90 protein-coding genes are annotated in these 95851 nt (G+C 71.4%); 35 read left to right on the top strand and 55 right to left on the bottom strand.

Features of this window, described 5'->3' with window-relative positions; genetic code table 11:
* Window positions 1-613: 613 nt before the first annotated feature.
* The 3 genes from dxs to ACGF3C_RS24260 form a co-directional block, all read right to left on the bottom strand.
* Window positions 614-2560: a 1-deoxy-D-xylulose-5-phosphate synthase gene (gene dxs / locus ACGF3C_RS24270; RefSeq protein ID WP_328650389.1), complete on the bottom strand. Its 1947-nt coding sequence runs from the start codon at window positions 2558-2560 to the stop codon at window positions 614-616.
* A gap of 114 nt (window positions 2561-2674) precedes the next feature.
* Window positions 2675-3895 carry a class I SAM-dependent RNA methyltransferase gene (locus ACGF3C_RS24265; protein ID WP_393225763.1) on the bottom strand — a complete coding sequence of 407 codons (1221 nt, stop codon included), beginning with the start codon at window positions 3893-3895 and terminating at the stop codon, window positions 2675-2677.
* A 70-nt stretch (window positions 3896-3965) separates the two neighbouring features.
* Complete coding sequence (locus ACGF3C_RS24260) at window positions 3966-6050, bottom strand: APC family permease (RefSeq protein WP_393225398.1); 2085 nt, start codon at window positions 6048-6050, stop codon at window positions 3966-3968.
* Window positions 6051-6213: 163 nt separating this feature from the next.
* Between ACGF3C_RS24260 and ACGF3C_RS24255 the strand changes: the two genes are divergently transcribed.
* Window positions 6214-6879 carry a TrkA family potassium uptake protein gene (locus ACGF3C_RS24255; RefSeq protein WP_355009344.1) on the top strand — a complete coding sequence of 222 codons (666 nt, stop codon included), beginning with the start codon at window positions 6214-6216 and terminating at the stop codon, window positions 6877-6879.
* 3 nt (window positions 6880-6882) lie between these two features.
* Window positions 6883-7572: a TrkA family potassium uptake protein gene (locus ACGF3C_RS24250; RefSeq protein WP_357228857.1), complete on the top strand. Its 690-nt coding sequence runs from the start codon at window positions 6883-6885 to the stop codon at window positions 7570-7572.
* 38 nt (window positions 7573-7610) lie between these two features.
* Here the strand turns inward: ACGF3C_RS24250 and ACGF3C_RS24245 are convergent, their stop codons facing one another.
* The 4 genes from ACGF3C_RS24245 to dut form a co-directional block, all read right to left on the bottom strand.
* The gene (locus tag ACGF3C_RS24245; protein ID WP_357198506.1) at window positions 7611-8294 is read right to left on the bottom strand and encodes a DUF3159 domain-containing protein; all 684 of its coding nucleotides are present in this window, start codon (window positions 8292-8294) and stop codon (window positions 7611-7613) included.
* 25 nt (window positions 8295-8319) lie between these two features.
* Window positions 8320-8700 carry an OB-fold nucleic acid binding domain-containing protein gene (locus ACGF3C_RS24240; RefSeq protein ID WP_179782700.1) on the bottom strand — a complete coding sequence of 127 codons (381 nt, stop codon included), beginning with the start codon at window positions 8698-8700 and terminating at the stop codon, window positions 8320-8322.
* A 114-nt stretch (window positions 8701-8814) separates the two neighbouring features.
* Window positions 8815-9477, bottom strand: coding sequence for a DUF3710 domain-containing protein (locus tag ACGF3C_RS24235; RefSeq protein ID WP_357228860.1), 663 nt, complete (start codon window positions 9475-9477; stop codon window positions 8815-8817).
* 25 nt (window positions 9478-9502) lie between these two features.
* The gene (dut, locus tag ACGF3C_RS24230; RefSeq protein ID WP_355009340.1) at window positions 9503-10039 is read right to left on the bottom strand and encodes a dUTP diphosphatase; all 537 of its coding nucleotides are present in this window, start codon (window positions 10037-10039) and stop codon (window positions 9503-9505) included.
* 84 nt (window positions 10040-10123) lie between these two features.
* Here dut and ACGF3C_RS24225 point away from each other — a divergent pair, with 84 nt between their 5' ends.
* Window positions 10124-10657, top strand: coding sequence for a DUF3093 domain-containing protein (locus ACGF3C_RS24225; RefSeq protein ID WP_393225391.1), 534 nt, complete (start codon window positions 10124-10126; stop codon window positions 10655-10657).
* A 50-nt stretch (window positions 10658-10707) separates the two neighbouring features.
* On the opposite strand, the gene ACGF3C_RS24220 is transcribed toward ACGF3C_RS24225, so the two are convergent.
* Entirely contained in the window at window positions 10708-11586 is an 879-nt protein-coding gene (locus ACGF3C_RS24220; RefSeq protein WP_393225388.1) for a hypothetical protein, read from the bottom strand.
* Between the two features lie 119 nt (window positions 11587-11705).
* Entirely contained in the window at window positions 11706-12002 is a 297-nt protein-coding gene (locus ACGF3C_RS24215) for a DUF4193 domain-containing protein (protein WP_007075406.1), read from the bottom strand.
* Between the two features lie 433 nt (window positions 12003-12435).
* On the opposite strand from ACGF3C_RS24215, the gene ACGF3C_RS24210 reads away from it, so the two are divergent.
* Window positions 12436-12948 carry a LytR C-terminal domain-containing protein gene (locus ACGF3C_RS24210; protein WP_355009418.1) on the top strand — a complete coding sequence of 171 codons (513 nt, stop codon included), beginning with the start codon at window positions 12436-12438 and terminating at the stop codon, window positions 12946-12948.
* A 178-nt stretch (window positions 12949-13126) separates the two neighbouring features.
* Here ACGF3C_RS24210 and ACGF3C_RS24205 read toward each other — a convergent pair whose 3' ends face one another.
* On the bottom strand, window positions 13127-13945 hold the full coding sequence (locus ACGF3C_RS24205) for an inositol monophosphatase family protein (protein ID WP_357228868.1): 819 nt from the start codon (window positions 13943-13945) through the stop codon (window positions 13127-13129).
* A gap of 665 nt (window positions 13946-14610) precedes the next feature.
* On the opposite strand from ACGF3C_RS24205, the gene ACGF3C_RS24200 reads away from it, so the two are divergent.
* Both ACGF3C_RS24200 and ACGF3C_RS24195 read left to right on the top strand, forming a co-directional pair.
* Window positions 14611-16215, top strand: a complete 1605-nt coding sequence (locus ACGF3C_RS24200; protein WP_355009337.1) for an RNA polymerase sigma factor — start codon at window positions 14611-14613, stop codon at window positions 16213-16215.
* A gap of 245 nt (window positions 16216-16460) precedes the next feature.
* Complete coding sequence (locus ACGF3C_RS24195) at window positions 16461-16694, top strand: hypothetical protein (RefSeq protein ID WP_091402071.1); 234 nt, start codon at window positions 16461-16463, stop codon at window positions 16692-16694.
* A gap of 872 nt (window positions 16695-17566) precedes the next feature.
* On the opposite strand, the gene ACGF3C_RS24190 is transcribed toward ACGF3C_RS24195, so the two are convergent.
* The 3 genes from ACGF3C_RS24190 to ACGF3C_RS24180 form a co-directional block, all read right to left on the bottom strand.
* On the bottom strand, window positions 17567-19300 hold the full coding sequence (locus ACGF3C_RS24190) for a DEAD/DEAH box helicase (RefSeq protein WP_393225383.1): 1734 nt from the start codon (window positions 19298-19300) through the stop codon (window positions 17567-17569).
* Between the two features lie 190 nt (window positions 19301-19490).
* Entirely contained in the window at window positions 19491-20153 is a 663-nt protein-coding gene (locus ACGF3C_RS24185; protein ID WP_355009879.1) for a trimeric intracellular cation channel family protein, read from the bottom strand.
* A 40-nt stretch (window positions 20154-20193) separates the two neighbouring features.
* A complete protein-coding gene (locus ACGF3C_RS24180) occupies window positions 20194-20412 on the bottom strand; it encodes a DUF3039 domain-containing protein (RefSeq protein ID WP_007456912.1) in 219 nt (72 codons plus the stop codon).
* Window positions 20413-20500: 88 nt separating this feature from the next.
* On the opposite strand from ACGF3C_RS24180, the gene ACGF3C_RS24175 reads away from it, so the two are divergent.
* Window positions 20501-21436: a pseudouridine-5'-phosphate glycosidase gene (locus ACGF3C_RS24175; RefSeq protein WP_357234980.1), complete on the top strand. Its 936-nt coding sequence runs from the start codon at window positions 20501-20503 to the stop codon at window positions 21434-21436.
* The gene (locus ACGF3C_RS24170; protein WP_393225379.1) at window positions 21433-22332 is read left to right on the top strand and encodes a carbohydrate kinase family protein; all 900 of its coding nucleotides are present in this window, start codon (window positions 21433-21435) and stop codon (window positions 22330-22332) included. Before ACGF3C_RS24175 ends, ACGF3C_RS24170 begins: the two co-directional genes overlap by 4 nt.
* A 53-nt stretch (window positions 22333-22385) precedes the next feature.
* Here ACGF3C_RS24170 and ACGF3C_RS24165 read toward each other — a convergent pair whose 3' ends face one another.
* Window positions 22386-22745 (bottom strand): DUF3099 domain-containing protein, encoded by a 360-nt coding sequence (locus tag ACGF3C_RS24165; RefSeq protein WP_357233701.1) that lies wholly within the window; start codon window positions 22743-22745, stop codon window positions 22386-22388.
* A 104-nt stretch (window positions 22746-22849) separates the two neighbouring features.
* Between ACGF3C_RS24165 and ACGF3C_RS24160 the strand changes: the two genes are divergently transcribed.
* Both ACGF3C_RS24160 and ACGF3C_RS24155 read left to right on the top strand, forming a co-directional pair.
* On the top strand, window positions 22850-23134 hold the full coding sequence (locus ACGF3C_RS24160) for a hypothetical protein (RefSeq protein WP_030489374.1): 285 nt from the start codon (window positions 22850-22852) through the stop codon (window positions 23132-23134).
* 17 nt (window positions 23135-23151) lie between these two features.
* Window positions 23152-23463 carry a hypothetical protein gene (locus tag ACGF3C_RS24155; RefSeq protein WP_124858894.1) on the top strand — a complete coding sequence of 104 codons (312 nt, stop codon included), beginning with the start codon at window positions 23152-23154 and terminating at the stop codon, window positions 23461-23463.
* A gap of 28 nt (window positions 23464-23491) precedes the next feature.
* Here the strand turns inward: ACGF3C_RS24155 and ACGF3C_RS24150 are convergent, their stop codons facing one another.
* Window positions 23492-24082: an HhH-GPD-type base excision DNA repair protein gene (locus ACGF3C_RS24150; protein ID WP_357233707.1), complete on the bottom strand. Its 591-nt coding sequence runs from the start codon at window positions 24080-24082 to the stop codon at window positions 23492-23494.
* Between the two features lie 95 nt (window positions 24083-24177).
* Here ACGF3C_RS24150 and ACGF3C_RS24145 point away from each other — a divergent pair, with 95 nt between their 5' ends.
* Together ACGF3C_RS24145 and dtd are read left to right on the top strand one after the other, a co-directional pair.
* Window positions 24178-25662 (top strand): methyltransferase, encoded by a 1485-nt coding sequence (locus ACGF3C_RS24145; RefSeq protein WP_393225375.1) that lies wholly within the window; start codon window positions 24178-24180, stop codon window positions 25660-25662.
* Entirely contained in the window at window positions 25662-26084 is a 423-nt protein-coding gene (gene dtd, locus ACGF3C_RS24140; RefSeq protein WP_357233705.1) for a D-aminoacyl-tRNA deacylase, read from the top strand. The genes ACGF3C_RS24145 and dtd overlap by 1 nt, the downstream gene beginning before the upstream one ends.
* Before the next feature lie 120 nt (window positions 26085-26204).
* On the opposite strand, the gene ACGF3C_RS24135 is transcribed toward dtd, so the two are convergent.
* Window positions 26205-26993: a sporulation protein gene (locus tag ACGF3C_RS24135; RefSeq protein WP_393225371.1), complete on the bottom strand. Its 789-nt coding sequence runs from the start codon at window positions 26991-26993 to the stop codon at window positions 26205-26207.
* Window positions 26994-27225: 232 nt separating this feature from the next.
* Here ACGF3C_RS24135 and sigB point away from each other — a divergent pair, with 232 nt between their 5' ends.
* Both sigB and ACGF3C_RS24125 read left to right on the top strand, forming a co-directional pair.
* A complete protein-coding gene (sigB, locus tag ACGF3C_RS24130) occupies window positions 27226-28242 on the top strand; it encodes an RNA polymerase sigma factor SigB (RefSeq protein WP_393225368.1) in 1017 nt (338 codons plus the stop codon).
* Between the two features lie 108 nt (window positions 28243-28350).
* Window positions 28351-28758, top strand: coding sequence for a VOC family protein (locus ACGF3C_RS24125; protein WP_393225365.1), 408 nt, complete (start codon window positions 28351-28353; stop codon window positions 28756-28758).
* Window positions 28759-28768: 10 nt separating this feature from the next.
* Here the strand turns inward: ACGF3C_RS24125 and ACGF3C_RS24120 are convergent, their stop codons facing one another.
* Genes ACGF3C_RS24120 through ACGF3C_RS24110 form a run of 3 tightly spaced genes read right to left on the bottom strand, consistent with a single transcriptional unit; the run spans window position 28769 to window position 33428 of the window.
* Entirely contained in the window at window positions 28769-31324 is a 2556-nt protein-coding gene (locus ACGF3C_RS24120) for a GNAT family N-acetyltransferase (RefSeq protein WP_393225362.1), read from the bottom strand.
* A 13-nt stretch (window positions 31325-31337) separates the two neighbouring features.
* On the bottom strand, window positions 31338-32519 hold the full coding sequence (locus tag ACGF3C_RS24115; RefSeq protein ID WP_393225359.1) for an acetoin utilization protein AcuC: 1182 nt from the start codon (window positions 32517-32519) through the stop codon (window positions 31338-31340).
* 48 nt (window positions 32520-32567) lie between these two features.
* Window positions 32568-33428: a sulfurtransferase gene (locus ACGF3C_RS24110; RefSeq protein ID WP_357223519.1), complete on the bottom strand. Its 861-nt coding sequence runs from the start codon at window positions 33426-33428 to the stop codon at window positions 32568-32570.
* 100 nt (window positions 33429-33528) lie between these two features.
* Between ACGF3C_RS24110 and ACGF3C_RS24105 the strand changes: the two genes are divergently transcribed.
* A complete protein-coding gene (locus ACGF3C_RS24105) occupies window positions 33529-34218 on the top strand; it encodes a metal-dependent transcriptional regulator (protein ID WP_347664054.1) in 690 nt (229 codons plus the stop codon).
* 19 nt (window positions 34219-34237) lie between these two features.
* Here ACGF3C_RS24105 and ACGF3C_RS24100 read toward each other — a convergent pair whose 3' ends face one another.
* Complete coding sequence (locus tag ACGF3C_RS24100; protein WP_357223515.1) at window positions 34238-34786, bottom strand: hypothetical protein; 549 nt, start codon at window positions 34784-34786, stop codon at window positions 34238-34240.
* Between the two features lie 99 nt (window positions 34787-34885).
* Window positions 34886-35140 carry a DUF5522 domain-containing protein gene (locus ACGF3C_RS24095; protein ID WP_355009894.1) on the bottom strand — a complete coding sequence of 85 codons (255 nt, stop codon included), beginning with the start codon at window positions 35138-35140 and terminating at the stop codon, window positions 34886-34888.
* A 139-nt stretch (window positions 35141-35279) separates the two neighbouring features.
* On the opposite strand from ACGF3C_RS24095, the gene ACGF3C_RS24090 reads away from it, so the two are divergent.
* From ACGF3C_RS24090 to ACGF3C_RS24075, 4 genes are read left to right on the top strand one after another with little or no spacing between them, the layout of a single operon-like run.
* Window positions 35280-35843 (top strand): dihydrofolate reductase family protein, encoded by a 564-nt coding sequence (locus ACGF3C_RS24090; protein WP_357223512.1) that lies wholly within the window; start codon window positions 35280-35282, stop codon window positions 35841-35843.
* Between the two features lie 3 nt (window positions 35844-35846).
* A complete protein-coding gene (locus tag ACGF3C_RS24085) occupies window positions 35847-36287 on the top strand; it encodes an alpha/beta fold hydrolase (RefSeq protein WP_393225354.1) in 441 nt (146 codons plus the stop codon).
* Entirely contained in the window at window positions 36217-36528 is a 312-nt protein-coding gene (locus ACGF3C_RS24080; RefSeq protein WP_393225351.1) for an alpha/beta fold hydrolase, read from the top strand. The genes ACGF3C_RS24085 and ACGF3C_RS24080 overlap by 71 nt, the downstream gene beginning before the upstream one ends.
* Window positions 36529-36562: 34 nt before the next feature.
* The gene (locus ACGF3C_RS24075; RefSeq protein WP_393225348.1) at window positions 36563-37504 is read left to right on the top strand and encodes a MerR family transcriptional regulator; all 942 of its coding nucleotides are present in this window, start codon (window positions 36563-36565) and stop codon (window positions 37502-37504) included.
* Between the two features lie 48 nt (window positions 37505-37552).
* Here ACGF3C_RS24075 and ACGF3C_RS24070 read toward each other — a convergent pair whose 3' ends face one another.
* On the bottom strand, window positions 37553-38488 hold the full coding sequence (locus tag ACGF3C_RS24070) for a DUF2332 domain-containing protein (protein ID WP_393225345.1): 936 nt from the start codon (window positions 38486-38488) through the stop codon (window positions 37553-37555).
* A 144-nt stretch (window positions 38489-38632) separates the two neighbouring features.
* On the opposite strand from ACGF3C_RS24070, the gene ACGF3C_RS24065 reads away from it, so the two are divergent.
* Complete coding sequence (locus tag ACGF3C_RS24065) at window positions 38633-39745, top strand: FAD-dependent monooxygenase (protein WP_393225342.1); 1113 nt, start codon at window positions 38633-38635, stop codon at window positions 39743-39745.
* Between the two features lie 23 nt (window positions 39746-39768).
* On the opposite strand, the gene ACGF3C_RS24060 is transcribed toward ACGF3C_RS24065, so the two are convergent.
* Both ACGF3C_RS24060 and ACGF3C_RS24055 read right to left on the bottom strand, forming a co-directional pair.
* Entirely contained in the window at window positions 39769-40734 is a 966-nt protein-coding gene (locus ACGF3C_RS24060; RefSeq protein ID WP_393225339.1) for a CU044_5270 family protein, read from the bottom strand.
* Window positions 40735-40749: 15 nt separating this feature from the next.
* A complete protein-coding gene (locus ACGF3C_RS24055; protein WP_357223496.1) occupies window positions 40750-41319 on the bottom strand; it encodes a sigma-70 family RNA polymerase sigma factor in 570 nt (189 codons plus the stop codon).
* Between the two features lie 87 nt (window positions 41320-41406).
* On the opposite strand from ACGF3C_RS24055, the gene ACGF3C_RS24050 reads away from it, so the two are divergent.
* Window positions 41407-41718 (top strand): NIPSNAP family protein, encoded by a 312-nt coding sequence (locus ACGF3C_RS24050; RefSeq protein ID WP_357223494.1) that lies wholly within the window; start codon window positions 41407-41409, stop codon window positions 41716-41718.
* Window positions 41719-41886: 168 nt separating this feature from the next.
* Window positions 41887-42786: a bifunctional 5,10-methylenetetrahydrofolate dehydrogenase/5,10-methenyltetrahydrofolate cyclohydrolase gene (locus ACGF3C_RS24045; RefSeq protein ID WP_357223492.1), complete on the top strand. Its 900-nt coding sequence runs from the start codon at window positions 41887-41889 to the stop codon at window positions 42784-42786.
* Window positions 42787-43137: 351 nt separating this feature from the next.
* On the opposite strand, the gene ACGF3C_RS24040 is transcribed toward ACGF3C_RS24045, so the two are convergent.
* Both ACGF3C_RS24040 and nrdR read right to left on the bottom strand, forming a co-directional pair.
* A complete protein-coding gene (locus tag ACGF3C_RS24040) occupies window positions 43138-46044 on the bottom strand; it encodes a vitamin B12-dependent ribonucleotide reductase (RefSeq protein ID WP_357223479.1) in 2907 nt (968 codons plus the stop codon).
* 35 nt (window positions 46045-46079) lie between these two features.
* Entirely contained in the window at window positions 46080-46580 is a 501-nt protein-coding gene (gene nrdR / locus ACGF3C_RS24035) for a transcriptional regulator NrdR (RefSeq protein WP_124854399.1), read from the bottom strand.
* A 538-nt stretch (window positions 46581-47118) separates the two neighbouring features.
* On the opposite strand from nrdR, the gene lexA reads away from it, so the two are divergent.
* Window positions 47119-47904 carry a transcriptional repressor LexA gene (lexA, locus tag ACGF3C_RS24030; protein WP_091400540.1) on the top strand — a complete coding sequence of 262 codons (786 nt, stop codon included), beginning with the start codon at window positions 47119-47121 and terminating at the stop codon, window positions 47902-47904.
* Between the two features lie 73 nt (window positions 47905-47977).
* Here lexA and ACGF3C_RS24025 read toward each other — a convergent pair whose 3' ends face one another.
* Entirely contained in the window at window positions 47978-49696 is a 1719-nt protein-coding gene (locus ACGF3C_RS24025; RefSeq protein WP_393225334.1) for a hypothetical protein, read from the bottom strand.
* A 50-nt stretch (window positions 49697-49746) separates the two neighbouring features.
* Complete coding sequence (hflX, locus tag ACGF3C_RS24020; RefSeq protein ID WP_393225331.1) at window positions 49747-51201, bottom strand: GTPase HflX; 1455 nt, start codon at window positions 51199-51201, stop codon at window positions 49747-49749.
* Between the two features lie 183 nt (window positions 51202-51384).
* On the opposite strand from hflX, the gene ACGF3C_RS24015 reads away from it, so the two are divergent.
* The gene (locus ACGF3C_RS24015) at window positions 51385-52851 is read left to right on the top strand and encodes an NAD-dependent malic enzyme (protein ID WP_393225329.1); all 1467 of its coding nucleotides are present in this window, start codon (window positions 51385-51387) and stop codon (window positions 52849-52851) included.
* Between the two features lie 147 nt (window positions 52852-52998).
* Here ACGF3C_RS24015 and dapF read toward each other — a convergent pair whose 3' ends face one another.
* Genes dapF through ACGF3C_RS24000 form a run of 3 tightly spaced genes read right to left on the bottom strand, consistent with a single transcriptional unit; the run spans window position 52999 to window position 55518 of the window.
* Entirely contained in the window at window positions 52999-53835 is an 837-nt protein-coding gene (dapF, locus tag ACGF3C_RS24010) for a diaminopimelate epimerase (protein WP_393225326.1), read from the bottom strand.
* Between the two features lie 7 nt (window positions 53836-53842).
* Window positions 53843-54766, bottom strand: a complete 924-nt coding sequence (gene miaA, locus ACGF3C_RS24005; protein WP_393225758.1) for a tRNA (adenosine(37)-N6)-dimethylallyltransferase MiaA — start codon at window positions 54764-54766, stop codon at window positions 53843-53845.
* Window positions 54751-55518, bottom strand: coding sequence for a hypothetical protein (locus tag ACGF3C_RS24000; RefSeq protein ID WP_357233618.1), 768 nt, complete (start codon window positions 55516-55518; stop codon window positions 54751-54753). Before ACGF3C_RS24000 ends, miaA begins: the two co-directional genes overlap by 16 nt.
* 150 nt (window positions 55519-55668) lie before the next feature.
* Here ACGF3C_RS24000 and ACGF3C_RS23995 point away from each other — a divergent pair, with 150 nt between their 5' ends.
* The 3 genes from ACGF3C_RS23995 (at window position 55669) to ACGF3C_RS23985 (ending at window position 61076) form a co-directional block, all read left to right on the top strand.
* Entirely contained in the window at window positions 55669-56877 is a 1209-nt protein-coding gene (locus ACGF3C_RS23995) for a DUF349 domain-containing protein (protein WP_355009914.1), read from the top strand.
* A gap of 985 nt (window positions 56878-57862) precedes the next feature.
* Window positions 57863-59446, top strand: a complete 1584-nt coding sequence (locus tag ACGF3C_RS23990) for a cellulase family glycosylhydrolase (RefSeq protein ID WP_393225755.1) — start codon at window positions 57863-57865, stop codon at window positions 59444-59446.
* A 283-nt stretch (window positions 59447-59729) separates the two neighbouring features.
* Window positions 59730-61076, top strand: coding sequence for a cellulose binding domain-containing protein (locus ACGF3C_RS23985; protein ID WP_393225321.1), 1347 nt, complete (start codon window positions 59730-59732; stop codon window positions 61074-61076).
* A 41-nt stretch (window positions 61077-61117) separates the two neighbouring features.
* Here ACGF3C_RS23985 and miaB read toward each other — a convergent pair whose 3' ends face one another.
* Window positions 61118-62611, bottom strand: coding sequence for a tRNA (N6-isopentenyl adenosine(37)-C2)-methylthiotransferase MiaB (miaB, locus tag ACGF3C_RS23980; RefSeq protein WP_393225318.1), 1494 nt, complete (start codon window positions 62609-62611; stop codon window positions 61118-61120).
* A gap of 235 nt (window positions 62612-62846) precedes the next feature.
* On the opposite strand from miaB, the gene ACGF3C_RS23975 reads away from it, so the two are divergent.
* Entirely contained in the window at window positions 62847-63755 is a 909-nt protein-coding gene (locus tag ACGF3C_RS23975; RefSeq protein ID WP_357232992.1) for an alpha/beta hydrolase, read from the top strand.
* A 55-nt stretch (window positions 63756-63810) separates the two neighbouring features.
* Here ACGF3C_RS23975 and fxsT read toward each other — a convergent pair whose 3' ends face one another.
* From fxsT to ACGF3C_RS23945, 6 genes are all read right to left on the bottom strand, one after another.
* Window positions 63811-67677 carry an FxSxx-COOH system tetratricopeptide repeat protein gene (gene fxsT, locus ACGF3C_RS23970; protein ID WP_393225315.1) on the bottom strand — a complete coding sequence of 1289 codons (3867 nt, stop codon included), beginning with the start codon at window positions 67675-67677 and terminating at the stop codon, window positions 63811-63813.
* The gene (locus ACGF3C_RS23965) at window positions 67674-68936 is read right to left on the bottom strand and encodes a TIR-like protein FxsC (protein WP_393225312.1); all 1263 of its coding nucleotides are present in this window, start codon (window positions 68934-68936) and stop codon (window positions 67674-67676) included. The genes fxsT and ACGF3C_RS23965 overlap by 4 nt, the downstream gene beginning before the upstream one ends.
* Window positions 68933-69592, bottom strand: a complete 660-nt coding sequence (locus ACGF3C_RS23960) for a TIR-like protein FxsC (protein ID WP_357234484.1) — start codon at window positions 69590-69592, stop codon at window positions 68933-68935. Before ACGF3C_RS23960 ends, ACGF3C_RS23965 begins: the two co-directional genes overlap by 4 nt.
* A 51-nt stretch (window positions 69593-69643) precedes the next feature.
* The gene (locus ACGF3C_RS23955; protein ID WP_393225309.1) at window positions 69644-70468 is read right to left on the bottom strand and encodes an aminoglycoside N(3)-acetyltransferase; all 825 of its coding nucleotides are present in this window, start codon (window positions 70466-70468) and stop codon (window positions 69644-69646) included.
* Window positions 70452-72758: an FxsB family cyclophane-forming radical SAM/SPASM peptide maturase gene (locus ACGF3C_RS23950; protein WP_393225306.1), complete on the bottom strand. Its 2307-nt coding sequence runs from the start codon at window positions 72756-72758 to the stop codon at window positions 70452-70454. Before ACGF3C_RS23950 ends, ACGF3C_RS23955 begins: the two co-directional genes overlap by 17 nt.
* A 63-nt stretch (window positions 72759-72821) precedes the next feature.
* Entirely contained in the window at window positions 72822-73010 is a 189-nt protein-coding gene (locus tag ACGF3C_RS23945; protein ID WP_357223643.1) for a hypothetical protein, read from the bottom strand.
* A gap of 163 nt (window positions 73011-73173) precedes the next feature.
* Here ACGF3C_RS23945 and ACGF3C_RS23940 point away from each other — a divergent pair, with 163 nt between their 5' ends.
* Entirely contained in the window at window positions 73174-73410 is a 237-nt protein-coding gene (locus ACGF3C_RS23940; protein ID WP_355009924.1) for a DUF2277 family protein, read from the top strand.
* A gap of 48 nt (window positions 73411-73458) precedes the next feature.
* Here ACGF3C_RS23940 and ACGF3C_RS23935 read toward each other — a convergent pair whose 3' ends face one another.
* From ACGF3C_RS23935 to ACGF3C_RS23905, 7 genes are all read right to left on the bottom strand, one after another.
* On the bottom strand, window positions 73459-73938 hold the full coding sequence (locus ACGF3C_RS23935) for a hypothetical protein (protein ID WP_091400520.1): 480 nt from the start codon (window positions 73936-73938) through the stop codon (window positions 73459-73461).
* 230 nt (window positions 73939-74168) lie between these two features.
* Window positions 74169-75158, bottom strand: coding sequence for a selenide, water dikinase SelD (gene selD, locus ACGF3C_RS23930; protein WP_393225301.1), 990 nt, complete (start codon window positions 75156-75158; stop codon window positions 74169-74171).
* A 486-nt stretch (window positions 75159-75644) separates the two neighbouring features.
* Complete coding sequence (locus tag ACGF3C_RS23925; protein ID WP_357207919.1) at window positions 75645-76190, bottom strand: hypothetical protein; 546 nt, start codon at window positions 76188-76190, stop codon at window positions 75645-75647.
* An 18-nt stretch (window positions 76191-76208) separates the two neighbouring features.
* A complete protein-coding gene (locus tag ACGF3C_RS23920) occupies window positions 76209-76349 on the bottom strand; it encodes a hypothetical protein (protein WP_357207917.1) in 141 nt (46 codons plus the stop codon).
* A 76-nt stretch (window positions 76350-76425) separates the two neighbouring features.
* The gene (locus ACGF3C_RS23915) at window positions 76426-76791 is read right to left on the bottom strand and encodes a hypothetical protein (protein WP_357223652.1); all 366 of its coding nucleotides are present in this window, start codon (window positions 76789-76791) and stop codon (window positions 76426-76428) included.
* A 125-nt stretch (window positions 76792-76916) separates the two neighbouring features.
* Window positions 76917-77411, bottom strand: a complete 495-nt coding sequence (locus tag ACGF3C_RS23910; protein ID WP_393225296.1) for a hypothetical protein — start codon at window positions 77409-77411, stop codon at window positions 76917-76919.
* A gap of 50 nt (window positions 77412-77461) precedes the next feature.
* Window positions 77462-78073 (bottom strand): hypothetical protein, encoded by a 612-nt coding sequence (locus ACGF3C_RS23905; protein WP_393225294.1) that lies wholly within the window; start codon window positions 78071-78073, stop codon window positions 77462-77464.
* Between the two features lie 491 nt (window positions 78074-78564).
* On the opposite strand from ACGF3C_RS23905, the gene ACGF3C_RS23900 reads away from it, so the two are divergent.
* Genes ACGF3C_RS23900 through ACGF3C_RS23885 form a run of 4 tightly spaced genes read left to right on the top strand, consistent with a single transcriptional unit; the run spans window position 78565 to window position 81981 of the window.
* Complete coding sequence (locus tag ACGF3C_RS23900) at window positions 78565-79320, top strand: amino acid ABC transporter ATP-binding protein (RefSeq protein ID WP_357223660.1); 756 nt, start codon at window positions 78565-78567, stop codon at window positions 79318-79320.
* Window positions 79321-79376: 56 nt separating this feature from the next.
* Window positions 79377-80255 carry a glutamate ABC transporter substrate-binding protein gene (locus ACGF3C_RS23895; protein WP_357223663.1) on the top strand — a complete coding sequence of 293 codons (879 nt, stop codon included), beginning with the start codon at window positions 79377-79379 and terminating at the stop codon, window positions 80253-80255.
* 41 nt (window positions 80256-80296) lie between these two features.
* Window positions 80297-81004, top strand: coding sequence for an amino acid ABC transporter permease (locus tag ACGF3C_RS23890; protein WP_357208135.1), 708 nt, complete (start codon window positions 80297-80299; stop codon window positions 81002-81004).
* The gene (locus tag ACGF3C_RS23885; protein WP_357208133.1) at window positions 81001-81981 is read left to right on the top strand and encodes an amino acid ABC transporter permease; all 981 of its coding nucleotides are present in this window, start codon (window positions 81001-81003) and stop codon (window positions 81979-81981) included. Before ACGF3C_RS23890 ends, ACGF3C_RS23885 begins: the two co-directional genes overlap by 4 nt.
* 102 nt (window positions 81982-82083) lie before the next feature.
* Here the strand turns inward: ACGF3C_RS23885 and rny are convergent, their stop codons facing one another.
* From rny to ACGF3C_RS23835, 10 genes are all read right to left on the bottom strand, one after another.
* Entirely contained in the window at window positions 82084-83850 is a 1767-nt protein-coding gene (gene rny, locus ACGF3C_RS23880; protein ID WP_357223666.1) for a ribonuclease Y, read from the bottom strand.
* A 555-nt stretch (window positions 83851-84405) separates the two neighbouring features.
* Window positions 84406-85110 (bottom strand): 3-keto-5-aminohexanoate cleavage protein, encoded by a 705-nt coding sequence (locus ACGF3C_RS23875; RefSeq protein ID WP_393225289.1) that lies wholly within the window; start codon window positions 85108-85110, stop codon window positions 84406-84408.
* A gap of 38 nt (window positions 85111-85148) precedes the next feature.
* The gene (locus ACGF3C_RS23870; protein ID WP_357223672.1) at window positions 85149-85847 is read right to left on the bottom strand and encodes a regulatory protein RecX; all 699 of its coding nucleotides are present in this window, start codon (window positions 85845-85847) and stop codon (window positions 85149-85151) included.
* A 14-nt stretch (window positions 85848-85861) separates the two neighbouring features.
* Window positions 85862-86908: a recombinase RecA gene (gene recA, locus ACGF3C_RS23865; protein ID WP_124778261.1), complete on the bottom strand. Its 1047-nt coding sequence runs from the start codon at window positions 86906-86908 to the stop codon at window positions 85862-85864.
* Between the two features lie 184 nt (window positions 86909-87092).
* The gene (locus tag ACGF3C_RS23860; RefSeq protein WP_030489422.1) at window positions 87093-87293 is read right to left on the bottom strand and encodes a DUF3046 domain-containing protein; all 201 of its coding nucleotides are present in this window, start codon (window positions 87291-87293) and stop codon (window positions 87093-87095) included.
* Between the two features lie 5 nt (window positions 87294-87298).
* Window positions 87299-88690, bottom strand: coding sequence for an MFS transporter (locus ACGF3C_RS23855; RefSeq protein ID WP_357223674.1), 1392 nt, complete (start codon window positions 88688-88690; stop codon window positions 87299-87301).
* Window positions 88691-88839: 149 nt separating this feature from the next.
* Window positions 88840-89421 (bottom strand): hypothetical protein, encoded by a 582-nt coding sequence (locus tag ACGF3C_RS23850; RefSeq protein WP_393225284.1) that lies wholly within the window; start codon window positions 89419-89421, stop codon window positions 88840-88842.
* Between the two features lie 102 nt (window positions 89422-89523).
* A complete protein-coding gene (locus ACGF3C_RS23845; protein WP_357223680.1) occupies window positions 89524-91128 on the bottom strand; it encodes an FAD-dependent oxidoreductase in 1605 nt (534 codons plus the stop codon).
* Window positions 91129-91356: 228 nt separating this feature from the next.
* Entirely contained in the window at window positions 91357-92061 is a 705-nt protein-coding gene (locus ACGF3C_RS23840; protein ID WP_393225281.1) for a UdgX family uracil-DNA binding protein, read from the bottom strand.
* A gap of 348 nt (window positions 92062-92409) precedes the next feature.
* Window positions 92410-93750 carry an aminotransferase class I/II-fold pyridoxal phosphate-dependent enzyme gene (locus ACGF3C_RS23835; protein WP_393225278.1) on the bottom strand — a complete coding sequence of 447 codons (1341 nt, stop codon included), beginning with the start codon at window positions 93748-93750 and terminating at the stop codon, window positions 92410-92412.
* Between the two features lie 36 nt (window positions 93751-93786).
* On the opposite strand from ACGF3C_RS23835, the gene ACGF3C_RS23830 reads away from it, so the two are divergent.
* A complete protein-coding gene (locus ACGF3C_RS23830) occupies window positions 93787-95031 on the top strand; it encodes a bifunctional pyridoxamine 5'-phosphate oxidase family protein/GNAT family N-acetyltransferase (RefSeq protein WP_393225275.1) in 1245 nt (414 codons plus the stop codon).
* Window positions 95031-95702, top strand: coding sequence for a leucine efflux protein LeuE (gene leuE, locus ACGF3C_RS23825; protein WP_357234420.1), 672 nt, complete (start codon window positions 95031-95033; stop codon window positions 95700-95702). Before ACGF3C_RS23830 ends, leuE begins: the two co-directional genes overlap by 1 nt.
* Window positions 95703-95851 lie beyond the last annotated feature (149 nt).

Below are 95851 nucleotides of genomic sequence, written 5' to 3'. Positions count from 1 at the left end.
ACGGGCCGGGCCGGAACAGGCCCTCAGCTGGCCTCGCCCCGCTCACCCCCGCTCACCCCCCTCACCCCCGCGATCTTGCACTTTCTGCGCCGACAAAACGGGGCTCAAGGCGCATTACGTCGACCGAAAGTGCAAGATCGGCGCGGGCAGGGGGCGCGGGCGGCGCGGTGGGGTGGGTGGGTTGGGCGGTGGAGGTGGGGTGGATATGCGAGGTCGGGCGTCCCGCCGCGCCGCGCTCCGCCGCACCGCACCGCGCCACTTGCCGCCGCACCGCACCTCGCCACGCCTTCCTTCGCTCCTTCGCTCCTTCGCTCCTTCGCCCCTTCGCCCCTTCGCCCCTCGGCCCCTCGGCCCCTCGGCCCCTCGGCCCCTCGGCAGAGCCGATCATGGAGTTGTGGTGGGCAACTACTGGCTATACGCACCTTTTGCGGGGCACCACAAGTCCTTGATCGACGCAGCCGAGGCAGGGCGGGGGCGGGGCGGGGGCAGTCGGAGGGCTTGGGGCACTGTGGCCTGAGGGTGCGGACTGCGGACTGCGGACTGCGGACTGCGGACTGCGGGTGGATATGGGACGGCGGGCGTCCCGAGGGACGCCCGCCGTTGTTTGTTCTCGTCAGTTCTGTGCGGCCGCGTCGCTGGGGGTGAGGCGGTCCGGGGTGGCGTCCAGGCCGGAGATCCAACCGGTGACGTTGCGGGCCACGTCCTGAGCGGTCAGGCCCAGGTCGGCGAGGATCTGCGCGCGGGTGCCGTGTGGGTGCCAGTCGGCGGGCACACCCAGGTCCTTGAGCGGCACCCGGACGTCGGCGTCGCGCATCGCCTGGGCGAGCGCGTCGCCCACCCCGCCGACCCGGACGCCGTCCTCGACGCTGACCACGAGCCGGTGGCGGGCGGCCAGGTCGACCAGTTCCGCCGGGACCGGGCGCACCCAGCGGGGGTCGACGACGGTGACGCCGTAGCCCTGCTCGGCGACCCGGGCGGCCACCTCCATGCCCAACTGGCCGAAGGAGCCGACGGCGACGAGCAGCACGTCGGTACGGGCCGACTCGGCCAGCACGTCGACAGTGCCGACCCGGCGCAGCGCCGGCAGGTCTGCGGCGACCGCACCGGTCGGGAACCGCACCACTGTCGGGCCGTTGTCGACGGCCAGCGCCTCGCGCAGTTCCTCGCGCAGGGTGGCGGCGTCGCGGGGAGCGGCGATGCGCAGCCCCGGCACCACTCCGAAGACCGACATGTCCCAGATGCCGTAGTGGCTGGGCCCGTCCGGGCCGGTGATGCCCGCCCGGTCCAGCACGAAGGTCACCGGCAGCTTGTGCATCGCCACGTCCAGCAGGACCTGGTCGAAGGCGCGGTTGAGGAAGGTGGCGTAGACCGCGACCACCGGGTGCAGGCCACCGAGCGCCAACCCGGCCGCCGAGGTGGCCGCGTGCTGCTCGGCGATGCCCACGTCGTACACCCGTTCGGGGTACTTGCGGGCCAGCTTGGCGATGCCGGTCGGCTCGGCCATGGCGGCGGTGATGCCCACCACGTCCGGGCGCTCGTCAGCGATGGCCAGCAGCTCGTCGGCGAAGACGTGCGTCCACTTCACCGACGGGGCGGCCAGCAGGGCACCGGTCTCCACGTCGAAGGCGCTGCCGGGGCCGTGCAGGCAGTCGGCCTCGTCCTCCTCGGCGGGACGGTAGCCGTAGCCCTTGCGGGTGACGGCGTGCACGATGACCGGGCCGCCGAAGTTCTTGGCCGCGCGCAGCGCCGCCTCGACCGCCGTCACGTCGTGCCCGTCCACCGGGCCCACGTACTTGATGCCCAGGTCCTCGAACATGGCCTGCGGGGCGACCGCGTCCTTGATGCCCTTCTTGACCGCGTGCAGCACCTCGTACATCGGCTTGCCGACGAGCGGCGTGGAGCCGAGGGCGTCCTTGACGGTGTCGAGGACCTTCTCGTAGCCGGGGTTGAGCCGCAGCGAGGAGAGGTGGTCGGCCAGCCCGCCGATGGTCGGCGAGTAGGACCGGCCGTTGTCGTTGACCACGATCACGAGGGAGTTGCCGGCGGTGGCGATGTTGTTCAGCGCCTCCCAGCACATGCCGCCGGTCAGCGCGCCATCGCCGACCACGGCCACGACGCTGCGCGCCTCGCCCCGGAGGGCGTACGCCTTGGCGAGGCCGTCGGCGTAGGACAGCGCGGTGGAAGCGTGCGAGTTCTCGATGAGGTCGTGCTCGCTCTCCGCCTGGCTGGGGTAGCCGGAGAGGCCACCGCGCTGGCGGAGCTTGTCGAAGCCGGCCTGACGCCCGGTAAGGATCTTGTGTACGTACGCCTGGTGGCCGGTGTCGAACAGGAGCCGGTCCCGGGGGGAGTCGAAGACGCGATGCATGGCGAGCGTCAGCTCGACCACACCGAGGTTGGGCCCGACGTGCCCGCCGGTGCGGGAGACCTTGGTGATCAGGAAGTCCCGGATCTCGGCGGCGAGGACGTCCAGTTCCTCGCCGGACATCCGCTTGACGTCCTGCGGACCGCGAACCGTCCCCAGCAGCCGGCCGTGGTTGGCCGTGTCCTCTTCAACACTCATGACCGGAGAGTCTATCGGCCCCCCGGTACTCCGCAGCCCGGCCCGAGCCTGAGGCACCCCGGCCGGGCCAGGAGTGGGCAGCTGAGCACCCGGTCAGGTGCCACCCGGCGGGTTCTACCCAGCGTCCGGGGGAAGCAGCAGCCCGACCTGCTCGACGTGCTGCGTCATCGGGAAGAGGTCGAAGCCCCGGAGCGCCGCCAGTCGCCAACCGAGGTCGGCGAAGGTACGCACGTCCCGGGCGAAGGCGGCCGGGTCACAGGCCACGTACGCGACCGCCCGCGGGCCCGCGGCGACCAACGCGCGGACCACCTGGGCGCCGGCACCGGAGCGCGGCGGGTCGAGCACCACCACGTCGACCGGGCCCGTGATCCGTCGGCGGGCCAGCGCGGTCTCCACCCGTGCCGACACCACCTCGACGCTGGGCTGGTCGGCGAGGTTCTCCCGGGCGGCGGCGACACCCTGCGCCGCCGCTTCGACAACTGTCACCCGGCCGGTCGCGCCGACCCGTGCGGCCAGCCCGGCGGCGAACAGCCCAGCGCCGCCGTAGAGGTCCCAGGCGACCTCGCCCGGCTGCGGGTCCAGCAACTCCAGCACGGCTGCGGAGAGGGCGTCCGCGGCGGCCGGGTGCACCTGCCAGAACGCGGAAGCGGGCAGCGTCCAGTCCCGTCCGGCGGCTACCTCGTGGACCTCGGTCGGGCCACTGACCGGGGTGGGCGCCCCGTCGCGGATCTCCGTGACGGTCACGTCCCCGCCGGTGCTGGCGACGGTCTCCACCGCCTCGGCGGCCGGCCAGCGCGCACCGGTGGGGGTGAGTACCGGAAGCTGCTGGATGGCCGGGTGGGCGATCCGGCAGCGGTCGATCGGCACCACCTCGTGCGAGCGGTGCTTGAGCAGGCCGGCACGGTCGGCGGCGTCGACCGCGTAACGGACCCGGGAGCGCCAGCCGAGCAGCCCACCGGGCAATGCCTCGACGCGCACGCCGAGCCGGTCCAGCTCGACGTCGGTCAGTCCACCGAGGCGGACGAGCTGCTCGCGGACCACTGCGGTCTTCCAGGCCAGTTGGGCGGCCGGTGCGACGTGCTGGAGGTCGCAGCCCCCGCAGGCACCCGGCTTCGCGTACGGGCAGGGCGGCTCGACCCGGTCCGGTGAGGGCTCGAGCACTGTCACCGCGTCGGCCCGGACGAACCCCCGGTGCACCTCGGTGACCTCGGCGACGACCCGCTCACCCGGCAGCGCGTGCCGGACGAAGACCACCTGCCCGTCCACCCGGGCGACACAGTGCCCGCCGGGCGCGACCGCGTCGACTGTCAGCTCGACCCGGTCCGTCTCGGCCAGGCCCCGCTCGAACGCCGGTGCGGCCGACGCCGACGGCGTCCCGGGTGTCGCGGTCCGCTGACCGCCTGGCTCAGTCACGAGTGTTCCCCATCGTTGCGCTGTTGTCGGGTCCGCCCTCGCCGGGCGGCGCGGCGGCCACCGGCGGTGCGGCGACCGGCGGTGGCACGGCGCTCCGTGGCCCACGCGCCGGTGTCCGGGACAGTGTGGCGTCCAGCCGGTCCAGGTTCTTGCTCGCTGTCGACGCGAGCTGCCACGGCACGCTGACCACCATGACTCCCGGTTCGAAGAGCAGCCGGCCCTTGAGGCGCAGGGCGCTCTGGTTGTGCAGCAGGTTCTCCCACCAACGGCCGACCACGTACTCGGGGATGAACACGGTGACCACGTCCCGGGGCGACTTGCGGCGGGTGGAGGCGACGAAGTCGAGGATCGGGCGGGTGATCTCCCGGTACGGCGAGTCGATCACGGTGAGCGGGATCGCCATCTCCCGTCGCTCCCAGTCGGCCTGCAGGTCCCGGGTGTCCTTCTCGTCCACGTTGACCGTCACCGCGGTGAGCGTGTCCGGCCGGGTGGCGCGGGCGTAGGCGATGGCCCGCAGCGTCGGCTGGTGCAGCTTGCTGACCAGCACGATGGCGTGGTTGCGGGCGGGCAGCACGGCCCGGCCCTCGTCCGGCGGGGTCAGCTCGACGGCGATCCGGTCGTAGTGCCGGCGGATCGCCAGCATCAGCACGTAGATCACCGCCATCGCGGCGATGGCGATCCAGGCGCCGAGCAGGAACTTCGTGATCAGGACGATCACCAGCACCGCGCCGGTCAGGCCCGCGCCGAAGGTGTTGATGGCACGCGAGCGGTGCATCCGGCGGCGCGCCTCCGGGTCCCGCTCGGTGCGCAGGTGCCGGTTCCAGTGCCGGATCATGCCGGCCTGGGAGACGGTGAACGAGACGAAGACCCCGACGATGTAGAGCTGGATGAGTCGGGTCACCTCGGCCTGGAAACCGACGATCAGCACGATCGCGAAGAGAGCCAGGAAGACGATGCCGTTGGAGAAGGCCAGCCGGTCGCCCCGGGTGTGGAACTGGCGGGGCAGGTAGCGGTCCTGGGCGAGGATCGAGCCGAGCACCGGGAAGCCGTTGAACGCGGTGTTCGCGGCCAGGAAGAGGATCAGGGCGGTCATCCCGGCCACCACGTAGAGCAGGATCGACCCGGAGCCGAAGACCGTCTCGCCGAGCTGGGTGGTGACCGTCTTCTGCACGTACCCCTCGGGGCCGGAGACGATCTGGAGGCCCGGGTCCTCCACGAACTGGAGGCGGGTCAGCCGGGACAGCCAGATGATCCCGACCAGCATGCTCACCGAGATGCTGCCGAGCAGCAGCAGGGTGGTGGCGGCGTTGCGGCTCTTCGGCGCCTTGAACGCGGGCACCCCGTTGGAGATCGCCTCGACACCGGTGAGCGCGGCGGCGCCCGAGCTGAACGTCCGCAGCAGCAGGAAGATGAGCGCGAAACCGGTCACACTGTGCTCGGCCTGGATCACCAGGTCGGCGCTCGGCGCGCGCAGCTCGTCACCCAGCACGAAGACCCGGAACAGACCGGTGAGCAGCATGCCGCCCATCACGATCACGAAGCCGTAGGTGGGGATGGCGAACGCCGTGCCCGACTCGCGCAGACCACGCAGGTTGACCGCGCTCAGCAGGACGACCGCGCTCACCGCGATCAGGACCTTGTGGGTGGCCACGAACGGCACCACCGAGCCCAGGTTGGCCACCCCGGAGGAGACCGACACCGCCACCGTGAGCACGTAGTCGACCAGCAACGCGCTGGCCACCCCGACGCCGAACTTCGGCCCCAGGTTGACAGTGGCCACCTCGTAGTCGCCGCCACCGGACGGGTAGGCGTGCACGTTCTGCCGGTAGCTCGCCACCACGGTGAGCATGACCACGACCACGGCCAGCGCGATCCACGGCGAGAAGACGTACGCGGAGGCACCGGCGATGGAGAGGGTCAGCAGGATCTCGTCGGGCGCGTACGCGACGCTGGACAGCGCGTCGGACGCGAACACGGGCAGCGCGATGCGCTTCGGCAGGAGGGTGTGCTGGAGCCGGTCGGACCGGAACGGTCGACCGAGAAGAAGCCGCTTCAGCAGCGAGGTGGGACTGGCCACGAACGCCAAGAGTACGACCACCACGGCGGGGGCGCGGGGGTGGGCGATCACCGCTGCTCGCGACGGCGGGGTACGGTCGGTCCCCGCTCGCCACCGGGACGTGGCAGGCTCGCACTCGAGGGCCACCGGCAGCGGGAGTGGTACGCACCTTGGGAGGGACAGCGTGCACGTCGTGATCATGGGATGTGGTCGGGTCGGGTCGACGCTCGCCCACAGCCTGGAGTCCCGAGGGCACTCGGTGGCGGTCATCGACCAGGACGCCGACGCCTTCCGCCGGCTCGGCCCCGACTTCGCCGGGATCACCGTGACCGGGGCCGGTTTCGACGGCGAGGTGCTCCGGCAGGCCGGCATCGAACGCGCGGACGCCTTCGCAGCGGTGTCGAGCGGCGACAACTCCAACATCATCTCGGCCCGGCTGGCCCGTGAGACGTTCGGCGTGTCCCGGGTCGCCGCCCGCATCTACGACCAGCGCCGGGCGCAGGTCTACGAGCGGCTGGGCATCCCCACCGTGGCGACAGTGCGGTGGACGGCGGACCGGATGCTGCGGCACCTGGTCCCGGAGGGCAACGTGGAGATCTTCCGCGACCCCACGAGCACGGTGTCGATCGTCGAGGTGCCCGTACACAAGGACTGGATCGGCCGACCGGTGCGGACGCTGGAGGACGCGACCGGGGCGCGGGTGGCCTACCTGATCCGCTTCGGCATCGGCACGCTGCCCACCGGCTCCACCGTCATTCAGGAGGGCGACCAGGCGTTCATGCTGGTCAGCGATGACATCGTGGCGACTGTCACGTCGGTGGCGGCGACGCCGCCGGAAGGAGGGCACTGAGCCATGCGGGTCGCCATCGCGGGCGCGGGCAACGTGGGCCGCTCGATCGCCCAGGAGTTGATCGACAACGGCCACCAGGTGATGCTGATCGAGCGTCAACCCAAGATGCTTCGCCCGGACCGGGTGCCGGCCGCCGAGTGGGTGCTGGCCGACGCGTGCGAGGTGAGCAGCCTGGAGGAGGCCGACGTCGCCGGCTGCGACGTGGTGGTCGCGGCGACCGGCGACGACAAGACCAACCTGGTGCTGTCGCTGCTGGCCAAGACCGAGTTCGCGGTGCCCAGGGTGGTCGCCCGGGTCAACCGGGCCGAGAACGAGTGGCTGTTCACCGATCAGTGGGGCGTGGACGTCGCGGTGAGCAAGCCGCGGGTGATGGCCGCGCTCGTCGAGGAGGCGGTCACCGTCGGCGACCTGGTCCGGCTGATGACCTTCCGACAGGGCGAGGCGAACCTCGTCGAGATCACCCTGCCGCCGACCGCCCCGTACGTCGGTGAGCCGATCCACGCCGTGCCGCTGCCCCGAGACGCCGCCCTGGTGGCGATCCTGCGCGGCAAGCGGGTCCTGGTGCCCAGCCCGGACGACCCGATCGAGGCCGGGGACGAGCTGATCTTCGTCTGCACCGCCGAGGTGGAGGACGCGGTCCGCGCGGTGATCCTCGGACCGGACAGCGTCGAACGGACCCGCGGCTCACACTGACCCCCACGGGGCTGAGCGGCCCGGCCGCCCGACGTCGCTCAGGCGCTGGGCAGCGGGGCCGGCGGCGTCTCCCGGGTGACCCGGCGCACCGTCCAGACCGTGATCAGCAACAGCAGCGCGTACGGCGGGTAGCCCAATGCCAGCCGGGCCACGCCCAGCGCGGTGTCCTGGTGGGCCAGGTAGAGCCCGGCCTGCACGCCCACCTTCGCCAGCCAGACCACGCCCCAGAGCACCGTCAGCTGGGTGAACGTGCGCACCAGCTTCGGGTCGGACCGCCACTCCGAACGGCCCTTGGCCACCAACACCGACCAGATCCAGCCCACCAACGGCTGCCGGATCGCGGCCGAGACCAGCAGGGCGATGCCGTAGCCGATGCCGTAGAGGATGCCGGGAAGATAGAAGTCACGCTCGTCGCCGGTGCGCCACGCGATGGCCGCGCCGACACCGACGCCGAAGAGCCCGTTGACGGCGTGCCGGATCGGTCGACGCTGGGCCAGCCGCAGCCCCGCGATCAGCACGGCGACAGCGATCGACGCGATCACCGCCGGCCGCAGCTCGCCGATGATGTTGGCGACGACGAACACCACGACCGGGATGCTGGACTCGACCAGCCCGCGCCAGCCGCCGAGCTGGTCGGCCATCTGCTCGGCGATCGTCGGCAGCGGCTCCTCGTCCTGAGGGTCGGTATCCGGCTGTGCCGCCCGGTCCTGTCCCGTCGTCATCGCCGGCCTTCCGTCCGCAGTGCCGTCACTTGGGCGAGTCCAGCTCGTAGTAGGGGTTGTAGATGACCTTGCGCTCGTCCCGCACGGCCACCCGGCCACGGGCGGTCAGATGCCGTCCCGGCTCGATCCCGGCGATGTGCCGTCGCCCCAGCCAGACCAGGGTGACCACGTCACTGCCGTCGTACAGGTCGGCCTCAAGGGTGGGCAGATTGGTGCGCGGCGTGTAGACCACGGTGCGCAGCCGACCGGCGACCGAGACCAGCTGACCCCGGGAACACTGCTGGGCGGGGATCCCGCCGCACTCGGCGCTCTCCCGACGCAGCTCCTGCGCGTCGATCTCGGCCTCGCTGGCGGTGAACCTCTGCAGGATGCGCCGCAGCGACACCCGGCCCTCGTCGGTCGTCATGACCTCCGCGTCACCCTCTCCACGCTCGCCGTCCCCGGCCGGCCCCGGCGGCGCCGGAACCGTGCCGCCAGCGTACGCCGACGGGGCTGGTTCCGGCGGGCCGGTGCGCGTCGGTCAGACCTGACGCGGTGCGGCGGCGGCGTCGCCCGCCTCGGCCTCGGCCTGGTCGGCGATCTCCCGAGGCAGCCGCAGCGGCAGGGGCTCGCGGACCGGCTTCGCCTCCTGCCCACGGTCGACCACAAGGCCGTCCAGGCACTCGACGAGCGGACCGGCCATGCCCGGGTCGGTGGCCACCGGGCCCTGGAAGACGCCCCGGACCATCCAACGCGGCCCGTCGATTCCGACGAACCGCAGGTTCGTCGCGCCGTCGGGGGTGTTCACCTGTGCGTGCAGCTCCGGGCCGTACTCGCCGGCGACCTCCTGCGCGCTCGCGCCGTCGCGGAGCAGCGACTGCCGGATCTCCTCGCGCACCTCGTTCCAGATGCCCTCGGACCGGGGGGCGGCGAAGACGCCCAACTGGAGCGCGTTGTCACCATGCACCAGCACCACCTGCTGGACCACACCCTGTGGGTCGGCCTGCACCCGCACCTCGACGTCGGCGATCGCCGGGATGTGCAGGCTGCCCAGGTCGAGTCGCTGCACGTCGTCGTAGCTCTCGGAGATGTCGTACGGGCCGCGCTCCAACGTCGGCGTCGCATCGCCCTGGTCCGGGACCTGGGTGGCCCGCTCGTCACGGGTCTGCCGCTCCGCATCGGCCCGCTTTCGGGAGAAGATCACTGCGCCTGCCCTCCGCTGTTCACACTCACCCTGCCACCTCTTCCGTCTGCCCGCGGCCCGGCTCGCTCGGCCGCCGCTCGACCCGGTCCTGGCCCGTCGGCGACGGCACCAGCCCGGCGTGCCCACCGGTGGACCCGTGCCCACCAGCCCCGCGCCGGGACGCGGGCAGCTCGACCACCGGCTCGAACCGCGCCCGCGCGACCTGCTGGACCACGAGCTGAGCGATCCGGTCGCCGCGGGAGATCTTCGCCGGCACATCCCGATCATGATTGATCAGGTTGACCAGGATCTCACCCCGGTAGCCGGCGTCGACCGTACCGGGCGCGTTGAGCACCGTCACGCCGAGCCTGGCCGCCAGACCGGAGCGGGGATGGACCAGGCCCACGTACCCCTCCGGCAGCGCGATGGCCACGCCGGTGGGCACCAGGGCACGGCCGCCAGGTGGCAGCTCCACGTCCGCGGCCGCCACCAGGTCGGCCCCGGCATCGCCGGGATGCGCGTACGTGGGCAACGGCAGCTCCGGGTCGAGCAACTGCACAGGCACGGGTACGACGTCGGTCACGGGTCCCCTCTTCCGTCCGGTTCGCGGGGTGACCCTGCCATCCTGCCGGTTCGTCGAGCCGCCGTGCGCCGTACCCTCGCAGGAGTGAGCATGTCGCCCTCCCCGTCCGCCGATCAGTCGCCGGTCACCGCCCGCTCGGCGTACACCGAGCGGTTGGATCTGCCCTGGTGGCTGTGGCTGGCCGGGCTGGTGGCCGCCGCGTTGCTGGCCGTCGAGATCTGGATGGGCGCCTCCGGCGTCCGCACCTGGCTGCCGTTCGCCGTGCTGGTGCCGCTCACCGCGGTGGGGCTGTGGTGGCTGGGCCGGATCCGGGTCGCAGTTGCCGACGCCGAGCTGCGGGTGGACGACGCCCGCCTGCCGGTCCGTTTCGTGGCCGACGTGGTGCCGCTGGACGTGGCCGGCCGACGTGAGGTGCTCGGCGTCGGCGCGGACCCGCTCGCCTTCGTGGTGCAGCGACCGTGGATCGGCGGCGCCGTGCAGGTGATCCTCGACGATCCCGCGGACCCGACCCCGTTCTGGGTGGTGAGCACCCGCCACCCGGTCGAACTGGCCGAGGCGGTGCTGACCGCACGGGACGCTCTGTCGGCCTCCCACCCGACGGCGGGAGAGCCGGGCTGACCCGACGCCGAAGGGCCGCTCAATTGCCGGTCTGACGCTGAAGGGCCCGCTCAGGTGCCGGTCGGCGGGCCTGGGAGGGCCGCCGGTGGCGCGGGCCGGGCGATGCCCCGTCGGCGCAGGTCCACCTGGAGTTGCTCGGCCATCTGCTGGGTGGCCCGACGGTTGAGGAAGCTGGCCACCGCCGCTCCGGTCAGGAACGGCCCGAGCGTGGTGAGGTTGCGACCGAAGCGCCGCAGCAGCATGTCCCGCAACTCTTTGCGGGCGGCGGTGCCGAGCACCGCTCCGACTCCCACGCCGGGCACCATCGGGTTGACGCCGCGTTGAGTGGCCCAGGAGTGCACCAGCGCGACCGCCCGTTGACTCCCGGCGGCCGGTAGTGCCACGCCGTGGATCTCGTGCAGCTCGCCGACGAGTTTCAGCTCCACCGCCACCACGGCCACGGTCTCGGCGGCCAGCAGCACCGGCGCGGAGAGCAGAGTCGGGGCCACCGTCCACTCGACGGCCGCGACGCCCCCACCGGCCGCACCGATGGCGGCGGTGGTCCTCGACGCGTTACGGATGAGCCGGTCGGCCAGGGCGGTGTCGTCCAGACCGGGGAAGTGCTGGCGCAACGTGTCCAGGTCCCGTACCGGCACGTGCGGGGCGATCTCGGCGATGGCGTCGACCATCCACCGCACGGCAGCGCGGGGCTTGAACAGGTCGGAGATGCCCCGCGCACGGGCCTGCCCGACCATCCGGGTCAGCAGTTGGCGGCGTCGGGCCGGCGCGATGTCGTCCGCGGTCAACGCCGCGACGGTGGCGCCGAGGTCGTCCGAGCCACCGTCGGCGCCGAGGTCGTCCGTGCCACGGGTGGCACCGAGGTCGTCCGTGCCACGGGTGGCACCCAGGCCGTCCGTGCCGCCTTCGGTGGTGCCGCCTCGATCGCTCATCGGACCTCCCGGTGCTGTGGCTACCCGCTACGAGTCAAGCAGGTACCCACCGCAGCCGCATGCCTACACCGGCAGCGGCGACCCCGTTCAGGAGGCCGCCGCCGGTGTTGTCGTGGTTCTCAGACGCACTCGCGGCAGATCAGCTCGCCGTTACGCTCGACCGCCAGCTGGCTACGGTGGTGGACCAGGAAGCAGCGAGCACACCGGAACTCGTCCTGCTGCATCGGAAGCACCTTGACCGTGAGCTCCTCGTCGGCCAGATCGGCACCGGGCAGCTCAAAGCTCTCGGCGACCTCGGCCTCGTCGACGTCCACCGCGCCCGACTGTGAGTCGACGCGCCGTGCCTTGAGCTCTTCCAGGCTGTCCTCGCCGAGGTCGACCTCGTCGCGACGCGGGGCGTCGTAGTCGGTGGCCATCGGTTTCACTCTCCCATATCGATGTTGTCGCTTCCGGTTGTAACGCCGGACGACGCTGTTTCGGTTCCGCTGGCCGGCCATCACTTGTGTCGGGCACCCGACCCGAGGACCGAACGGGTCGAGCTCGCTGGGGCGACTCCCCTGCGAGCGCGGAACCTTACCCCCCCTTGGGCGAGGCATGTATACCGCCCTTGCGGCTGAGATGTACGCCCCCGCACGCGAGATTGTTCCCAATGTGATTCAGGCGACACGAAGATAGGGGTAGTAGTACCCGGTTCGCGGTCGGCGCGCCGGCATGTCGGGCTGTTTCCACGCGACGGCCGGACAACCGTTAACCTCAGCGGCGTATTCGACGGCCGGCGGCCTGAGCGATCGTTCCCGGCCGCCACCACCCACTGAGGTTCCGGGGAGAGCCCTGATGAGTTTTGCGCGCGTGCGAGCACTCGTCGTCGTCGGCCTGCTGGCGATCATCGCCCTGGTCTTCGTCGTCGTGGCCGTGGTCCGCGACAGCCAGGGCAACGTGGGCACCGCGGCGGGTTGCCCCGAGGGCTGGCCGCTGGCGGATCTGACCCTGCGCGAGCGCAAGGACGTCAAGATCAACGTTTTCAACGCCACGGATCAGCCCGGCCTCGCCCACACCGTCGCCGACGAGTTCAGCAATCGACAGTTCCAGGTCAAGAAGACCGGGAACGAGAAGAAGGTCGACAGCGTCGCGGTGCTGCGGTACGGCCCGAAGGGCGTCGGTTCCGCGCACCTGCTCCAGGCGTACTTCCTCAACAACGCCGTGCCGGGCTACGACCCGAAGCGCGCCGACGACACCGTGGACGTGGTGCTGGGCAACCGCTTCCAGCAGCTCGCCACCACGACCGAGGTCAACCAGTCGCTCGGCGACTCGGGCCCCCCGGAGGCACCCAAGGGCGCCTGCCCGTCCCCACCCGCCAAGTGACGGCGTAACCGCTCCCCCGCAGCGCCAGGCCGGCGACCGGTAGCGACCCGGCCCACCGGCCGGAACCTGGCCTACCGGCGGGAACCAGGCCCACCGGCCGAAGCCCGGCCCACCGGCCGGAATGGGGTGCCGGAAGGCCGGAGCCGGCCGCTCAGAGCGGGCCGACCTGATCCGCCGGTCAGGGACCGCCGGAGGCGTCCAGCGCGGCCAAGCGGTCGTGCAGCGGCGCGAAGAGCGCGGGCGGGGCCGCGACCACCAGGTCCGGCCCCGGCGGCCGACCGGCCAGGCCAGCGACCCGGACCCCCGCCTCGGCGGCCACCAGCCCGCCAGCCGCCAGGTCCCAAGCCGCAAGACCCTTCTCGAAGTACGCGTCGAGCCGCCCCTCGGCGACCAGACAGAGGTCCAGCGCCGCCGCGCCGAGTCGCCGGATGTCCCGTACGTGTGCGATCAGCCCGGCCACCACCTGCGCCTGGTGCGCCCGACGGCCGGCGTCGTACCCGAAGCCGGTGCCGACCAGCGCCTGCCCCAGGTCCACCTCGCCGGAGCAGCGCAGGCGTGCACCGTCGCGCCAGGCCCCGCCGCCGGCCGTGGCGGTCCATTCCTCGCCGGTACTCACGTTGCGCACGACGCCGGCAACCACCACCCCGTTCACCTCGGCGGCCAGCGAGACAGCGGAGTACGGCAGCCCGTAGAGGTAGTTCACAGTCCCGTCGATCGGGTCGACGATCCAGCGCACTCCGCTGCGCGCCGCGCCGGCGGCTTCCTCGCCGTACTCCTCGCCCAGCACCGAGTCGTCGGGGCGTAGCGCGGCCAACGCGGCGAGGATCTGCCGCTCGACCGCGCGGTCGGCGGCGGTGACCACGTCGGTGACGGTGCTCTTGGTGGCGGCGACGACGACCCCCTCGGCACGCATCCGGTACGCAGTGTCCGCCGCGTCCCGAGCCACCTTCACCGCGATGGTCAGCAGCTCCGACGGTGTCGTAGCCGAGTTGGTCATGATTCGCCTCTTTCCGCACTCCGAGTGCATGTGGGTGGGTGAACTACCGACCCAGCCTCGGAAGATCATCGTTCCCGACGCCGTACGACGGCACCAGAGCAGGGATCTTCGGCGCCGGGATCCGCTGCGAAGTGGGCGCACGGCACCGCCCTCGCAGCTTGACCGGCCGACCTCCGCCAATATGCCCCTTTCGGTTGGTAATGTCGCTTAAGTGCTTACCACCCCGTCCACGCTCGGCTCACAACCGTTGCCCAACCGCGACCTGGTGCGGACGCCACTGGCCAGGCCGACAACGACCCCGGTGATCCACACGCGCACCCTCGCAACCGCCACGTCGACCACGTACTGCCTGCTCAAACGGCAGTTCGGACACGTTCTGCGCGCCACCCGGCGCGACGACGGAAGCCCTTCGCCGGCCGCGCGGCTATCATTAGCGCGAAGCCCATATCTCCACCCCACCGACGGTCCCCACCGGCGGTACGCGGTGCGGAGCAGGATGATCGCCGCAGACGGCGTTACAATTCACCCCTGCCCACGCGGCACGGACCGCCGACCACCGGCCGGACCGTGACACGAGGGTCCCTCAACCACATCGCCCGGCACGGTAACCCTCGCTGCGCTGGACGAACCCGCCGTGCCCGCTCTTCGCCTCCGGAAGGTCATTCGTGACAGAACCCCGCCAGCCCGGCGCCGACGTTCGCTCGCTCACCGACACCCTGATCGCCCACGCCCAGAGCGCCGGTGGTCAGCTCACGTCGGCTCAGCTCGCGCGTACCGTCGAGTCCGCCGAGGTGACTCCGGCCCAGGCCAAGAAGATCCTGCGGGCGCTCTCCGAGGCGGGAGTGACCGTCGTGGTGGACGGCTCGGCGAGCACCCGCCGCCGCGTCGCCGCGGCCCGCTCGACCACGCCCGCGTCCCGGGCCACCACCGCCAAGACCACCAAGAAGGCCGCCGCGCCGGCTCCGAAGCAGGCACCCGCCGGCGACGACGCCCCGGCGACATCGGCCCCGCGCAAGGTGGCCGCTCGCAAGGCGACCGGCGCCGAGGCCGCAATGGCGACGCCGACGAAGGCCACCAAGTCGACCCGAGCCACCAAGGCGACGGTGGCAGCGGCTGCCGGGGCCAAGCCGACCAAGGCTGGCGGCAAGGCCAAGGGCGAGGGCGCCGAGGGCGAGATCGACCCGGAGGAGCTGGCCGCCGCGATCGAGGACGTGGTGGTCGAGGAGCCGGCCGAGCTGGCCCAGGCAGCCGAGACCGACGCAGCCGCCTCGGCGACCGACAACGACTTCGAGTGGGACGACGAAGAGTCCGAGGCCCTCAAGCAGGCGCGACGCGACGCCGAGCTGACCGCCTCCGCCGACTCCGTCCGGGCGTACCTGAAGCAGATCGGCAAGGTTCCGCTGCTCAACGCCGAGCAGGAGGTGGAGCTGGCCAAGCGGATCGAGGCCGGGCTCTACGCCGCCGAGCGGCTGCGGGCCGCCGACGAGGGCGAGGAGAAGCTCGTCCGGGAGATGGTCCGTGACCTGGGCTGGATCTCCCGCGACGGCGAGCGGGCCAAGAACCACCTCCTGGAGGCGAACCTCCGACTGGTGGTGTCGCTGGCCAAGCGCTACACGGGCCGTGGCATGGCCTTCCTCGACCTGATCCAGGAGGGCAACCTCGGTCTGATCCGGGCCGTGGAGAAGTTCGACTACACCAAGGGCTACAAGTTCTCCACGTACGCCACCTGGTGGATCCGGCAGGCCATCACCCGCGCCATGGCCGACCAGGCCCGCACCATCCGCATCCCCGTGCACATGGTCGAGGTCATCAACAAGCTCGGCCGCATACAGCGTGAGCTGCTCCAGGACCTGGGCCGCGAGCCCACTCCGGAGGAGCTGGCCAAGGAGATGGACATCACACCCGAGAAGGTGCTGGAGATCCAGCAGTACGCTCGGGAGCCCATCTCACTGGACCAGACCATCGGTGACGAGGGCGACAGCCAACTCGGCGACTTCATCGAGGATTCCGAGGCTGTCGTCGCCGTCGACGCCGTCTCGTTCTCGCTCCTGCAGGACCAGCTCCAGCAGGTGCTGCAGACGCTCTCCGAGCGTGAGGCGGGCGTGGTACGTCTGCGTTTCGGCCTGACCGACGGCCAGCCGCGGACGCTCGACGAGATCGGCCAGGTCTACGGGGTGACCCGGGAGCGGATCCGGCAGATCGAGTCCAAGACGATGTCCAAGCTGCGTCACCCGTCCCGGTCGCAGGTCCTCCGGGATTACCTGGACTGAGCGGGTTTCGTCAACCGAACGTGTCGTTTTGGCCACCTGGTGTGCAACACCAGATGGTGATCGTCCGGATGCACGAATGTGATCGTTGACGTGGCACCCTGGGTGCACGGCACACTGTCCCTTCCAGGTGTGACCTCGGTCCCCCGCGGGCACACAGGGAAGGCAGTGCCTAGTAAGGGTGTTGCACGATAGGTGAGCAACGACCGAAGAGATTGTTCATCGGTGACGACCAGAGGAGGAAGGCGATGACCCCGACCCTCACGCCGCCGCCCGTCACGGCGGCTCCCCCAGCCGCCGATGAACGGTGCGACCGCTGCAATGCTGCCGGGAAGCTCCGGATCACTCTGGCGGGTGGGAGCGAGCTGGTGTTCTGCGGGCACCACGCGAACAAGTACGCGGAGGATCTCGTGAAGATCACCGAGCGGTTCGCAACGGAGCCCGATTTCAGCTGGCGTGGCGCCGATCTGATGGCGAACTAAATCCGCAAACCGACATAGCTGACCGGAGGCACCCCGAGGGTGTCTCCGGTCAGCTCTTTCTGTCTGGACGCCCCCGCGCCCCGCGCCCCGCGCCCCGCGCCCCGCGCCCCGCGCCCCGCGCCCCGCGCCCCGCGCCCCGCGCCCCGCGCCCCGCGCCCCGCGCCCAAGATCCGAGCAACATCCCCGATGCTGCTGCCTCCGACGCGCCCGAGACAGCAACATCCCTGATCCTGCGCCGATCTTGACGACGAACGCCGCCCCTGGGAGACCGGAACCCCGGCCGCCACGGCCACGGCCACGGCCACGGCCACGGCCACGGCCACGGCCACGGCCACCAAGATCGCACTCGAACCAGGATGCAGTGGCCACGGAACGCCGGGAAGCCACTAGAACCAGGATGTTGCGCGATCTTGAGATCGGGACGCCCGCACAGGGGCATCCATAGCCGTTCCGGGCAGGCAAGCCGCAGCACCAGCCAGGCCTCCGTTGATCCACTCGGGTTCCTTGAAGTCGCGCTTTCCACCTCGCTCGAACCCCGCGTCTTCAAGGAAGCCGAGTGGATCACGGCCGAAACGGCCGACGCGGCCCGGAGCAGCACGTGTTCGCCGTCGGTCAGCCTCTCCACGCCCTTGCCGTCGAGCAGCACGCCCAGCAGCCGCCGGGCCGGCGCCGGGCCGGGATCTGCGGGGGTACGGGCGCAGCGGACCGAGCAGCACGCCCAGCAGCCGTCGGCCGCCGGGCCCGCGCCGGGCCGGGACCTGCGCCGGGCCGGGACCTGCGCCGGCGCCGGGACCTGCGCCGGCGCCGGGCCGGGATCTGCGGGGGTACGGGCGCAGCTGACCGGCCACCAGCCCGCCGCAGCCGGCCCGCGTCTAGAGGGTCTGCACGGTGGCGATGCGTTCCTCAAGCTGCTCGATGGTGGCCTGGGCGCTCGGCGGCCCGCCGCAGAGTCGGCGCAGCTCGGCATGGATCTTGCCGTGCGGCTGGCCGGTGCGGTGGTGTCGGGCGGCCACCAGAGCGTTCAGTTGACGCCGGAGCGCCACGCGACGCTGGGCGGCGCTCATGGGTGCGGGCGGCGCTGCCGTGGCCGCAGCGGCCGGCTGAGCGGCCCCGTCGGCCGTACGACGGCGTTGGGCGGCGAGCTGTGCGGCCTGGCGCTTGGTGAGCAGCAGCGAAACCTGGTCGGCGGTGAGCAGACCGGGCAGGCCGAGGTATTCCTCCTCCTCGGGGGTGCCGGCCTGGGCCGCGGTGCCGAACGACGCCCCGTCGAAGATCACCTGGTCCAGCTCGGCGGTGGCCGAGAGGGCCGCGAACCGCTTCTCCAGTTCCCCGCTGGCCTGGTCGTCGCGCTGCGCGCGTTCCAACAGGTCGTCGTCGAAACCGTCGGCTTCCTTGGGTTTACCGAGTACGTGGTCGCGCTCGGTCTCCATCTCGCTGGCCAGCCCGAGCAGGTGCGGCACGCTGGGCAGGAACACCGACGCGGTCTCCCCGGGCCGGCGGGCCCGCACGAACCGGCCGATCGCCTGGGCGAAGTACAGCGGCGTGCTGGCGCTGGTGGCGTAGACCCCGACCGCCAGTCGTGGGATGTCGACCCCCTCGGACACCATCCGCACCGCGACCATCCATCGCTGGTCGGACGCCGCGAACGTCGCGATCCGCGCGGAAGCGCCCTGGTCGTCGGAGAGCACCACGGCGGCCTTCTCACCGGTCACCTGCTCGATGAGCTTGGCGTACGAGCGGGCGGTCTGCTGATCGGTGGCGATGATCAGACCACCGGCGTCGGCCATGCCCGCGTTGCGCAGCACCGTGAGTCGGGCGTCGGCGGCCCGCAGCACCTGCGGCATCCAGTCGCCGGCCGGGTCCAGCGCGGTACGCCACGCCTGGGCCACCAGGTCCTGGGTCATCGGCTCGCCCAGCCGGGCGGCCAGCTCCTCCCCCGCGTTGGTACGCCAGCGGGTCTCCCCGGAGTACGCCAGGAAGAGCACCGGCCGGACCACCCCGTCGCGCAGCGCGTCGGAGTAGCCGTACACCGAGTCGGCGCGGGAGCGCAGCAGCCCGTCCCCGCCCCGCTCGTAGCTGACGAACGGGATCGGGTTGTCGTCGGAGCGGAACGGTGTCCCGGTGAGCATCAGCCGGCGTACGGCGGGTTCGAAGGCGTTCTTCACCCCGTCGCCCCAGGAGCGGGAGTCGCCAGCGTGGTGGATCTCGTCGAGGATGACCAGGGTGCGTCGGGTCATGGTGCGCCGTCGGTGCACCTGCGGGGCCATCCCCACCTGCGCGTAGGTGATCACCGCGCCGTGGAAGTCGGCCGAGGAGTGCAGGTCGGCGTTGCGGAAGGCGGCGTCGAGTTGGATGCCCACCCGGGCCGCCGCGTCTGCCCACTGGCTCTTCAGGTGCTCGGTCGGGGCGACCACAGTGACCGCCTCCACGGTGCCGTCACCGAGCAACTCGGCCGCGATCCGCAGGGCGAAGGTGGTCTTGCCGGCGCCGGGAGTGGCGACCGCGGTGAAGTCCTCGGTACGGCGACGCAGGTATTCCACCATCGCCTTGCGCTGCCAGGCGCGTAGCGCCGGGAACGTCTCGAGCACCGGCGTCCGGGCTGCCACGCGAAGCTCCTCTCCGACCGCACGATGGCGGACCCCGGGCGAGGGCCACGAGGATCCGCCGCCCATGAAAACGCCTCCGCGCAGAAGCTGCCGCGAAGGCTGACTCAGCATAACCAGCACGGGCCGTCGGGCCCAGGCGACGCCACGCTGGTCACAATCCCGCACCCGAGCGAACAGCGGCCCGACCGTCTCACCATTCCCGGTCGGTGCGTGGATCCGCCCCGTCGGCGCGCGGCGGGCGCAGCGTCGCCACCGGCGCGGACCAGCGTCGACGCAGCGCGATCAGGCGCAGCCCGAAGACCAGGACGGCGGCGGCGGTGAGCGGGACGGGCCCGGTCTGTCCGGTGACGTACAGCAGCACCACCAGGATCGAACCGGCCAGCGCGGCCAGCGCGTAGATCTCCCGGCGCAGCACGACCGGGATCTCGGCGGTGAGAAGGTCGCGGCCGAGCCCGCCGCCGATGGCGGTGAGCATGCCGATCAGGCAGGCCCCGACCGCCGGCACCCGGGCGTCGAGCGCCTTGAGCGTGCCGGTGACGGTGAACAGCGCCAGGCCGGCCGCGTCCAGCACCAGCACCGTGGTGCGCAGTCGGGCCAGTTGCGGGTGCAGCCAGAAGACGGCGAGCGCGGTGATCGCGGCAGTGGCCGCGTACCGCCAGTCGGCGAAGGCCAGCGGCGGCACCTCGTCGATGACCAGGTCCCGGAGGATCCCACCGCCGAGGGCGGCGACGAAGCCGACGAACGCGACACCGAACAGGTCCAGTCGCTTGGCCACCGCCGCCGAGGCCCCGGACGCGGCGAACACCGCCACCCCGGTCAGGTCGGCGAAGAGCAGGGCGGTGGAGGTGGTCACCGCCGCAGGCTACGTCGCCGGCCGGAGCACCGGCCGAGGTTCACTCACGGTACGAGTCGTAGATCTCCTTGCACTTGGGGCAGACCGGCGAACCCGGCTTGGCCGCCTTGGTGACCGGGAAGGTCTCGCCGCAGAGAGCGACGACGAAAGTGCCCATGACGGCGCTTTCGGCGATCTTCTCCTTGCGGACGTAATGGAACATCTCGGGACCGGTATCGGCGTCCTTCAGCTCCGGACGCTCGAGAACCTCTGTGCTCACGTCTACACCTCCGACGGACAAGTTTGGCAGGTCATCACGGCCGGGTCCACTTGAGCCCGGCGGGGGCCCCACCCCGTACGGTGCCCGTGTGACTGACTTTCGCATCAGCTACGGCACCGAGGTGGCCGAAGCCCAGCGCGACGGCCGACCCGTCGTCGCCCTGGAGAGCACCATCGTCTCGCACGGGCTTCCCCGACCGGAGAACCTGCGCGTGGCCAGGGAGATCGAGCGGACGGTTCGGGAGGCCGGGGCCGTTCCGGCGACGATCGGCATGATCGCCGGTGAGCTGGTGGTCGGCCTGGACGACGCACAGCTGACCCGGCTGGCCACGGTCGACGGCGTGACAAAGCTCTCCGTGCGCGACCTCGCGGTCGCCGCCGCGACCGGCGCGGACGGCGCGACCACCGTGGCCGCCACCAGCGCGGTGGCCGCCGCCGCCGGCATCGGCGTGTTCGCCACCGGCGGTCTGGGTGGGGTGCACCGGGAGGCCGCGCACACCTTCGACGAGTCGGCGGACCTGGTCACCCTGGCGCAGACCCCGATCGCTGTGGTCTGCGCCGGGGTCAAGTCGATCCTCGACGTGGGTGCGACGCTGGAGCGCCTGGAGACCCTCGGGGTCGCTGTCGTCGGTTACCGCACCCGCCGGTTTCCCGGCTTCTACCTGACCGACGCCGGCTTCGACCTGGACTGGTCGGTGGACTCGCCGGAGCAGGTCGCCGCCGTGCTCGCCGCCCGGGACGAACACTCCGTGCACACCGGCGGGCTGCTCATCGCCAACCCGCTGCCGATCGACGAACAGCTCGACCCGGAGCTGCACGACCGGACTCTCACCGAGGGCCTGGCCCTGCTGGAGCGGGACGGCATCACCGGAAAGGCCGTCACGCCGTACCTGCTCGCGCACTTCCACTCGGCAACCGAGGGCGCGAGCCTGGCGGTGAACGTACGGATCATCCTGCGCAACGCCGACCTGGCGGCGCGGATCGCGGTCGCCTCGGTGGCCCGCGGCACCGCCGTCCCGGCATGACCCGACCGGCCCGGATGGTCGTCGTCGGGGACGTGATCACCGACGTGGTCGCCGTGTTGTCCGGACCGCTGGCTGCCGGCTCGGACACCGGGGCCGCCATCAGTCTCGGCGGCGGCGGTCAGGCGGCCAACACCGCCGCCTGGATCGCCGCGCAGCGGGTGGACGTCACGCTCGTGGGGGCCGTCGGTGACGACGACGCCGGGCGGGACCGGGTGGCCGAGCTCGAACGGGCCGGCGTCGACTGCGCCATCGAGCGGATCGACGGCGCCCCGACCGGCACTGTCATCGTGTTGGCCGCCGACGACGAGCGCACCATGGTCAGCCAGCGGGGCGCGAACCTGCGGTTGAGCGCCGCGCACGTCGAGCAGGCCCTCGCGGCGGTGCCCGACGCCGGGCATCTGCACCTGTCCGCGTACACCCTGTTGGACGCGGAGTCGCGCGGCGCGGGGCTGCGGGCGTTGGCCTCCGCCCGCGAGCGCGGGCTCACCATCAGCGTCGACGCGGCCTCCGCGGCGCCGTTGCGGCGGGTCGGCGCGGCGGTGTTCCTGAGTTGGGTACGCGACATCGACCTGCTCCTGGTCAACGCGGACGAGGCCACGGTGCTGGCCGGCGGCCTGGACCCGGCGGCGCAGGGGCGGGCGCTGTCGGCGACGGCTCGACGGGTGGTGGTGAAGCGCGGTGCGGCCGGCGCGGTCTGGGTGGATCGCACCACGCCGGTCTGCGTGGCTCCGGCCAACCGGGTGGCGGTGGTGGACGTCACGGGTGCGGGGGACGCCTTCGCGGCCGGTCTGCTCACCGCGTGGCTCGCCGGTGCCAGTCCGAGCGCGGCACTGGGTCGCGCCACCGACCTGGGCGCGCTGGCCGTCTCCACCGCAGGGGCTCGGCCACAGGCGTAGCGGCCGGCGCACGGTCACCGCCCCGGCTGCTCGAACCCTGGCCCGTTCGCGGGTCAGGGTTCGGCGTCGATGACCTTGTGTGGGCGCTCCTCGGCGGTGAGGCTCATCGGCGGGGTGTCGTCCTGCTGACGGGGGTGGAACCGGTTGGCCAGCCGGTGCTCTTCCTTCGGCGGCCGGTCGTTGGCCAGCAGCACGGCCAGCCAGGGGATGAGCACCATGCCGAGGCCGCACAGTGGCAGCCAGAGCCAGAGCAGTGGGGCGTTCGCACCGACCAGGATCGCGCCGACGATGATGCACAGCACCCGGATGCCCATCATCACGACGTAGCGGCGCTGGCGACTGTTGAGCTGATCGTCCTGGCTGCGCGAGGCGTCGGTGATCAGAATCGGCTGGTACGCCTGACGCTTCACCATGGACCTCCTCGAGGGGGTTACGCCTCATCCTGTCACCGCAGGTCCGTGATCAGCGAACTTCTACTCATCCCGCCACGTGTTACGTGCGTGGTACGCTCCGCGATGTGGGCAGCAGGTTCAGCTTCACCGACGAGGCGTTGGCCAACCTGAGGGTCTACGACGTCACACCCGGGGAAGTCTGGGAGGCGCTGCACAGCGCCCGACGGGTCATCCGTCATCTGGGTGACGACGTGATGGTGGTCTACGCCGCCGCCCGTCGGGGCCGCAGGCTGGCGGTGCTGCTCGCCGAGGCCGATGGCACCGACAACGACTGGGACATTCTCTCCGCCCGCGAGTTGAGCGACGTCGAGTCCAAGCGCTACGACGAGGCCGTGCGGAGATCTCGGTAGATGAGGAGGCCGTGACGATGCACCGTAACGACGCGACCAAGCAGTTCCACGGCGGCGGCGAACGGATCGCCGAGCTGATCGACGAGAGCCCGGCGGCGGAGCTGCCCACCCCCGACAGCGACGTGCCGATGGTGAGCCGCTCGGTGCGGCTGCCACTGGACACCTACGAGCGGGTCCGCGCCGCCGCCGACGCCCGGGGCATCGGGGTCACCACGCTGATGCGCCAGTGGATCGAGGCCGGCCTGGCCGACCTGGACGACTCGGCGACCGTGTCGCTGGCCGACGTCCGGCGCGCGCTGGCCTCGCTGGCGCACCCCACCGCCGCCTGAGCACACCGCCCCTCACCAGGCCGGTTGGTCAGGCGCCGGCGGTCTTCGCCTTGGCCGCCGCCTTCATCTGCTGCTTGAACTCCCGCACCCGACGCAGCGAATCGGCGTCGGTGACGTCGGCGACCGACCGGTAGGCGCCCGGATCGCCGTAGTCCCCGGCCGCCTTCCGCCAGTCCTGCGGGGTCACCCCGAACCGCTTGCCGAGCAGGGCCACGAAGATCTGCGCCTTCTGCTTGCCGAAGCCGGGCAGCGCGGAGACCCGGCGCAGCAACTCCGGCCCGTCGGCGACCTCGGCCCAGAGCAGCGCAGCGTCACCGTCGTACCGCTCGACCAGCACCTGGCAGACCTCCCGCACCCGGGCCGCCATGGCCTTGGGAAACCGGTGCAGCGCAGGCGGCTGGGCGAAGAGCGCGACCAGGGCCTCCGGGTCGTACCCGGCCAGCTCCGCCGCGTCCAGCTCATGGCCGAGCCGCTGCGCCAGCACGTACGGCGAGGAGAACGCCTTCTCCATCGGCACCTGCTGGTCCAGGACCATGCCGAGGAGCAGGGCCAGTGGGCTGCGCTCCAGCAGCTGGTTCGCTTCGGGGTCGATGGGCAGCACGAGCGTCATGCCGACCATCCTGCCCGGCGCACCGGTCCGGGCGGACACCGACGCTCCGACACCTTCCGGCGGGTGACGCTGACCCGGGACTCGACGGGAGGCAGGATGTCGGGGTGGACGAACACGACATGCTGCTCTCCCCCGCCGGTGTCGACGCGCTGCGCAGCGCGCTGACCCGGACCGGTTTCACCAGCCACGGCATCGCCGAGCGGCTGGGCGCGCAGGCGACCGCGGCGGTCGCCCGCAACGACTACCGGGCCGCTCTGCGCGCCACCGAGGACGGCGACCCGCTCGGCACCCTGATCCGGGTGTTCATCTGCGATCAGACCGAGCCGGAGGAAGCGGTGGCCGCCGCGCTGACACCGCTGAGCCTGGCGGAGGCCCTCGCCGGCGGGCTGGTCGAGCGGTACGGGGACGGCCTGCGGGCCGGCGTCGACCTGGAGCCGTACGGCGAGGACTGGTGGGTGCTCGCCGACGTGCCGGCCAGCGCCCGCCCGGGTCGCCCGTTGCACGCCGAGCACGTCCTCGGGATCGGGGGGGCCACCCACACGCTGATCGGCGCGACCGTGCGCCGACCGGTCGGCACCGCGCTGGACCTGGGCACCGGCTCCGGCGTCCAGGCCCTGCACCTGGGCACGCACGCCGACTCGGTGACCGCCACCGACCTCTCCGAGCGGGCGCTGCGCTTCGCCGCGACCACCGCCGCCCTCAACGGTCAGGACTGGGAGCTGCTCCGCGGCGACCTGGTCGCCCCGGTGGCCGGTCGGCGGTTCGACCTGGTGGTGAGCAACCCACCGTTCGTGGTCGGCCCGGGCACCACCACGCACGTGTACCGCGACTCTGGCCGGGTCGGTGACGCGATCGGCGCGGAGCTGGCCGCCGCCGCCCCGGGCCTGCTCACCGACGGCGGCACCATGCAGTACCTGGCCAACTGGGTGCACGTCGCCGGCGAGGAGTGGGACGAGCGGGTGGCCGGCTGGTTCGCCGGGACCGGCCTGGACGCCTGGGTGATCCAACGCGAGGTCGCCGACCCGATGGCGTACGTCGACCTGTGGCTCACCGACGCCGCCGAGACCGCCGACCCGCAGCGGATGGCCGCCTGGCTGGACTGGTTCGACGCGCACAAGGTGGAGGGCATCGGCTTCGGCATCGTGTCGCTGCGTCGTGGCGGGCATGCCGACCCGGTGGTCCGGGTGGAGGATCTGCGCCAGCAGGTGCAGCCGCCGCTGGGCGATCAGGTCGCCGCCTGGTTCGACCGCCAGGACTTCCTCCGGGTACGCGACACCGAAGCGTTGCTCGCCGAGCGCTACCGGGCCGCCGAGGGCCTCCAGCTGCGACAGGAGGCCACCATGGGCGACGAGGGCTGGGGGGTGGACCGACAGGTCCTCGCGATGCCGCACGGCCTGCGCTGGACCGAGGAGATCGACCCGCTGGTACTGGCGCTGGTCGGTGGCGCCGACGGCCGGCTGCCGCTGCGTGACCAGCTCGCCCTGCTCGCCGCCGCGCACGACGTCGAGCCCGACGAGATGGCCGAGGCCGCCGGCCCGATCGTGGCGCACCTGGTGGAGCGCGGCTTCATCGAGCCGGTGAACGCCTGATGCGGGCGGTGGTGCAGACCGTCGGGCGGGCCAGCGTGACGGTCGACGGCGAGGTGGTCGGTGCGATCGAGAACGGCCTGCTGGTGCTGCTCGGCGTGACCCACACCGACACCGCGGAGACGGCTCAGACGATGGCCCGCAAGGTGCACGAGGTACGCATCCTGGACGGGGAGCGGTCCGCCGCCGACACCGGCGCGCCGGTCCTGGTGGTCAGCCAGTTCACCCTCTACGGCGACGCCCGCAGGGGTCGCCGACCGAGCTGGTCCGCCGCCGCCCCCGCCGAGGTCGCCGAGCCACTGGTGACAGCGGTGGTCGACGCCCTACGCGAACGAGGAGCGAAGGTGGAGACCGGCCGCTTCCGCGCCCACATGGTGGTGGAAAGCACCAACATAGGCCCCCAAACCCTCCTCCTAGACCTCTAACCCCACCCACCCACCCACCCCACCCCACCCCACCTCCGTTGATCATGAAGTTATTGCCCTTCGCCTCGGCGTGTCGTGGCAATAACTTCATGATCAACGCGCGCAGAGAGGGGGGTGGGGTTAGGAGAAGAGGCCTCGGCGGGTCAGGGACTGGCGGAGCCAGTTGTCGAGTTCGGCGGTCCAGTCGGTGCGGTCGGCGGTGGCGTGGTCGACTGTGAACCGACCGAAGGCGTCCCGGCCCTCGGTGAAGACGCCGCCGCGCTTGTCGACCTCCAGCACCACCTGCATCTGCTGGGCGTCGGCGATGAAGGTGACCTCCAACTGGTTGATCGATCGGGCGTACTGCGGCGCCGGGCTGAACTCGATCTCCTGGTAGAACGGCAACGTCTGGTGTACGCCGTAGATGTGACCGCGCTCCACATCGGCGCGTGCGAACCGGAATCCCAGCCGCAGCAGCGCGTCCAGCAGTCGCTCCTGCGCCGGCAGCGGGTGCACCGACACGGCGTCCAGGTCACCCTTGTCGACCGCGCGGGCGACCTCCAGCTCGGTACGCAGGCCCATCGTCATCCCGTGCAGGTGCTGCCCGCACAGCTCGGTGACCGGTGTCTCCCACGGCACGTCGAAGCGGAACGGGAGGTCGTAGCGCTGCCCCGGCTCCAGCCGGAACGCGCCGGTGACCTGCTGGCGGTGGAACTCCTGAGTGGTGTCGTAGTCGTTGTCACCGCTCTCCACCTCGACCCGGGTGACCAGGCCGAGGGTGACGTGGTCGATGTCGACCTGGTGGTCGCCGCCCAGCACCTGGATCCGGCCCTCCAACTGGCCGCCCGGGCGGCAGTTCGGGTTGGCCAGCACCGTCTCCACCGACGGACCACCGACGCCCATCGCCTTCATGAGCCGTTTGAAGACCACACCGTCCTCCAACTGTCGTTTCCGGCTGGCCAGAGGTGGCCGGCCGTCCGCAACGTAGCCGGGGCGGGCAACCACACACTTCGACGACACACCGCACCAGCGATCTGACGCGATTCCTGTCGGGTGCCCGATCGCCTCACTCCCGTTTTACGCCCCGCCCGCCAAGCTGTTCTCACACCGGCACCACTGGGCCGGGAACACGGCACCGACGTGGAAACGGGGAGAGACAGAGATGGTTCTGCAGATGACGGAACACCGGACGCGCCCGGCCACCACGACCGACACTGACGGGGCCCCCGAGGCCCTCGTCGACCTGGACGCCACAGACGAGCGCGGCATCTCCACCGACCTGGTCCGGGCCTACCTCAACGGCATCGGCCGGACGAAGCTGCTGACCGCCGCGCAGGAGGTCGACCTGGCCCGGCGCATCGAGGCCGGCCTGTTCGCCGATGAGAAGCTCGCCACCTGCACCCCGGTCTCCGCGGAGCTGCGAGCCGACCTGGAGCTGATCGTCACCGAGGGTCGGGCGGCCAAGGACCACCTGTTGGAGGCGAACCTGCGGCTTGTGGTCAGCATCGCCAAGCGCTACACGGGCCGTGGCATGGCGTTTCTCGACCTGATCCAGGAGGGCAACCTCGGTCTGATCCGGGCCGTGGAGAAGTTCGACTACGCCAAGGGCTACAAGTTCTCCACGTACGCCACCTGGTGGATCCGGCAGGCCATCACCCGCGCGATGGCCGACCAGGCCCGCACCATCCGCATCCCCGTGCACATGGTCGAGCAGGTCAACCGGATGGTCCGGGCCCGCCGCGAACTGGCGGTGACGCTGGGCCGCGAACCGACTGTCGCCGAGGTGGCCCGCGCGCTGGAGGTCCCCGAGATCCAGGTCATCGAGCTGATCTCCTACGACCGGGAGCCGGTCAGCCTGGACCAGGCCGTCGGCGACGACGGTGAGAGCGCGCTCGGCGACTTCGTGGCCTCGGTGGACCCGCGCACCGAGCCGGGCGACGCCGCCGCCCAGGGCGAGCTGCGCAACGAGGTCAGCATCGTGCTCTCCACCCTGTCCCAGCGGGAACAGGCGGTCATCCGCCTCCGGTTCGGCCTGGACGACGGCCGTCAGCGCACCCTGGACGAGGTCGGTCGGGAGTTCGGCCTGTCCCGGGAGCGGATCCGGCAGATCGAGAAGGTGACGCTGCTGAAGCTGCGCGCCCCGGAGCGGGCCCAGCGCCTGGAGGCGTACGCCTGCTGACGCACCCGGTTCCCACGGAAGGCCCCGGCGGTTCGCCGGGGCCTTCCGTGCTGTCGGGGTGCTTGACTGGGGGCACCGTCCGCCGGCCGACGACCGAGGAGAACGACGATGAACTGGACACTCGAAGTGGTGATCGTGCCGGTCTCCGACGTGGACCGCGCGAAGAAGTTCTACGCCGAACAGCTCGGCTTCACTGTGGACCACGACACCGTGATCAATGACGACGCGCGCATCGTCCAGCTGACGCCACCCGGCTCGGGCTGCTCGGTCGTGATCGGCAAGGGTGTCGTCCCGGAGATGCCGCCCGGCTCACTCAAGGGCCTGCAACTGGTGGTGCCCGACCTGAAGCGCGCCCACGAGGAGCTGGTCGAACGGGGTGTGGAGGTCAGCGAGATCCAGGTGGTCGGTCAGAACCCCCGGCCGGTGCCGGATCCACTGGACAATGTGGGCTTCGTCTTCTTCGCCGACCCGGACGGCAACACCTGGGGCGTCCAGCAGATCTCCAGCCGCGCCTGACCGGGCGCGCTCACAGGCGACGGGGGCCGGTGTCCGGGCGGGCGACCACGCCACCCACCCCCACCTGCGCGTGCAGGACCGAGATGCCGTCCGGGCGGGCCAGCACCGGGTTGAGGGTCAGCGAGCGCACCCGGGGTTGTTCGTCGGCGAGCTGACCCACCCGTAGCAGCAGATCGGCCAGGGCCGCCCGATCGACCGGCGCGGCTCCCCGGTGCCCGCGCAGCAGCGGCGCAGCCCGAGGCTCGTCGACCAGCTCGGCCGCGTCGGTGTCGGTCAGCGGCACCGCCCGCCAGGCCCGATCGCCGAGCAGCTCGGTGGCGACCCCTCCCAGGCCGAAGCCGACCACCGGCCCGAACGCGGGGTCTTCCACCACCTCCACCACGCAGGCCACGCCGGGCGGGACCATCGGCTGCACCAGGGCGTCCGCGCCGAAGGTCGCCGCCAGGTCGGTGTACGCCCGGCGGAGGGTCGGCTCGTCGGGCAGGTCCAGCCGGACCGCGCCGAGGTCGAGTCGGTGCCGCAGCCCGGGAGCGGCAGCCTTGAGCGCAACCGGGAAGCCCAGCCGCGCCGCCGCGTCGACAGCAGCGTCGACCGAGTCGACAGACACCGAGGCCACCACGTCGATGCCGTACGCGGCCAGCAGCGCCCCCGGGTCGGTGCCGTCGGCCCGGAGCGCGGCCTGCGCGGCGGCCCGATCGACGTCGGGCAGCTCCGGTGCCACCCCGGGAGGGCGGCGAAGCCATTCGGCGTACCGGTGGGCGCGGGCGAGCGCGTGGACCGCCTCCTCCACGCCGCCGTACGCCGGCACCCCCGGTGGCAACCGCCCGACCAGGAACGTCGCCACTGTCGGCTTGCCCAACGCGAGGGCGGCCGGCAGCGCGGCGGTCACGTCGGCGTCCACCTCGGTCAGCTGGCCGGGAAGCGGCGGGGCGAAGACCACCACCAGGGCGTCCACCCGTTCGTCGGCGGCCGTCTCGGCGAGCGCGGCGGCGAACTCGGCGGCGCCGGCGCTCGGCCCGACGTTGCGGGGGTATCCGTCGGCCACGCTCAGCCCGTGCCCGACGCAGGCGGTCGCGGCGAGCCCGGTGAGGGCCGAGGAGTTGCCGACCACACCGACCCGGCCGCCGGCCGGCAACGGCTGGTTGGCCAGCAGCACACCCACGTCGAGCAGCTCCGGCACGGTGTCCACCCGAATCACCCCGGACTGGGCGAAAAGCGCCGCCACCGCCACCTCGTCCGGCCCGGCGGCGTCACCGACCCCGGGCGGGCGGGCCGGCGAGGCGAGCGCGACCACCGGTTTGGCGCGGCCGATCCGCCGGGCCAGCCGGGCGAACTTGCGCGGGTTCCCGAAGGTCTCCAGGTAGAGCATGATCACGTCGGTGCCGCTGTCGTCCTGCCAGTACTGCAGGAGGTCGTTGCCGGAGACGTCGGCCCGGTTGCCGGCCGAGACGAAGCTGGACAGCCCGAGGCCCCGCCGGTCCGCCTCGGCGAGCAGCGCCACCCCGAACGCACCGGACTGACTGAAGATGCCGACCCGGCCGGCCGGCGGCAACGCCGGGGCGAGGGTGGCGTTGAGGCGTACCGTCGGGTCGGTGTTGGCCACGCCCAGGCAGTTCGGGCCGACGACCCGCATGCCGGCCGCGTGCGCCGCGCGGACCAGCGCCCGCTGGGTGGCCGCGCCCTCGCCGCCGGCCTCGGCGAAGCCGGCCGAGATGACCACCAGGCCGTGCACCCCCGCGGCGGCGGCGTCGGCGACCACAGCGGTCGCCGCCTCCGGTGGGACCGCCACCACCGCCAGGTCCACCGGCGCTCCGGCAGCAACAGCCGACGGGTACGCGGGGAGGCCCGCCACTGTCGACGCGCTCGGGTGCACCGGCACCACCGCACCGGTGAACCCGCCGTCGCGCAGGTGCCCGAGCACCGCCGCGCCGACGCCCTGGCCGGTGGCGCTGGCACCGTAGACGACGATGCCGCGCGGGGCGAGCAGCCGGGCGATCGAGCGGGCCTCGGTGCGGTGCTCCCGGCCGCGCTGCACCTCCAGGCTGGCCTCGGTGGGCGCGATGGGGAAGCTCAGGTGGACCACGCCGTCGGCGTACTCGCGCTGGACCTGGTAGCCGAAGTCGGCGAAGACCCGCAACATCGTCCCGTTGGCCGGCAGCACCTCCGCGACGAAGCTCATGATGTCGTTGCGGCGGGCCGCGTCGGCCAGGTGCTCCATCAGCACCGAGCCGATCCCCCGCCCCTGGTAGGCGTCCTCCACCACGAAGGCCACCTCCGCCTCGGGGGCCTGCGGGCCGAGCCGCTCGTACCGGCCGACCGCGACGATCTGGTCGGCGGCCAGCACCACGAACGCCTCCCGGTCGTGGTGGTCCACAGTGACGAAACGGATCAGATCCCGCTCCGGGATACGTGGGTACGGCGAGAAGTACCGCAGGTAGCGGGTGCGCTCGGAGAACCGGCTGTGCATCGCCACGATGCCCGGCGCGTCGGCCGGGTCGATCGGTCGCAACTGGACCGTGCTGCCATCGCTGAGCAGCACGTCGACCGGCTGGTCCAGACTCGTCACCGAACGGCCCGGCTCAGTCCCGCGGATCGTGCGGGTCGAGCCCGAGCAGCGGGAAGACCGTCTTGCGGGTGGCCGCGATCGCCCGGTCCACCGCGTTCGGCTCGCCGGTCGGCTGCCACGGCTCGTACGACGGGTCGGCGTCGTCGGTCATCCGCAGCGGCACCTCCCGGCCCAGACCTCGGGAGGTGACCAGGTCCCGCCACGCGGGTGGGGTGAGCGTGGCCGGGTCGATCGGGTCACCGGTGGCCACTGCCAGCAGGTGACTCCAGGCCCGGGGCACCACCTCGACGAGCGCGTACCCGCCGCCGCCGGTGGCCACCCACCGGCCGTCGCACAGCTCGTCGGCGAGCGCCCGCAGCGCCAGGTAGGTGGCCCGCTGCCCGTCCACCGTCAGGTTGAGATCGGCGAGCGGATCCAGCCGGTGGCCGTCGGCGCCACACTGGCTGAACAGCACCTGCGGCTTGAACGCGCGCAGCACCGACGGCACTGTCGCGTGGAACGCGCGCTGCCAGCCGCTGTCGTCGACACCCGGCGGCAACGGCATGTTGACGGCGGTGCCCTGCGCACCCGGCCCACCCGTCTCGTCCGGGAAACCCGTGCCCGGGAAGAGCGCCAGCGGGGTCTCGTGCAGGCTGACCGTCAGCACCCTCGGGTCGTTCCAGAAGATGTCCTGCACGCCGTCGCCGTGGTGCACGTCGACGTCCACGTACGCGACCCGCTCGGCGCCCAGGTCGAGCAGGCGGGCGATGGCCACCGCGGGGTCGTTGTAGACACAGAAGCCGGAGGCTCGGGCGGACATCGCGTGGTGCAGCCCACCCGCCACGTTCACCGCTCGCCGGGCGTCGCCGCGCCAGACCGCCTCGGCGGCGGCAACCGTCGCGCCGGCGATGAGCGCGCTGGACTCGTGCATACCCTCGAAGACCGGGTTGTCGGAGGTGCCCAGCCCGTACCCGGCGAAGAGCGGGTCGCGCGGCGCGTTGCGCACCGCGGCGAGGTAGGCCGGCGCGTGCACCCGGGTGAGCAGGGCATCGTCGGCGGGCTCCGGCTTGACCATCCGCACCCCTGGCCGATCCAGGATGCCCAGCTCGCGGGCGAGCGCGATGGTCAGCTCCACCCGGACCGGGTCGAGTGGATGGTCACCCATGTCGTAGGCGAGCAGCGACTCGTCCCACACCACCACAGTGTCGTCGGACATGAGCCCATCGTCGCACGAGGATCGGCGCGGGCCCACCGCACGCGCTGGTCAGCGGCCGGGTGTCGACCCCGAGGCGACCGGTCGGGCCGGGTCCGCCACCCAGTTGCTCCACGATCCAACGTAGAGCGCGGCGTCCGTCCGGCCGGCCAGGTGCAGCGCCAGCACCGCCTGGGCGGCGGTCACCCCCGAGCCGCAGTACGCCCCGACGGCCCGCCCCTCGGTCACCCCGGCGGCGGCGAACCGCTCACTCAGCACGTCGGCGGCCAGGAAGCGGCCGTCCGGACCGACGTACTCCCCGGCGGGCAGGTTCGCCGCTCCCGGCACGTGCCCGGCCACCGGGTCGATCGGCTCGACCTCGCCCCGGTAGCGGGGCGCCGCCCGTACGTCGAGCAGCACGGCATCGTCCGCGGCGGCCAACGCGGCGGCCTGCCCGGCGTCGAGCACCGGGAGATCCCCGGGGCGCACCACGATGTCACCGGGCGGTGGGGCGGGCGCGTCGGTGGAGACGGGTCGGCCGGCGGCGACCCAGGCCGGGTAGCCACCGTGCAGCAGGCGCACCGGCCGGTGGCCGGCCCAGCGCAGCGTCCACCAGGCCCGCGAGGCGGCCATGCCGTCGCCGGCGTCGTACACCACCACGGGGTGACCCGCGCGGACGCCGGCGGCCCGCAGTGCCGCCTGCAACGCCGCCGGGTCGGGCAACGGGTGCCGGCCGCCGACGCCCGGCACCCCACAGAGCGCGGTGTCCAGGTCGACGAAGACAGCCCCCGGCAGGTGGCCGGCGAGGTAGTCGTCGTGCCCGGGGGGGCCGATGAGCCGCCAGCGGACGTCGAGCAGGGTGGGCGGGTCGACCTGGTCGAGCTCGGCGACGAGCCTGTCGACCTCGACCAACGGCTCCTGGGTACCGGACATGGCGACATCCAACACCATTCGGCTGGACGGCACGCGGTTCGGCGACGGTCGTCGGCCGTTCACCCGAGGTACCATCGTGCACCGGAGGGCCGCTGACGTTATGAAGTCTCACGACCTGGTCGACACGACCGAAATGTACCTGCGCACCATCCTCGAACTCGAAGAGGAGGGGGTGCCACCGCTGCGTGCCAGGATCGCCGAGCGGCTACGACAGAGCGGCCCCACAGTGAGCCAGACCGTCGCCCGCATGGAGCGCGACGGCCTGCTCACCGTCGAGGGTGACCGACACCTCACGCTCACCGCGCTGGGTCGCGGCACTGCCGTTTCCGTGATGCGCAAGCACCGCCTCGCCGAGCTGCTGCTGGTCAACGTCATCGGGATGCCCTACGAGGAGGCCCACGAGGAGGCCTGCCGCTGGGAGCACGTGATGAGCGACGCGGTGGAGAAGCGGGTCTACGACCTGCTCAACCGGCCGACCCGCTCCCCGTACGGCAACCCGATCCCGGGTCTGGAGGAGCTGGGCTCCCCCGAGGCGGAAGCGACCGAGGCCGCCGAGGGTGAGCGCAACCTGGCCTTCCCCGGCCTCTCCGGGCCGGTGGTGGTCCGCCGGATCTGCGAGAGCGTGCAGACCGACGGCGACGTGCTGCGTCAGCTGCACGCCGCCGGTGTCGACCCGGGCGCCACTGTGACAGTGGCCCAGGAGCGCGACGGGGTGTCGATCGACCGCTCCGGTGACCGGGTACGGCTGCCCCGCGAGGTCGCCTCCCGGGTCTTCGTCGCCGCCAACTGATCAAGCGGGCATCCGGGCGTCACAACGCCCGGGTGTCCACCTTCTTCGCCAACGCCGTCAGGTCAGCGGTCAGCTTCTCCGCCGCCGAGCGCTCACTGCCACGGGCAGTGGTCCAACTCACCGTGGCCAGCCTTCCGTCGCCGGCCAGCCAGCCCACCTCGGCGACCGGCCCGTGCCCGCTCGCCGCCGCGGTTGTCCGCTTGTACGCCTGCTGACCCAGCCCGGTGACCTTCGCCGCCTTGTCCGGCACCACGTCCGCGGCGAAGGTGGTCTTGTCGATCGTGGTCTCGGTCACGCTGAGCGCCAACTCCGGCAGGGTGGCACCCGTGGCCCGGACCACACAGGTGTGGGTGTCACCCTGCGCGCTGGCCGCGGCCACGTCGAAGCGGACCTTCACCACCTGCTCGATCACCGCGAAGTCCAGCAGACGGCAGGCGCCGCCCGAGGAGGCCGCCGCCACGTCCACAGCGATCGGCACCGGCGGCGGCACCGCCACCGGTTCCGCCTCGTCGGCGCACCCGCTCACCAGCAGCCCGGCCAGCCCGGCGACCACGATCCGCCCGCGCACGTTCCACCCTCTCGCCGACCGACGGCGGAAGGCGCCCGCCAGATGTCCGTCGGACACCGTACGGGGTGTCGGTGTCGGGGCGAAAGCCCCCGCTGACGCCTATTCCGACGGTGGATCGTCCACGTACGGACAGTGCCGGCAGCCGCGCCCGCAGCACGTGCCACGACGGGCCAGGAAGCCGGCGCTGAGCACGAACAGCCCGCTCGCCGGGTCGAGGTAACCAGCCTCACCGGCGGCCAACGCGGCGGTGTGCGCGGCGAGGATCCGGGCCCGGTCGGGGTGCTCCGGCGACAGCCGGGAGGGGTGCGGCTCGGTGAGCGGCCGGCCGGCCAGGGGTTTCCGCTCTTCGCTCACCGCAACAGTCTAGGGACGGTGCGGTGTCGGCCTCCCGCTGCCTGGAATCCGGCGACATGCCCCCGGCGTGGTCGCGTTTCGTCGTACGGTCCGACGACGATCGAGGTCGACAACCATCGAATCCTACGGAGGAGACGCGATGCGGAAGATCGTTGTGCAGATGAGCCTGTCGTTGGACGGGTTCTTCGAAGGCCCGGGTGGCGACATCAGTTGGCACCAGGTCGACGAGGAGTTGCACCAGCACTTCAACGACGTGATCGCCCCGATGGGCGGGTTCCTCAACGGCCGGGTCAGCTACGAGCTGATGGCCGCCTACTGGCCGACCGCCGATCAGGATCCGACCGCCAGCGGCCCGGAGCGCGAGTTCGCCCGGATCTGGCGGGACATGCCGAAGATCGTCTATTCGCGCACCCTCGACCACGCCGACTGGAACTCCACAGTCGTGCGCGAGGTCGACGTCGAGCAGGTCCGCAAACTCACCGCCGAACCGGGCGGCGACCTGGCGCTCGGTGGGGCCGACCTGGCCGCGACGTTCGCCCGACACGACCTGATCGACGAGTACCGGATCTACGTCCACCCGGTGCTCGTCGGTCGGGGCCGCCGACTCTTCCCCGACGCCGAGACTCCGACCGGTCTGCGGCTGGTGGAGAGCCGCGTCTTCGGCAACGGCGTGGTCCTGCTCCACCACCAGCGGGTCCGCTGAGCGATGATCAGCACCTTCGCCGGGATCGACGGAACCACCCTCGCGTACCGGAGGATCGGGGTTGGAGACCCGCTCGTCTGCCTGCCGGGCGGGCCGATGCGCGACTCCGCGTACCTCGGTGACCTCGGCAATCTGGGCGCACACCGGACGCTTGTCATCCTCGATCCGCGGGGCACCGGCCGCTCGGAGGCCCCAGCGGACGTCTCGACCTACCGCTGCGACCGGATGGTCGACGATGTGGAGGCGCTACGCGGACACCTGGGCCTCGACCGGCTGGATCTGCTCGGGCACTCCGCCGGCGCCAACCTGGCTCTGCGATACCTGACCCGCCACCCCGATCGGGTGGGCCGACTCGCGCGGCCGGTGGGACGAGATGGCACGGGCGCATCAGGCGGCCGAGGATGGTCAGCGCAACGAAGAGGCGGCAAGGGTCTTCAGCTCTGAGGGCGCCTTCGACCCGCCGGCCAGTCGTACGGCGCTCGCCGCGCATCGAGGCCCGGTGCTGCTGCTCGCCGGTGCGGTCGACCTGGCCGCGCCGCCGGGACTGGTGGCCCGGTTCGCCGAGCTGAGTCCGCGCGCCACGCTGGTCGTCCAGCCGGGCGCCGGGCACTACCCGTGGCTCGACGACGCCGAGGCGTTCACCGCGACGGTCGCGGCATTCCTCGCCGGCTCGGATGGTGCTTGAGTCTCCACCGGGGGGAGACGCGAGGGTGGGGGGCATGAGCGGGGAGACGCGTCACACGATCGGCGAGCTGGCCCGACGGACCGGCCTGAGCGTCAAGACCATCCGGTACTACGCTGACAGCGGGATCGTGCCGCCGACCGATCGGAGCCCGGCCGGCTACCGACGGTACGGCCCGGCGGCAGTGGCCCGGTTGGAGCTGGTCCGGACGTTGCGTGACCTGGGCTTGGACCTGGCCACCATCCGACGGGTGGTGAACGACGAGGTGCCCCTGCGCGAGGTGGCCGCCGCGCACGCCGAGGCGTTGGCCGTGCAGATCCGGGTGCTGCGGCTGCGCCAGGCGGTGCTCACCGTCGCGGCGAGGCGCGGGTCGGGCCCGGCCGAGGTGGACGAGCTGCACCGGCTGGCCCAGCTCACCACCCGCGAACGCGGGCAGTTGGTGGCGGACTTCCTGGACGGCGTCTTCGCCGGCCTCGGCGACCAGACCACGTACCAGGGTGCGATCGTCTCGATGACACCGGAGCTTCCCGACGACCCGAGCACTGAGCAGGTCGAGGCGTGGCTGGAGCTGGCCGAGTTGTGCCGGGACCGGGAGTTCCGGGCCCGGATGCGGCGGCTCGCGCGGCAGCACGCCGCCGACCACGACATCCCGGGGCTGCCCCGCCCGGACGCCGTCGCGGTGGTCCGGGACGCGGTGGCCCCCGCCCTCGCGGCCGGTCTCGACCCGACCAGCCCGGACGCCGGTCCGGTGGTCGCGGCCGTCACCAACCGGTACGCGAACCTGCACGGTCACTCCGACGAGGTCGACCTGCGTCAGCGGTTGCTCGACCGGCTGGTGCCTGCCAACGACCCTCGCCGGGACCGCTACCTCGACCTGTTGGCGGTGCTCAACGGCTGGTCGACAGGCGATGCGACGACGCCTGCGGTGGACTGGTTCATCCGGGCCCTGCGCCACCGGATGCCCGAGCTGGCCCGCTGAGCTGACCGGATCGGACCAACGGCCTGGCCGCCGGTCGGCTCGGTGACGTCAGCCGAACCAGGTGAGCGCCTGACCGTGGCCTCTGGTCCAGGCCAGCGGCTTTCCGTCCAGCGCGAGGACGTTGTGCAGCACGTCGCTCGGCGGGGCGGGCAGTCCGTCGTACCGGAGCACCGTTGGCGCCTCGTTCGCCACCCAGTGCCCCGGCAGCTCGCCGACCAACCGGACGAACGCGTCCCGGCGCGGGGACGGCACCTGATAGAGCACGGACGTGTGGAAGACCACCAGCGTCGCATCGGTCGGCGCCCGCGCGGCCAGCGCCGGCAGATCGTCCACCAGGTCACCCCGGACCAACAACGGCGGGTCGGCCGCGGCCACCGCCGCCGCGGCGCGCAGCCGGGCCCGCCGATGGGCCTGTTCCGGCCAGATCAGCGCGTCCAACCAGGACACGTCGTCGCTGTCGGTCACGTCGAGCGGGTTGAGGTCGAGCCCGGCCCGCCACACCACCTGGGGTACGCCTGCCGGCGGCACCAACCCGTTGGCCGCGCAGTCGAGAAGCGGCTCACCGGAGCCGACCTGACGGTCGCCGTAGCGGTACGCGTACCGGTCGGGGTAGAGGCAGAGCCCGGCCGACGCACCGACCTCCAGCAGGGCGAGGGGCTGCGGTAGCGCGGCGAGCACCGGCAGCAGGACCGCGCACCGCCCCGCCTCGTTCGTCTGGGTCGCCCGGGTGAGCATCTGCGTCTCGATCGCCGGCCAGTGCGTCACCACGTAGTCGTGGAACGCGGCCGGGTCGTCGACCGGGCCACCGAGCCAACGGACGACGCCGAACAGCAGATTCGGCTGCCGCTTGGCCGGCGGCAGCCCGTCGAGCAGGGTGAGCAGGTCATCGTCGCGGGCGACCGCCTGCGACAGGCGCTCATACGTAGGCGACACCCCGCGCGCCTCGCGGCTGCCGAACTCGGCGTACGTCTCAGCGGTCGTCATGGCCTCATCGTCGCAGCCCATTCCTCGGTATTTCAGCCCCCGTTCCCGTGCGCCGGCTCACCCCCCTCGTAGAGTGCTGCCGCGGCTGGACCATTGAGCAGCAGCTCAGCGGGGTCGCGCAGGGGCAACGGGGAGGAATGTGTCGTGCGGGGTGACGGCGTCCGGGTACTGATCGTCGGCGGAGGTGTCGCCGGGCTGGCGGCGGTTGCCGCGCTGCGCGGGTGGGGTGCCACCGTCGACGTGGTCGAGCGGGCATCCGGGCCGACCGACTCCGGCACCGGGATCTACCTGACCGGGAACGCCACCCGGATGCTCGACGTACTCGGTCTGCGGGAGCCGGTCGCCGACGTCTCCGTGGAGATCACCCGGCAGCGCAGCGCCAACCAGCGCGGGCGTCGCCTCTTCGACATCGACGTTGCCGCGCTGTGGCGGGGCGTCGGGCCGTGCGTGTCGCTGCCCCGGGCGCAACTGCACCGGGCGCTGCTCGCCGGCGTCGGCGACACCCCGATCCGCTGGGGCCGCCAACCGGTCGCGCTCCTCGCGGAGGGCGACCGGGTCGCCGTCGAGTTCGACGACGGTGCCACCGAACGGTACGACCTGGTACTCGGCGCGGACGGGGTGAACTCGACGGTCCGCCGGCTCGCCTTCGACGGTCAGGCGGCCCGCGACCTCGGCCAGTACGCGTACCGGTGGGTCGCTCCCCGCGTCGACGACGAGCCGGTCTGGTCGGTGCAGTTGGGGCGCGGCAGGCAGTTCCTGACCATCCCGATCAGCGCCGAGCAGACGTACTGCTACTACAACGACGGCCCGGTGGCCGACCGGCCCGGCTGGCGCGACGAGCTGGCCGAGACGTTCACCGAGCCGGTGGCCACCATGCTCAAGGCCCTCGACTACGACGACAGCACCCTGCACGCCGGGCCGAACCAGGAGGTCGTACTCGACTCCTGGTCCGGGGGGCCGGTGCTGCTGATCGGCGACGCCGCCCACGCCACCTCACCGAACATGGCCCAGGGCGCGGCGATGGCCCTGGAGGACGCCGTCGTGCTCGCCTCGTCGTTGGCGACCGCCGGGTCCGTTGCCGAGGCCCTGCGCGGGTACGAGGCGCGGCGCCGCCCGCGTACCGACTGGGTGCTCAGCCAGACCCATCGCCGCGACAAGGCCACCGGGCTCCCGCCCGCGCTGCGCGACCTGGTGATGCGCCGCCTCGGCGAGCAGATGTTCCGCTCGAACTACGGCCCCCTGTTCGCCCGGCCGTGACCGACCGGCCGTGACCGGCTCGCTCACGGCACCTGGCCCGGCCGGTCGACGATGGCGACCCGCAGGAGCGCGGCAGCCGACTCCAGTGACTCCTTGCCGTCGCGCACCACCGAGTGGCGGCGCCCGAGGAAGACATGGGTGTCGCGGTCGAAGAGCAGGTCCACGTTGCCAGCGATCACACCGGGCATCCGGATCGCCACCCCGTGCCGGCCTGCGGCGTCCACCACGTCGGCGGAGATGACTGTCGCGCCGGGTTCCCGGGCCAGCACTTCATACAGCGCCGCCAGCGCTCGGGGTGGCACGTAGCCCTGGAGCATCGACCGCGCGGTGGTGTACGCCATGCTCTCGTCCGCGTAGAGGGCCTCCTCGTCGGCCCCTGCGGGGAGATTCAGGTCGACCGGGTGTTCCCGAAGGTAGCGGAGCAGCTCGTCCGGGTCGGTGGGCAGGTCGCCGTGGTACGCCGGCGGCTGGAACGCGTCGAGCTTCTTCGTGGGATCGGCGGCATCGTCCATCCGGAGCTCCCTCAGCTCGCCCCAGCCGTTCGGGTCGCTCTCCGGTCGGTAGCGTCCCTTCGTGTACGCGACTCCGCCAGCCGACTGCCACAGCTGGTTCCGGATGGTCTGGTAGGGCCCGCTGTCCGGCAGGTCCCGGATCGTCGCCAGGGTTTCGGTGAAGACGTACTGGTCGGGTCGGGCGGTGAGCTCCGGCTGTTGCCGGGCCGCGTCGGCCGCCAGGTGGAAGATCTCCGACGCGCTGGCAGTCGGCGGCGGCTGATCGCCCAGCCTCATGGTCTGGACCGCCAACGCACCGGCGGTCAACGTCACCGCCAGTCCGAGCGCTCCGACGAGACGCCAACCGCGCAGTAACTGGGTACGGCGTCCGGCGGGACGGGCCGCCGACGCCTCCTCGGCCCGTTGGGCGACGTGTGCGCTCAGATCCCTGAGAAGCTGCTCCTCGAACCCCTGCGGCGACCGTTCGGTCTCGTTCATCGTCATCTCCGTCTCTCAGGCGAGGGTGGTGACCGGGCGGGCGAGCACGGCGCGGACGATGCGGCGGGCACGATGCAGGCGGACCCGAGCGGCCACCGGTGACATCCCGAGCACTGCCGCCGCCTCCGCGACGCTGAGGCCGTCCACGGCGACGAGTTCGACAAGCGTCCGGGTGCCCTCGGGCAGCTCGCTCAGCGCCCGATGGGTGCGGCGGGCCGCCGACTCGGCGTCGATCCGCTCCTCGATGCGCGCGATGTCATCGGGGCCGAGGTCCCGTCGTCCGGCCAGTCGGCCGGTCACCCGCAGCCGTTGGGCCGCCCGACGCCGCTCGTCGCCGATGACGTTGCGGGCCACCCCGTACAGCCAGCCGATCTGGCTGCCCCGCTCCGGCCGGTAGCCGGCCGCCGACTCGATCACCGCCAGGAACACGTCGGCGGTGAGGTCGGCGGCGAGATGCGGGTCGTCGACCCGCCGCGCCACGAACCGGCCCACCGCCTCCAGGTGCCGGCGGTAGAAGACCTCGAAGGCCACCGGATCGGCTCCGATGCCGGAAATGTCATCATCGACTCGGCTCGGCTCAGTCACAGGCCGTCCTCCCTCGTAGCCTTCACACCCCTTCTTCGTCAGGCGGAGCACGAGTGTTACCGAACACCCGGCCCGTAAGGTGACCGCGTGATCACCTGCGTCGTGCACTACACCATCGATCCCGCGCAGATCGAAGCGTTCGAGGACTTCGCCCGGGCATGGATGCGGCTGGTGGCCAAGCACGGTGGCGTGCACCACGGCTACTTCCTGCCCGCCGAGGGTGCCAGCGACAAGGCCGAGGCGCTGTTCAGCTTCGAGAGCCTGGCGGCCTACGAGCGTTACCGCGCGCGGTTCGGCAACGATCCGGAGTTCCTCGCTGCCGACAGCATCCGGGACAACTCCGGTTGTGTCGTGCGGTACGAGCGAACGTTCATGCGCCCGCTTCTGCCGACCGACTAACTCCGTCGACGGCTTCGCTTCGGGCGGCGCTGCTGCTCCAACTGGGCAGTTGCCCTGGTGATGGGGCATGATCGAGGCACCGGCGACTGGCGGCACGGGGATGGTCGAAACCATCGGGGAGCCTCTCGCGGGCGTCGACCGCCTGGGCGCCTGCGTCGAGGAACCGTCATGACCACGACCAGCCCATCCGCCGAGCACCACACCCCATCGGGCGCGGCCCGGCTCCTGCCGGGTGCGCCCGTCGCCGAAGCCGTCCTGGCCGAGACCGCCGCCGCAGCCGCCCGGCTGCGCAGCCGTGGGATCACACCGAGCCTCGCCACCATCCTCGTCGGCGACGACGACGCCAGCGCCGGTTACATCGCCATCAAGCAGCGTCAGGCCGCCGCGCTCGGGTTCGCCTCCCCGCACGTGCATCTACCGGCCACCGCCACCCAGGCCGAGCTGCACCAGGCCATTGCCCGATTCAACACCGATCCGGACGTACACGGACTGCTCGTGCAGTACCCCGTGCCGGGGCATCTGGACTACGACGCGGCGTTGCAGACCATCGACCCGGACAAGGACGTCGACGGCATGCACCCACTGAACATGGGGCGTCTCGCCGTCGGCCTGCCCGGCCCGCTGCCGTGCACCCCCGCGGGCATCGAAGCCCTCCTGGCGTACTACGAGATTCCCGTCGCCGGCCGTGAGGTCGTCATCCTCGGTCGCGGCGCCACCCTGGGCCGCCCCCTCGCCATGCTGCTCGCCCAGAAGCGCCCGACCGCCAACGCCGCCGTCACCGTCGTCCACACCGGCGTGCCCGACTGGGACCGCTACACCCGCCGCGCCGACATCCTCGTGGCCGCCGCCGGCGTACCCGGGATCGTGAAGCCTGAGCACGTCAAGCCCGGCGCGGTCGTCATCGGCGCCGGTGTCCGCTACGACGGGCGGCGCCTCCTACCGGACGTGGACGAAGCGTGCGCCGAGGTGGCCGGCGCGATCACCCCCCGGGTCGGCGGAGTCGGCCCGACCACCGTCGCGATGCTGTTCCGCAACGCCGTACGCGCCGCCGAACGAGCGAGCGAGTAGTTCGGCTCCGCGTCCGCGGGCACCCAGGTCAGGTTGAGCTCAGCACCGACGATTCCCGTGATCAAGTGATGAAAAGTAGGTCCCAGAGCCATCTTTCGACCTATTTCTCATCACTTGATCACGGGAACACGTCTTGCGCAGGTGACGCAGACCGCCATCCGTCAGACTCCACGCGTGGAGAAGCGCGGCAAGCGCCTCTTCGCCTATGACGGTTGCAGCGCGCACCTAAAGCAGATGCCTCCCGCCCGCATTCGGGTGGGAGGCATCTGTTCTAGACCTCGACCAGGATAGATGTCAACCAGTGATTCCTCTTAGGAGTTACTCACAGGGGACGTGCACAACTTCCCGGTTTCAGCTGCAGCCGCTGGTGGAGCCGCAGCCCTCGCAGACATAGCAGCTACCGGCGGGGCGCATCTTCGTACCGCAGGTGAAGCAGAGCGGCGCGTCGGCGGCCTTGCCGATCACGGCCTCCAGCAGTTCGGTGCTGGAACCCACGCTCGGAGCCGGCTTGGCGGCGGCCACGTCGGCCATCTCCTGGGCCGGCTGGGCGACAGCCTCCGGCTTGGCCGGCGTCTCCACCGGCGCGGACGACGCCATCGCGGTGAGGTCGGCACCGGTGACGGCGGCGGCCTCCGCGTCGGCCTCGGCCCGCAGCTGCGCGGCCCGCTCCGACGCGGTGAAGATGCCCAGCTCGGCGCGACGCTCGTAGGGCAGGAAGTCCAGTGCCAGGCGACGGAAGATGTAGTCCATCACCGAGGCTGCCATCCGCACGTCCGGGTCGTCGGTCATGCCGGCCGGCTCGAAGCGCATGTTGGTGAACTTGCTGACGAACGTCTCCAGCGGCACGCCGTACTGGAGGCCGATGCTGATGGCCACCGAGAAGGCGTCCATCACGCCGGCCAGGGTCGAGCCCTGCTTGGACATTTTCAGGAAGACCTCACCGAGGCCGTCGTCCGGGTAGGACGACGCGGTCAGGTAGCCCTCGGCGCCACCGACGGAGAAGCTGACCGTCTCGGACGGGCGCTTCTTCGGCAGGCGCTTCCGCACCGGCCGGTACTCGATGACCTTCTCGACCGCGGCCGGCGCGGCCGTTGCGGTCTCGACGGCGGCGGGCTCGGTGGCCTTGTTGGACTTCGCCACCGAGAGCGGCTGGCCGACCTTGCAGTTGTCCCGGTAGATCGCCAGCGCCTTGAGGCCGAGCTTCCAGCCCTCGAAGTAGATCTTCTCGACGTCCTCGACGGTGGCCGCCTCCGGCATGTTGACCGTCTTGGAGATCGCGCCGGAGACGAACGGCTGGATGGCCGCCATCATCCGCACGTGACCCATCGGGGCGATCGTCCGCTCCCCCATGGCGCAGTCGAAGACCGGGTAGTGCTCCGGCTTGAGGCCGGGGGCGTCCACCACGTGGCCGTGGTCGGCGATGTGCTCGACGATCGCCTCGACCTGCTCCTCGGGGTAGCCGAGGCTGCGCAGGGCGCGCGGCACCGTCTGGTTGACGATCTGCATCGAGCCGCCGCCGACGAGCTTCTTGAACTTGACCAGCGCCAGGTCCGGCTCCACGCCGGTCGTGTCGCAGTCCATCATGAAGCCGATGGTGCCGGTCGGGGCGAGCACGCTGGCCTGCGCGTTACGCCACCCGAACTTGTCGCCGATCTTGTTGCCCTGGGTCCACTGCTTGGTCGCCTCGCGGACGATCGCGGTGGCCACCGGGCTGGTCGGCTTGATCTCGTCGTTGGCCGCGGCGTGCTTGCGCATGACCCGCTTGTGCGGCTCAGCGTTGCGGGCGTAGCCGTCGTACGGGCCGACGACGCCGGCCAGCTCGGCGGAACGGCGGTAGGCGGTGCCGGTCATCAGCGACGTGATCGACGCGGCGACCGAGCGGCCCTGCTCCGAGTCGTACGGCAGGCCGGAGGCCATCAGCAGGGCACCCAGGTTGGCGTAGCCGATGCCGAGCTGCCGGTAGGCGCGGGACGTCTCACCGATCTTCTCGGTCGGGAAGTCCGCGAAGCAGATCGAGATGTCCATCGCGGTGATGACGAACTCGACGGACTTGACGAACTTCTCCACCTCGAAGCCACCGTCGGCGCGGAGGAACTTCATCAGGTTGAGCGACGCCAGGTTGCACGAGGAGTTGTCCAGGTGCAGGTACTCCGAGCACGGGTTCGACGCGGTGATCCGCCCGGTCTCCGGGCAGGTGTGCCAGTCGTTGATCGTGTCGTCGTACTGCAGACCGGGGTCGGCGCACTCCCAGGCCGCCTGGGAGATGGAACGGAACAGATTCTTGGCGTCGACGGTCTCGATCACCGAGCCGTCCAGCCGGCCGCGCAGGTCGAAGCCCTTGCCGTTCTCGACCGCCGACATGAACTCGTCGGAGACCCGGACCGAGTTGTTGGCGTTCTGGTACTGCACGCTGACGATGTCGGAGCCACCGAGGTCCATGTCGAACCCGGCGTCACGCAGCGCGCGGATCTTGTCCTCCTCGCGCGCCTTCGTGACCACGAACTCCTGGATGTCCGGGTGGTCCACGTCGATGATGACCATCTTGGCCGCCCGGCGGGTCGCGCCGCCGGACTTGATGGTGCCGGCGGAGGCGTCCGCGCCGCGCATGAAGCTGACCGGGCCGGAGGCGTTGCCGCCGGAGGAGAGCAGCTCGCGGGACGAACGGATACGCGACAGGTTGACCCCGGAGCCGGAGCCGCCCTTGAAGATCAGCCCCTCCTCCTTGTACCAGTCGAGGATCGAGTCCATCGAGTCGTCGACGGCCAGGATGAAGCAGGCGCTGACCTGCTGCGGCGACGGCGTGCCGACGTTGAACCAGACCGGCGAGTTGAAGCTGAACACCTGGTTCAGCAGCATCCAGGTCAGCTCGTGCGCGAAGACCTCGGCGTCGGCCGGGCTCGCGAAGTAGCCGTACTCCTCACCAGCGGTGCGGTAGGTGGTGACCACCCGGTCGATCAGCTGCCTGAGCGACCACTCGCGCTCCGGGGTCCCCACCGCTCCCCGGAAGTACTTGGTGGTGACGATGTTCGCGGCGTTGACGCTCCACGACTCCGGGAACTCCACCCCACGCTGCTCGAAGTTGATCGAGCCGTCCCGCCAGTTCGTCATCACGACGTCACGGCGCTCCCAGGAGAGCTCGTCGTACGGGTGGACCCCCTCGGTCGTCCACACCCGCTCGATCTTCAGCCCCGCGCCTGCCTTGTTTCGTGAACGGCTAGTTGTCACGCCGTCGCCCCCCTCGTCTGCGCGGTGCCCCACCGCGCGTCCCAATCTCTTTGAAAAACCGTGAAGACTCAGCTGGTACGGCCGGCGGTTTCCACCGCATCGGCCCGGCCCTGCTCCCGGGCTCGCGCCGCGGCCCGCAACGTCTCGATCTCGCGCTCGAAGTCGGCGAGCGAGTCGAACGAGCGGTAGACGCTGGCGAACCGCAGGTAGGCGATCTCGTCCAGGTCGCGTAGCGGACCCAGGATCGCCAGGCCCACGTCGTGGCTGGGGATCTCGGCGGCCCCCTTGGCCCGGACCGACTCCTCCACCCGCTGCGCGAGCAGCGCAAGGGAGTCGTCGTCCACCGGCCGGCCCTGGCACGCCTTACGCACCCCGCCGATGATCTTCGTGCGACTGAACGGCTCGGTCACCCCGCTGCGCTTGACGACAGCGAGGACCGCCTCCTCGACGGTGGTGAACCGCTTGCCGCACTCCGGGCAGGATCGCCGCCGTCGGATGAGCTGGCCGTCGTCGGCCTCCCGCGAGTCGACCACCCGGGAGTCAGCGTGCCGGCAGTACGGACACCGCATCGCCTACCTCCTAATCGTGATCAACCGCGTCGTACCGGGCACACCCGGGCATGACTCACCACGGCGGTGTGATGCGCTCACAGCGCTCGCCGTGGTGAACCTTACGGGAGTGCGGTCGGTAGTCAGACCCAACCTGTAGGCAACTTACGCCCGTGTCACTACTACATCTAGGGGTCGACGGTATGTCGCTGCGGAAGCCGGGTCAAGTTGGTCGGCGTGTCCGGCGCGTCACGGACCATCCGGTCATCAACACACCGCACAACGCCCGAAGACCCAACGTCACGATGCCGCCCGGGTTACCGGCCAGCCGGCCGGACCCAGCCGGAAAATGATGCAGGATCGAACACCAGTGCTACCTGACGTACCATTTATCAGAACATCCGTACGAGCGGAGCGCTTTTTCACCCCGACACGCCGGTGAGAGGTCGTACAGATGTTTGAAAATGACTGATCTCACCTATACGGTCATGAACAACGTGGCACCACCGCACGCACCACGAGCCGACGAGGCACCCAGCGCCGACCAGGGAGGACGGACGTGACCGAGGACCGGGCCAGCCGGCCGAAGAGCCCGCAGCAGATCACCGAGGCGGGCCCCCCGGCCACCCGACGCCGCAGCGCCGCGCGCAGCCGGACGGGTCAGCCCGCCGTGCGTCCGGTCACCCCGGTGGTCAGTGCCTTCCCCGACCCGGCGACGGTCGACCTGACCGCCCGCCAACGGCGCATCCTGGAGTTCATCCGCACCTGGGTGGAACGCCACGGCTACCCGCCAAGCGTCCGCGAGATCGGCGAGGCGGTCGGCCTGGTGTCGCCGTCCAGCGTCGCCTACCAGCTCAAGGAGCTGGAGAAGAAGGGCTTCCTGCGCCGCGACCCGAACCGGCCGCGCGCGGTGGACGTACGCGCCCCCAGCGAGGCGATCGACGACGAGCTGTCGAGGGCACAGCGGCCCACCCCGGCGTACGTGCCGATGCTCGGTCGGATCGCCGCCGGTGGGCCGATCCTCGCCGAACAGGCCGTGGAGGACATCTTCCCGCTCCCCCGCGAGCTGGTGGGTGAGGGCGAGGTCTTCATGCTCCAGGTCAAGGGCGACTCGATGCTCGACGCGGCGATCTGCGACGGCGACTGGGTGGTCGTCCGGCAGCAGCCGACCGCCGACTCCGGCGAGATCGTGGCCGCCATGCTCGACGGCGAGGCGACAGTGAAGACCTACCGGCGGCGCGACGGGCACGTCTGGCTGATGCCGCAGAACCCGGCCTTCGACCCGATCCCCGGCGACGACGCCACCATCATGGGCCGGGTCGTGGCGGTGCTACGCCGGATCTGACCGATCGGCGGGTGGGTGCCACCAGCGCTCACCCGCACCGCTCGTCAGACCGGTTGAGCGCTACAGCGTCCGATCAGTAACGGTCGCCCCGTGGGCCGCGACCGCCCCCGGGATACTGTCCGTACGGGTCGACGGGCGCGTCCTCGTCACGTCGCCGGCTGGGCCGCTGACCCCGGTAATCGGGCTCCTGCCCACCGCGCCGGGGCGGCTCCGCACGACCGGGTTGACCGCCGTCACCGCCGCCGTACACGCCACCGCCAGGACGGCCACCGCCGCCCTGCGGACGACCACCACCGCCGGCCGGGGGACGACCACCACCAGCCGGGGGACGACCACCCCCGCCAGCGGGGGGACGACCACCGCCGCCGTAAACGCCAGCACCGCCGCCGTCCGGTCGCGGCGCACCGTAGCCGCCGTCAGCCGAGGCCGGCCGGCCGCCACCGCCGTACACCCCACCACCCGCCGGGGCTGGGCCACCACGACCCGCGCCACCCGCCGGGGCCGGGCCGCCGCGACCCGCACCACCGCCGTAGACCGCGCCGCTGGCCGGCGCGCCGCCCCCGTACACACCACCTCTGCGGTCATCGTCGGCCGGGAATCCGTCGACGGCACGGCCGGCACGCGGGCCGAACGGCTCATCGTCCGGCTCCGACGGGTCGGACGCGTCAGCGGTCGGCGGCCGGCGGCGGGCGCGAACGATGCCGAAGATTCCGGCGGCGACCAACAGCAGGCCGATCAGCCCGACCGCCCCCACCAGGTACGTGATGTCGTCGAGGCTCAGCCCGTCGGTCCAGGACTTCGAGGCGGCCGGTTTGGCACCGTCCTCGGCGGCCAGTGGCGCGGCCGTCGACGTGGACGGGGTGTAGCCGAGGATGTCGATCGGCTCGTCCTCGGTGAACCGGCCCGCGTCGGAGACGGTGAGGAACGACTTTCCGTCCGGGGTGTAGCTGATGGCCTCGCCGAACGGGTCGGCCAACGGCGTCACCCGCGGCTTGCCGGTGGTGAGCGCACCCACGATGTCGCCACCGGTCACGTCGAACTCGAAGGCGTCCGCGTACGTGCGCAGAACCACCCGGGAGCCGTCCGGTGCACGGGACGCGCCGGTGATGGCGATCCGGCCGAACGTGTTGAGGGTGTTCTCCGTCTGCGTCTTCGGCAGCGTGAGCTCGCCGGCCTTACGCATCGGCACCGGCTCGGTGTCGCCGCTCCTGAGGGCCGCCGACGGCGTGTAGATCTCGGCCTTGCCGCTGGTCACCTTGGTGATGATCAGCGGTTTTCCGTCGTCGCCGATGAGCAACGCCTCAGCGTCGTGCGGTTTGGCCTCGGGGTAGGAGAGCCGGTGCAGCGTCGGCTGCTTGGCGCCGGTGACCGGCATCGACCAGAGCGCGACGCGGCTGCGGCGCTCCTTCGAGTCGGGGTTGTCACCGGTGTCGGCGATCCAGAGGGTGCGGCCGTCCTTGGACAGGGCGAGATCCTCGGTGTCGAACGGACCCTGCCCCGAGTAGCGGACCGGCTCCTTCGAGATCTTGCACTTGCTGTCGAGGAAGAACACCCGCTTGCGCGCCGCGACGTCGGTGCCGTCGTTGATGACGATGTAGCCGCTCTTGGTGGCGACCAGCCCGGACAGCTCCCGTAGGCGCTCGTCGGTGATCGTGCATCGCTTCTGGCCAGGGTTCGCGGCGGGCGGCCCGGACGCCCCAGGGGCGGGAGCCGCTGCGGCGGCTCCGGCGAGCGCCACGGTTGCCCCGAGCAGGCCGAGGGCAACCGTGACCGAGGAAACAACGCGGCGCATTCGGCCAGTGTCGCATGCCGCGCGTTTCCGGGGGATGACGCCGTGGCCGCTCAGGATCGGCTGCCGGCCGCCTGCCCCTGACGCTCAACGTCGAAGGCCGTCAGCTCCGCCGCCAGCTCCGCGCCGACCCGGACGTGCAGCAGAGTGCCCTCCGGCAGGTGCGACGTGCTGAGCACCTCACCCGTGCGGTGCGCCCGAGCCACCAGGTCGCCCCGGTCGTACGGCAACACGGCCCGGACCTCGACGGCCGGACTCGGCAGCCGCTCCTCGATCGCCGCGCGCAGCTCGTCCATGCCCCGCCCGGAGTGCGCGGACACGAAGATCGCGTCCGGCCAGAGCCGCTTGAGCCGCAGCAGAGTGTCCTCGTCAGCGGCGTCGGTCTTGTTGACCACCAGCAGCTCGGGGAGCCGGTCCGCGCTGACCTCGGCAAGCACCGTGTGGACCGCCCGGACCTGCTCCTCCGGATCCGGGTGGGTGCCGTCCACGACGTGCACCACCAGATCCGCCTGCGCGACCTCCTCCAGCGTCGAGCGGAACGCCTCGACGATCTGGTGCGGGAGGTGTCGGACGAAGCCGACGGTGTCGGAGAGGGTGTAGAGCCGCCCGTCCGAGGTGGTGGCCTTGCGGGTCGTCGGGTCCAGCGTGGCGAACAGCGCGTTCTCCACCAGCACGCCCGCGCCGGTCAGGCGGTTGAGCAGGCTGGACTTGCCGGCGTTGGTGTAACCGGCGATGGCGACCGCGGGAACGGAGTTACGGGAACGGCGGGAACGCTTGGTCACGCGTACCGTCTTCATGCTCTTGATCTCGCGACGCAGCCGGGAGATGCGGTGGCGGATGCGCCGCCGGTCGGTCTCCAGCTTGGTCTCACCGGGGCCACGGACACCCACACCGCCGCCAGCGCCGCCGCCCCGGCCGGAACCACCGGTCTGCCGGGAGAGCGTCTCACCCCAACCGCGCAGTCGGGGCAGCAGGTATTCGAGCTGGGCCAGCTCGACCTGCGCCTTACCTTCCTTGCTCTTGGCGTGCTGCGCGAAGATGTCGAGGATCAGCGCCGTACGGTCGACGACCTTGACCTTGGTGCGCTGCTCCAGGTTGCGCAGCTGCGACGGGGACAACTCACCGTCACAGATGACCGTGTCGGCGCCGGTGGAGAGCACCACCGCGCCAAGATCGTCGACCTTGCCACGGCCGATGTACGTGGCCGGGTCAGGTCGGGTACGACGTTGGATGAGCCCTTCGAGCACCTGCGAACCGGCGGTTTCGGCCAGCGCGGCGAGCTCGGTCAGCGAGTTTTCCGCGTCGGTGACAGTGCCTTCGGTCCAGACGCCCACCAGGACGACCCGCTCCAGCCGCAGCTGGCGGTATTCCACCTCGGTGACGTCGGTGAGCTCGGTTGACAGGCCCGGGACGCGTCGGAGGGACTGCCGCTCCGACAGCTCCATCTCGCCGGTGGTGACGTCGTCGAGCTCGTCCTCGACGGGGACAAAGCTCTCCTGGTCTCGCAAGCGGTTCTCCTGTCCGTTTTGATAAGTAGAACGTAATCCTGACATGACACAACGCCGAACGCACCTGCTATATGCCCATGGTGAAGGTCGCCAAAAGTGGGGGCGAATGCTGGTCGGCCGCGACAACCCGGTAGAAATGCGGGCGGCGGCCGAACGGCCGCACAGCCGTTACGGAGGGATCCCGTGGCCATCACCCGACTGCCCAGCGCCGGATTTTCGATCACCATCCGGATCGCCGTGACCGCGGACGCCTCCTCGATCGGCCGGCTCACCACCTCCGTCGGCGAGGCCGGGGCGATCGTCACGGCGCTGGACGTGGTGGACTCGGACCCGACCAACGTGATCGTCGACCTGACCTGCGACACCGCCGACGCCGGTCACGCCGACCAGGTGGTCGACGCGCTGACTGCGCTGGACGGCGTGGACGTGCGCAAGGTGTCGGACCGGACGTTCCTGCTGCACCTGGGCGGCAAGATCGAGGTGACCTCGAAGGTCGCGCTGCGCAACCGCGACGAGCTGTCCCGCGCGTACACCCCCGGGGTTGCCCGGGTCTGCATGGCGATCGCCGAGAACCCGGCCGACGCCCGGCGACTGACCATCAAGCGCAACACCGTCGCCGTGGTCAGCGACGGCTCGGCGGTGCTCGGGCTGGGCAACCTCGGCCCGGCCGCGTCGCTGCCGGTGATGGAGGGCAAGGCCGCGCTGTTCAAGCGCTTCGGCGGGGTGGACGCGTGGCCGGTGGTGCTGGACACCCAGGACACCGACGAGATCGTGCAGATCGTCAAGGCGATCGCGCCGGCCTACGGCGGCATCAACCTGGAGGACATCGCCGCACCGCGCTGCTTCGAGATCGAGGCCCGGCTGCGCGAGGCGCTGGACATCCCGGTCTTCCACGACGATCAGCACGGCACCGCGATCTGCGTGCTGGCCGCGCTGACCAACGCGCTGCGGGTGGTGGGCAAGCAGCTCGCGGACGTCCGGGTGGTCGTCTCCGGAGCCGGCGCGGCCGGCACCGCGATCATGAAGCTGCTGCTGCGCCAGGGCGTCGGCGACATCATCGCGTACGACCGGGAGGGCGCCCTGCACCGCGGGTTGACCGGGCTCAACTCGGCGTGGCAGTGGCTGGCGGAGAACACCAACAAGGAGAACTACTCCGGCGACCTGCCCGGAGCGATCCGGGGCGCCGACGTGTTCATCGGGGTCAGCGCGCCGAACCTGCTCACCGGCGACGACATCGCGCAGATGGCGAAGGACTCGATCGTCTTCGCGCTGGCCAACCCCGACCCGGAGGTCGACCCGCGGGAGGCGCGCAAGCACGCCGCAGTGGTCGCCACCGGCCGTTCGGACCAGCCGAACCAGATCAACAATGTGCTCGCCTTCCCCGGTGTGTTCCGCGGCATGCTCGACGCGCACGCCGAGGAGTTCACCGAGGAGATGGCCCTCGCGGCCGCCCGGGCCATCGCCGACGTGGTCGGCGAGGACAAGATCAACCCGACGGTGATCGTGCCGAGCGTGTTCGACTCCCGGGTCGCCCCGGCGGTCGCCGCCGCCGTCCGGGCCGCCGCGCACAACCCCAGCCCGCTCCCGGCCGCCGACCCCGGCCCCGCCGACCTCCCCGAGATCGCCGCCACCGCCAGCGCCACCCCGTAACCCCAACCCCGCCCGGCCCTGCCCGCGCCCGGCCCCGCCCGCGCCCGGCCCCGAACCGTCCGTTGATCATGAAGTTATTGCCCCGACACGCCGAGCAGGGTGGCAATAACTTCATGATCGACGGGGCGACCCGGGGGCGGGGGGTGGTCAGGCGGGGAGGGTTACCTCGCCGGTGGCCACCAGGACGGCCGGGCCGGAGAGCCAGCAAGAGGTTTCGGTGACGGTCACTGTCAGGCGACCGCCGGGCACGTCGACGGCGACCACGCCGGTGTCCAGGCCGGCGTCGCGCAGTGCCACCGCTCCCACCGCGCAGGCGCCGGTCCCGCAGGACAGGGTTTCGGCGCTGCCGCGCTCGTACACCCGCATCAGGCTGTGCTCGTCGGTGCCGTCGACCGGGTCGCCCGCCACGATGAACTCGACGTTCACCCCGCTCGGGAAGACCGCCGGGTCGAACCCGGGCGCGACGGTCAGGTCCAGCGCCGACAGCTCCACGCCGGCCGGCAGGACGCAGACCAGGTGCGGGTTGCCGACGTCCACCACCGCACCGGTCACTGTCAGCCCGCCGAGGGTGGCGGCAGAACTGTCGTACACCTGGGGTCGACGCATCTCGACGGACACGGCGTCGCCCTCGACCAGCGCGCGCACGACGCCGGCCCGGGTTGCCACCGGCAACGCCGCGCCGGCGGGCGTGGCCAACCCGCTGTCGAGCAGGTAGCGCACGAAGACCCGAGCGCCGTTGCCGCACATCTCGGCGAACGAGCCGTCGGCGTTCCAGTAGTCCATGAACCACTCGGCCTCGCCGGCCAGACCCGCGCCGTCCGGATGCTTGGCCGCCCGGACCACCCGCAGGACGCCGTCCGCGCCGATGCCCCGACGCCTGTCGCAGAGCGCCGCGACCAGCTCCGGGGTCAGGTCGAGCTGACCGTCCGGGTCGGGAAGGAGGACGAAGTCGTTGCCGGTGCCGTGGCCCTTGGTGAACTCCACAGCACCATCATCGCGCAGCAGCCGGCACCAGACGCAGGGCGGCCCCGATCAGGTCCGGGGTCGTCGAGTCCAGCCAGTGGATCCGCGGGTCGCGGCGGAACCAGGACCGCTGCCGACGGACGAACCGCCGGGTCGCCCGGACCGTCTCGTCGTGCGCCTGCGCCTCGGTCAGCTCACCGGCGAGCAGGCGCAGCACCTGCTGGTAGCCGAGCGCCCGACTCGCCGTCCGCCCCTCGGGCAGCCCGCGCCCGACCAGCTCACGGGTCTCCGGCACAAGGCCGTCGGCCCACATCCGGTCCACCCGCAGCGCAATCCGCTCGTCCAGCAGACCGGTGTCCAGGTCGACGCCGAGCTGCACCGCCGGGTAGTACGGCGTGGGCTGCGGCAACGAGGCGGCGAACGGCGCACCGGTCAGCTCGATCACCTCCAGGGCCCGCACGATCCGCCGGCCGTTGGCCGGCAGGATGCTCTCGGCGGCCACCGGGTCGGCGGCGCGCAGCCGCGCGTACAGAGGGGCCGGGCCGACCTCGGCCAACTCCCGTTCCAGCCGCTCCCGCAGCGCCGCATCCGTGCCGGGGAACTCGAAGCGCTCCAGCACCGCCCGCACGTACAGCCCGGAGCCACCGACCAGCAGCGGCACCCGCCCCCGCGACAGGATGTCGTCCACCGCCGCGCGGGCCAGCCGCTGGTACTCCGCGACGCTCGCCGGCTCGGTGACCTCCCAGACATCCAGCAGGTGATGCGGCACCCCGTCCCGCTCGGCGAGGGTCAGCTTCGCCGTGCCGATGTCCATGCCCCGGTAGAGCTGCATCGAGTCGGCGTTGACCACCTCCCCGTCCAGGGCATGCGCCAACGCGATGCTCAGCGCGGACTTGCCGGCCGCGGTCGGGCCGACCACGGCGACGACCAGGCCTGTCACGCCCGCTCCCAGGACGCCACGAAGTACGCCACCCCGTAGGGAGCGGAGTCGTGCAGCAACTCGCCGCGCCACCCACCACCGGCAGCGCGGGCCGCGCCCGCGAGCACCTGCCAGGGAGCGCGACCGGCGGCCTTCAGCTCCGTCGACACCACCGGGTCGAGGTCGAGCAGGGCGTCCAGGTCCGCGTCGGCCAGCGCTTCGGCAACCCTCTGGTCGTACGGGAGGGCACGCGCGTCGTCGTACCCGGGTGCTTTCTCCCCGCGGCAGGCCGACCCGTCCCCGAGCACCAGCGACGCCACCCGGTCACCGGCGGCACCGACCTCGTCGGCGAGTGCGGCCAGCTCGGCCGGGCCGGCGTCGGCGGCCACCTGCACGGCCGTCACCGGCGGTCGGGTTTCGTGCCGGGCCAGCAACCACGCGCCGATGGTCAGGCTCAACGGCAGCACCGCGCCCCGGTCCGGTTGGCCCGGCACCAACGGCACGTCCAGGTCGACACCCCACGGCTGGAGGGAACCGGTCCCCGGGGTGCGGATCGGGCCGGTCACCGGGCCGGTGCCCACCAGGACCACCATGTCCGGATCGGTGGTCAACAGCCGGCGTACGGCGGTGTCACAGGCCGCCCGCAGAACGTCCAACTCCGGGGCTGCGGAGCCGGCCACCTCGGGCACGAGCAGGGGCGGATGCGGGCAGACGGCGGCGGCGACCAGTGGCACCCGTCCACCGTAGCGGGAATCCCCGGTGCGTCTCCGCGCCGATCCGGTCATTCGGCCCCTAGGACACCGTATGGTCACGGTCGGCGATAGGCGCTCGACGCGGACCGGGTCGGACCTGTGACAATGCCGGAAGCAACTTGGCTGCGCCGTGGCGGCGACGGGGGATCGATCCCTCGACGCCGGGAGAACGAGGATGGGCACATGAGCGACTGGACTGCCTTCGGACGGGTGGACGCGGACGGCACCGTGTACGTCAAGACCACCGAGGGAGAGCGGGTGGTCGGATCCTGGCAGGCGGGAGCACCGGAGGAGGGCCTGGCACACTTCGCACGACGCTTCGCCGACCTGGTGACCGAGGTGGACCTGACCGAGGCGCGACTCAAGTCGGGTGCGGCGGACGCCGGGCACTCGTTGAGCACGATCCGGCGGATCCGGACCACGCTGCCCGAGGCCAACGTGGTCGGCGACATCGACGCGCTGGCCACCCGCCTGGACAAGCTGGCGACCCTCGCCGAGGAGAAGGCCGGCGAAGCGCGCGCCGCCCGGGACGCCGCTCGAGGTGAGGCCCTGGCCCGCAAGACCGCGCTGGTCGAGGAAGCCGAGAAGCTGGCCGCCGAATCCACCGGGTGGAAGACCGCCGGCGACCGGCTCAAGGAGATCCTCGACGAGTGGAAGACCATCCGCGGGGTCGACAAGAAGGCCGACGGTGAGCTGTGGAAGCGGTTCGCCGCCGCCCGGGACGGCTTCACCCGCCGCCGCGGCGCCCACTTCGCCTCCCTCGACTCGCAGCGCAAGCAGGCCCAGACCGCCAAGGAGGAGTTGGTCGCCGAAGCGGAGAAGCTCGCGGACTCCACCGACTGGGCCGCTACCGCCAACCAGCTCAAGGACCTGATGACCCAGTGGAAGGCCGCCCCGCGCGCCTCCAAGGAGGCCGAGCAGAAGCTCTGGGAACGGTTCCGGGGTGCGCAGGACGCCTTTTTCAGCCGGCGTAGCGAGGTCTTCTCCGCACGGGACAACGAGCAGCGCGGCAACCTGGAGCGCAAGCAGGCCCTGCTCGCCGAGGCCGAGGCGTTGGACATCGACGCCGACCCGAAGGGCGCCCAGGCCAAGCTGCGGGAGATCCAGGCCCAGTGGCACGAGGCCGGCCGGGTGCCCCGCGAGGCGGCCGCCGGGCTGGAGCGTCGACTGCGCGTCATCGACGACAAGGTCCGTGACGTGATGGACTCGGCGTGGCGCCGCACCACCAAGGAAGACAACCCGCTGCTCGCCCAGATGCGGGCGCAGGTTGCGGAGGCCGAGGACCGGCTGGCCCGGGCGCAGAGCGCCGGGGACGCACGCCGGATCAAGGAGGCCGAGCAGGCCCTCGCCTCCAAGCGGCAGTTCCTCCAACTCGCCGAGCAGGCCGGCTGAGCTGACGACGTCCGGAGCCCCCGGCCCTTAACGGGACCGGGGGCTCCTGCGTGTCCGGCCTCCGGCATCCGCGCCCACACAGGCCCGAATCCCCCGCGCGCCGCGCTCCGAACACCCGCGCCCCGTCGTCCGAACGCCCGCTCACCCGAGCCCGCGCCGCCGCTTCCGCGCCCCTTGGGTCCGCACCCTCGGGTCCGCCACCCTCGGGTCCGCCACCCCCGGGGTCCGGCACCCCCGGGTCCGGCACCCCCGGGTCCGGCACCCCCGGGTCCGGCACCCCCGGGTCCGGCACCCCCGGGTCCGGCACCCCCGGGTCCGGCACCCCTGGGTCCGCTCCCCCGCCACCGCGTCCGGGTCAAGATCTGCGCAATTTCCCGGATGTTGCTGCCTCGGACAGGCCGGAGACAGCAACATCCCTGATGTTGCGCGGATCTTGACGACCAACAGGGTGCTGGGAGACCGGGAGCCGGCCGCCGCGCGTCGGCGGGTGGGCGCTATTCAAGGGGCGCGCGGTACAAAGCGGGCAATACGGGCGGGGCCCGGCGCGCGCCGCGGAAGCGCGGAGAGAACCGGCTGACGGGGCACGGGCGGCGCGGCCTCGGCAGCGCAGCGCGGGGCGGGGCGGGGCAGCGCGGGGCGGGGCGGGGCAGCGCGGGGCAGCGCGGGCCAGCGCGGTGCGGGGCGGGGCAGCGCGGGGCAGCGCAGGGCGGTGCGGGGCAGCGCAGGGCGGGGCCGATGGCAGGTTGACGCATTGACGTGGGCTGATCAGAATGAGCGACGGAGCCAGGTAGGGCCACCGGTGCGAGGGCGACGAAGGCGGAGCATCCGCCGTCGAGGGTCGCCGGTGAGCTTCCGCGAGTGACCACGTCCGCGTGACATGGTCCGTCGCGTGCTGTCCGCGTACCCCTGAGGGACCGTGACGTGCGGACGGCCGCCCGCCGGCGTCGTTTCTGGACGGCGCCGGATCTCCGAAGTGGAGCTTGAATTGTTCCGTCCGAAGGCTCTCGGCGGCGCGCTCACCGCGCTCGTCACCGTCGCGGCTGGCGTGTTCCTCGCCACCGCTGTCAGCACCAGCCCGGCCGTCGCCGCCGGCACCGGTACGGGTTATCTGCATACCAGTGGCAATCAGATCGTGGACAGCACAGGTGCGACGGTCCGGTTGACCGGCATCAACTGGTTCGGCATGGAGACCGACAACAAGACCTTCCACGGGTTGTGGTCGAACAACCCGTGGCGGGGGCAGCTCGACACGATGGCCCGGCTGGGTTACAACACGTTGCGGGTGCCGTACTCGAACGACGCGCTGAAGCCGGGTGCGACCGCCAGTGGGATCAACGACTTCGTCAACCCGGACCTGATCGGGCTGTCGCCGTTGCAGATCCTGGACAAGGTGATCGACTACGCCGGCAGCAAGGGCATGCGCATCATCCTGGACCGGCACCGGCCGACGGCGGCCGGGCAGTCACCACTCTGGTACACGTCGACTGTTTCCGAGGCGACCTGGATCAACGACTGGAAGATGCTCGCTCAGCGGTACGCGGGCAACCCGACGGTGATCGGCGCCGACCTGCACAACGAGCCGCACGCGGAGGGCACCAACCCGGCGGCCACCGGCGCGTGCTGGGGCTGTGGCGACACGACCCGGGACTGGCGGCTCGCCGCCGAGCGGGCCGGGAACGCCGTCCTCGGTGTCCAGCCCAACTGGTTGATCTTCGTGGAGGGGGTGAGCTGCCCGAGTGGTGGCCTCTCCAACGTCTGGGACGGCGACACCAGCAACGACGAGGACTGCGGTTGGTGGGGTGGCAACCTGTCGAAGGCGGGTCAGTTCCCGGTCCGGCTGAGTGTGGCGAACCGGTTGGTCTACTCGCCGCACGAGTACGCCACCTCGGTGTACCGGCAGACCTGGTTCGACGCCCCGGACTACCCGGCGAACATGCCGGCCATCTGGGACAAGTACTTCGGTTACCTCTACAAGCAGAACATCGCCCCGATCATGATGGGCGAGTTCGGCAGCACCCTGGTCGACCCGAAGGACAAGGTGTGGCTGGAGAAGTTGATGGCGTACACCGGGACCGGGGTGACCGGGATGTCCTTCACCTACTGGTCGTGGAACCCCAACTCGGGTGACACCGGCGGCATCGCGTTGGACGACTGGACCAATGTCAACACCGCCAAGCAGGCGATCCTCCAGCCGTACCTGATCGCGCCGTCCGGTGGCGGCACCAGCGGGCCGCCGACCGGCGGGCCGACGGACCCGCCGACCGGCGCCTGCACGGCCACCTACCGGCAGGTCAACGCCTGGCAGGGCGGCTTCCAGGGCGAGTTGATGGTGAAGAACACCGGCTCGGGCGCGGTGAACCCGTGGTCGGTCACCTGGAGTTGGCCGTCCGGGGTGACGTTGGGCAGTGGTTGGAACGCCACTGTCACGCAGTCCGGTACGACGGTGACCGCGGCGGCTCCGAGCCACGCTCCGTCCCTGCCGGCGGGCGGGTCGGTCACGGTGGGCTTCACCGCCAACGGCACGGCGAGCGCACCGGGCACTGTGAAACTCAACGGCACCGCCTGCTGATCCACCAGGACGGCCGATGTACTGCTTGCCGGTACGGCCGGTGCATTACTGCCGGGACGGCTGGTGCGCAGCGCATCGGCCGTCCCGGCCATTTACATTCAGATCCTTCTATGTTCTTATCGGGAAAGCGCTTGCCTCTTCGTTGGCGGGTGCGAGCGCGGGAGCCGCTCTCCTTCACGAACCTGCACCGGCGGGCCCGAGGACCACTGGTCCCGGCCGAGATTCGCCGCCCACGGGCATGGGCGTCGCGACACCTCCGTCCGCCTCATCGAAAGGAAGCAGCATGCGCACAGGACGGCGTCGAATGACGCTGATCGCCACCACTGCCGCAGCCACCGCCGCCTTGGTCACCGCCGGGCTCCTGACCTCCGTGTCGGCCCAGGCGGCCGCCGGCTGCCAGGTGGCCTACTCGGTCGCCAGCCAGTGGCCGGGGGGATTCACCGGCAACGTCACAGTCACCAACCTCGGCGACCCGGTCTCCGGGTGGACGCTGCGCTGGTCGTACGGGGCCGGTCAGCAGACCAGCCAGGCGTGGGGCGCCACAGTCACGCAGAGCGGCAGCCAGGTCTCCGCGACGAACGTCGACTACAACGGCAACCTGGCGACGAACGCCAGCGCCTCGTTCGGCTTCAACGCGAGTTGGAACAACTCCAGCAACCCGGCTCCGAGCAGCTTCAGCCTGAACAACGTCGCCTGCACCGGCAGCACCACACCGACCACCCCGACGCCGACCACCCCGCCACCGTCGAGCACTCCCCCGCCCGGCCAGCAGCCGTCGGCGCTGGTCGGCTGGGCCACCCAGAACGGCGGCACCACGGGTGGCGGCAACGCCGCCACGACCACCGTCAGCAACGCCTCGGGCCTGACCAGCGCGCTGAACGCCACCGGCGCCGCAGTCATCCGGGTGACCGGGACGATCACCTGCTCGGGGATGCTGCGGGTCCGGTCCAACAAGACCATCATCGGCAACTACGGGGCGACGATCGTCGGCTGCGGGTTCAACATCAGCGGTGACCGCAACGTGATCATTCGCAACCTGACCTTCCGCAACTGGAACGACGACGCGATAAACGTGCAGGAGTCGGCCACCAATATCTGGATCGACCACAACAGCTTCAGCAACGGGTACGACGGCGCCGTCGACATCAAGCGCGGCTCGGACTTCGTCACCGTCTCCTGGAACCGGGTCTTCAGCCACGACAAGACGATGCTGCTCGGTCACAGCGACGACAACGCCAGCCAGGACGTCGGTCACCTGCGGGTGAGCTACCACCACAACTGGTTCGACGGCAGCAACCAGCGCAACCCCCGGGTCCGCTTCGGCAACCCGGTGCACGTCTACAACAACTACTACCGCGCCAACGGCGGCTACGGCGTGGCGTCCACCGAGAACGCCGGCGTGCTCGTCGAGGGCAACTACTTCGAGAACGTCGACGACCCCTACCACCTCGGCGAGGGGGACTCGGGGCCCGGCAGCCTTGTCGCCCGCAACAACCACTTCGTCAACTCGCCCACCGGCCAGACCGGCGGCAGCGTGGCCAGCATCCCGTACTCGTACCAGCTGGACACCGCGAGCAACGTCAAGTCCATCGTGACGGCGGGCGCCGGCGCCGGCAAGATTACCGTCTGACCACGGAGGGGACCCCTCGTCGAGGGGCCCCCTCCGCGCGGTCAGTGGGTGGCGCAGCCAGCGGCGGGGGCAGCCACGACCGGCGGTGCGCCGATCGTCGGCAGACCGAGCAACACCCCAGGGGTACGCGGGGAGCGCCCCGCCTCGGCCGCGTCACCGGCCCGGGTCCGACGGTGCGCCACCGGCGCGCCGTCGGCGTTCAGGTGGTGCGGGGCGGCGTACGTGACAGTGGTGTGCACGATGTCGCCCGGCCGGATCTGACCGGCCAGGGACTCCCCGTCGGCGGTCTCGGTCGCGAAGTGCACAAGTCGACCGTCGCGGGCCCGACCGGACATCCGACCGGTCCGCTCGTCCTTACGGCCCTCGCCGACCGCGACCAGCACCTCGACGGTCTCACCGACGAGGCGCTTGTTCTCCGCCCAGGTGATCTCCTCGACGCAGGCGATCAACCGCTCGTAGCGCTCCTGCACCACCTGCTTGGGTAGCTGGTCGTCCATCGTCGCGGCGGGCGTGCCGGGCCGCTTCGAGTACTGGAAGGTGAAGGCCGAGGAGAACCGGGCCTCCCGGACCACGTCAAGGGTTCGCTGGAAGTCGGCCTCGGTCTCACCGGGGAAGCCGACGATGATGTCGGTGGTGATCGCCGCATCCGGCATCGCCGTGCGGACCTTCTCGATGATCCCCAGGTAGCGCTCGGAGCGGTAGGAGCGGCGCATCGCCCGAAGCACGTCGTCGGAGCCGGACTGCAACGGCATGTGCAGCGAGTGACAGACGTTCGGCGTCTCGGCCATCGCGGCGATCACGTCGTCGGTGAAGTCCTTCGGGTGCGGGCTGGTGAACCGCACCCGCTCCAACCCGTCGATGTCGCCGCAGGCCCGCAGCAGCTTGCCGAACGCGTACCGGTCGCCGAACTCCACGCCGTACGAGTTGACGTTCTGCCCGAGCAGGGTCACCTCCAGCACGCCCTCGTCGACAAGGGCGCGCACCTCGGAGAGGATGTCGCCGGGGCGCCGGTCCTTCTCCTTGCCGCGCAGCGCCGGAACGATGCAGAACGTGCAGGTGTTGTTGCAGCCCACCGAGATCGACACCCAGCCGGCGTACGTGGACTCGCGGCGGGTGGGCAGCGTGGACGGGAAGACGTCGAGGGACTCCAGGATCTCCACCTCGGCGGCGGCGTTGTGCCGGGCCCGCTCCAACAGCACCGGCAGCGCGCCGATGTTGTGGGTGCCGAAGACGACGTCAACCCAGGGGGCCTTGCGGACGATGTCGCCCCGATCCTTCTGGGCGAGGCAGCCGCCGACAGCGATCTGCATCCCGGGGTGCTTGTCCTTCACCGGGCGCAGGCGACCGAGGTTGCCGTAGAGCCGGTTGTCCGCGTTCTCCCGCACCGCGCAGGTATTGAAGACCACGATGTCCGGGGTGTCGTCGCCAGCGGGTGCACGCTCGTATCCCGCCTGCTCGAGCAGGCCGGAGATGCGTTCGGAGTCGTGCACGTTCATCTGGCAGCCGTACGTGACGACGTTGTAGGTCCTAGCCACCCTGTTGGTGCCCCTTCCCCTCGGGCTACCAGGGTAGCGGCCCGGGCCGGGGGGACCTCCGACCGGCTTTGTCCGGTCCTGCGGCGTTGACCCGGCGGCCCGTGGCGAGGGTTTACGGCGGACAGTACGCTGCGGCACAGAACGTGACCCCGAGCGATTCCGGGTCTTCGTACTCAGGGCCGCTGCGCGGCTCCGCTCAGCTGGGCAGCGCAGAACGACCCGCGGGAGGCCACACGTGACGCGACAAGATGCGGCACAACACACCGTCATAGCCCCGGACGGACGGCACCTCGCCGTGGAGACCTCCGGCGCAGCGGACGGCCTCCCGGTCTTCCTGCTGCACGGCACCCCCGGCAGCCGCAGCGGGCCCCGACCCCGCGGCATCGTCGTCAACCGGCTCGGCGTGCAACTCGTCTGCTACGACCGGCCCGGGTACGGCGACTCCGACCGGCACGAAGGTCGTTTGGTGGCCGACGCGGCGGCCGATGTGGCGGCGATCGCCGACGACCTCGGCATCGAGCGGTTCGCGGTGGTGGGCCGCTCCGGTGGTGGGCCGCACGCCCTGGCCTGTGCCGCGCTGCTGCCGGAGCGGGTCACCCGGGCCGCCGTACTGGTGGGGCTCGCCCCGGCGGGCGCGCCCGACCTGGACTGGTACGCCGGGATGGCGGAATCGAACGTGACGGACTACGGGCAGGCCGACGACGACCTGGCCGCGCTCACGCTCAACCTGAAGGTCCGCGCGGACGAGGGCCGGCGGGACCCGATGACGCTGCTGGACTTCCTCCGCCCCCATCTGCCCGACGAGGACATCCGGGTCGTCGACGACGTCGCGATCCGCCGATTGCTGACCGACATGTACTCCGAGGCGCTGCGCCACGGCCCCGAGGGTTGGATCGACGACGTGCTGGCGATCCGGCGTGGCTGGGGGTTCGACCTGGGCGCCATCCGCGCGGAGGTCCGGCTCTGGCACGGCGAGCAGGACCGCTTCTCCCCGGTGGAGCACTCGCACTGGCTCGCCTCGCGGATCGCACGCGCCGAGGTGCAGGTGCAGCCCGGCACCGCGCACTTCGGGGCGGTGGAGATCCTCCCGCAGACCCTGAACTGGCTGACCACATCGGACCTCGCGACCAGCCCAGGGCTCTGACCGTCCGGCCGCGACCGGTGGGCCGCCCCGGCCGGCCGCCCGCCGAACACCCCGCTCAGATGGTGTGTGGGTCGATCACCCGGACCACGAACCTCCGTTCGCGCAGGGTCTGCACCGTCGGGTGCTCCACGCCGATCACCTCGGCCAGCCGGTCCACCACGACGTCGACGTCCTCGGCGCCGTCGTCGCCGGCCCGCCTCGCCGCCAGGGCGAGATCGCCGAGGCAGCGCAGCGTGTCGGGGTGGTCCGCACCGATCACCGTGGCCAGCCGACCGGCGGTCTCCCGCAGGCGGTCCCGCGCCAGCTCCCAGTCACCCTCCTCGGCGAGGCACACCGCCTGGTTGACCTCCGCCGCGAGGGTGTGCGGGTGGTCCGGCCCGAGCACCTTGCGCAACTCGCCGACCGCCCAGGCCGCCGACGCGAGGGCGTCCGACCTGCGGCCGAGCGCGCGCTCCGCGGCCGAGATGTTGCTCAGCGTCGCCAGGACGTGCGGGTGCTCCGGGCCGAGCCGGAGCTGCTCCTCGAACGCCGCCCGCACGGCGTTCATCTCGGTGAGCGCACGGGCCGCATCGCCGACAGCCAACAGGTTTGCTGCGCGGCTCGATCGGCACGCCACCGTGTCCGGGTTGTCCGGACCAAACTGTTCGTCGAGCCCGCGGTACGCCGTTTCGAACATTGGCGCGGCCTCGCTGCCCCGGCCGCAACTGCGCAGGGACACCGCCAGGTTGACCTGGGCAGCGAGACTCCGGCCGTCATCCGGCCCGAGCACCTCGCAGTACGTCTCGTACACGGTGCGCAGCAGGGTCGCCGACCTGCCGTACTCGCCAGCTTCCCGCAGGTCGCTGCCCAGCCGCACGGCGGAGACGAGGGTGTGGGGATGGGTGGGGCCGAGCACCAGCCGCCGCCGCTGGTGCACCTCGTCGTCCCAGCGACGGGCCGACCGGTAGTCACCGACCAGTCGGTACGAGACAGCGAGGTTGTTGGCGGCGCTCAACGTGCGGGGATGGTCCTCGCCGAACACCTGGAGCCAGGAGGCGTAGGTGGACCGGTCCCGTTCCAGGGCCTCGGCGTAGCGGCCGAGCGCCCGCAGGTCACCGCCGAGGCTGCCGGCGGTCATCAGACTGTGCGGGTGCAGCGGGCCCAGCAGCCGACGTTGCTCGGCCAGCACCGCCTCGTCCAGGTCCCGGGCCTCGTCGAACCGGCCCAGGCAGCGCCAGATGTTCGCCCGGTTGAAGCGCAGATGCAGCAGTTGGCGGCTGAGCGCCGATGCCTCGACCTCGTCGTGCGTGTCCCCGAGCCGGGCGCTCCAGGTGTCGTCCACCTCCTGGCTGAACACGTCGGCCTGGTCCAGACCGCCGCGCTGCCACAGATAGCGGACCCGGTCGATCAGCAGCTGACACACCGACTCGTCCGGGCAGGTCAACGCCTCGGAGACCTCCAGGTGCGGCCAGAGCATGCGCAGCCGGGCCCAGGTGCTCGGGTCGTCCACGTCGCCTCGGGGCCGGGACGCGGCCAGCACCAGGTGCACCTGGTGTCGAGCGGCGTCGATCTCGTCTTCGGTCATCCGGTCGCGGACCACCGCCTGCAACAGCCGGTGCACCTGGACCCGACCGCCCTGAACGTCGAGTTTGAGCAGCGCCAGGCGGTTGATCTGCTGGACCAGGGCACCGCGCACCAGCCGCTCGGAAACGGACGGGTCGAACGGCACGAGGGCAGCCGCCATCTCGTCGCTGTAGATGAGTTCGAGGGCGATCTCCGGGGCCAGCACCGAGCAGAGCTGCAACAGCCGGTACGCCGCCGGAGCCTGCTCCAGCAGCCGGTTCAGCGACAGGTCCCAGGTCGCCTCCACGGAGAGCGCGCTGGGGCCGTGTCGCTCGATCTGCCGCAGGTAGTCGGCGACCGACGTGCCGGTGTCGGCGAGCCAGGCCCCCGCCGCGGCCACCGCGATCGGCAGGTCGCCGAGCGCCTCGGCCACCCGGTCGGCCTCCTCGACGCTGATGGTGGGCACCCGCTGGGCGAGGTGCGCCACGCTCTCGGTGCGGTCGAAGACGTCCACCTGGATCGGGTTCGCCCGGTCACCCCAGGCACGGTTGCGGGAGGTCAGCAGAACGTGCCCGGGGCCCTGCGGCAGGAACGGCTCGATCTGGTCGAGTTCTTCGGCGTTGTCCAGCACCACGAGCCACCGCTCGTACGGCTCGCCACGGCCGAGCACCTGCAGCACCGAGCGGACCGTGTCGGGCAGGGTGGGCCCGGCGAGGATGCCGAGACGGACGGCGAGGTCGGCGAGGGCGGTGTCGACGAACTGCGGCGGGTCCGCCACGATCCACCAGACCACGTCGTACGCGGCCTTGAACCGGTGGACGTATTCCAGAGCCACCTGCGTCTTGCCGACGCCGCCCATGCCCTGCAGAGCGACCGGCAGCACCACTGCGCTACCCCCGCTCTGCAACTGCGCGCGCAGCCGCGCCAGGTCGTCCTCCCGGCCGGTGAACCAGGCGTTCCGGTTGGGGGCGTTGAAGACCAGCGGCTCGGTGCCGGGGAAGCGGGCACTCCCGCCCGCCGGGCCGTCCTGCGACGACGGCACCGGCCGTCCGACCAGCCGCAACACTCGTTCCACGGCGGTCGCGGCGCTCACGTTGACGAGGTTGGTCGAACTCTTCGACGGGAACTCCGCAAGCGGGCGCAGGTCGGCGACGTACACGGCGAGGGCAGTGGAGCCGGTGCTCAGGTCCCGGTAGGGCAGACCGCCGGACGGCGTCGCCACGTACGCCGGCGAGACCACTGTCAGCGTGCGCGGGGCCGGCGTGCCGGCGGACCCGACGGCGGCCGTAGGCTCCACCACCCGCAGCCCGGCCGAGCTGAGCACCCGCTCCAGCCACTCGGCCCAGATGGCGTCCTCCGGTGCGCACCGGAGCATGATCTGGTCGTCGACCGCCTCGGTGCGGCGGCGGAAACGGGCTATGCCCCGCTTCCGCACCGACTCGTCCATCACCGGCAGCGCGGTCACCGCGCCGTCGGTGAGGATCCCGGTCAACGTCTCGTACGCGGCCAGCAGTGACGTCGGAGAGCCCGGCGGGTCACCGAATGTCGCAAGTGTCTCCTCGTACGCGTAGAACGGTCGGTACGGCACCTCCACCGCGGCCCAGTAACGCCGCCGTTCCGCTTCGGTCATGCCGGCCGGCAACCCGGCGAACCGCCGCATGGCCAGCAGGCGACCCGCCTCGGCCCGCTCCTTTTCGGCCTGGTCGACCCGCATCGGCACCGGAAGGACCCGGATGTCGCGCCGCCGGTACCGGTCCCGGACCGAGTGCGCCACCCGGGCCGCGCCGTCGATGCCCTGGTCGCTGAGGCTGAAGCAGTCGACAAGGGTGTCCGGTAGGTGCAGGGTGCAGATGTCGGCGACGTCGCTGAGCCCCGTCCGGCTGTCGATCAGGGTGAAGTCGTACTGGCGCTTCATGTCCGCCCGCAGCGCCTCGAAGAACTGCGCCCCACCCAGCCGGTTGTAGAAGTTGTCCCAGTCCAGCCCGCTCACCGAGACGGCGTAGTCGCTGTTCTGCCGGCCGGCGGAGAGGAAGTCGAGACCACCGCCGCCGGGGAAGTTCCAGCGCAGCGAAAACGCGTGCCGCCCGACCCGGGCGTACTGCTCCATCCAGCGGTCCGGTCGGTCGTCGACCCGGGTGGTCTCCCACTCGTAGTCACGGATCATGTCGATCACACCGCTGGTGCCCTGGATCGCCTCGGCGTCGAGGAACGGATGGAAGAAGCGGTGCAGACCGGGTGACTCGAGGTCCCAGTCGGCGACGAGCACTCGACGGCCGCTGGCGGCCAGGATCCAGGCCACGTTGGCGAGCGCCATCGTCCGACCCGTTCCCCCCTTGAACGAGTAGAAGGTGACGACCTGGCCTTCGCGATCGTTGTTCATCGGTCTTCCCCGGAGGGACGCGGTGGGCCCGGATCATCAGGCGGGGACGCGGGGTCGGTCGAGCCGGCGGCGGGCAGGCCGTCACGCAGGCTCGGCACCGGCTCCGGCTGTGGCTCGAAGGAGACGACCGGGCCGTACTTGAGGAACTGCCGGCGCGCCTCGGTGACCAGCGCGGGCATCAGGTCGACGAACTCCGGCATGCTGCACGCGCGCTTCACCTGGGGCAGCCCGGCGTCGTGCAGCAACTCGGTCACCTCGGTGGCCCAGCGGGTGGCGTTCTGGCTGTCCTCGTCGTCGGTGACCACCAACGGCACGACCCACTGCCGCAGGCCGTGCAGCATGCGGGCGAGCACCGCGGCCGCGGCTGGCGCCGCCGCGATCCACGGGTCGACAAGCAGCACGGCCGGCCGCCGGTCGAGCAGCGGGGAGGCCTGCGCGAAGTCCTCGGTACGGGCCGAGAGCCCGAGCCGCTCGGCGGTGCTGGCCGCGTACTCGGCGGCGGGTAGCTGCTGGCGGCGCCCGTACGGCCGCCAGAGCCGGCCGCTGGAGGCGTAGCCGGAGGGGTCGCGATCGTTTGGCAGTCGGTCCCGGGTCGGAGCCAGGACGGCCACGACGAAGTCCGGGTCGGTCGGCGCCGGGCGGACGACCTCGTCCAGGCCGGGTGCCCTGGACGGGCCGATCGGTTGTCGCTCGGCGGTGTGCACGATCCGGCTCGCCAGGCGGCTCAGCAGCAGCTCGTACTGCGCTCGGTAGGGGGCCAGCATGCAGAACGCGCGCAGGCCGTCGGCAGCGTATTCCGGGACGTCCCGGCCCAGGTCCAGGGCGCCATCCAACTCCGGATGGGCCTCCCACGGCGGGAACGGGATCCACAGCACCGGAGTGAGGTGGCCGGCGGTGACCCGGGCCGGCCCGGTGGCGGCCAACCGGGCGCGGAAGGACTCCTGCTCCCCCAGCGCCCAGGGGCGACTGAAGTAGCCGGGTGAGTAGAGCGGGACGAAGACCTCGGCGTCACCGAGCGCCTCGGCGAGGGCCGCCTTCCAGTCGGCGCCCAACGGGATGTGCTGGTCGAAGAAGCCGATCCGCATGCCGGCGACGGGTCGAGCCTGACGCCGCACCTCGTCGGTCAGGTCGGCGAAGAACTGGCCGACCCAGACGTCGGCGCCGGCACGGGCGCCCGGCGGCGGCGCCGAGTGGGCGTAGCTCAGGAAGAAGTACGTCCCTCGCGCTCCCGGTCGACGCCGGTCCGTCGGCGGGCTCACTCCTGCTCCTCGGCGAACCTGTTGCGCAGCTCGTCCACGCTCTCCGGCACCCACGGCTCGACCAGGTACGAGCGGTGGATGGCCACGATCCGCTGCGCGAGCCGCCAGACGACCGCCCGGTACACGTTCTCCCACCGCATGGTCAGCAAGCCATGGACCCCCTCCCGCTGGTGGTGCACCGCGATGTCGGGATCCGGCAACGCGGTCGCGGAGAAGCGCTGGACGTCGCGGAGCACCCGAGGCAGTACCACGCCGTTCGTCGGCAACCAGGTGACGGGCACGATCGCCGTCTCGTGGGGCGAGGCCGAGCTGCGCCGCGGGGTGATTCGTCGGCGGGAGAACGCGTCCCACTCCCGGCCGCACGAGGCACTGCCGAGCAGCGCCCTGGACACCAGCGGAACGAAGACCTGGCAGGTGCCGGCGGCGTGGAGCAGCTCTGGGCTCCAGCGATCCCCGTCCTCGATGGAGGTGTCCAGGAAGCCGGCGTTCATTCCGGTCACCGGGCCAACCAGTTCGCTGACGTGGACGGAGAGGTCTTCGAAGAAGCGGGAGACGTGCTCGGCGGTTTCGCCGGTCGCGCGGGCGACCAGCGCTCGTGAGCAGCTGATGAAAAAGAGTGGGGCGCGTGCGCTGGAGGGTGCGTCCACAGTGATCACCGTCGCCCCTCCGCCTTCCACCGCGGTCGGAACATCAGCGTAGTCCCCGCCTCACCGTTGAGCTGCCAGCCGGTTCGTGGCGAACCAGGCAGTCGCGAAGTCGACAGTGGCTCGTGCCGGCAGCAGGCGCGCACCGGCCCGCCCCACCCGACTGTGGCGCACCAACGGCGTTCCGTCGAGCTCGGCACCGACCTGTGGGAAGTCCCGGTCGTCCAGGTCGAGGGCCCGGAAGTCGAGGCGGACCCGCCGCCCGTCGACAAGCCGGAAGCAGTGGTAGTCACGCTCCGGCGGCGGCACCGGCAGGCGGTACTCGGCCAGGTGCAGTGCGCTGCACGCCTCGTAGCCGAGGCCGAGCAGCAGGATCTGCCCGTCCGCCGCGTAGAGCTCGCCCATCGGTGAGCGCTCCCCGAGGTGGCAGGTGAGGTCGTGGCCGTCGGTGAGCTGCCGGGCCCGCGGGCCGAGCGCGGCGAACGAGGTCTGCGGATGGTCGCTGCGCACGGCACCGGGGGCACACCGGACGTACTCGGCGAGCGCCCCCATCCGCTGCGAAGGGGTGGTCCGGCGGTCCCAGCCCGGCAGCGCTGCCTCGTACCGCTCGCGCTGCGCCGGGCCCATCCCGGCGACGGCCGCCAGGTGGGCCCGGGATGTGGTCGAGTTGCCGTCGGTCTGGGTGGGCACCAGCAGCGTGCCGGCCGGGCCGAGGACGTCGCGCAACGCGCCGGCGAGGGTCGCCGGGCCGTGCTCCAGCGGACCCACCTGACGAAGGGCGCAGTGCACCAGCAGGCAGGTCCCTGGGTCGACGCCCAACGTCCGCAGGTCGTCGGCGAGGCGACGGCGACCCAGTGTGGACGGCGGACGCTCAGCCGGCCCCGACACGGGTCTCCTCCAAGGCGTGGCGCAGCCGGCTGACGAACCGCTCACCCGCCGCGCTGAGTGACCGGCTGGCCAGCAGCGCGTCCGCACCGTCCCGGGTCCACGCCAGGAAGTGGGCAGCGTGCGCCGACGCGTCGCCGCCGTCGGTGACCGCCCGGGACTGCCAGACCTGGGTGATGGCGAGGTGGGCGTAGACGCCCTGCAGGACGCCCTCCGGTGGCCTCGGGTCCGGACGCCAGGGCACCCTGATCCGGGTGCCCTCACCGGGTTCCACAAGGTCGTACAGGTCGAGCACCGCACCCAGCTTCGCGTGCTGCCACTCGTGCACGAGCAACACCGCCATCGTCTCCGGGTCGGGATGGGGGGTGACGGCGACCGCACCGAACGCATGTCGGGCGGTGGCGCTCCGCAGGGGTCGCGCCGGGTCGGGCGCCAACGGCACGACGGCACGCAGGCCGCCGTCGAGCGCCGCCGCGTGCGCCGGCACGTCCCGGTGCACGACCCGCCAGGCTTCGGCCAGGGTACGGCCCAACGCCCGCGCGGCCGGCAACTCCAGGCGGGGTTGGACCGGCTGGCCGTAGCAGTCGCGGTACGGGTCGCCGTCCTCGATGAGCAGCCGGCCACCGGGCACCGACACGTCGCGCGTCGGTTGCCAGCCGGGCGATGGTGGTGCCGTCGGGTCGAGCAGCACCATCTGCTCGACCGACCCACTGCGGACCCGGAACTCGCCGGGCCGCGCGGTCACCTCGGCGCTCCCACTGAGGCCGGGTAGCACCAGGCTGCCGAGCGTGGGCACCATGATCGTGTCGGCCCGCACCGGGACCCGCACCGCAGCCGCGACGCCCGCCCGCAGGGCCGCGGCGAGGGCGAGGGCCGGCAGGGGGTCGCCCGGCGCGCTGGCGCCGGTCAGGGCCGACGTGTCGAGGCGATGCACCAGCGCGGGCCGGGCGAAGGGGTGCGCCAGGACTGCCCGGACCGCCTCCGGCGCCGCCTGGTCGAGGTGAACGAGCAACTCCCAGGCGGCGGTGGCGCCGGACCGGCCGCGGCAGGCCGCCAGCAGCGCCCGGGTGAGAGAGAGCTGGGTGGCGGCGAGCAGCCCGAGCGTCTCCGCCGACCCGTACCCGGTGGCCAGGTCGTCGAGCACCTCGTCAACGGGCGAGGTGATGGACTGCGCGCCCGGCAGCGATGGGCTGGCCTGCCTCTGCCGCGGCACGGGTGCGGTGGGCGGCGGGTGGGCCCCCACGGTGTCGACCAGTCGGAGCAGGTCGGCGCAGTACACCGAGGGGTTGTCGAAGCCGGAGCCGGTCCGCCACCGGTGCGCGTACAGGCCGCCGCCGCACCTGTCGACCACCGGGCAGGCCCGGCAGGTCGCGCAGAGCCCGGCGACGCCGTCCTGCCGCACGGCGACCCCGGGGTGCCGCGTGACCTCGTCCACCGAGTGGTCGAACACGTCGAATCCGGTGCCGGCCGCGCCGTGGTACGCGGTCTTCAGTGAGTCGGCCTGTTCCCAGGTCCCGTCCGCCTCGACGACCAGCACGTCGGCCGGGGCCACGCCGAACGCCTCGGTGCCGCCACCACCCGGGAGCAGCGCCTCGAACATCCGGATCGACACCGGACGCCCGTCGTCCACCCACCGCCGGTGAATCCGCCCCAGCCAGTCCGCGTACGGGGTCGGCTCGGGGCCAGGGCGCTCCGGCGGATGGTCCCAGGTGGCGTGGGGCAGCAACAGGTCGACGCGGGGCGGGCTCTCGGCCAGCAGCGCCTCGTACACCCGGTCGGGATCGTTGCGGACGTCGATCGTGCAGAGGATGCCGGCGTAGCTGGCGCGGTGCTCCGGCCGACGGAGCAGGGCCAGCGCCCGGCGGACGTGCTCGTGGCTGCTGCCGCCGTGGGCGAAGACCCGGTGGCGGTCGTTGGCGGCCCGGTCGCCGTCGAAGGACACACCGACCCGCACGTCGTACTCGACGAACAGCCGGCACAGCTCCTCGTCGAGCAGCACGCCGTTGGTCTGCAGGCGCAGGTCGAGTCGCGTCCAGGGGGTGATCGCCGCGCGCAGTTCGGCGAGAACCTCCCGTAGCCCCGCGGCCCCCAGCAGCAACGGCTCACCGCCGTGCAGCACCACGTGCACGACCGGCAACCCGTGCTCGCGGGCATGCTCGGCGATCCGCTGCGCGACGGCCCGAACCGTGGCCGGCGGCATCCGCACCGGTTGACCACGCCAGGTCTGGTCGGCGTGCTGGTAGACGTAGCAGTGGTCGCAGCTGAGGTCGCAGCGGCTGTGCACCTTCAGCACGAACTGGCTGATCCGCCGGCAGGGGCCGCCCACTCCGGGTGGACCGCACCGGCAGACCATCGGTCAGATGGACGAGTTGAAGGCGGCAACGGCCACTGTGCCGGACGGCACGGAGTCGTTGGTGACGACCCGCCTGCGTACCGCCTCGACCAGATCGGCGTGCTCGACGGCGATCCGATCCAGTGGGGTGTGCAGGCTACGGGTGAGATCGTCCAGGTCGGGACGGGATGGGCGGGTGGGGGCATGGTCCACAATGAGTCTCCGGGGGCCCGGGGCGCTGGAAGCGCGAGCGGCGGATGTGGCTCGAACGGCTCTGGTCCGTGATCAGGATAGACAAATATCGACCAAGTGTCACCGTCGGTGCCATCGCCTGTACGGCGAGTGGCAGCCCTCGACGGACGAAGGAGGAACTCACATGTGCCGGAGCATCAAGACGCTGCGTGAACCGTTCACCCCGCAGGTGACCGACGCGGACGTCGAGGCGGCAGCGTTGCAGTACGTCCGGAAGATCTCTGGCTTCCGGGCGCCCGCCGCGCACAACGCCGCCGCGTTCGACGCCGCGGTGGCCGCCGTGGCCGAAGCGACGCGCGTCCTGCTCGACCAACTGGTGGTGCGGGGCACCACCGACCGGTCGGCCACCGCCGCCAGCTGATCGCCGCCGACCGGCACGGCACCCGGCCGGGCCTGACCCTGGAGAGGGTCAGGCCGCGGCGAGCGCCGGTGCGACAGTGTCGGGTGCCCAGCGCGAGCGGTGACACTGCGACCAGCCCCGACAACCCGGGTCACCCAGCGAGCAGAGCCGCAGCCTGCTGAGCACCTCACCGTCCTCGGTGTCCCGCACGTCGAAGTGCACCGGACGGACCGTGCCGTCCGGAGCGACGAGCAGGTGCCGGCCCGCGTCGAGCGTGTCGTCGCGCAACAGGCAGTTGCGGCCCAGCAATCGGGCCAGTGCGGCGATGCTCGCGTGCTCGGAGAGCTGCTCGGGCACTCCGTAGCAGTCGACCACCGTCGCGAATTCGCCCGGCGCCTGCCAGACGTCACACACCACCGCGTACGCCGGCAGCCGCGCCGGGTCGGCCACCGCCAGCGGCATCACCACCCGACCAAGCGCCTCCGCCAGCGCCGGGTAGACCTCCACGGGTTGAGCCCCGTCGATTCTCCAGTTCCACAGCTCGGTCATTCCGCCTCCTCGCTGCGTTCGTCCCCACCGGCCTCCGGATCGGGCCTTACACACGATGGTGGGGGGCATTTGACCCCAGCCGGGGGCAAGTTACCGGTCTGTGACCATTCCGGGCAAAATTTCCCTGAGCGGCATTGCTCGGAGTAGCGGGAAGGTGACAGTTTATCGGGTATCGTGCGGCATTCGCACCACCGCCACCGCGTGTCCCGCAGCGGGTCGACCGCCCCCGGTCAGCGCAGGACGACCAGGTGTTCCCCGCGAGGCAGCAACTCGCCCACCACCGCAGCGCCGGGCACCTCGCCGGCGACCAGCAGGCCACCGGAGGTCTGCGCGTCGGCCAGCAGCAGCCGCTCCGCCTCGTCCGCCGCGCCGAAGTCGGTCCACTGGGTCACCCACTCCAGGTTGCGCCGGCTGCCGCCGCTGACGAACCCGTCGCGCAGCGCCTCCCGCGCGCCGGCCAGATAGGGCACCCGGGCGGTGTCGATGGCCACCGTGACCTGACTGGCCCGGGCCAGCTTCGAGGCGTGCCCGAGCAGCCCGAACCCGGTCACGTCGGTGCCGCACCGAATGCCGGCGGCGACCGCCGCGCGGGCGGCCTCCCGATTGAGCGCGCTCATCGTGGCCACCGCCTCCGGGAAGCTCTCCCCCGTCGCCTTGTGCCGGGTGTTCAGCACACCCACACCGAGCGGCTTGGTCAGCGACAACGGCACTCCGTCCCGACCGGCGTCGAGAGTGATCAGCTCCTCGGGGCGAACAGTGCCGGTGACCGCGAGACCGTACTTCGGACCGTCGTCGTCCACGCTGTGCCCACCGGCCAGGTGACAGCCGGCCTCCCGCGCCACGTCCTGGCCGCCGCGCAGCACCTCACGAGCCAACTCCAGCGGCAGCACGTCGCGCGGCCAGCAGAGCAGGTTGAGCGCCACCAGCGGGGTGCCGCCCATCGCGTACACGTCGGAGAGCGCGTTGGCCGCGGCGATCCGGCCCCAGTCGTACGCGTCGTCGACCACCGGGGTGAAGAAGTCGGCGGTGCTGACGAGGCCGGTCCGCTCATCCAGGCGCACCACCGCCGCGTCGTCGCCGTGGTCCAACCCGACCAGCAACTCGGCGGTGCCGGTCGCCGGGCCGAGACCGGCCACCATGATCTCCAGCTCGCCGGGCGGGATCTTGCAGGCGCAGCCACCGCCGCGGGCGTACTTGGTCAACCGTACCGGTTCCATCACGCTCCTCAGGAAACGTCAGGTGGCCCGTCGGATGGGAGCAGCCGAACGGCGCCACCTGACGTCACCAACGGTGATCAATCTACGTGCCGCTGATCCAACCCGGGCGCCCTGGACGGCGAGGCGGCCGTTGTCGTGTCGCCATCAGGCGGGCCACCCGGAACGCGAGCCGAAGCGCCGGGAACCACCGTGCGGGATGGACCAGCCGGGCAGCATGCCACCAGAGGAGAAGGCCGGCAACCTCGACGAGGTCACCGTCCTCCATCTCCAGCACGAGCAGTGGACGGTGGCAGTTGGGCCTCTCGACGGCCACCGGCTGCGTCCGCCAGTCGGGGTTCGGATCATGGCACGACCGCAACGCAACCGGCCGTGCCATGACGTGCTCCGCCTGGGCCGCGACACCGCGGCAGTCCCCGCACCGGCTGTCGTACACCAGGTAGATGCGCCGTGGATCCATGCGTCGCCACCCGGCTGGGAACGCTGCCAATCTCACATCAATCCAATCACGCCCATGATCACGACAACGACGGCCATAGCGGCAACCAGCAGACGTGCGTACCGGGCCCACAGCAGGCTCCACGTACCGTCTTCGTCGTATCCGACGCTGCCCGCCGCCATGATCCAGCGTCCGACAGCAAATCCGAACGCCAGGCACAGCGCACCAATGAACGGAACCACGAGCAAGATCGCGATGAGCAGAAGGTGCGGCAGTGCGGACGGTGAGTAGGTCCGCATTCCCGTGCCCATCTCGAACCCAAACTGGAATCCACCCACCTCGGGCCCCCGACTGGTCACCGACTCGGGCACCAGGCGTCGATTCTCCGGGATCCGGAAGGACACCAGTCCGAACTCACGGGCAAGTATCACCGCTGCGATCGCGCCCAGCAGAATCCATCGAAGGATCCCCGGCATGACAGACTGCGCAATACCACCGACGACTGCGGCGATTACCGCTACAACAACAGCTCCGGTGAACAGGCCGATTCCGAAATACAACAACGGACTCTTTCCGCGCCAGACCGACGCGGTCAGCAAGAATGCTGAATTGTGGCTTCAAGTGGAGCCGGAGTTGGCGTAGCCAGCCGCCGCGCCGGCGACAGCCAGCGCGGCCAGCGCGGGGAGGCGGGAAGGGTCGGGCAGCATCTGACTCAATGCCAGCGGCGCGGCTGCCGCCAGCAGGATCAAGGCTGCCAAGGTCCGAGGGTCCAGAAGGTGTCGGCGGAGCGCTGGACGCTCCGCCGAATCCCCGTACTTGTTACGTGTCACGTTGTTACACCGCGCACTGCGCAATGGTCAGGTCGTAGTGACGCTCTCCGCTGTTCCACACGGTGGTGGTCATCGCGTCCGAGCACCGGTAACCGTTCCACCGCCACGCGTTTCTGCTGCTGCAGTAGGTGGTGACGCGGTTGGAGGTGTAGCCCTCGTCGCTGTACGAGCGGAAGCCTTCGAAGTGGTATTTGCTGGCGCACGGCCACGAACCCCGACGCCAGCCACCCGTGCACTGCCCCGTACCGCTCCACCAGTTGGCCGACGAGGGCGTGTAGTCCCAGGGACAGGACGTGTGCTCGCTCGTGGGGCCGGCGAAGGCGGCTCGTTTGTTGATGGCCCAGTCCAACGGCACGAGGGTGCTTGCCATCGCGGAGACCATGAGGCCCTTGAACACCGTCCGTCGCGACGGCTTGATCTGTCGAAGACGCGCGACCAGGACGCTCGAGACGGCGTCGGCAGGCATGTCATCGGCGGACGGAATGACGCTGAGATTCATACTGCCTCCCGGGAGGGTGCACGCTTGCCCTGCGCGAGGCCCACGGCGCTCGCCTCGGCAAGAAGTTCGGTCAGGTTCGTGTCGGCGTAGACAAAACGCCGGAAGATCACTTCGCCAGCGGCATTGACGACGGAGAGCGTGGGGTTGTATCCCTCGTAGACCGCCGCCCAGACGTCCGGATCCGCCACGGTCTCCATGGCGACCACATCCGGATGCCGGTCCCTGGCGTCGATGCTGCTGAAGACCCGCACCACACGCAGCCCGGCCCAAGCGGCAGTCGCCAACTCCTCCTCCACCGCCTTGGCGAGTCGGTGGCAGATGGGGCACTCCCCGTCGAGGGTCAACAGGACCGTGGCGGACTCCCCGGGCTGCGGCCGCAGCGGTGCGGGCAGGGTGTCCCGCCGGCCTCCGCCGACCGTCAGATCGGCGATCACTTGTTCGACCTGCCTGAGCCGGGAGTAGACCCCGGCGACCGCGACAAGGGCGAACACTGCGACGAGTATCGCGAGCAGGGCCAGCGCGGCTGGCAGCGAGAGAGCCACTACCCGGCCCAGGTGGCACGGAGTCCGTCGAGCACAGCCGACGCCCGACGATCGGGATCGTCGGAGAGCGCCTGGGGGCGAAGCGGGCTCCCCGGCGGGTGGAAGGTCAACTCGGTCACCGTCTGCGGGCCGGCGACGACATACCGCCACTGATAAGCCGTGCCGGCCAAGCGCTCGCCCTCGGCACCCTCAAGGCCACGGTCGCTCCGCCAGATCTCCTGATCGTCGCGCACCAGCCCTCGCCACTCCGGCAGGACCGCGGCGGCCTCCTCGGCGGGACGGATGCAGAGGAACGCCCACTCGCTCCAGGCCGCGACGAGCGTCCCATGCTGCTGACTCATCTGCGGGACGCTGGGCCTGACCTGGGCGCCGTTCTCCGAGTCCTCGAAATGGATCGAGTTGATGAGGGAGGCGAGCAGTTCGGACCGCGGAGCGGCGGCTCCGAACCAGGTGGTCGCCTCGTGGTAGGGGCCAACCCAGACCAGGCAGCTGTCGGAGCGGTCGGCCGCCTCGTACAGGTGGACGTCGTATCCCTTACGGGCGAAGACGCGCTTGGATGCGCCTGGCATCATCTTCTTCTGAATCACCTGGTACTGGCCGACTGCCGTCACGTGGAAATCCCGCTGGACGCGCACACCGGAAATACGCGTCACACACACCCAGTCCGGTTTGCCGAATTCTTGAGGAAGATCGATGTCAAGCCGCGCCCCATCGGGCGCAATGCGAATCATCCCGACAACCTCCAAAAACAATAAATAGGTGGATGTCGATATAAAATACTTGACTATCGGATCTACCGCAAGACGCTATCACCACGTAAAGCCGCCCGTGATCCGGCCGAGACAACACGGCGCGGTTCGGGGCGAAGCCCGCAAAAGGGAACTCCGTTCCTGCATTGCCAGAACCTCCAGCCGTGATATCTCATTGTCGTCGAGCGATAGGTGTCGCCATTGTGAACTAAATGCGTCACGACAGCTTGCGCTCAGACCACGCGTGGTGTTACCGCTCCGTGACCAACCGAGTTGCACTTCGCCACTTCAGGCCGCCTACAGTGGCCGCACCGGGGGTCAACCGACCCCGATCCGGGAGACGACAGGGGACGGTGGACGACGTGACGACGGGCGAACCGCTCATCGTGCTGGACGCGGTCAACAAGTGGTTCGGGCCGCTGCACGTGCTGGACGACGTCTCACTGTCGGTGGGGCGGGGCGAGGTGGTCGTGGTGATCGGCCCGTCCGGCTCCGGCAAGTCGACGCTGTGCCGCACGATCAACCGACTGGAACCGATCAACTCGGGCACCATCACCTTCGACGGCCAGCCGCTGCCAGCCGAGGGCAAACCCCTCGCCAAGCTACGCAGCGAGGTCGGCATGGTCTTCCAGTCCTTCAACCTCTTCGCACACAAGACCATCCTGGAGAACGTCACCCTCGGCCCGATCAAGGTCCGCAAGGAGAAGCCGGCCGCCGCCCGCGAGCGCGGCCTGGCTCTGCTCGACCGGGTTGGCATCGCCAACCAGGCGGACAAGTTCCCAGCCCAACTCTCCGGCGGCCAGCAGCAGCGGGCGGCAATCGCCCGAGCGCTGGCCATGCAGCCCAAGGCGATGCTCTTCGACGAGCCGACCAGCGCCTTGGACCCGGAGATGGTCGGCGAGGTGCTCGACGTGATGACCTCGCTGGCGAGCGACGGCATGACGATGGTCGTGGTGACCCACGAGATGGGCTTCGCCCGGCACGCGGCGAACCGGGTCATCTTCATGGCCGACGGGCAGCTGGTCGAGGACGCCCCACCGACGGAGTTCTTCGCGAATCCGCGCAGTGAGCGGGCCCGAGACTTCCTCTCCAAGATCCTCACGCACTAGGCGTCCGTAGTGGAGCGCGCCGTACTCGGTGGGCTCCGTTGAAGAAGGAGAAGAGTATGCGTATCAAGCGCGTTGCGGCAGTCGCCGCGGTCGCCGCTCTGGCGCTCGGCCTCACCGCCTGTGGTGGCGACGACGGCGGGGAGGGCACCGGCGCCGGCAGCAAGTCCTTCGCCGCCGGCAGCACCATGGAGAAGCTGAACAAGGCCCAGAAGATCAAGGTCGGCACCAAGTTCGACCAGCCGGGCTTCGGTCAGAAGGGCCTGTCGGGCAAGCCGGAGGGCTTCGACGTCGAGATCGCCAAGATCGTCGTCAAGGAACTCGGCATCCCCGAGGACAAGATCGAGTGGGTGGAGACGCCCTCCAAGGTGCGCGAAGACGTGATCGTAAACGGCACGGTCGACCTGGTCGCCGCCACTTACACGATCAAGGACGAGCGCAAGGAGAAAATCTCCTTCGCCGGTCCGTACTACGAGGCTGGCCAGAACATCATGGTCCGCAAGGACGACGCGGCGATCACCGGGCCGGACTCGTTCAAGGACGGCAGCAAGAAGGTCTGCTCGGTCACTGGCTCCACGCCGGCCGAGGAGATCAAGAAGTACGTCAAGGACGTCGGCAGCCAGCTGGTGCTCTTCGACACGTACGACAAGTGCCGGGACGCGCTCAAGGGCAAGCAGGTAGACGCGGTCACCACTGACAACGTGATCCTGCTCGGCTACATCGCCAAGGACGAGGCGTCGTTCAAGATGGCCACCGACAACTTCACCAAGGAGCCGTACGGCATCGGTGTCAAGAAGGACGACACCGCCTTCCGTACCTTCATCAACGACCTGCTCGAGAAGATCTTCACGGACGGTCGCTGGAAGAGCGCCTGGGACGAGACCGCCGGCAAGTTCGGCGCCACGCTGGGCACGCCGCCGACCATCAACCGCTACTGATCTGATCCTTCGATCTGGAGGGTGGGGAGGAACGCCGACCCGTGAACGTGCTCATCGACAAGTTCGACGTCTTTGCGGGTGGTTTCTGGCTCACCCTCCAGATCTGCGTCCTCGCCGCGATCGGCGCCCTCGTCCTGGGCGCCATCGTGGCGGTGCTGCGCATCTCACCGGTGCCGCCTCTCCGCGCGCTCGGCACCGGCTACGTGAACGTCTTCCGCAACATGCCGCTGACCGTGGTGATGTTCTTCGCGGCGTTCGGCCTGCCGGCGCTCGGCTCCAACGCGGACTTCCTCCGCGTCCCGGTGCTCGACTCGCTGTTCACCCGCCTCGGCACCGATCTTCCGTATTTTCGGTTCGCGCTGATCGCCCTCGTGCTGTATACCGCCGCGTTCGTCTGCGAGGCGCTGCGCTCGGGGGTGAACGCGGTCCCACCCGGACAGGCGGAGGCCGCCCGCTCAATCGGGTTGACCTTCGGCCAGAACCTGCGGCACGTGGTTCTGCCCCAGTCCTGGAAGGCCTCCGTGGTGCCGCTCGGCTCCGTGATCATTGCGATGATCAAGAACTCGGCGCTGGTCGGCTTCTTCGGGGTGGTCGGTGATTTGTCGCAGAGCGCCGATCAGCTCACCTCGGCCGAGGGCTACGCCTTCATCCCCGTCGCCATCGGCATCTCGATCGGATATCTGATCATGACAGTGCCGCTCGGCGCCCTGCTGGACCGGCTGGAGAAGCGACAGGCGGTGGCACGATGACCCGGCAGACCAGCGTCCTGTACGACGTTCCCGGCCCCCGCCAGCGGCGGATCACCCTCATCAGCAGCCTGGTCGCCAGCGTGGTCCTGCTGATCGGGGCGTACTTCCTGATCTACCGGCCACTGGAGGACAAGGGCCAGTTCTCGCTGGAGTTGTGGGGGCCGCTGGTCGATCCCTCCAACGAGAACTTCTCCCAGGTCTGGGATCGGATCGGCCTCGGCTTCAAGAACACCCTGTTCGCGGCGGCGCTGGCCATCGTGGCTTCGCTGGTGGTCGGAACGCTGCTCGCCGTCCTGCGGATCCAGCTCAAGAGCCTGACCCGACGGCGGTTCGTCGGCGCGGCGACGCCGCTGGCGTACCTGCTGCGCGGGCTGAGCGCGGTGCTGTCGGCGATCACCCGCGTCTGCGTCGAGGTGTTCCGCGGCCTGCCCGTCGTGCTCACCATCTTCTTCGTGGCCCGCGGCTTCCCCGAGTTCGGCCTGTACTTCGACAACCTCTGGTACCTGGTCATCGGCCTCACCATCTACAACTCGGTGGTGATCGGCGAGATCCTCCGCTCCGGCATGGAGGGGCTGCCGGGCGGCCAGGCGGAGGCCGCTGCCGCCATCGGGCTCTCCCCGACCCAGACCACCCGGATGATCCTGCTGCCGCAGGCCTTCCGGATCATGCTGCCGGCACTGATCAGCCAGCTTGTCGTGGTGCTCAAGGACACCTCGCTGGGGTTCATCATCAGCTACGAGGAGACGCTGAACATCGGCAAACAGATCATCGGCGTGCTGGGCAACCCGATCCAGGTCTACGTCGTGATCGCCGCGCTCTTCATCGTGGTGAACTACTCGCTGTCGAAGCTCGCTCAGTACGTCCAAAGGCGGCTCGCCCGGGGCCGCAAGACCGCCGGCACCCCGGCGCAGAACCCGCCGCCGGCGGCCCTGATGTCCCAGGCCGAGGGCGCGGGCGGAGGCGGCGGGGGCGTCTGAGCCACGTCACACCGATCAGAAGGCCCGAAGGCCGCCCCGAGCAGTTCGGGGCGGCCTTCGGTCATCTGTCGGTATCCGCTCGGCGAGCGCTGCCGGCCCGACTCAGCGGGCGATCTCGGTGACCCGGGACTCGCGGACCACTGTGACCCGGATCTGACCCGGGTAGGTCAGCTCCTCCTCGATCTGCTTGGCCACGTCGCGGGCCAGCACGGCCGCCCCGATGTCGTCCACGTCGTCCGGCTTGACCATCACCCGGATCTCGCGGCCGGCCTGCATGGCGAAGACCCTGTCCACGCCGAGCTTGCCGGCCGCGATCTCCTCGATCCGCTCCAGCCGCTTGACGTACGCCTCCAGGCTTTCCCGGCGCGCGCCCGGCCGACCACCCGAGCAGGCGTCGGAAGCCTGGGTGAGCACGGCCTCGATGGTCTGCGGGGGCACCTCGTTGTGGTGCGCCTCGATGGCGTGCACCACGTCCTCGTGCTCGCCGTACTTGCGGGCCAGGTCCGCGCCGATGATGGCGTGGCTGCCCTCCACCTCGTGGGTGAGCGCCTTGCCGATGTCGTGCAGGAACGCCGACCGTTTGATGATCGGCACGTCCAACCGCAGCTCGGCGGCCATGATGCCGGCGATGTGGGCGGTCTCGACCAGGTGCTTGAGCACGTTCTGCCCGTATGAGGTGCGGTAACGCAGCCGACCGAGCAGGGTCACCAGCTCCGGGTGGATCTCGGTGATGCCGACTTCGACAAGGGCGTCCTCGGCGGCCCGGAGGCAGAGCTGCTCCACCTCCTGCCGGGCCAGGTCGTAGACCTCCTCGATCCGGTGCGGGTGGATACGCCCGTCCAGGACCAGCTTCTCCAGAGTCACCCGACCCACCTCGCGACGAACCGGGTCGAAGCAGGAGAGCAGCACCGCCTCGGGGGTGTCGTCGATGATCAGGTTGACGCCGGTCACCGACTCGAAGGCGCGGATGTTGCGCCCTTCCCGGCCGATGATCCGCCCCTTCATCTCGTCACCGGGGAGGTGCAGGACGCTGACCACGCTCTCCGCGGTCTGCTCGCTGGCGACCCGCTGGATCGCGTCCACCACGATGTGCCTGGCGCGCTGCTCGGCCGTGTTGCGCGCGTCGGACTCGATGTCCCGCACGAGCAGCGCCGCTTCCCGCTTGGCAGACGTCTCGATGGCGTCGACCAGTTCCAGACGCGCGGAGTCGGCGGTGAGCCCGGCGATCCGCTCCAGCTCCCGGCGGCGCAGCTCCTCCGACTCGGCCAGCTCGGCCTCGCGCTGGGCGAGCGCGGCCTCCCGGGCGGCGAGGGCGGCCTTCGCGGCGGTGAGCTGCCGCTCCCGCTCGGCGAACCGCTCCACCTCCTCGGTGTGCATCCGCTCCCGCTCGTCCATCCGAGCTGCCCGACGTTCCACCTCGGCGGCCTGTTCCCGGGTGGTGGCGGCGAGTACGGCGACCTCCCGCTCGCCGCTGCGCCGGGCCGCCGTCCGCAACTGTTCGGCGTCCGCCTCGGCCTGCTTGTGGGCGCGCTCCAGAACGGTGTCCGCCTCGGCTCGGGCGTCGTCGAGGACCCGCCGTGCCTCGGCGCGGGCCGCCTTCGCCTCGGCCTTCGCAGCCGCCGCCTCGGTACGGGCCGCCGCGGCCGCTGACTTCGCCACGTCGATCGTGCTGTTCGCCTCATCGGCCGCGGTCCGTAGGGCGGCCAGCGACTGCTCCTGGCGGTCCTTCTCGGCGATGAAGGCGGGATCCTCCGGAGCCGGCGCGGCGCCCATCCGGCGCAGTGTCCGGATGCCGACCAGCACGGCCCCGATCACCACCACCGCGAGGACGAGGACGGCCGCGAGGAGCACGACATCGAACGCGTTCATGCCGGGACCCCGTCGGGTCTACCGCTGAACCTGTGCCGCCGCCCCGCCATGGCCGCCTCCCCTAACGTCGAGACCGCAGCGACCGTGCCGGGGGCACACTCCTGCGGCTGTGGACGCCCGACCGGAGCGGCTGGCCGTGGGTAGCTTTCTCCGCCGGCGGTGCCCGTGGGGCAGCGTCGGCGACCGGGTGCAGTTGTCGCAGCGTTCCGGACCGGCCTGTCCGGAACTGCCGCCAAAGGCCGCGGAGTCGGCCAAAGTGATGCTGTTCTGTTACGCGATCTATGTTGTGCGCTTAGCCTGCGCTGGTCGGGCAATGTGAGCCTGTATGGCGAGGCTAGGTCTCCGGGGGTGTTCTGGTCAAGGACTCATGATCAAACCCCCCGAACGGAGAGAAGTTGAACCGTCACCGCGCGCTGATATCTCGGCGGACAGGAAGGGACAAACTCCGCGAGGCGTGCCCAGGCCTTGACGTGTCGGGCCTGCTCAGCGCCGTCCAGCCGGCTGTCGGACGCGGCCGACGACAAGCGAGGTGTGACGGAACCGTCTCACCAGACGTCAGCCGGCTCCGCCCGCCACCGCCGCGACGACCAGTGCCGCGTTGCCCCCTGCGGGTGAGCCGTCCGGCAGGCACAGGGTGTCCTCGAGCCCGATTCGGGTGTCCAGACCCCGGCGCACCGCCTCGGCGAGGACCGGCCAGGTCGCCGGACCCTCGCCGTGCAGCAACACCGACGGCGCGCCCGCCGGCAGCGCTGCGAGAATCCGGGAGGCGTCGGCCAACGCGACAGCCACGTCCTCGGCCATGCACTCGACCAGAACCCGCCCGGCCGGCACCCGCCACCGCCGGTACGCCGCGACCGCGTCGAGCGTCCACAGCCCTGCCTCGACGAGCACACCACGCTCGTGCAGGGCAGCCGCGACCGCCTCGGCGCCGGGCTCGTGCGCGTTGACCGAGGCGAAGTCGGGCAGCACCGGCCAGGCCCGGACGGCGGCCACGCGGGCAGCCGGATCCGGCGAGATCCAGGCCCCGGTGCTCACCCCGACCGGCAGCCCCGGCCGAGCGGCCCGGATCGCGGTCAGCGCGCCGGCGATCACCGCCGGCCGCAGCGACTCGGCACCGGCCTCGTCCCGGGGATGGACATGGACGGCCGCCACGCCGAGCGCCGCGCAACGGGCCGCGTCGGCGGCCAGCTCCGCCGCCGTCAGCGGCACGGCCGGATGTGCCTCCCGGCCGTGCCCGCCGTTCAGACATGCCTTCAACATCGGGCCCGCACCTCCATCGGGAAGTCGCAGCGGACCGCTCACTCGACCAGACGGTTGTCGCGCTCCAACTCACCCTCGGCGTCGGCGAGCGCGTCGGCGTCGATCTGCTCGGCGAACTCGGCCGCCTCGGCGCTCTGCGCGGCGAGCGCGTCCTTCACCGCCCGGATGGCCACACCGGGCGGGTAACCCTTGCGGGCCAGCATGCCCACCAGCCGGCGGAAGACCGCGTCCGGCTCGCCTCGGGCGGTGCGCAGCTTGCGCTCCACCAGGCCACGGGCGGTGTCCGCCTCGGTCTCCTCGTCCAGCTCACCCAGCGCCTCGGTGGCCACCTCGCCATCCACGCCCTTGCGGCGCAGCTCGTTGGCGAGTGCCCGGCGAGCGAGGCCGCGCCCGGTGTGCCGGCTGGACACCCAGGCCCGGGCGAACGCGGCGTCGTCGATGATGCCGACCTCGTCGTACCGGTCGAGCACCTCGGCCGAGACCTCCTCGGAGATGCCCCGCTTCGCCAACGCCCCGGCCAGCTCGGCCCGGGTGCGGGGCCGGACGGCAAGCTGGCGCAGACAGATCTCGCGGGCCACCTCGGACTCGTCGCGGGGAGGGGCCGGAGACTCGACGGAGTCGGCCTCCTCGGACCGACCCCGGCGGCCTCGGCGAGGGCGGGGTGCATCGGTGGCGTCGCCCGTACGAGGCGGACTGGCATCCCAGCCCCGCCCCGTACGAGCGCGTCGTCCTGCCATGGGTCAGCGACCGGTCAGAAGTCGACCGGCGGCAGCTCCGGGCCACCGGCGGCGTCACCCGCACCGACCCCGACGCCGAGCTTCTCCAGGATCTTCTTCTCGATCTCGGCGGCCACGTCCGGGTTTTCCTTCAGGAACTCCCGGGCCTTCTCCTTGCCCTGGCCGAGCTGGTCGCCGTCGTACGTGTACCACGCTCCGGACTTGCGGATGATCGCCTGCTCCACGCCGACGTCGATCAGCGAGCCCTCACGCGAGATGCCCTTGCCGTACATGATGTCGAACTCGGCCTGCTTGAACGGCGCGGCGACCTTGTTCTTCACGACCTTGACCCGGGTGCGGTTACCGACCACGTCGGTGCCGTCCTTGAGGCTCTCGATGCGTCGCACGTCGAGCCGGACCGAGGCGTAGAACTTCAGCGCCCGACCACCAGTGGTGGTCTCCGGGCTGCCGAACATGACACCGATCTTTTCCCGCAGCTGGTTGATGAAGATCGCCGTGGTGCCGGTGTTGCTGAGCACACCGGTGATCTTCCGGAGCGCCTGGCTCATCAGCCGGGCCTGGAGGCCCACGTGGCTGTCGCCCATCTCGCCCTCGATCTCGGCGCGTGGCACCAGGGCCGCCACCGAGTCGATCACGATGATGTCCAGAGCGCCGGAGCGGATCAGCATGTCCGCGATCTCCAGCGCCTGCTCGCCGGTGTCCGGCTGGGAGACCAGCATCGCGTCGGTGTCGACGCCGAGGGCCTTCGCGTACTCCGGGTCGAGCGCGTGCTCGGCGTCGATGAAGGCGGCGATGCCGCCGTTGCGCTGGGCGTTGGCCACCGCGTGCAGTGCCACAGTGGTCTTACCGCTGGACTCGGGACCGTAGATCTCGACCACCCGGCCACGGGGCAGGCCGCCAATGCCGAGGGCCACGTCGAGCGCGATGGAGCCGGTCGGAATGATCGCGGTCTGGATGACCGGCCGATCACCCAGCCGCATCACCGAGCCCTTGCCAAATTGCTTGTCAATCTGAGCGAGAGCAAGGTCGAGTGCCTTCTCCCGGTCAGGCCCTGCTGCCATGGTTGCCACCCCTGCCTTCGCCGGCGTCTTTGCTGAGCTTCGCGTCACGCGGACACGCTAGGCGCTAGGTCCGACAGAAAACCAGCCGACGGGCCGCGAGCTGTGGACGAGCACCCCGCTGTGGACAATAGCCGAACAGGTGTACGACTCGACAAGCGACACGCGGAACCGGCAAAAAGGCTGCTCAGCGTAGTCGCGCGGGCACCCGGTCGGGGTATGCGGCACAAACCGCCCGCCACACCACGTGCGTCTGCTCCCCCGATGCGAGGGCCTGCTCGATGGTCCGCCCGCCGAGCTGGGACAGCACCTGATCGCGGGCGATGCTGGCCGCGTAGCCGGGCCCGAACGCCTCGTCCAGCCGCGTCCAGAAGTCGGTCAGCCGCACAGTGATCAGCCCTCCTCGTCCGGCGCCCCGGTCGGCACCGGGCGCAACGCTAGCGCCACCAGGGGCGCCGCCGCGACCGCCGCGAGCAGGGTGAGCACGGGATAACCGGCGAACTGCATGACAAACCCGCTGACCACGGCAGCCCCGGCCCCGGCCAACCCCATGATCAGGTCGGACAGCCCCTGGACGCTCGGCCGCACGGCGGCCGCCACCGACTCGGACAGCAGGGTCGAGCCGGCCACCATCGTCCCCGACCAGCCCAACCCGAGCAGAACCAGGCCGACCGAGAGCCGAGGCGTGTGGTGCCCGGCGGTGCCGGCGACCGCGCAGGCGGCCAGCAGCAGCCCCACCCCACCGAGGATCACCGCCCGTCGACCGAGCCGGTCGGTGAGCCAACCCACCACCGGGGAGAACGCGTACATGCCGGCGATGTGCAGGCTCAGCACGATGCCGACCAGCCGCAACACGTCGGCGTCGGCGTGCGACTCACCGAGCCGGACCGGAGTCATCGCCATCACCGCCACCATCACCAGGTGACCCACCGCCACGGCGGCGATGCCGAGTCGGGCGGCGGGCTGTCCGCGTACCACCGACCAGGCCGCACGCATTCCGGCGCCGCGCGGCACGCGCACCTTGACCGGCGCGGCGGCCGGCGTCGCGCCGCCACCCGCCGCCGGCGCCTCGGCCGCCACAGCGGTCGCCGTCGCGTCGGCGGCCGGCGGCAGATCGGCGGCCGGTGCGTCGGCCGCCGCGAGCCGCCGCGCCGTGAGCAGCGGGTCGGGCCGGAGCAACCCGAGGAGTACGACGGCAGCCAGCACGAACGCGGCCGCGCTGAACGCGAACGGGCCGGCCAACGGGGGCAACCCCCAGCCGGTGGTGACGCGGTCGGCCAGCGCGGCGAAGTTCGGCGCGGCCACCGCACCGATGGTGGTGGCCCAGACGATCAGGGAGAGCTGCCGCCCCCGGCGGACCGGCTCGGCGAGGTCCACGGCCGTGTAGCGGGCCTGGAGGTTCGCCGCGGTGCCCCCGCCGAAGAGCAGCATGCCGAGGAAGAGCAGCGGCACCCAGCGGGTGGCCGCGGCCAGCACCACCAGCAGGCCACCGACGGCGCCGATCGCGTACGCCAGCACCAGGCCCGGCCGGCGGCCGTGCCGCGCCATGATCCGGGTGACCGGGACGGCGAGCAGCGCGGCACCGACCACCCCGGCGCTCTGCGCGACACCGGCCACCGCGGTCCCGGCGATCCGTGCCGCGAGCAGCGCGCCCACGGCGATGCCGATGGTCACGCCGATCCCGCCGATGATCTGGGTGGTGAAGAGCAGCCGCAGCGTACGCCGCTGGATCGACGCGACGTCGGGTCGGGCGACGGTACGCGGCGCGGTCAGGTCGGTCGCCATCGGCGCTCCTGTCGGAAGGGGTGGCTCATCCTCGCGCACCCACACCTACCAGCGGCAGTGGGTTTTGCCGACAGCCGAACCGACAGCCGGTTCCCGGCGGGCGGCGGGCGGCGGGCGGCGGGCGGCGGGCGGCGGGCGGCGGGCGGGTCCTACCCGCGCGGTTGTGGTGGGCTGGGCGCGGCCAGCAGGGATGCCAGCCGACGGATCCGGGTCAGGGTGCGCGCGGCGACGACCACACTGACGGCGGCGACCACACCGAAGATCACCGCGAAGCCCTCGTTGTCGGCGGCGAGCAGAGCGAGCAGGACCAGCCCGAGGCAGATGCCCAGGATGGCCAGCAGCGCCGCCCAGGTGGCTCGCCGCTGCTCGACCAGATAGCGGGGCAGTGCGGCCCGCGTGGCCTCGTCCGCGGGCACGGCGCTGGTGTGCACTGCCTGGCGCAGCGCGTACCCCTCCGGATCGCGCCGGGCGACCTGCTCGCCCGCGCTCCACCGACTGAAGTACACGGCGGGGCCGACCCAGACGAGGTTCAGCGCACCGTTCAGCACGGCCTCGACCAGCGGCTCCTGCCGGTCGAGGAGCCAGCGCACCGGCAGCCCGATGAGCACCGTCATCGGCACCCAGTAGACGGCCATGAGCTGCAAGCCGGGCGCCCGCTCGAAGAACCGCTTCCATCTCCCGCGGCGCCCGGCGGCCACACCCACCCGACGCTCCCCGTTGTCAACGTCCATCGACACCGGTTACCCAGCCACTCGATCCGCGAAGCACCGTCAATCTTGGACAGTTTCCGTCATCCGCTGACGGAAACTGTCCAAGATCTGGACAGCTCAGGGTCAGCCCGCCATCACCCGCTGGTGCAGTGCGGAGACCGCCGAACGCGCCGCGACGAACGCGCCGTGCTGCCAGGCCACCTCGTGGCTGAGCCAGTCCCCGGCGAAGTAGACCCGCCCGGCCGGCTGGAGCAGCAGGTTGTAGCCGGCCGTGCCGTACCGGGGCGACGTCCAGGCGCCCTCGATGTAGCGGGTCCGGTCCCAGGCGTGGGAGTACGAGGTGACCAGCTCACTGCGGTACTTGTCACCGTGGATCTTCACACCCTGGCTGATCGCGCGCTCGCTGCGCTGCTCCGGCGTGAGCCCGCTGTACGCCCTGGCGTTCGCCCCGGTGTTGTAGTACCCGACCACCAGGCCGCGCTTGCCGTGGAAGCCGTAGGACGGGTACCAGATGTGCGACAGGTCCAGGTCGGTCTCGGTGATGCCGCCGTAGATCCGCTGATCGGTCTCCCACCAGCGGCTGCGGTATTCCAGGCCGATCTTCCCGGAGGCGGTGACCGGAAAATCGGCCAGGGCCGCGGTCACCGCCGTGCCGAGATTGTGCGGCACCCGGGCCATCAGGTGCGGCGGTAGGGCCGCCACGCAGTAGTCGGCGGTGACCTGCGACTGCCGGCCGCCCTGCCGATAGGTCACCTCGACCCGGCTGCCCCGGTCGGTCACCCCGGTGACCTCGGCGTTGAGTCGGATCCGGTGCGGGCCCACCGCGCGGGCCAGGGCTCGGGGGATCTGGTCCATCCCGCCGACCGGCTGGAACATCAGCATGGCCTGGTCGTAGCCGAACTCGAAGGAGAAGTACCGGCCGATGTTGCTGGCGAACACGTCGGCGAGCGCCGGCGGCGCACCGAGCGGACTCCCCACGTCGTTACCCGCACCGGGATACGCGGAGAAGCCGCGACGGTTGGTCCCGGTGTACGCCCAGTCGCTGGTCCGTCCGCCGATCGCGCCGAAGCTCTGCAGGAACGACAGCAGCCGGTCACGGTCCTCGGTGGTGAGCCGGGCATCCAGCGCGCCCTGGTCGGTGGCCTTGGCGAGCAGCTCCGAGACGTAGCCGTACACGTCGGCCTTGGCGGTGCGGTACCGGACCGGCTCGGTCATCCCGGCGGACTCGTTGTAGATCCAGGCGTCGGCGTTCTGGTTGGTGAAGACCTCGATGGGTACGCCGAGTTCCCGGCAGTAGTCCATCGTGACCATCCACTGTGCAATGCGGCCCGGCCCGGCGTTGAAGTAGACCCCGTCGGAGAAGCCGGCCCGCTGGGTGCGTCCGTCGAGGTCGGTCTCGACGTCGCCGCCCCGAATGGTCAGGTTCCGCCCACCGGCTCGGTGCCGCGCCTCCAGGACGGTGCAGTGATAGCCGGCCTTGCCCAACTCGTACGCCGTGGTGAGCCCGGCGATGCCGCCGCCGAGCACGACCACGCTGGCGCCCGACCGCCCGCTGAGAGTGAAGTCGGAGGGTTCCGGCGGCCGGAATGCCGGGGTGACCGAGGCCGCTGCGCTGGGGGCCAGCCCCATGGCGCCCATCGTGGCGAGCATCGCTCCGGCACCACCGCTGATTCCGACCGTACGCAGGAACCCACGCCGGCTGACCATCGACTGCGTCTGATCGCTCATAACGGCCTCCCCTACAAGATCGACTCGCATGAGTCTGCAGAGGATCTGTTACGCGGTTCACGCATCGCCGTTTCCGGCGGGTATCGCCTCGGCACGCGACCCGGGCGGCAATTTCCGCCGGTTCGGGCCGGGGCGGCTGCGGTCGCCGGCGTTAGCCGTGGTGGGCCGTCCGTGGGCCGTGGTGAGCCCTGGTCGCCAGCTCGGGCCGCGGTGGGCCCTGGTCGCCGGCTAGGCAGGCAGGGCGCGGGTGACGACGGTGAGGTCGGCGACCAGCCCCTCGTACGCCTTGTCCTGGTCGTCGGCCCGCAGGACGGCGGACGGGTGGATGGTGGCCAACAGCCGAGCCTGCGGCGCGTCGGCCCGCTTTCCGGCGTTGTCCACCGGCACCTGCTCGAAGTCCGCGGGGTGCTGGGCCGACTCCGGCCAGGGCAGCAGCTCGCCCCGCTGGCGGGTGACCCGGAAGGACGGGCCGAGCAGCGCCTTGGCGGCGGTCGCGCCGAGCACCACCACGACCTCCGGACGCAGTCGGGCGAACTCGGCGACCAGCCAGGGGCGGCAGGCGGTGATGTGCGCCTGGTCCGGGGTCTGGTGGATCCGCCGCTTGCCGCGCAGCTCAAAACGAAAATGCTTTACGGCATTTGTCAGGTAAAGGTGGCCCGGGTCCAGCCCGGCGTCGTCGACCGCGCGGCGCAGCAGGCGTCCGGCCGGGCCGACGAAGGGCAGCCCCTTCTGGTCCTCCATGTCGCCGGGCTGCTCGCCGACGAGCACCACGCGGGCGCTCTCGTCACCCCGGCCGAAGACCGTCTGCGAGGCGTCCCGGTGCAGCTCGCAGCCCCGGCAGCCGCCCGCGGCGGTGCGCAGGTCGTCGATGGTGTCGGCGTCGGGCGGGATGAACCGCTGGGCGCCCGGAGCACTCCCGGTCTGCTCGGCCATGCCGACTGTTATATACCCGTTCGATGCTCACCGCCGGATACGCCCCGGCCGCGATGCGTCAGTACCCGTTTCCGCCGCCGTCGCCGCCGGACGCGATCGCGATCAGCACGATGACGATGATGATGATCGCCACCGCGATGGCGATCCAGATCCCCTTACGAGCCCCACCAGAAGCCATGTCCCCCACCTCCGGGCGCCCGCATACCCGTCCCCGCCGTCCCGAATCCCCGCGATCTTGCACTTTCTGCGCAGGCCAACCCCCACAGGCCCGACATTTCGCCAACCGAAACTGCAAGATCGCGGTCGCGGGGTGCGGGCGGGGCGGGGGCGCGGGCTCGGGGGTGGGGGTCAGGTGGGGAAGCCTTGGGTGGGGGGTGGGTTTTCGGCGTGGGTCAGGGCGGCGGCCAGCGGGGCCAGGTCGGCGGTGTCCAGGGAACTGACGGTGATACGCAGGGCCGGCGGGGCGGCGATGCGGTAGAGCGCGCCGGGGGCCACCGCCCAGCCGGCGTCGCGGAGCGCTGTCACAGTGCTGGTCTCGTCCGCGACCGGCAGCCAGACGTTGATGCCGCTGCGACCGTGTGCGGTCAGGCCGCGTTCGGCCAGAGCGGCGAGCAGCCCCTCGCGGCGCTGCTCGTAGCTCTGCGCCGCCCGCTGCACCAACTCGGTGACCGTCGGGTCCCGCCAGAGGGCGAGCACCAGACGTTGCAGCACTGTGGAGACCCAGCCTGCACCGACCCGGGTACGACCGCTCACCCGGGCCACAGTTGTCTCGTCGCCGACCAGCACCGCCAGCCGCAGGTCCGGGCCGAAGGGCTTGCTCACCGAGCGGAGGAAGGCCCAACTCGCTGTCGCACCGGCGAGCGGGTGCAGGGGTACGAGGGCCAGTTCGGCAGCGTGGTCGTCCTCGATCAACAGCAGGTCCCGTCGGCCGGCGAGTAGCGTCCGCAGCGCCTCCGCGCGGTCCGCGGAGACGGCGGCACCGGTCGGATTCTGCGCCCGACTGGTGACGATCAGCGCCCGCGCTCCGGCGGCGAGCGCCGCTGCCACGCCGGCGACCACCGGCCCCTCGTCGTCCACTGGTACGCCGATCGGGCGCAGGCCCAGCGCGGCGACGAGGTCGAGCAGGTTGGCCCAGCCCGGGTCCTCGACCGCCACCGCGTCGCCGGGGCGCAGGTGGGCGCCGAGCAACCGCTCGATGCCGTCCAGCGCACCGCCGGTCAGGGTCAACTCCCCGGCCGGTACGCCGTCGGCACGCAGCCGGGCGCGGGCCGTCTCGGCCAGTTCGGGCAGGACCCCGGCGTCGGAGTAGCCGACAGACGGGCCGTTCTCGCTGGCGAGCGCCGCCAGGTGCGGGCCCAGCGGGGGCAGCAGACGGGGGTCGGGTTCACCGCGGGACAGGTCCCGGGCGCCGGGCAACGGTGGGGGACGCAGCGCGGAGCGACGGGCGGCCACCGGCGGGCGGGGGCGCACCCGGGTGCCGTGCCGACCAGCGGTGGCGAGCAGGCCGCGCTGGCGTAGCTCCTGGTAGGCGCGGGCGACGGTGGCGGGGCTGACACCCAACTCGGTGGCGAGAGCCCGAACGGGGGGCAGGGCGGCTCCCGGTGACAGGGCGCCGGTACGGATGCCCGACTCGATGCTGGCCGAAATCTCGACGGCTGTCGTACCGGTGAGCTGATACTGTGCTGACACAAATAAGAGATTGTACTAGAACAAAGGGGCGAGCGCATGTATCCACCCACCGCCCGGACCACACCCCACCGCTCCCGCGACAAGATGAGCTACGACCAGGCCGCCGCCCACGCCGTGCTCGACGAGGCGTACGACTGCGCGCTCAGCTTCACCGTCGACGGCCAGCCACGGGTGCTGCCCACCCTGCACGTCCGCATCGGCGACACGCTCTACCTGCACGGCTCCACCGGCAGTCGGCCGCTGCTCGCCGCCCGGGGCGACGACGGGTTGCCGGTCTGCGTCGCGGTGACGATTCTCGACGGGCTGGTCTACGCCCGCTCCCAGTTCCACCACAGCGCCAACTACCGCTCGGTCGTCGCGCACGGCACCGCCCGACTGGTCACCGACGAGCGGGAGAAGCTCGCCATGCTCACCGCGCTGGTCGAGAAGGTCGGCCCGGGACGCAGCACCGCCACTCGTCCGCCCAGCCGTCGCGAAGTGGCCGAGACCGCCGTACTGGCGCTGCCACTGCGCGAGGTGTCCGTACGGGCCCGCACCGGCGGGGTCCGCGAGGACGAGGCCGACCTGGACCTGCCGCACTGGGCCGGCGTGCTGCCGCTGCGACTGACCGCCGGGGCACCCGAGCCGGACTCCGGAGTCACCGCGCCGCTGCCGGCGTACCTGCGGACGCCCCGCACGCCCTGGCACGACCCGGTGCCGCTGCGCGGCGAGCACGTTCGGCTGGAGCCGCTGGAACTGGCCCACACCGACGAGTTGCACGCCGCCACTGCGGACCCTGTCGTGTGGCGGCACCTCAGCGTCGCGCCGCCCACCGTCCCCGCCGAAACCGCCGAGGTGATCGGCACCGCCCTGGCCGCCCAGCACCAGGGCGAGCGGGTGGCCTGGGTGCAGCGGTGCGCGGCGACCGGGGCGGTGGTGGGCAGCACCTCCTACTACGACATCGACCCCCAGCGGCGGGCGGTGGCCATCGGGCACACCTTCCTCGGCCGGCCCTGGTGGCGTACCGGGATCAACACCGAGGCGAAGCTGCTGCTGCTCGGCCGGGCCTTCGACGACCTGGGCGCGGTACGGGTCGCCTGGCACACCGACATCCGCAACGTTCGCTCCCAGGCGGCCATCGAACGGCTCGGAGCAACCCGGGAGGGGGTGCTGCGGATGCACCGGCAACGCCCCGACGGCTCCTGGCGGGACACCGTGCAGTACGCGATGACCGTCGACGAGTGGCCGAACGCACAGGCCAGGCTGCGAGAAAGACTTCTGCGGACGGCACCGGTGGCGTGATGATGGCGGGCGTGCTGGGAATCACCGACATCTGGACGTACGTGCTGGGCACCGTGGCCATCATCCTGCTGCCCGGGCCGAACTCACTCTTCGTGCTCTCCACCGCGGCCAAACGGGGCGTCGCGGTCGGCTACCGGGCCGCCGGTGGAGTGTTCGTCGGCGACGGGGTGCTGATGTTCCTCTCCGCCGCCGGGGTGGCGTCGCTGCTCAAGGCGTATCCGCCGCTGTTCATGGTGATCAAGTACGCCGGTGCCGCGTACCTCGGTTATGTCGGGGTGACCATGCTGCTCGGCGCCGTGCGGCGCTGGCGCGACCGCAACGACCCCAGCACGCCGCGGCTCATCGACGCCGCGGAGCCGGCGGCGATGCGCAGCCCGTTCCGCAAGGCGCTGGTGATCAGCCTGCTGAACCCGAAGGCGATCCTGTTCTTCATCTCGTTCTTCATCCAGTTCGTCGACCCCGGTTACGCGTGGCCGGCGCTGTCGTTCCTGCTGCTCGGGCTGATCGCGCAGGTGACCAGCGTGCTCTACCTGACCGCGTTGATCTTCGCGGGCACCTTCCTGGCCGCCCAGTTCCGCCAACGCCGCCGCCTGGCGGCCGGCGGCACCACCGCCGTGGCAGCCCTGTTCCTGGCCTTCAGCCTCAAGCTGGCCACCGCCACCGCCGGCTGACCCGCGCCTCGCCGCGCCCGCGCCCGCCCACTCGCGCTGCCCGGCTGCCCCGCAGCCCCGCAGCCCCGCAGCCCCGCAGCCCCGCAGCCCCGCAGCCCCGCAGCCCCGCAGCCCCGCAGCCCCGCAGCCCCGCAGCCCCGCAGCCCCGC

The sequence above is a fragment of the Micromonospora sp. NPDC047762 genome (assembly GCF_043204655.1).
In the GTDB taxonomy this organism is placed as follows: domain Bacteria; phylum Actinomycetota; class Actinomycetes; order Mycobacteriales; family Micromonosporaceae; genus Micromonospora.
The sequence above is the reverse complement of the archived record's forward strand: the minus strand, read 5'-3'. Positions and strand labels throughout refer to the sequence as shown.

What these genes read in the sequence shown, in the direction of transcription:
- ACGF3C_RS23850 (WP_393225284.1), bottom strand. Translation starts at nt 89,421, where the DNA reads ATGGACGTTGACAACGGGGAGCGTCGGGTGGGTGTGGCCGCCGGGCGC.
- dxs (WP_328650389.1), bottom strand. Translation starts at nt 2,560, where the DNA reads ATGAGTGTTGAAGAGGACACGGCCAACCACGGCCGGCTGCTGGGGACG.
- ACGF3C_RS24150 (WP_357233707.1), bottom strand. Translation starts at nt 24,082, where the DNA reads ATGGTCGGCATGACGCTCGTGCTGCCCATCGACCCCGAAGCGAACCAG.
- ACGF3C_RS24170 (WP_393225379.1), top strand. Translation starts at nt 21,433, where the DNA reads ATGACCCGACCGGCCCGGATGGTCGTCGTCGGGGACGTGATCACCGAC.
- ACGF3C_RS24045 (WP_357223492.1), top strand. Translation starts at nt 41,887, where the DNA reads ATGACCACGACCAGCCCATCCGCCGAGCACCACACCCCATCGGGCGCG.
- ACGF3C_RS24220 (WP_393225388.1), bottom strand. Translation starts at nt 11,586, where the DNA reads ATGAGCGATCGAGGCGGCACCACCGAAGGCGGCACGGACGGCCTGGGT.
- ACGF3C_RS23870 (WP_357223672.1), bottom strand. Translation starts at nt 85,847, where the DNA reads ATGGCAGGACGACGCGCTCGTACGGGGCGGGGCTGGGATGCCAGTCCG.
- ACGF3C_RS23830 (WP_393225275.1), top strand. Translation starts at nt 93,787, where the DNA reads ATGTATCCACCCACCGCCCGGACCACACCCCACCGCTCCCGCGACAAG.
- ACGF3C_RS24025 (WP_393225334.1), bottom strand. Translation starts at nt 49,696, where the DNA reads ATGCGCCGCGTTGTTTCCTCGGTCACGGTTGCCCTCGGCCTGCTCGGG.
- ACGF3C_RS24080 (WP_393225351.1), top strand. Translation starts at nt 36,217, where the DNA reads ATGGCACGGGCGCATCAGGCGGCCGAGGATGGTCAGCGCAACGAAGAG.
- ACGF3C_RS24195 (WP_091402071.1), top strand. Translation starts at nt 16,461, where the DNA reads ATGACCCCGACCCTCACGCCGCCGCCCGTCACGGCGGCTCCCCCAGCC.
- ACGF3C_RS24090 (WP_357223512.1), top strand. Translation starts at nt 35,280, where the DNA reads ATGCGGAAGATCGTTGTGCAGATGAGCCTGTCGTTGGACGGGTTCTTC.
- fxsT (WP_393225315.1), bottom strand. Translation starts at nt 67,677, where the DNA reads ATGAACAACGATCGCGAAGGCCAGGTCGTCACCTTCTACTCGTTCAAG.
- ACGF3C_RS24060 (WP_393225339.1), bottom strand. Translation starts at nt 40,734, where the DNA reads ATGAACGAGACCGAACGGTCGCCGCAGGGGTTCGAGGAGCAGCTTCTC.
- ACGF3C_RS23845 (WP_357223680.1), bottom strand. Translation starts at nt 91,128, where the DNA reads ATGAGCGATCAGACGCAGTCGATGGTCAGCCGGCGTGGGTTCCTGCGT.
- ACGF3C_RS23875 (WP_393225289.1), bottom strand. Translation starts at nt 85,110, where the DNA reads ATGTTGAAGGCATGTCTGAACGGCGGGCACGGCCGGGAGGCACATCCG.
- ACGF3C_RS23995 (WP_355009914.1), top strand. Translation starts at nt 55,669, where the DNA reads ATGAGCGACTGGACTGCCTTCGGACGGGTGGACGCGGACGGCACCGTG.
- ACGF3C_RS23985 (WP_393225321.1), top strand. Translation starts at nt 59,730, where the DNA reads ATGCGCACAGGACGGCGTCGAATGACGCTGATCGCCACCACTGCCGCA.
- ACGF3C_RS24245 (WP_357198506.1), bottom strand. Translation starts at nt 8,294, where the DNA reads ATGACGACGGGACAGGACCGGGCGGCACAGCCGGATACCGACCCTCAG.
- ACGF3C_RS23915 (WP_357223652.1), bottom strand. Translation starts at nt 76,791, where the DNA reads ATGGCAAGCACCCTCGTGCCGTTGGACTGGGCCATCAACAAACGAGCC.
- ACGF3C_RS23855 (WP_357223674.1), bottom strand. Translation starts at nt 88,690, where the DNA reads ATGGCGACCGACCTGACCGCGCCGCGTACCGTCGCCCGACCCGACGTC.
- ACGF3C_RS24250 (WP_357228857.1), top strand. Translation starts at nt 6,883, where the DNA reads ATGCGGGTCGCCATCGCGGGCGCGGGCAACGTGGGCCGCTCGATCGCC.
- dtd (WP_357233705.1), top strand. Translation starts at nt 25,662, where the DNA reads ATGCGGGCGGTGGTGCAGACCGTCGGGCGGGCCAGCGTGACGGTCGAC.
- ACGF3C_RS23885 (WP_357208133.1), top strand. Translation starts at nt 81,001, where the DNA reads ATGACCCGGCAGACCAGCGTCCTGTACGACGTTCCCGGCCCCCGCCAG.
- ACGF3C_RS24165 (WP_357233701.1), bottom strand. Translation starts at nt 22,745, where the DNA reads ATGGTGAAGCGTCAGGCGTACCAGCCGATTCTGATCACCGACGCCTCG.
- recA (WP_124778261.1), bottom strand. Translation starts at nt 86,908, where the DNA reads ATGGCAGCAGGGCCTGACCGGGAGAAGGCACTCGACCTTGCTCTCGCT.
- ACGF3C_RS24110 (WP_357223519.1), bottom strand. Translation starts at nt 33,428, where the DNA reads ATGTCCGGTACCCAGGAGCCGTTGGTCGAGGTCGACAGGCTCGTCGCC.
- ACGF3C_RS24240 (WP_179782700.1), bottom strand. Translation starts at nt 8,700, where the DNA reads ATGACGACCGACGAGGGCCGGGTGTCGCTGCGGCGCATCCTGCAGAGG.
- ACGF3C_RS24070 (WP_393225345.1), bottom strand. Translation starts at nt 38,488, where the DNA reads ATGACGACCGCTGAGACGTACGCCGAGTTCGGCAGCCGCGAGGCGCGC.
- leuE (WP_357234420.1), top strand. Translation starts at nt 95,031, where the DNA reads ATGATGGCGGGCGTGCTGGGAATCACCGACATCTGGACGTACGTGCTG.
- ACGF3C_RS24075 (WP_393225348.1), top strand. Translation starts at nt 36,563, where the DNA reads ATGAGCGGGGAGACGCGTCACACGATCGGCGAGCTGGCCCGACGGACC.
- ACGF3C_RS23840 (WP_393225281.1), bottom strand. Translation starts at nt 92,061, where the DNA reads ATGGCCGAGCAGACCGGGAGTGCTCCGGGCGCCCAGCGGTTCATCCCG.
- nrdR (WP_124854399.1), bottom strand. Translation starts at nt 46,580, where the DNA reads ATGCGGTGTCCGTACTGCCGGCACGCTGACTCCCGGGTGGTCGACTCG.
- ACGF3C_RS24155 (WP_124858894.1), top strand. Translation starts at nt 23,152, where the DNA reads ATGCACCGTAACGACGCGACCAAGCAGTTCCACGGCGGCGGCGAACGG.
- ACGF3C_RS24105 (WP_347664054.1), top strand. Translation starts at nt 33,529, where the DNA reads ATGAAGTCTCACGACCTGGTCGACACGACCGAAATGTACCTGCGCACC.
- ACGF3C_RS24000 (WP_357233618.1), bottom strand. Translation starts at nt 55,518, where the DNA reads ATGACCGGATCGGCGCGGAGACGCACCGGGGATTCCCGCTACGGTGGA.
- ACGF3C_RS23895 (WP_357223663.1), top strand. Translation starts at nt 79,377, where the DNA reads ATGCGTATCAAGCGCGTTGCGGCAGTCGCCGCGGTCGCCGCTCTGGCG.
- ACGF3C_RS23935 (WP_091400520.1), bottom strand. Translation starts at nt 73,938, where the DNA reads ATGACCGAGCTGTGGAACTGGAGAATCGACGGGGCTCAACCCGTGGAG.
- ACGF3C_RS24085 (WP_393225354.1), top strand. Translation starts at nt 35,847, where the DNA reads ATGATCAGCACCTTCGCCGGGATCGACGGAACCACCCTCGCGTACCGG.
- ACGF3C_RS23940 (WP_355009924.1), top strand. Translation starts at nt 73,174, where the DNA reads ATGTGCCGGAGCATCAAGACGCTGCGTGAACCGTTCACCCCGCAGGTG.
- ACGF3C_RS24205 (WP_357228868.1), bottom strand. Translation starts at nt 13,945, where the DNA reads ATGACCAACTCGGCTACGACACCGTCGGAGCTGCTGACCATCGCGGTG.
- ACGF3C_RS24125 (WP_393225365.1), top strand. Translation starts at nt 28,351, where the DNA reads ATGAACTGGACACTCGAAGTGGTGATCGTGCCGGTCTCCGACGTGGAC.
- rny (WP_357223666.1), bottom strand. Translation starts at nt 83,850, where the DNA reads ATGAACGCGTTCGATGTCGTGCTCCTCGCGGCCGTCCTCGTCCTCGCG.
- ACGF3C_RS24215 (WP_007075406.1), bottom strand. Translation starts at nt 12,002, where the DNA reads ATGGCCACCGACTACGACGCCCCGCGTCGCGACGAGGTCGACCTCGGC.
- sigB (WP_393225368.1), top strand. Translation starts at nt 27,226, where the DNA reads ATGGTTCTGCAGATGACGGAACACCGGACGCGCCCGGCCACCACGACC.
- ACGF3C_RS24115 (WP_393225359.1), bottom strand. Translation starts at nt 32,519, where the DNA reads ATGTCCGACGACACTGTGGTGGTGTGGGACGAGTCGCTGCTCGCCTAC.